General features: G+C 63.5%; 86 protein-coding genes, 1 tRNA gene and 9 pseudogenes (1 of these 96 cut by a window edge). 50 read left to right on the top strand and 46 right to left on the bottom strand.

The window, feature by feature from the left end; genetic code table 11:
- Nucleotides 1-216: 216 nt before the first annotated feature.
- Entirely contained in the window at nucleotides 217-1,200 is a 984-nt protein-coding gene (locus U5S82_13485; GenBank protein MDZ7752644.1) for an IS1595 family transposase, read from the top strand.
- A gap of 554 nt (nucleotides 1,201-1,754) precedes the next feature.
- Here the strand turns inward: U5S82_13485 and U5S82_13480 are convergent.
- The 3 genes and pseudogenes from U5S82_13480 to U5S82_13470 all read right to left on the bottom strand — a co-directional run bounded on the left by U5S82_13480 (nucleotide 1,755) and on the right by U5S82_13470 (nucleotide 4,182).
- A complete protein-coding gene (locus U5S82_13480) occupies nucleotides 1,755-1,907 on the bottom strand; it encodes a hypothetical protein (GenBank protein MDZ7752643.1) in 153 nt (50 codons plus the stop codon).
- A 130-nt stretch (nucleotides 1,908-2,037) separates the two neighbouring features.
- Nucleotides 2,038-3,436: pseudogene (locus U5S82_13475) on the bottom strand (transposase).
- A gap of 56 nt (nucleotides 3,437-3,492) precedes the next feature.
- A complete protein-coding gene (locus U5S82_13470) occupies nucleotides 3,493-4,182 on the bottom strand; it encodes a DNA methylase (GenBank protein ID MDZ7752642.1) in 690 nt (229 codons plus the stop codon).
- Between the two features lie 132 nt (nucleotides 4,183-4,314).
- Between U5S82_13470 and U5S82_13465 the strand changes: the two genes are divergently transcribed.
- The gene (locus tag U5S82_13465; protein ID MDZ7752641.1) at nucleotides 4,315-4,668 is read left to right on the top strand and encodes a hypothetical protein; all 354 of its coding nucleotides are present in this window, start codon (nucleotides 4,315-4,317) and stop codon (nucleotides 4,666-4,668) included.
- On the opposite strand, the gene U5S82_13460 is transcribed toward U5S82_13465, so the two are convergent.
- From U5S82_13460 to U5S82_13450, 3 genes are all read right to left on the bottom strand, one after another.
- Complete coding sequence (locus U5S82_13460) at nucleotides 4,619-5,440, bottom strand: hypothetical protein (GenBank protein ID MDZ7752640.1); 822 nt, start codon at nucleotides 5,438-5,440, stop codon at nucleotides 4,619-4,621. The two genes, U5S82_13465 and U5S82_13460, sit on opposite strands and share 50 nt — an antisense overlap.
- 343 nt (nucleotides 5,441-5,783) lie before the next feature.
- Nucleotides 5,784-5,975, bottom strand: a complete 192-nt coding sequence (locus U5S82_13455) for a hypothetical protein (protein ID MDZ7752639.1) — start codon at nucleotides 5,973-5,975, stop codon at nucleotides 5,784-5,786.
- Between the two features lie 52 nt (nucleotides 5,976-6,027).
- Complete coding sequence (locus U5S82_13450) at nucleotides 6,028-6,498, bottom strand: hypothetical protein (GenBank protein ID MDZ7752638.1); 471 nt, start codon at nucleotides 6,496-6,498, stop codon at nucleotides 6,028-6,030.
- A 260-nt stretch (nucleotides 6,499-6,758) separates the two neighbouring features.
- On the opposite strand from U5S82_13450, the pseudogene U5S82_13445 reads away from it, so the two are divergent.
- A pseudogene (locus tag U5S82_13445) lies at nucleotides 6,759-8,230 on the top strand (transposase).
- A gap of 982 nt (nucleotides 8,231-9,212) precedes the next feature.
- Here the strand turns inward: U5S82_13445 and U5S82_13440 are convergent.
- The 3 genes from U5S82_13440 to U5S82_13430 form a co-directional block, all read right to left on the bottom strand.
- The gene (locus tag U5S82_13440; GenBank protein MDZ7752637.1) at nucleotides 9,213-9,872 is read right to left on the bottom strand and encodes a transposase; all 660 of its coding nucleotides are present in this window, start codon (nucleotides 9,870-9,872) and stop codon (nucleotides 9,213-9,215) included.
- Nucleotides 9,873-9,948: 76 nt separating this feature from the next.
- Nucleotides 9,949-11,109, bottom strand: a complete 1,161-nt coding sequence (locus U5S82_13435) for an IS4 family transposase (protein ID MDZ7752636.1) — start codon at nucleotides 11,107-11,109, stop codon at nucleotides 9,949-9,951.
- Nucleotides 11,078-11,323 (bottom strand): hypothetical protein, encoded by a 246-nt coding sequence (locus U5S82_13430; protein ID MDZ7752635.1) that lies wholly within the window; start codon nucleotides 11,321-11,323, stop codon nucleotides 11,078-11,080. The genes U5S82_13435 and U5S82_13430 overlap by 32 nt, the downstream gene beginning before the upstream one ends.
- Nucleotides 11,324-12,307: 984 nt before the next feature.
- Between U5S82_13430 and U5S82_13425 the strand changes: the two genes are divergently transcribed.
- Nucleotides 12,308-13,477 carry a DUF3596 domain-containing protein gene (locus tag U5S82_13425; protein MDZ7752634.1) on the top strand — a complete coding sequence of 390 codons (1,170 nt, stop codon included), beginning with the start codon at nucleotides 12,308-12,310 and terminating at the stop codon, nucleotides 13,475-13,477.
- A gap of 9 nt (nucleotides 13,478-13,486) precedes the next feature.
- Here the strand turns inward: U5S82_13425 and U5S82_13420 are convergent, their stop codons facing one another.
- Entirely contained in the window at nucleotides 13,487-13,876 is a 390-nt protein-coding gene (locus tag U5S82_13420) for a hypothetical protein (GenBank protein MDZ7752633.1), read from the bottom strand.
- A 169-nt stretch (nucleotides 13,877-14,045) separates the two neighbouring features.
- On the opposite strand from U5S82_13420, the gene U5S82_13415 reads away from it, so the two are divergent.
- Nucleotides 14,046-14,360 (top strand): helix-turn-helix domain-containing protein, encoded by a 315-nt coding sequence (locus U5S82_13415; protein ID MDZ7752632.1) that lies wholly within the window; start codon nucleotides 14,046-14,048, stop codon nucleotides 14,358-14,360.
- A 128-nt stretch (nucleotides 14,361-14,488) separates the two neighbouring features.
- On the top strand, nucleotides 14,489-15,289 hold the full coding sequence (locus tag U5S82_13410; GenBank protein ID MDZ7752631.1) for an N-acyl homoserine lactonase family protein: 801 nt from the start codon (nucleotides 14,489-14,491) through the stop codon (nucleotides 15,287-15,289).
- Nucleotides 15,290-15,307: 18 nt separating this feature from the next.
- Here U5S82_13410 and U5S82_13405 read toward each other — a convergent pair whose 3' ends face one another.
- From U5S82_13405 to U5S82_13350, 12 genes are all read right to left on the bottom strand, one after another.
- Entirely contained in the window at nucleotides 15,308-16,177 is an 870-nt protein-coding gene (locus U5S82_13405) for a cupin domain-containing protein (GenBank protein ID MDZ7752630.1), read from the bottom strand.
- A 236-nt stretch (nucleotides 16,178-16,413) separates the two neighbouring features.
- A complete protein-coding gene (locus U5S82_13400; GenBank protein MDZ7752629.1) occupies nucleotides 16,414-16,599 on the bottom strand; it encodes a hypothetical protein in 186 nt (61 codons plus the stop codon).
- Complete coding sequence (locus U5S82_13395; protein MDZ7752628.1) at nucleotides 16,596-17,396, bottom strand: AAA family ATPase; 801 nt, start codon at nucleotides 17,394-17,396, stop codon at nucleotides 16,596-16,598. Before U5S82_13395 ends, U5S82_13400 begins: the two co-directional genes overlap by 4 nt.
- Nucleotides 17,396-18,742 carry a DDE-type integrase/transposase/recombinase gene (locus tag U5S82_13390; protein MDZ7752627.1) on the bottom strand — a complete coding sequence of 449 codons (1,347 nt, stop codon included), beginning with the start codon at nucleotides 18,740-18,742 and terminating at the stop codon, nucleotides 17,396-17,398. Before U5S82_13390 ends, U5S82_13395 begins: the two co-directional genes overlap by 1 nt.
- Before the next feature lie 15 nt (nucleotides 18,743-18,757).
- On the bottom strand, nucleotides 18,758-19,297 hold the full coding sequence (locus U5S82_13385) for a hypothetical protein (protein ID MDZ7752626.1): 540 nt from the start codon (nucleotides 19,295-19,297) through the stop codon (nucleotides 18,758-18,760).
- Nucleotides 19,298-19,653: 356 nt separating this feature from the next.
- Nucleotides 19,654-22,077 carry a tetratricopeptide repeat protein gene (locus U5S82_13380; GenBank protein ID MDZ7752625.1) on the bottom strand — a complete coding sequence of 808 codons (2,424 nt, stop codon included), beginning with the start codon at nucleotides 22,075-22,077 and terminating at the stop codon, nucleotides 19,654-19,656.
- A gap of 34 nt (nucleotides 22,078-22,111) precedes the next feature.
- A complete protein-coding gene (locus U5S82_13375; GenBank protein ID MDZ7752624.1) occupies nucleotides 22,112-23,308 on the bottom strand; it encodes an aminopeptidase in 1,197 nt (398 codons plus the stop codon).
- Nucleotides 23,305-36,183, bottom strand: coding sequence for an amino acid adenylation domain-containing protein (locus U5S82_13370; protein ID MDZ7752623.1), 12,879 nt, complete (start codon nucleotides 36,181-36,183; stop codon nucleotides 23,305-23,307). Before U5S82_13370 ends, U5S82_13375 begins: the two co-directional genes overlap by 4 nt.
- Entirely contained in the window at nucleotides 36,110-48,256 is a 12,147-nt protein-coding gene (locus tag U5S82_13365) for an amino acid adenylation domain-containing protein (GenBank protein ID MDZ7752622.1), read from the bottom strand. The genes U5S82_13370 and U5S82_13365 overlap by 74 nt, the downstream gene beginning before the upstream one ends.
- Before the next feature lie 11 nt (nucleotides 48,257-48,267).
- The gene (locus U5S82_13360; protein ID MDZ7752621.1) at nucleotides 48,268-49,047 is read right to left on the bottom strand and encodes an ATP-binding cassette domain-containing protein; all 780 of its coding nucleotides are present in this window, start codon (nucleotides 49,045-49,047) and stop codon (nucleotides 48,268-48,270) included.
- Nucleotides 49,044-51,035 carry a Fe(3+)-hydroxamate ABC transporter permease FhuB gene (gene fhuB, locus U5S82_13355; GenBank protein ID MDZ7752620.1) on the bottom strand — a complete coding sequence of 664 codons (1,992 nt, stop codon included), beginning with the start codon at nucleotides 51,033-51,035 and terminating at the stop codon, nucleotides 49,044-49,046. Before fhuB ends, U5S82_13360 begins: the two co-directional genes overlap by 4 nt.
- On the bottom strand, nucleotides 51,032-51,901 hold the full coding sequence (locus tag U5S82_13350) for an ABC transporter substrate-binding protein (protein MDZ7752619.1): 870 nt from the start codon (nucleotides 51,899-51,901) through the stop codon (nucleotides 51,032-51,034). The genes fhuB and U5S82_13350 overlap by 4 nt, the downstream gene beginning before the upstream one ends.
- Before the next feature lie 301 nt (nucleotides 51,902-52,202).
- Between U5S82_13350 and U5S82_13345 the strand changes: the two genes are divergently transcribed.
- Entirely contained in the window at nucleotides 52,203-52,691 is a 489-nt protein-coding gene (locus tag U5S82_13345; GenBank protein ID MDZ7752618.1) for a CmcJ/NvfI family oxidoreductase, read from the top strand.
- Nucleotides 52,669-52,917 (top strand): hypothetical protein, encoded by a 249-nt coding sequence (locus U5S82_13340; GenBank protein MDZ7752617.1) that lies wholly within the window; start codon nucleotides 52,669-52,671, stop codon nucleotides 52,915-52,917. The genes U5S82_13345 and U5S82_13340 overlap by 23 nt, the downstream gene beginning before the upstream one ends.
- Here the strand turns inward: U5S82_13340 and U5S82_13335 are convergent, their stop codons facing one another.
- Both U5S82_13335 and U5S82_13330 read right to left on the bottom strand, forming a co-directional pair.
- The gene (locus U5S82_13335) at nucleotides 52,918-54,141 is read right to left on the bottom strand and encodes a cytochrome P450 (GenBank protein MDZ7752616.1); all 1,224 of its coding nucleotides are present in this window, start codon (nucleotides 54,139-54,141) and stop codon (nucleotides 52,918-52,920) included.
- Complete coding sequence (locus U5S82_13330) at nucleotides 54,142-55,326, bottom strand: cytochrome P450 (GenBank protein MDZ7752615.1); 1,185 nt, start codon at nucleotides 55,324-55,326, stop codon at nucleotides 54,142-54,144. It lies immediately after the preceding gene.
- A gap of 76 nt (nucleotides 55,327-55,402) precedes the next feature.
- Here U5S82_13330 and U5S82_13325 point away from each other — a divergent pair, with 76 nt between their 5' ends.
- Nucleotides 55,403-56,617, top strand: coding sequence for an aromatic ring-hydroxylating dioxygenase subunit alpha (locus tag U5S82_13325; protein ID MDZ7752614.1), 1,215 nt, complete (start codon nucleotides 55,403-55,405; stop codon nucleotides 56,615-56,617).
- On the opposite strand, the gene U5S82_13320 is transcribed toward U5S82_13325, so the two are convergent.
- The 4 genes and pseudogenes from U5S82_13320 to U5S82_13305 form a co-directional block, all read right to left on the bottom strand.
- Nucleotides 56,614-56,847 carry an MbtH family protein gene (locus tag U5S82_13320; GenBank protein MDZ7752613.1) on the bottom strand — a complete coding sequence of 78 codons (234 nt, stop codon included), beginning with the start codon at nucleotides 56,845-56,847 and terminating at the stop codon, nucleotides 56,614-56,616. The two genes, U5S82_13325 and U5S82_13320, sit on opposite strands and share 4 nt — an antisense overlap.
- Nucleotides 56,848-56,902: 55 nt before the next feature.
- Nucleotides 56,903-57,028 (bottom strand): annotated as a pseudogene (locus U5S82_13315) (dihydroorotate dehydrogenase).
- A 350-nt stretch (nucleotides 57,029-57,378) separates the two neighbouring features.
- Entirely contained in the window at nucleotides 57,379-58,020 is a 642-nt protein-coding gene (locus U5S82_13310) for a 4'-phosphopantetheinyl transferase superfamily protein (protein ID MDZ7752612.1), read from the bottom strand.
- 204 nt (nucleotides 58,021-58,224) lie between these two features.
- Nucleotides 58,225-58,315, bottom strand: a tRNA-Ser gene (locus U5S82_13305).
- Nucleotides 58,316-58,638: 323 nt separating this feature from the next.
- Here U5S82_13305 and U5S82_13300 point away from each other — a divergent pair.
- The 3 genes from U5S82_13300 (at nucleotide 58,639) to U5S82_13290 (ending at nucleotide 61,032) form a co-directional block, all read left to right on the top strand.
- Nucleotides 58,639-58,932 carry an IS4 family transposase gene (locus U5S82_13300; protein ID MDZ7752611.1) on the top strand — a complete coding sequence of 98 codons (294 nt, stop codon included), beginning with the start codon at nucleotides 58,639-58,641 and terminating at the stop codon, nucleotides 58,930-58,932.
- Nucleotides 58,933-59,256: 324 nt separating this feature from the next.
- Complete coding sequence (locus tag U5S82_13295) at nucleotides 59,257-60,279, top strand: PEP-CTERM sorting domain-containing protein (protein ID MDZ7752610.1); 1,023 nt, start codon at nucleotides 59,257-59,259, stop codon at nucleotides 60,277-60,279.
- A 264-nt stretch (nucleotides 60,280-60,543) separates the two neighbouring features.
- A complete protein-coding gene (locus U5S82_13290; protein MDZ7752609.1) occupies nucleotides 60,544-61,032 on the top strand; it encodes an invasion associated locus B family protein in 489 nt (162 codons plus the stop codon).
- Between the two features lie 238 nt (nucleotides 61,033-61,270).
- Here the strand turns inward: U5S82_13290 and U5S82_13285 are convergent, their stop codons facing one another.
- From U5S82_13285 to U5S82_13275, 3 genes are all read right to left on the bottom strand, one after another.
- Nucleotides 61,271-61,696 (bottom strand): Fur family transcriptional regulator, encoded by a 426-nt coding sequence (locus U5S82_13285; protein ID MDZ7752608.1) that lies wholly within the window; start codon nucleotides 61,694-61,696, stop codon nucleotides 61,271-61,273.
- 142 nt (nucleotides 61,697-61,838) lie between these two features.
- Complete coding sequence (thiO, locus tag U5S82_13280) at nucleotides 61,839-62,954, bottom strand: glycine oxidase ThiO (GenBank protein MDZ7752607.1); 1,116 nt, start codon at nucleotides 62,952-62,954, stop codon at nucleotides 61,839-61,841.
- Between the two features lie 7 nt (nucleotides 62,955-62,961).
- Nucleotides 62,962-63,480, bottom strand: a complete 519-nt coding sequence (locus U5S82_13275) for a DUF4124 domain-containing protein (protein MDZ7752606.1) — start codon at nucleotides 63,478-63,480, stop codon at nucleotides 62,962-62,964.
- Between the two features lie 406 nt (nucleotides 63,481-63,886).
- Between U5S82_13275 and U5S82_13270 the strand changes: the two genes are divergently transcribed.
- From U5S82_13270 to U5S82_13235, 8 genes are all read left to right on the top strand, one after another.
- Entirely contained in the window at nucleotides 63,887-64,465 is a 579-nt protein-coding gene (locus tag U5S82_13270; GenBank protein MDZ7752605.1) for a GspH/FimT family pseudopilin, read from the top strand.
- Complete coding sequence (pilV, locus tag U5S82_13265) at nucleotides 64,462-65,022, top strand: type IV pilus modification protein PilV (GenBank protein MDZ7752604.1); 561 nt, start codon at nucleotides 64,462-64,464, stop codon at nucleotides 65,020-65,022. Before U5S82_13270 ends, pilV begins: the two co-directional genes overlap by 4 nt.
- Nucleotides 65,019-65,972: a PilW family protein gene (locus tag U5S82_13260; GenBank protein MDZ7752603.1), complete on the top strand. Its 954-nt coding sequence runs from the start codon at nucleotides 65,019-65,021 to the stop codon at nucleotides 65,970-65,972. The genes pilV and U5S82_13260 overlap by 4 nt, the downstream gene beginning before the upstream one ends.
- The gene (locus tag U5S82_13255) at nucleotides 65,969-66,550 is read left to right on the top strand and encodes a PilX N-terminal domain-containing pilus assembly protein (protein MDZ7752602.1); all 582 of its coding nucleotides are present in this window, start codon (nucleotides 65,969-65,971) and stop codon (nucleotides 66,548-66,550) included. The genes U5S82_13260 and U5S82_13255 overlap by 4 nt, the downstream gene beginning before the upstream one ends.
- A gap of 43 nt (nucleotides 66,551-66,593) precedes the next feature.
- Nucleotides 66,594-70,808 (top strand): PilC/PilY family type IV pilus protein, encoded by a 4,215-nt coding sequence (locus U5S82_13250; protein ID MDZ7752601.1) that lies wholly within the window; start codon nucleotides 66,594-66,596, stop codon nucleotides 70,806-70,808.
- An 84-nt stretch (nucleotides 70,809-70,892) separates the two neighbouring features.
- Nucleotides 70,893-71,279: a hypothetical protein gene (locus U5S82_13245; GenBank protein ID MDZ7752600.1), complete on the top strand. Its 387-nt coding sequence runs from the start codon at nucleotides 70,893-70,895 to the stop codon at nucleotides 71,277-71,279.
- Nucleotides 71,280-71,301: 22 nt separating this feature from the next.
- Nucleotides 71,302-71,766: a type IV pilin protein gene (locus U5S82_13240; protein MDZ7752599.1), complete on the top strand. Its 465-nt coding sequence runs from the start codon at nucleotides 71,302-71,304 to the stop codon at nucleotides 71,764-71,766.
- A 1,136-nt stretch (nucleotides 71,767-72,902) separates the two neighbouring features.
- Nucleotides 72,903-73,679 (top strand): PEP-CTERM sorting domain-containing protein, encoded by a 777-nt coding sequence (locus U5S82_13235; protein MDZ7752598.1) that lies wholly within the window; start codon nucleotides 72,903-72,905, stop codon nucleotides 73,677-73,679.
- Nucleotides 73,680-74,469: 790 nt separating this feature from the next.
- On the opposite strand, the gene U5S82_13230 is transcribed toward U5S82_13235, so the two are convergent.
- Entirely contained in the window at nucleotides 74,470-75,225 is a 756-nt protein-coding gene (locus tag U5S82_13230) for a serine protease (protein ID MDZ7752597.1), read from the bottom strand.
- A 31-nt stretch (nucleotides 75,226-75,256) separates the two neighbouring features.
- Nucleotides 75,257-76,384 (bottom strand): UDP-N-acetylglucosamine 2-epimerase (non-hydrolyzing), encoded by a 1,128-nt coding sequence (gene wecB / locus U5S82_13225; protein MDZ7752596.1) that lies wholly within the window; start codon nucleotides 76,382-76,384, stop codon nucleotides 75,257-75,259.
- Between the two features lie 471 nt (nucleotides 76,385-76,855).
- Here wecB and U5S82_13220 point away from each other — a divergent pair, with 471 nt between their 5' ends.
- From U5S82_13220 to U5S82_13160, 13 genes and pseudogenes are all read left to right on the top strand, one after another.
- A complete protein-coding gene (locus tag U5S82_13220; protein MDZ7752595.1) occupies nucleotides 76,856-77,008 on the top strand; it encodes a hypothetical protein in 153 nt (50 codons plus the stop codon).
- Nucleotides 77,001-77,738, top strand: coding sequence for a hypothetical protein (locus tag U5S82_13215; GenBank protein MDZ7752594.1), 738 nt, complete (start codon nucleotides 77,001-77,003; stop codon nucleotides 77,736-77,738). Before U5S82_13220 ends, U5S82_13215 begins: the two co-directional genes overlap by 8 nt.
- Nucleotides 77,739-77,779: 41 nt before the next feature.
- A complete protein-coding gene (locus U5S82_13210; protein MDZ7752593.1) occupies nucleotides 77,780-78,097 on the top strand; it encodes an HPr-rel-A system PqqD family peptide chaperone in 318 nt (105 codons plus the stop codon).
- Nucleotides 78,094-79,026, top strand: a complete 933-nt coding sequence (locus tag U5S82_13205) for an HprK-related kinase A (GenBank protein MDZ7752592.1) — start codon at nucleotides 78,094-78,096, stop codon at nucleotides 79,024-79,026. Before U5S82_13210 ends, U5S82_13205 begins: the two co-directional genes overlap by 4 nt.
- Nucleotides 79,019-80,110 carry a nucleotidyltransferase family protein gene (locus U5S82_13200; protein ID MDZ7752591.1) on the top strand — a complete coding sequence of 364 codons (1,092 nt, stop codon included), beginning with the start codon at nucleotides 79,019-79,021 and terminating at the stop codon, nucleotides 80,108-80,110. The genes U5S82_13205 and U5S82_13200 overlap by 8 nt, the downstream gene beginning before the upstream one ends.
- A gap of 463 nt (nucleotides 80,111-80,573) precedes the next feature.
- A complete protein-coding gene (locus U5S82_13195; GenBank protein ID MDZ7752590.1) occupies nucleotides 80,574-80,786 on the top strand; it encodes a hypothetical protein in 213 nt (70 codons plus the stop codon).
- Between the two features lie 99 nt (nucleotides 80,787-80,885).
- Nucleotides 80,886-82,727: an asparagine synthase C-terminal domain-containing protein gene (locus U5S82_13190; GenBank protein ID MDZ7752589.1), complete on the top strand. Its 1,842-nt coding sequence runs from the start codon at nucleotides 80,886-80,888 to the stop codon at nucleotides 82,725-82,727.
- Between the two features lie 468 nt (nucleotides 82,728-83,195).
- Complete coding sequence (locus U5S82_13185) at nucleotides 83,196-83,465, top strand: hypothetical protein (GenBank protein MDZ7752588.1); 270 nt, start codon at nucleotides 83,196-83,198, stop codon at nucleotides 83,463-83,465.
- Nucleotides 83,466-83,536: 71 nt separating this feature from the next.
- A pseudogene (locus tag U5S82_13180) lies at nucleotides 83,537-83,884 on the top strand (AMP-binding protein).
- Nucleotides 83,885-83,900: 16 nt separating this feature from the next.
- A complete protein-coding gene (locus U5S82_13175; GenBank protein ID MDZ7752587.1) occupies nucleotides 83,901-84,212 on the top strand; it encodes an asparagine synthase-related protein in 312 nt (103 codons plus the stop codon).
- A gap of 163 nt (nucleotides 84,213-84,375) precedes the next feature.
- The gene (locus U5S82_13170; protein MDZ7752586.1) at nucleotides 84,376-85,749 is read left to right on the top strand and encodes a VanZ family protein; all 1,374 of its coding nucleotides are present in this window, start codon (nucleotides 84,376-84,378) and stop codon (nucleotides 85,747-85,749) included.
- Nucleotides 85,746-86,702 carry a hypothetical protein gene (locus U5S82_13165; GenBank protein MDZ7752585.1) on the top strand — a complete coding sequence of 319 codons (957 nt, stop codon included), beginning with the start codon at nucleotides 85,746-85,748 and terminating at the stop codon, nucleotides 86,700-86,702. The genes U5S82_13170 and U5S82_13165 overlap by 4 nt, the downstream gene beginning before the upstream one ends.
- A 270-nt stretch (nucleotides 86,703-86,972) precedes the next feature.
- Nucleotides 86,973-88,172 carry an acyltransferase gene (locus tag U5S82_13160; protein MDZ7752584.1) on the top strand — a complete coding sequence of 400 codons (1,200 nt, stop codon included), beginning with the start codon at nucleotides 86,973-86,975 and terminating at the stop codon, nucleotides 88,170-88,172.
- Nucleotides 88,173-88,702: 530 nt separating this feature from the next.
- Here the strand turns inward: U5S82_13160 and U5S82_13155 are convergent.
- The 3 genes and pseudogenes from U5S82_13155 to U5S82_13145 all read right to left on the bottom strand — a co-directional run bounded on the left by U5S82_13155 (nucleotide 88,703) and on the right by U5S82_13145 (nucleotide 90,218).
- A complete protein-coding gene (locus tag U5S82_13155) occupies nucleotides 88,703-88,891 on the bottom strand; it encodes a hypothetical protein (GenBank protein ID MDZ7752583.1) in 189 nt (62 codons plus the stop codon).
- A gap of 1 nt (nucleotide 88,892) precedes the next feature.
- Entirely contained in the window at nucleotides 88,893-89,741 is an 849-nt protein-coding gene (locus U5S82_13150; protein MDZ7752582.1) for an ATP-binding protein, read from the bottom strand.
- 6 nt (nucleotides 89,742-89,747) lie between these two features.
- Nucleotides 89,748-90,218 (bottom strand): annotated as a pseudogene (locus U5S82_13145) (IS481 family transposase).
- A gap of 149 nt (nucleotides 90,219-90,367) precedes the next feature.
- Between U5S82_13145 and U5S82_13140 the strand changes: the two are divergent.
- Entirely contained in the window at nucleotides 90,368-90,823 is a 456-nt protein-coding gene (locus tag U5S82_13140; protein ID MDZ7752581.1) for a hypothetical protein, read from the top strand.
- Here the strand turns inward: U5S82_13140 and U5S82_13135 are convergent.
- On the bottom strand, nucleotides 90,775-92,322 hold the full coding sequence (locus U5S82_13135; GenBank protein MDZ7752580.1) for an ISKra4 family transposase: 1,548 nt from the start codon (nucleotides 92,320-92,322) through the stop codon (nucleotides 90,775-90,777). The genes U5S82_13140 and U5S82_13135 overlap by 49 nt on opposite strands.
- A gap of 385 nt (nucleotides 92,323-92,707) precedes the next feature.
- On the opposite strand from U5S82_13135, the gene U5S82_13130 reads away from it, so the two are divergent.
- Nucleotides 92,708-93,961: an ISL3 family transposase gene (locus U5S82_13130; protein MDZ7752579.1), complete on the top strand. Its 1,254-nt coding sequence runs from the start codon at nucleotides 92,708-92,710 to the stop codon at nucleotides 93,959-93,961.
- Nucleotides 93,962-94,028: 67 nt separating this feature from the next.
- Here U5S82_13130 and U5S82_13125 read toward each other — a convergent pair whose 3' ends face one another.
- The 5 genes from U5S82_13125 to U5S82_13105 all read right to left on the bottom strand — a co-directional run bounded on the left by U5S82_13125 (nucleotide 94,029) and on the right by U5S82_13105 (nucleotide 98,243).
- Nucleotides 94,029-94,790 carry a hypothetical protein gene (locus U5S82_13125; GenBank protein ID MDZ7752578.1) on the bottom strand — a complete coding sequence of 254 codons (762 nt, stop codon included), beginning with the start codon at nucleotides 94,788-94,790 and terminating at the stop codon, nucleotides 94,029-94,031.
- 15 nt (nucleotides 94,791-94,805) lie between these two features.
- Nucleotides 94,806-95,447 (bottom strand): SatD family protein, encoded by a 642-nt coding sequence (locus U5S82_13120; GenBank protein MDZ7752577.1) that lies wholly within the window; start codon nucleotides 95,445-95,447, stop codon nucleotides 94,806-94,808.
- A gap of 1,159 nt (nucleotides 95,448-96,606) precedes the next feature.
- Entirely contained in the window at nucleotides 96,607-97,020 is a 414-nt protein-coding gene (locus U5S82_13115; GenBank protein MDZ7752576.1) for a DUF86 domain-containing protein, read from the bottom strand.
- Nucleotides 97,007-97,438: a nucleotidyltransferase domain-containing protein gene (locus tag U5S82_13110; GenBank protein ID MDZ7752575.1), complete on the bottom strand. Its 432-nt coding sequence runs from the start codon at nucleotides 97,436-97,438 to the stop codon at nucleotides 97,007-97,009. Before U5S82_13110 ends, U5S82_13115 begins: the two co-directional genes overlap by 14 nt.
- Nucleotides 97,439-97,769: 331 nt before the next feature.
- A complete protein-coding gene (locus U5S82_13105; protein MDZ7752574.1) occupies nucleotides 97,770-98,243 on the bottom strand; it encodes a DUF1640 domain-containing protein in 474 nt (157 codons plus the stop codon).
- Between the two features lie 255 nt (nucleotides 98,244-98,498).
- On the opposite strand from U5S82_13105, the gene U5S82_13100 reads away from it, so the two are divergent.
- The 4 genes from U5S82_13100 to U5S82_13085 all read left to right on the top strand — a co-directional run bounded on the left by U5S82_13100 (nucleotide 98,499) and on the right by U5S82_13085 (nucleotide 101,503).
- Complete coding sequence (locus U5S82_13100) at nucleotides 98,499-98,918, top strand: nucleotidyltransferase substrate binding protein (GenBank protein ID MDZ7752573.1); 420 nt, start codon at nucleotides 98,499-98,501, stop codon at nucleotides 98,916-98,918.
- Nucleotides 98,878-99,249, top strand: coding sequence for a nucleotidyltransferase domain-containing protein (locus tag U5S82_13095; GenBank protein ID MDZ7752572.1), 372 nt, complete (start codon nucleotides 98,878-98,880; stop codon nucleotides 99,247-99,249). The genes U5S82_13100 and U5S82_13095 overlap by 41 nt, the downstream gene beginning before the upstream one ends.
- Nucleotides 99,250-99,697: 448 nt before the next feature.
- Nucleotides 99,698-99,877, top strand: a complete 180-nt coding sequence (locus U5S82_13090; GenBank protein ID MDZ7752571.1) for an addiction module protein — start codon at nucleotides 99,698-99,700, stop codon at nucleotides 99,875-99,877.
- Between the two features lie 1,380 nt (nucleotides 99,878-101,257).
- Nucleotides 101,258-101,503 (top strand): hypothetical protein, encoded by a 246-nt coding sequence (locus tag U5S82_13085; protein MDZ7752570.1) that lies wholly within the window; start codon nucleotides 101,258-101,260, stop codon nucleotides 101,501-101,503.
- Nucleotides 101,504-102,319: 816 nt separating this feature from the next.
- Here U5S82_13085 and U5S82_13080 read toward each other — a convergent pair.
- A pseudogene (locus U5S82_13080) lies at nucleotides 102,320-102,664 on the bottom strand (ISAzo13 family transposase).
- Nucleotides 102,665-103,433: 769 nt separating this feature from the next.
- Between U5S82_13080 and U5S82_13075 the strand changes: the two are divergent.
- From U5S82_13075 to U5S82_13065, 3 genes and pseudogenes are all read left to right on the top strand, one after another.
- Nucleotides 103,434-103,814 (top strand): annotated as a pseudogene (locus tag U5S82_13075) (IS21 family transposase).
- A gap of 143 nt (nucleotides 103,815-103,957) precedes the next feature.
- Nucleotides 103,958-105,193: a site-specific integrase gene (locus U5S82_13070; GenBank protein MDZ7752569.1), complete on the top strand. Its 1,236-nt coding sequence runs from the start codon at nucleotides 103,958-103,960 to the stop codon at nucleotides 105,191-105,193.
- On the top strand, nucleotides 105,190-106,008 hold the full coding sequence (locus tag U5S82_13065; GenBank protein MDZ7752568.1) for a tyrosine-type recombinase/integrase: 819 nt from the start codon (nucleotides 105,190-105,192) through the stop codon (nucleotides 106,006-106,008). Before U5S82_13070 ends, U5S82_13065 begins: the two co-directional genes overlap by 4 nt.
- On the opposite strand, the gene U5S82_13060 is transcribed toward U5S82_13065, so the two are convergent.
- The 3 genes from U5S82_13060 to U5S82_13050 are packed head-to-tail and all read right to left on the bottom strand — an operon-like array spanning nucleotide 106,009 to nucleotide 109,183.
- Entirely contained in the window at nucleotides 106,009-107,004 is a 996-nt protein-coding gene (locus U5S82_13060; GenBank protein MDZ7752567.1) for a site-specific integrase, read from the bottom strand.
- On the bottom strand, nucleotides 107,001-107,942 hold the full coding sequence (locus U5S82_13055) for a tyrosine-type recombinase/integrase (protein MDZ7752566.1): 942 nt from the start codon (nucleotides 107,940-107,942) through the stop codon (nucleotides 107,001-107,003). The genes U5S82_13060 and U5S82_13055 overlap by 4 nt, the downstream gene beginning before the upstream one ends.
- Nucleotides 107,939-109,183 (bottom strand): site-specific integrase, encoded by a 1,245-nt coding sequence (locus tag U5S82_13050; protein ID MDZ7752565.1) that lies wholly within the window; start codon nucleotides 109,181-109,183, stop codon nucleotides 107,939-107,941. Before U5S82_13050 ends, U5S82_13055 begins: the two co-directional genes overlap by 4 nt.
- Before the next feature lie 180 nt (nucleotides 109,184-109,363).
- Here U5S82_13050 and U5S82_13045 point away from each other — a divergent pair.
- From U5S82_13045 to U5S82_13010, 8 genes and pseudogenes are all read left to right on the top strand, one after another.
- Nucleotides 109,364-109,558: pseudogene (locus tag U5S82_13045) on the top strand (integrase).
- Entirely contained in the window at nucleotides 109,555-110,553 is a 999-nt protein-coding gene (locus tag U5S82_13040; protein MDZ7752564.1) for a site-specific integrase, read from the top strand. Before U5S82_13045 ends, U5S82_13040 begins: the two are co-directional and overlap by 4 nt.
- Before the next feature lie 114 nt (nucleotides 110,554-110,667).
- Nucleotides 110,668-111,807 (top strand): annotated as a pseudogene (locus tag U5S82_13035) (IS21 family transposase).
- The gene (gene istB, locus U5S82_13030; GenBank protein MDZ7752563.1) at nucleotides 111,804-112,577 is read left to right on the top strand and encodes an IS21-like element helper ATPase IstB; all 774 of its coding nucleotides are present in this window, start codon (nucleotides 111,804-111,806) and stop codon (nucleotides 112,575-112,577) included. The pseudogene U5S82_13035 and the gene istB overlap by 4 nt, the downstream one beginning before the upstream one ends.
- The gene (locus U5S82_13025) at nucleotides 112,574-112,750 is read left to right on the top strand and encodes a hypothetical protein (GenBank protein ID MDZ7752562.1); all 177 of its coding nucleotides are present in this window, start codon (nucleotides 112,574-112,576) and stop codon (nucleotides 112,748-112,750) included. The genes istB and U5S82_13025 overlap by 4 nt, the downstream gene beginning before the upstream one ends.
- 391 nt (nucleotides 112,751-113,141) lie before the next feature.
- Entirely contained in the window at nucleotides 113,142-113,651 is a 510-nt protein-coding gene (locus U5S82_13020; protein MDZ7752561.1) for a hypothetical protein, read from the top strand.
- Nucleotides 113,652-113,697: 46 nt separating this feature from the next.
- Complete coding sequence (locus tag U5S82_13015) at nucleotides 113,698-115,044, top strand: DDE-type integrase/transposase/recombinase (GenBank protein ID MDZ7752560.1); 1,347 nt, start codon at nucleotides 113,698-113,700, stop codon at nucleotides 115,042-115,044.
- Nucleotides 115,044-115,343: the start of an AAA family ATPase gene (locus U5S82_13010; GenBank protein ID MDZ7752559.1), read on the top strand. The gene runs 501 nt beyond the window's last position; only the first 300 of its 801 coding nucleotides appear in the window; the start codon lies at nucleotides 115,044-115,046; its stop codon lies off the right edge, out of view. The genes U5S82_13015 and U5S82_13010 overlap by 1 nt, the downstream gene beginning before the upstream one ends.

Below are 115,343 nucleotides of genomic sequence, written 5' to 3'. Positions count from 1 at the left end.
CAACTTGGCAGGTCTCCGGTCCGGCCGGAGGTCGAGGAGGCCATACGAGCCGCCAGGGCTGAGGGTAAGAGGATCCTGAAGATAGCCCCAGAACTGGACGTCGGTGTCAGCGTGATTCAGCAAGTGGTGGCGGAGTAGTCGCATGAGCGCTCTTCAGGTGATACTGTATATCCATATGGGGTATCCCTTTAGCTCCACAGATGGCAGAATTGGCTCATGGACGCGCCAAAGCTACCACCGATCGCGGGTACGGACTATCCAACAACCTGGGTTCAATTCCTTGACTGGTTCCATTCTGAGCAAGCTTGTCGCGATTACTTGGAAAAGCTGCGGTGGCCCGATGGCCTGATCTGCCCGAGGTGCGGCGCATCAAGCGAAGCCAAGCGAATCAGTCGTGGCAGAGTGATTTGTCCGGCATGCCGGCACCAGACCAGCGTAACGGCGGGCACTATTTTCGACAAGACACGCACTGAGCTTCGGGTCTGGTTCGCTGCTATTTGGTATATCACCAATCAGAAGCACGGCGTAAGCGCGTTGGGATTGCAGCGTGTGCTTGGGCTGGGGAGCTACGAAACAGCCTGGACGATGCTGCACAGACTGCGACGCGCCATGGTGCGCCCCGGCAGGGAATTGCTTGACGGAGAAGTGGAAGTCGATGAGACCTACCTTGCCCTGACCGACCGGAAAACGCCAGTTTCTGCGCTCGGCCGCAAGAGCCGCACCACAAAGGCACTTGTTGCCATCGCCGTCGAGATGCTTCAACCCAAAGGGTTCGGAAGAATTCGGATTCAGCAAATCGCGCAAGGCGACTACGAGCACCTGCTACTCTTTATCCAGGAGTCTGTTCGTTCGGGCGCGACCATTCACAGTGATGGATCTGCCGCCTATCGGAAACTGGACGATGCCGGATATAAACACCGCCGCACAGTCCATATAGGGTCCGAAACGGCCGCTCATGAATCGATGCCGGGCGTTCACCGGGTCGCCGCATTGCTGCAACGCTGGATGATGGGCACCCACCATGGAGCTGTCCAACCGAGCCAGCTGGACTACTATCTGGACGAATTCGTATTTCGATTCAATCGCCGAACTTCGCGATCTCGGGGGCTGCTCTTCTATCGCCTGCTCCAGCAGGCGGTGATTACGAAGCCGGTGCCCTACGGGAAAATCGTAGAAACGTCCCAGAAAGACGAGAATTGAATCCTGTGGAGCTAAAGGGATACCCGATATATCCATACAGCTACCAGTCACGACCATGCGGTATCGCGTCCAACCCCTTCGCTATCAAGGCCGCCGTCGCCGCTGGCGTGACGTGGCGAACGCCAAGCCTTTGGTGGGCGAACTCTTAACCCATGTCCAGTTATCCAAGGGCGGCATCCCCGTGAAAGTCGCCTTGCTGCAGGACCCTACCGCTCCGGCGGGTAATGCGTTGCTTCCCCCGCTCTACGAGCCCATCCTGGTACTTATCGGGCCTACTTCCCTGCGGCTACGGGGTATCGAACACGCAAACGGGAGCGCTGTCGTACAGGAGTGGTTCTGCGAGGAGATCTCACTATCCCCATCCCCGGAACCTTAGACCGCCTTCCCAGCTCGGCCCCCGAGCCTTCCCTTCATGGGAGATAGCAACCTATTTGGTTGCGCTTCTGGGAGAAGCGAGCACTGGCCCCCGCTACCGAAGGAGCGCCGAGGGAGCCGACCTTAGGTGCGGCTGAGGTGTCCCTCTGTCGCACGAGCGCATGTGATTGCTATGTGTTTCAGAGATATTCTTTCATACAGTCATTTATTAACTGACGCTCTTCAGCCGTTGGACTCATTGATAATGCCTTTTCAAAGATCTCCTTGCCCCACTGCTTATCATTTAGTTTATCAGGTTTCGCTACGTTACACGCAATATTCAAAAAATCCATGGCGGATTCTGCTTTCTCCAAAGCTGCATTGAATATAGTTATAGATCTCTCCCTGTCTAATCCTTCAAAGAAACACGCAATATCTAATAAGTAATTAGAGTCTTCTATTCTCGTGAGTCCCGACTTCTCGTCAGGACGCGAGTCGGAACATGCTGATTCTTTCAGTGTCCTGCCGTTCGGTGATGAATTTTGCCAGGGAATGGGTTTTGGCGGAACTCAAGAGAAATTCCGGCAGCGTGTTGCGTAGCGCATGAGTGACGACGAGTTCCGACGGGGGAATACCGGATCGGATCGTCCGCAGCCACGAGCCGAAGGATTTCCAGATGAGCTGCGGGAAAACCACCGACAGATACTGAAGCAAGCCTTGAGCGACGACGCCGGCCTGCATGAAGACGTGGTAGGCGTGGATCTTGCGTTTGACGTTCTCGCGATACCTGCGCGTTTCCCGGTGCAGGTATTGATTGCCCTTGCGGCGTTTGAGCGGCTTCATGTCCTGCATCCAGAAGTGATAGGCGAAGGTGCCGATCTGTCGGACGGCCTGCTTGAAGCTGTGCTCGATCTTGAAGCGCAGGCCGTAGAGGCGAATGATCTCGACGGCGTCCAGGGCGACGTCGGTGCACATCAGCAGGGAAGAGCCTCTGGTCGGGTGGATGACGGCGACGAAGCGCACGAGCTGTCCGGCGGGCCGCCAGAGCAGGTCTCGGACCTGGTACCGAATCGTGACGTTGTCCTCGCCGTAGACGGGGCTTGGCGCGGATTGGAAGTCGTTCGTGTCGTTCAGCAGTGACCTGAGCTTGAGCTTCTTCCCGTAGCGTCTCGGCCGGCCTCTTTTCCTCGGGCCGCGCTGGTGATAGGGGGTGTAAGCGACGGCATTGGATCGGACGCGGGTGACGAGATGGTTGCCCTCGGCGATGAGGCCGCGAACCATCTTGCCGGCGGCGTAGTAGGCATCGGCAACGTAGTAGAAGGGTTCCGTGATCGCCACGGTCTGAATCAGGGCGAGCATCTTGTCGAGCAGGGTGCGCCGGTCGCGATTGGAGAAGACGAGGCCCTCGTGGATGCGCACGGCGAGGGGGACAGCGAAGACGCTTTGGTCGGCCTCAACCAGCAGGCTCACCGCCTGAAGGGAGTGTCCCATGATGTATTCGGGCTTGGTGTTGGCGTCGGACTGCTGATGCAATAGCTTCACGGCGGGCATCTTCTTGCCGCGCTTGGGGACTTGATCCCGTCCCCGACCATGACGCGGCGGCCGTTGACGAGCAGCGGCGCGGGAAAGAGCCGCAGCACGGCCTGGGTCCACAGCGCCGCGAGCCGCTCGAGCTTGATGGCGCGGCTGTGGAACGAATCCAGCAGGTTGTCGTAGAAGCGGGGCTTGAGGGCGAGCGCCCGCACGAGGCTGGTCACGCCTAAAGATCGCCTCGCACGGTGAGACCGGCCACGGCGGTGGCGAACCACAGGAAGGTGCGCAGGCGCGAGAACGCCGGACGCAGCAGCCAGATTGCTTTCCACCAGGACTCCCATAGCGACATCGTCCACCTCCCATGAAGTGAATGAAACGGTGATTTGGCCCACCGCGCGGGGCCGGTTATGGAGAAGGCGTGCCGGGCTCGGGCTCCTGGACTTCCACGGCCATCACGGCCGAGAGCACCGCCAGGCGCTCGGCGGGCGGCATGGCCTCGTAGCGGCGGGCCCAGCTCACCGCCTTGCGCTTGATGCGTTGGCGGTCCGTGAAGTTCTTGCCCGCATAGCGCGCCCAGTGCAGGCGCTCGACGCTGAAGTTGAACCACAGCTTCTCGGTGACGACGCCCGCCTGGTTCATCACCTGAAGCTCGAGGCTGCGCCACCCGGCCAGCCGCTCGTCGTAGAGCGCCGAGGGGTAGCCGGAGAGGATCACGTGACAGGGCAGGCACTTGAGCAGCTCGAGCAACGCCACGTGGTCGTGCTCTTCGTAGTCGAAACGGTATCGGCGCTCGCCGCGGCGGGTCGGCTGCAGATAGGGCGGGTCGCAGTAGATGAGCTCTCGCCCCCGATACGCATACTCGGCCAGGAATCGGTGCGCGCAACCATGCACCAGCTCGACCGGATAGGGGCATTCGAACTTCGCGAGTGCTCGCCGATTGCGGTCGATGCCGATGTTGACGAGCGCCGGCGGCTTGCGTTGCATGATCGCCCCGCCGCCGAGGTGGCTCTCGATGTAGGTGTCGTGGGGCGGCATCAGGGCGATGATCGCCTGGCACAAACCCGACGTCGCCTTCGATCCGAAGTAGCTGCCCATCGCTGCCGATCCGTGTCCGTGACGACCAGCAGACTAGCTTCATTCAGCTAGGGTGTCAAACGACATCGATGACTCGGCGGCAGCGCCTTGCGTACCTGATGATCGAACGTCCGCCAGTGTTATGCTATCGACATGAGTGAGAAGCATCCCTTCGCCGGCGGGCTACTCGACTACATGGGCTCGTCCCAGGGCCAACGCTCCATCGAAGTTTCAGACGCTCTCTGGGCGCTCATGGACGACGTGCAGCTCGATCCCGGACGACGCGAGATCATCTGGCCCGAGGCCCAACGCCTCAGCTTCGATCAGTCCATCGAATGCATACAGAAGGCGTATCCGGACTTCCCTCGTGAGCGTATTACGAGCTTCCTGATCTCCTGGCTCGAGCACTACGCCCCGGAAGATTACTCCCGGGAACAACTAGACGAACTCGATGCGCTCACCGAAGACTGGCTCGACGAGCTCGAGGGTCAGTACGGGGAGCAATAACCGCCGAGAACTCGGGACTCTTGAGTTCTATTGGCCTGAGGCTATTAATGCATAGTTCTATAGCCCAGCTCTTATCATTTAATATTTCTTCATTTGCAATTATTTTTGCAGTATCAAAATAATCCGGCCAAGACATTTGGCTCTCAAATTCCACAACCTTCTCAAACCATTTACGCCCCTCGCTTTTGTTGTTCAGTTTCGGCGTATGCGCCAAACAAAATGCGATCTCTAAATAGTCATTCCAATACGTAATATTTTTAGCTGCTTCTTCGATTAGTCTTGACGCCCATTCTTTGTCTCCCAATATCGAATTGTCCGCAATATATTGTGCTATGTGAATAATGTCACCATTTTCTAAGTTTTTGCTAAGGAGCATTTCAAATAATCCTCTTGCCCATTGCTTATCGTTTAGGCCGTCTGGATCAGTAATATCGCAGGCGATATCACGGTAAATATCAATGTCACTAGAATCTTCGTCTGCCTTATCTAAAGCTTCTTTAAAAAGCACTCTCCCCCAATGTTTATCATCCAATAATTCTTTGGCTGATACATTATAGGCCAACATTTCAAAATCCGAGACACATTTTGCCTTCTCGTAAGCTTTTCCGAAAACGATCTTAGCCCATTCTTTGTCGTTGATACTATCTTGATGTGACAAAACGCACGCAATCTCGATATAATCTTTGCAATCTCCTGCTTTATTTAACGCGTCTTGAACCAATTCCTTCTTGCCTTGATTATCTAAAGATTTTTCATTTTTCTTTATATGCACACATATTTCTCTTGCATCTAATGCTTAATGCTTCTGAATTAAGCATTGATTTTCCCTTTTTGTTGCACATAACAGTCTGAATAACTAAAAAGTGTCCGTGTTAAAACACGGAATATTTCCTCGCGATCCCAAAAATACGGTGCGGTGCTCGGGGGCACGCGAGGTACGGGAAGGCTGTCCATAGCATTCACCGTCATTGACGGGCCTTCGACAGATTTCTAGTCACTGCCTCCCGTGTGGCAATGTCGTTTAGCCCTAATTGCGAAATTGGTCCAGGTTTCGCCTGGAGAAGAAGCGAACACATTTAGTAATGCAGTTTCTAGGAACTCTTTCCCGGGGCGAATCACCTCTCCAACTGGTTCCATCTGTGCTGGCATGTTGCCGGGTCAGTCAGCCTATCTGTCATCCAATGTGAGAAAAGGAATACCTTCTCAGCAAGACCTTTGCGCCACTCCTCAACCTTGCTGGAGTCGGAAGTGAATCCAATGTGCTCGACCTCAACCTCAACATCACCCTCGTTGACGGTCCACTTCACTACCCACCCACATTCTCTAGGAGGTTAGACTTCTCGTTACCTTCCGACATTGCTATGCCCTCACCTTGCTTACAAACCTGATCGGCTCTGATGAAAAGAAGTCCATGAACAATCTTCTCTCTACAACCTTTTCAAGATGGTGTGAGACTGTGGGTTCCTCCATTTCCTCACTGTTGTAGCCCATTCGATCAAACACGATCATCTGAACGAGGAAGCATCCGTCAGCTACCTCAGTGGTATCCGATGTAGCATTGACCTCATCGTTCGTGATCGACACAAGGATGACATGCTCCCCGTATCCGTTGTCGCCCTCTGATGAGTTGTAATCTACCTGCTCGACGTTGAGCTTTAGTGCCTCGCCGTCAGCGTTTTGAATCTCGTAGGTTGTTTGAAAGTATCCGTGGTCCTCTTCACTCCAAGCGAACCACAGAAGTTTAATTGCTTCGAAGAAAGCGTCGTCGAAGAGGTCGCCCACTAGGTCCGCTCCCTGAATGTCCAGTTCCTTTGCAATGCTTCCTGACATCACACAGCCTCCTACTGTAAGTAGAACCCACTTCGTGGGTTCGGCTTCACCCGTCCATTAACGCTATCGTCTGGTTGGAGGGAGACTTTAGAGACAGGGAGTAGAATCCTACTATGCGTTGTGTGCAGGTCCTTACTTAGAATTCAGAAAATAAGCAAGAAGTCCTTCTTAACTTATTGATAAATAGCATAGAAATACTTCAGGATGAAATATAAAGGCTATTACAAGACCCTCGGCGTGGACCGCTGTGCCTCTACGGAGAATACTACCCGACGTTCATCGCTCATTTGGCGGAGCAGGGCCGGCCGCTGCCGTGCAGAGGGAGTTCGAGGACTATCTCAAATGCAGCCGTCTCGAGCACGGCTTCCTGCGGGTGCACTGCGAGTCCTGCCACGCCGAGCGCCTGGTTGCCTTCAGTTGCAAACGAAGTGGCTTTTGCCCCAGTTGCGGGGCGCGGCGCATGGCCGAAAGCGCGGCGCTGTTGGTCGACGAGGTGCTGTCCGAGCAGCCCATTCGCCAGTGGGTGCTGAGTTTCCCGATTCTATTGCGCTTTCTGTTCGCCAGCTGGCCCGAGATCATGGGGCGTGTGCTGGGCATCGTCTACCGCTGTATTGCCACGCATCTGATCAAGCAGGCGGAGTTCTGCCGTACGACGGCGCAGACCGGTGCGGTTACGCTGATTCAGCGCTTCAGCAGTGCGCTCACAAAATCACTTGGAACGATTTTGAACAGCCGAAGGCGGCCCCGGAGGGGGGTGAAGGGCAGGATCCCCGGAATCACCTCAACATCCACTTTCATATGCTGTTTCTCGATGGGGTGTACGTCGATGGCCCCGAGAGCAGCGCTCGGTTTCGCTGGGTCAAGGCGCCGACCAGTGCCGAACTCACGCAACTGACGCACACCATCGCGCACCGTGTGGGCCGCTTTCTGGAACGGCAAGGCCTATTGGAACGAGACGCCGAGAATAGTTACCTCGCCGAGGATGCCATGGATGAGGGGCCGATGGCTCAGCTCCTGGGGTGCTCGATCACCTACCGCATCGCACAGTCGGTCCTCGACAGAGCCGCAAGGTATTCACGCTGCAGACGCTGCCGGCCTGTGATCCACAGGATCCGTTCGGTGATGCTGTCGGCAAGGTCGCCGGTTTCAGCCTGCATGCTGGTGTAGCGGCGCGGGCAGATGAACGTACGAATCTCGAACGGCTGTGTCGCTACGTCAGTCGCCCGGCGGTGTCTGAGAAGCGCCTGTCGCTGACGCCCAATGGCAACATCCGTTACCAGCTCAAGACACCGTACCGGGACGGCACCACGTATGTGATCTTTGAGCCGCTGGATTCCATTGCCCGGCTGGCGGCGCTGGTGCCCCGGCCCAGAGTCAACCTAACCCGGTTCCATGGGGTGTTTACTCCCAACAGCAAGCACCGGGCGTTAGTGACGCCGGCAAAGCGGGGCAAGGGCAACCCAGCCAAGACGACGGATGAAACGCCAACACCCGTCGAACGCCGTGCGTCGATGACGTGGGCACAGCGGCTCAAGCGTGTATTCAATATCGACATTGTGAGACATGCAGCGACTGCGGCGGGGCCGTCAGAGTCATCGCCTGCATCGAGGATTCGGCGGTGATCAAGCAGATCCTCGATCACCTGAAGCACAAAGCCGAAACCCGCGAGTCCAGGGCGTTACCCGAAAGTCGGGCGCCGCCGGCTGGCCTGCAGAAGGGCCTGTTCAACTGACGATCCCGAAAAAACACACGGTTCAACTCAAGATGCTGGCTTATGCAGGTGGCAGGATTTCGCCTTGCCGGGTAGCGGGAATGGAACTGGCTGTGGAGAGAAGAGGGCGAGTTTTGGTTGATAGTAGTGCAATGCAGGCCAAATATCAGGGATATTGAATGGGTGTCAGGTGGGTCATTAGCAGTCCCACTACTGGTGGACTTAGGTGAAAAGGGCGTTTATTTTTCCTAGACTTCGTTCTCCGCGTGTTTCCTTGACTGCGCGGACATTAAATGCTGTAGAGGATGGTTAGGTCAACCTTTCCGACGGTTGAAATTGTAGAACCAATCTCCGTTTATTATCATTATTGGCACCATTATTAATATGAATAGTGCAAACGGAAATAGCAAGATCATCGCCAACACGTAGTCGCCGTAGTATATTGCTCCCGCAGCGTATATGAGCAAGGAGCCTATAATGGCAAAAGCAAGTACGCCTTTGACAAAACCAATGATGTCGCTAATGCTGTTCAATGTGCTCTCCTATAAGAATGTCAGTAGTTCATCAACGGGGGATGACTTATGTTTCCAGTTCTCGAAATCCCATTGAGTTAGACTATCCGCACATACGACGATATGCTGCGAAAGTTAACACGAAACGTTACATTTGAGCATGGTCAGGGGTCCCTCCTGAGGAGGGATTTTAGCCCAGGACGGCCGGAGGGTCAGGTTTCGGAAATAGAAGAAGCGAGCGCATCTGGGAACCCTGCTCCTTCAGCATTTCATAAACTGCTGAATTGTTTCTTTTCTGGCCAAGCAAAACCCCACGGTGCAGGTAACGCGCTCGGTGACGCGGCTACTGTACCTGTATGAGCGACTGCCGCCCGTTCAGCTTTCAAGTCCGTTTGCATTACGCATTACGGTGACAGTGCATTTATTTGGCATTACGGTGGGCATTACGGTGACAGTGCATTTATTTCCGCTACCCATCACCGCCGCCTCGCCTATCGCGGCTTCGGCCCCCGCTTGCCGGGCTTCAGCGTTCGCCCGACCTGCTCCTCGACCCGCCTCAGAAAGGCATCGTTTCCAATGGGGCGGCCGATGGTTTCCGACCGGCGCAGGGCGTCGAACCGGGCGTCTTCTCCGCCGGCAGCGATGATCTGCTTCGCGGCCACCAGGTACGGCGTCAGCGCCTCGACGTCCGTCACGCCATCCCCCTTACCGGGACGAAGGTAGGCGTGGATGGATGACCAGGGCCAGTCCTGCACTTTTTCCACCAGCCGTGCCCGCAGGGGGTTCAGCACCACATAGGCCATGGCCGCGACCAGATGTCCCTCGTCCATCGCCACACACCCGAACCGGCCCTGCCAGAAATGACCAGTGCGCCGTTCGCGGGCATGAACATGCCCGGCATACACCCGGTGAACCCGCGACAGCACTGCCCGCAGCCCGTCCTTGTCCGACGGCGTCAGGATCAGATGAACGTGGTTCGGCATCAGGCACCATCCCCAAATACCGACCCCGTGTTGTCGGCCATGATCGGCCAGAAGGTCCCGATAGAGGTGATAGTCCGCGTCCTCAAAAAACGTCCGCGCCCGCCCGTTGCCGCGCTGGGTCACGTGATTCGGAACATGCGAAAGAACGACGCGGGCGAGGCGAGCCATGGAACGAAGCTAACCGGAGGCGGCGAGGGAGCCAATTAAATGTACTGTCACCCTTAGGCATCCCCTCATTTTTAACTCAAATAATACCGAAGGCATCGCGGAACACGCGTTGCTCGTGGAGGAGTTCGGTGAACTTCTCGAATAACGGGCGCAATCGCTCCTCAGGCCAATTCGGAATATGTTCGTAGAGCATCAGTCCCTGGCGAAACAGCGAGTGGGTACGCCGCTTAACGGTATTTGCCTTCAGCCAGCGATCGTAGCCCAACGCCTCTCCCGCGGCACCGAGCAGCGACAGCAAGGCGATGGCCAGTGCACTGATCAGCAACAACCGGTCGCGGCGCTCCGGGCGACCGATCCGCAGCGAGGACATCCCCATGCCGAAGCGCAGATCCTTGATGTCGCGGAAGCTCGTCTCAATCCCCCAGCGCTTGGCGTAGTAACCGATGAGCGTCTTCGCCTTCGCCTCGCGGTCACTGGCAGCCAGGCACCACGGCTCCTTCATGTCCTTGGCCTGCACACACACGACCGTGGCCACGGGCAGGGCTTGGGAGTCGGTCAGCGTCGCATCGCGCAACGTGCGCGCCCGGCCATGGGTACCCACCCACTTCGCTGCCTTGCGCCGCTCGCCCTTGGCGTTGGTGATGTAATACTGGCTGCGCAACCGCACCACATAGCCGAAACCCAACTCCTCGCTCAGCAGCTTCAACAGCTTGCAGTCCGCAAAGCCCCGATCGGCCACGATCGTCACCGCCACCCCCGCCGGCAGCACCTCATAGAGCCGACACAGCAACGCATCCTCGTAATCCGTCTGCCGGCCCTTGAGGGTGGCAGCCTCCACCGTCTGCCACAGCAACGGTGTGGCACGACCATGACGGGTCAGCATCGACAGCACCAGCGTCTCGTGCCCGTCATTGGCAAAGCTCGTCCAGTCCAGCGCCACCACCACCTTGGTACGTGCGCCGATAACATAGGGCACCCAGCACGCAAAGAACCTAGCGAGTTTGATGCCGCGGTTGCTCAGCAGCCGGTCCACCTGCTTCACACCATGCTTGCTCAGCGTCCCCTGGGCATGCGCCAAACCCTGACCGATGGCATGCACTGCCAGCGAAGCGCTGGTCAGCACCCCCCAGGCCGCGTTCGCCAGCGACAACACGCGCTTGGCGTGCAAGTCGCCGTCGAAAAGCGTATCAATGAACTCGATGATGTCATCCTGCCGAAGCGCCTGTGCTGCTTTCATCGCCGGTCCTCATGGTGATTGTGAGGACTCCAAGAATGATCTTCAGATCAACAAGTTGCAAGTCATTGTTGAGATTAAAAATGAGGGGATCCCTGAGACTGTCACCGTAATTCTGCAGCGGTAAGGTGGCGCGGTGTTTCTGATTGACCCAGGCGACACCGGCCGCCACGAGTTGGCCGTTATTCCATTCGTCGCCAGTGTGAAATTGCGCCACGGTCCACGGTGGTGGTCGCACACAGGGAACGACCGAAGGCGAGCCGGGGCAGCAGCTGGGTGGCATCGCGACCGTATGCCTGGTCGCGTTCCGAGGTGTCGATGTCGGCGAGCCGAACCTTTACCGACCGCGCTTGGGGGCTCTCTGCCAGCTGCGGGGTATCACCATCCACCCCGGACCACTTGGCCACGGATGTCGCACTGCGGGGCAGAATGGGCCCGCAAGGCAAGGGCCCCAAGAACAAGAGTAATTGCGATGCGGAGGGTGGGCATGGCCGGTGCCTCCTTGCTCGTGACCCGAATGTGGGTCCTTCCTGTCGGACTATTGCCGGAGCGTTAGTAGATAATCCGGTAGATTATTCTTGATAGTGATATAAGGTTATTCTTGCAACTTATTGATTTTTTTGGTGGGCCGTGAAGGATTCGAACCTTCGACCTACTGATTAAGAGTCTCCATACCTGAGCGTCCTTTCGACGCTCCTGGCCGGTGGATCGACTGGATTCAAGGCCAATAGCTGGCTCTCCTTGGCCCGCTATCCAGAATTTTTCCCGACCCTGGATTAGATAGCATGAGTACGGTCAGCGTAGGCACTAAGCAGTCTACCTTCCGACCTACGCCAACTTCCTTGACTTTACTCTCGGAACCGCTGCCTTGCTGCAATACCTTTTAGAAATCAGATGATTAATGAATCCACCTCAAGCCTACCGTGATCGATTCAACCTTAGCACCAAGCAGTTTCCACGAAGCAAGCGCCGTCCACCACAACCCCCGTGGAGTCATACTTGTACCATCGGTCCCGACTTTTCCATCGCTGGTGTAACCGGTGGCCGTGAACTGGGTTACAATTCGTAAATTCTCAGAGGAGACGGGGTACTCTGAGAATGCCATTCGCACCAAACTCAGGGACGGCGTATGGCTGGAGGGCCAGGTTTGGAGCAAAGCCCCGGACGGCAGAATTCTGATTAGCGTGGATGGATATCACCATTGGGTAGAAAGCCTCGCACGGGTGTCAGGGCAGTCAGCGCCTCGTCCATCGAGATCTCCTTCACCTATCAGGGAAAGCGTTGCCGCGAGAAGATCAAGCTCAAGCCCACCCCCGCTAACCTGAAGCGGGCCGAGCGCCATCGCGCTGCCATTCTAGACGCGATCGAAAAAAGCACCTTCGACTACGCGACCACCTTCCCGGAATCAAAGAGCGCACCGCTCTTCAGCGACCAGCCGGGCGCGACGATTGCCGTCGAGCGTTTCCTTTCCGATTGGTGGCGCGGTGAGGAAAAGGACTTGAAGGCCTCTACCCGCACCGTCGACAAGCGAATCGTCTTCAACCAGATCATCCCCGAGTTCGGTCAGCTCGCGCTCACGGATCTGAAGTGGCACATGATCCGCGACTGGGCCAAGTCCCAAGGCTGGAGCGGAAAGACCCAGAACAACAAGCTCAGCGTCCTGCGGCGGGCTCTCAACGAGGCTGTGGAACAAGAGCTCATCCACAATCACCCGATGGCGAACAAGGTCATTCGCCGCCGCAAGTCGCGGAGCGAATCGGTAGCCAGCACTAAGTCCAAGATCGACCCGTTCAGCCACGAGGAGCGTACTGCGCTGATCGGGGCCGCCAGGGGACAGCTCCAGAACCTGGTCCAGTTCGGGTTCTGGACGGGGCTACGGCTCTCCGAGCTGTTCGCCCTCAAGTGGGGCAATGTTGACTGGATTAACGATCGAATCTACGTCGAAGGCGCACTCACTCAGGACGCGGAGGAAATCGAGGACACGAAGACGGAAGCTGGCGAGCGCACGGTCAACCTCCTGCCACCGGCTCTTGCCGCCCTGAAGGCCCAGAAGGAACATACGTTTCTGAAGGGCGCTGAAGTTTTCCAGAATCCTCATACGCGAGAACGGTGGACAGGCGACCAGGCGCTTCGCACTCGGCAATGGAATACGCTTTGCCGGCGGGCTGGCGTCCGTTACCGGCCTCCCGGCCAGATGCGTCACACGTTTGCCTCGATGTCGTTGATGGCGGGCGAGTCGCCGCAGTGGGTCGCGGCGCAGATGGGGCACAGGGACTGGACTTTTACGGCGCGAGTTTACTATCGGTGGATCCCGAATGATGCTGGCGATGCTGGCAAAAAGGTGCTGAATAAATGGGCAACCAACGACTGAAGTCGAATGTCATAATATCCGTAGGCATGCGCACTTAAAGACGGCAGACGGGTCATCAAGACGACCGCGCATCGCCAGTACATCAATGCCTTGGCGAGTAGCAGGCGGTGTGCGCTCTTCCCAATCTTCGCAGCGATTTGTCGGCGCAATCACCTCGCAGTCGTCGCCTCGCAAACACAGATCGCGCTGAAGAGAGAAACCCAAGTAAGACGCCTCGTAACACAGATTCAGTTCAATGCCGCCAAAGTAGTCGCTGACCTTCTCGAGCTGACTCAGCAGCCCTTTCAGCGTTGCACGAGACTGAAACCGAAGTGCCTCACCCGTGCACTGATTCAGCGCGCAACCGTGGTAGCGCACATCATCGCCATCGATTCCGACGTCAATTGCATTCAGTCTCATAGACGCCCCCTTGTTTTCATCTATCGATCAACCACTTGAGACATCCATCATCGATGATAACCCTCGGCCCAAGAGGGGGCTCTATACCTTACTATCCGCCGACACGCTGACCGTGTTAGCCTGACTCGGCAGCGTGCGCTAGCTCATCAACGCGACGCGACGCCTGACCGTGACGACACTGGGCAACGTCATCGTGGTGGCCGATATTCCTCCCGAACTAGGCGGCGTCGGCAACTTTCGCGAAGCGCCGGACTGGACTCGCGTGCTGGCCAACTCTGCAGACCGTCAGCTGACGGCCGGCAAGACGCCGCTACTAGCGTCGGCGCTGCCCGAGTTCGAGAAGGCGCTGATCCGGATTGCGATGCGCCGCACCAAGGGGCATCGCCAGGAAGCGGCGAAGCTGCTCGGCTGGGACCGCATCACGCTGACTCGAAAGATGAAGGCGCTGCATCTCGACGGTGCGTCGGAGCCGCCCGGCGCCTGACAGCTCGCTCGGCCCGATCGATACCGTCGTCGGGCCGGCGCGCACTGTCGCCGGCGTCCGCTTTGCTTGAACCCTGTGTCGCAGACAGCGACAATTCGGCAAAGGAAAGGGTAGTGCAGGGGAGAACAATGCAACAACAAACGCTGACCGATTCGCTCAGGCTCTATGTACTAGAGTGCGGCAAGATCACCGATGTCACGTCCGAGGAGTTCGGTTTCGAGGGCGGCTCGCTGTCGTCCGAGATGTTCAGCGCCTGTTACCTCGTCGTGCATCCGAAGGGTACGTTGCTGTGGGAAACGGGTGAGATCCCCGATAACGCGCTGAACGCGGACGGTACACCGACGACCGACAGGGCGTTCACGGTCACGAAGCCGTTGCTGCCACAGCTCGATGCGCTGGGATACACCCCGGATACGATCACGTATCTCGCGATGTCGCACTACCACAACGATCACGTCGCCAACGCCAATGCTTTAAGCGGTTGCCACTGGCTCGTGCAACGGGCCGAGCGTGAGGCGATGTTCGCCGACGAGCCCGATACCGAGCGCAACGGCCCGATACTGCCGGCGCGCCAGTTCTTCTGTGATCTCGAGCAGAGCGAGACGACCGTCATCGAGAATCGCGACCACGACGTCTTCGGCGACGGCCGCGTCGTGCTCAAATTCACGCCCGGACACACGCCCGGCCACCAGTCGCTGTTCCTGCGCCTCGACGAGACCGGCCCCGTCATCCTGACCGGCGACCTGTATCACTACACAGAGGAACTCGAACGAGATGCGGCGTTCGTCAACCACGCGAGCAACGAGATCGCGACGACGAGCCGTCGGGCACTCGAAGCGACCGCCAAAGCGGAAGGTGCGGCGCTCTGGATTCAGCACGACGTGGCGTTCGCGAACAACCTCAGGCGCGCACCCGACTACTACGCCTAGGTCCGGCAAACCGTCCCGCTAGGACGGTCTGCTCAGGCCTGACCGAACGTCGGCGATAGCTTCAGCCAGCCAACCTCCCACGTCGTCTTCGCGGTCCGCCTCCATAGTGGCCAGAATCGGCGTAAGGTCGACCTCGTCGAGGGCCGCGACGAGTCGCGAACGGATCTCCTCGGCCGTCGGCGCATCGGGTCCCGTCGCGGCTACGCGTTTGCGCAACGCGACGTCGGCGTCGGCCGCTTGCGCGAGCGCGCGTGTCAGCAGGTCGTACAGCGTCGCGGGAGCGAGGCTGATCGTCAGATGCATCGACTCGCGCTCAGTACAGGCCGCCGAATGCATCGCGCCGCGCGGCAGGTAGAGCACGTCTCCGGGCGTGAGTTCGAACGCCGTGAAGTCGTCCGTCGGCGTGTAGCGCTCGGGGTCCCAGTCCGTGGACGGCAGCGGCAACTCGATCCGATTCGTGTAGTCCGGGAAGATCGTCCAGCGCTTTGCGCCCGACAACTGCACGACGAAGACGTCGGTGATGTCGAAGTGCGGCGGAAAGCCGTCGCTACGCGGCGGCGTCAGGTAGATATTCGCCTGTGTGGCCCCGACGAAAACGCGTTTGACGGCCGCGATCAGGTCGCTCAAGTGCCGGTCGTAGTGGTCGGCATCGCGCAACCGAACGGTCTGGCCTTCCCGGAAACAGCACGTCGCGACGTCGAGCGCCGAATGTCCCGACTTCTTCTGCATGTCTGTGAGGCGCTTGAGGTGGCCGTCTGCATAGATGTCGACGCTCGGGAGCGCCGCATTGTCCGAGAGCACACGCTCGAGGCGTGCTACGTCGAACCACGCGTCGGTCTGCTCGGCGTCGAACGCTGCGTCGAACTTGCACCAGGACCGTTCCCGCACTTCGGCATTGAACCGCGCAATACCGAACTCGCCGGTCAGTGCGGCCGCGAGGTGGTGTTGTATCTCAAATTATTCCACCAGTAATTTCCCGGTTTATTCCGAGCGAGTAGGCTGCAGTTTTCTCGGTTTGAGCGCTCCGGTGGAAGAGCGCGGGCAGGATAGGATGAGAAGAAGCTGGAGGTCTGGCGAGATGGGCGCCGCTTGTGGCGGCGGTTGCGGTTGGGAAAGACTGGGATTCAGTCCCAGAGGTCGGGCTGTCTGGGATTGGTGTTCTGGTAGTAGCGCGTGATCTCGGCGAAGTAGCGGTTTTCGAGGGTCTGGGCGATGGCGTAGAGGAGGTCAACCATCTGAGCGGCGGCCTCGTCGGAGAGGTGGTCGGGCAGGGTCTGATCGTCGTCGTTCATGGTGGTGTGGTGTCTCACGGTTGCAGCTCGTCGAGCGCTGTCTGGAGGTGGGTCTCGGTGACGTGGTGTTGGTTGTCCAGCGCGGCGGCAGTGAGGGCGTAGTGGGCGATGCGGTTGACCTTGCGCGGAAGCCCGCGCGAGGCCTGGAACAGGGCCTCGGTTGCGGGTGGGGTGAAGATGGGGGCCTCGGCGCCGGCGAGGCGCAGGCGGTGAATGAGATAGTCATCGAGTTCGTCGCGCGAGAGGCCGGGGAGGTGGTGGCGCACCACCAGTCGCTGGCTCAACGACTCGTGCACGGCCATGGCGAGGCGTCGGCGCAGCTCGGTGAGCCCGACCAGCAGCAGGCACAGGCGGTTGTCGGCATCCATGGCGTAGCTGGTCAAGAGGCGCAGATCCTCGAGCACGTCATTGCGTAGGTGCTGCGCCTCGTCGACGATCAACACGGGCAGCTGCTTGGCCTCCTGCACCAGGCGGGTGATCTCGACGCGGATGGCGCGGTAGGCGGTAGCGCGGGACCGCTCCGTGGGCAGGCCGAGTTCCCAGGCGATGGACTTGTACATATCGAGCACGTTGCCGGTGGACAGGGAGACGTAATAGACGCGGTACAGGCCGGGATGGAGTCCGGCGGTGACGTGCCGGCAGACGGTGGTTTTGCCGGAGCCGACCTCGCCGGTCAGCAGGCCGATGCCGCGCAGATCGATGAGGTGCGTGAGCCGGGCCTCGGCCTCGCGGCGGGCGGTGGAGGCATAGAGTTCATCGGCCTCGAGGGTATTCTCGAAGGGGAAGCGAGTGAACGCGAAGTGGCGCAGATACATTAGTCGTTCTCCTCATTGTGCGGGTTGTCGAAGGCCCCGAGGGTGAGACGCGACGGGGGCGGTTCGGAGGCTGGGGTATCGGTGTCGAGGCGCCAGGAGGGCCGGTCGCGGCGCACGGTGGTGTTGGCATAGGCATCGAGCGGCGTGGCCTGTCCTGCCGGCTGGCCTTTATGGACCACGGTCAGGGGCCGGGTGGGCGGCACGGCGGGGTCGTACTGTAAGGTCACGGTCTCGCCGACGAGCACGGCGTCGACCTCATAGACGTGGCCGTTCAGGCTCACGGTGCGGTCGTTCATGACCCGGCGCTTGGTCTCGCAGAGGAACAGCGCATCGAGGCCGGGATCGGGGAAGCGGATCTGATCGCCGACCAGGGCCCACTGTTCGAGGGGCGTTTTGCCGTCGAGGCCGCGGTGCGGGGTGTGGTGATACTCGCCCTCGATGAAGGCCCACAGGCGTCGGTTGAGGGCCTCGAGGCTCACCGTATCCTCAGCGGTGAGCTGGGTGAGCAGCTGTGCTCGGACGGTGCGGAACCAGCGTTCGATTTTGCCCTTCCCCTGAGGTTGATGGGGTCGGGCGTGGATCAGCGCCGTGCCGAGCCTGGCGCAGACGAGGGCGAGTTGGCGGGAGCGGTAGTTGGCGCCGTTGTCGACGTAAAGGCGCTGGGGGATCCCGCGGCGGATGAGAGCCTGCTTGAACACCGGCAGGAAGGCGCCGGTGTTTTCGGCGAAGGCGAAGGCCGCATAGGGGATGACGCGGGTGGCGTCATCGATGAAGGCGATGAGATAGGTCTTTCTGCGCCGGCCCCGCCCATCAGCGGCGGTGATGCCATGCATCACATCGCTCATCCACAGCTCGTCGGCGTACTGGAAGGCGAAGCGCCGCCGATCGGTGCCGATGGGTGCATCGGTCTTCTTGACCATGAGCCCTTCGCGGGTGAACAGACGGTGCACGGTGGAGGCGGGCAACGGCTGCTCGGCCGGGACCAGGCCCTGCTCGCGTGCGTGTTTGATCACTGCGCGCACTGACAGCTTCGGATGCCCCTCTTTGATGGCGCACAGCGCTTCGGCCACGGAGTCGGGCAGTCGCCGGGGCTGCCCCCGATCGGCCCGTGGCTTGGGCAACAGCGCGTCGAAGCCGCCGCGCCGATAGTGCTTGAGCCAGTCGCGGATCGTCTCGGCGGCCACGCGGGAGCGACGGCTGCCGGGGATCACATAGTCCTTGTCTGCCTTGGCGCGCAGCCGCTCGGTGATGCCGGCACTGCCCGGGGGCCAGTGTACGAGGTCGGCGATCAGGCCGTAGCGGAACAGGGCCACCGCCTGGCGGTGGTCATCATCAGGATCAGTCATCGGATCTTCTCTCGGTTATGAGCCCTTGGGCCCGGGAGAGGAGACGTTACGGCGGAGAACGCGGCGGATCAGGCCCAGGGGTTGTTGGGTGGCCAAATTGGGATCACCGTGGGCGGTTGCCCGGGGACAAAACCCCACCGGCGTCGGCAGTTGAGGCAGCTGCCGGGCCGCCGAAGCACGCAGCGCCATCAGCACGGTCTCATGGCCGAGATGGCCACGAAGGTGAGTGACGGTCGCGAGGCAGCCGGCCAGTTGGTCAGGCAGAAGAGCGATGACGATGAGCAAGAAACGGTGCACCAAGACAATGCGCCGGCGTATCCAGCGCAGCGCCCCCGGCAGCTCGATATCCAGGCGCAAGGTGCTTGCCGCCGCTTCCATGCTCGGCGCCTGCTCGGCGACGGCCACCACGTGTTCCAGCTCGTTGAGCGTACCGGGCAGCCGTGCCGCCAGATGGTCCGGCAACAGACTGAAGGTGGTGTGACTCTCAGGGCAGTACCAGCGGGCGATTCGTGTCCCCGCCGGCGTCTTGCGCTCGTAGGTGCCGTGGCGGGCCAACGAGCAACCACCACGAGGATGGTTTGGGCAGCGAGAGAGACTTGCCTCCCGCCAGGCTTGGCGGTTAACGTAATCCTCGCTGGTGTGCCCCGTTTGGAATCGAAGCTGCACCGGCCACGGCCCGGCGGCTGTCACCGCGCGGGCCTTTTCCTTTCTTCTCACTTATCGGTAAGTAGAGATTACCGGCTCTGCCCCGATCAGCGAAAGCCTCAACATCCACCGGCGACACCCCTGCCCGACGACTTCCCGGAATACTCTCTCTGACCAGAGGCTTCACCAGCGGGACAAACCGAGAAGATCCGACTGGTATCCAACGCTTTAATCTGCGAAACAACAGGTGGTCTGAACGGGTCATGTCACGCCGCCGCATTGAGGTCCGCGCGCGCCTCGCGCGTCCACTCGTGCTGGCTACCCATCGTAGCCTCAAGGGTAGAAACCGCTCGCTCGATCTGCGCGCGGGCGGCGTCGAGACGGGAACGATCGCGTAACCAGAACCTTGCCTGTCGATGGCGCGCGTGCGCCGTGTTCGCGTGTTCATCGCCCGCGTGCGCTTCGAGCGCAGCGACGGCCTGGTCGAACGATGCGGCCGCGCCGGACTCATTACCCGTTGCCGCCCGACACTCTGCGATCTCGAGCAGCACGATGCCGACGCCGTCGTCGGGCGTACCATCGCCGGAGAGGATCGCACGTGCCTGGGCAAATTCGGCCAGCGCATCCTCATTACGACCGTAGGTGCGATGTGCCTGGCCGAGCTGGGTCAAGAACATCGCGTAGGGCGCGCCACCGTCGCCGTGCAGCGCGGCGTTACGTCGCTTCGCGTCGTCGTAGAGGCGTTTCGCGGCCGTCGCATCGCCGGCTGCATCGCGCAGCAGACCAAGGCTGAACTCTACGTCGACGCGGCGTTGCTCGAAGCCTTGCGGCACGGCGTCGTACGTCCCGAGCGCCCGCCGATAGCACGTTTCCGAGCGGGAATCGTCGGGATCGAGCTGTCGGTAGACGTCGCCGAGTGCATGCACGATCGTTGCGCGTTCGAGTGCCTGTTCCGGCGACGGGTCACTGACGATTGACTCGTGCGCCTCGAGTGCGTTTTCATACAGCGCCGCCGCGTCCTCGAAGCAGCCCGCCATCTGCAGCACGTGTGCCTGGTGATGACCGAGCCAGAGCCGGTCCTCGTCGCTGTAGATGTCCCGACCGGCCGAGGCGGCGATCTCGAACACCTGCAGCAACGCGCGCCAACGGTCGCCGTCGCCGAACAGCTGTGTCTGGCCTTTTCTGTCGTGGTCGAGCAACCAGGTCGGGAAATACGCGGGCTCGGACCTGGCGAGATGGCGAGCGGCCGCGACGAACGCGCGGTCGTCCGCACTGCCGAGCTGCCGAGCGATGCCGTGGCGCCCTGCCTGTTGCCGGTAGTAATCGAACAGGAAGCGGTGTACGCGAGAATACAGCATATTGCTGCGCTCGCACTCACGGAGCTGCAGCTCGTCACGGATCGTCGGGTGCATCGTATAGAAGCCACTCGACCTGAACATGAAGCTCTGCCCGGTCAGCTGCGCCCAGTCGGCGTTGCTGACGTGCCCCGGAAACTGGTGGACGAGACCGAAATACAGCGATTCGTCGATCGCATCGGGATAGGACGCGATGCGCAGATTGCTGCGCTCGCTGTCCGAAAGGTGATCGATGAACTGGTCGACGAGCTCCATCGGAGTGCGGCCAAAGTCCTCGACCGCGGGCGCCCGCCCGTCTGCAACGAGATCGTGGTACAGCCGTGCGGCGAGCGCCAGATGCAGCGGCACGCCGTGCGCACCGTCGACGATGCGCGTGCAGATTGCATCGTCGGTCAGGCCCTTGTATTCGAGGTAACGGCGGGCGTCTTCCGGGTGCAATCCGTAAGTGGGTTTTTGAATCAGCGTCGTCGGCTTGAAGAACGAGTCGTCCTTGCACCAGTCGAGCTTGTTGCGGCCAAAGATCAGGATCAACGCGCCCGGTGACGCCTTGATTAGCGATCGGAGCCAGCGATCGGTCTGCGTAACGACGGCCCCGCCGCTCGCGCCGAGCGCCTGATAGTGATCGAACGCAATCGCAACACGCGACACGTCATCGCGTTGCATAGAACGCCGTAGGTCGGAGCCGAAATACTCGGGCAGTCGCTGCACGAGGCGTTCGGGCGACGGCGTTGCAACAATTTCGTTGGCCTTTTGCTTGATCTCGTTGCTGAGCCATCGATTGCGCATAAGCGGCGTCAGCATTTTGCGGCCGTAATTGAAGAGGAACCCAGCGCCCGGTACGTCACCGGCGACGTACTCGACAAGTTCGAGGATGATGCTCGTCCCGCCGTGTTCGTCGAGCGCGTCGTATGCCTCGTGCAGATCGCGCCCCGGGTGTTGGAGTTCATACAAGCGCACGAACGCCGTATCGAACGTCTCGAACGAAATGCCCTGGCCCTTGAGATCCGAGCGCAGCTTCAGCAACGCGCCGACCGGGTCGCGGTACTCGGGGCCGTTGAAGTCGACGATGCCGACCGCCGGATCGCGGCCGTTCTCTTTGCCACGGGTCTTGATACGGTGAAAAAACTCCCAGAGGATCTCGGACTTGCCCTGGCCAGCGACGCCCCACAAGACGAGGACGCGGTACGCATCGGCCACGTTGCCGTCGGTAGTCTGTGGTTTATCGAATTGCTCTTCACAGAACGCAAGGTATGTCTTGCGATCGGTGAAGTCCTTGTTCTGTGCCGGCTGCGGCCGGGTTCGCGGCGCCATCAGATCCTGAAATGTCTGCTTCATCGGGTCCCCCCCTCTACGTGCACCATTCTCGCATTCACACCATGAATGTGCCGTTTCTCATCAACGGCACAGTCTCACCCCGGGCAGAGCAGCCGTCCACGTCCACGGCGCCGAGGAACGCATCGATGCCGATCGCGCTCCGGCCGACGTCGTCACCGACGGTAGCGGGCATGACGGCCACGTCAGGCCAACCGAAGCGAACGTGACAGCCCGACGTGCGGTCGACGGTCGGGTTGTGAAACTCGGCCGCGTAGCGCGTCGCCGGCGTGCCGTCCGGTGCTAGCCCGACGGCAACAATCCGTCCCGCGCCCCTATCTACACTGAGCACACCCTCGAGTGCCGCCCGACCCGATGCGGCCGTCATCGAGACGATGTCGCCGCCGCGGAATTCGAGCGCCGCGCCTGCGATGACGTCGCCCGCGACAGAGATCGGTTGCGCCAAGGCGAGCCGGCCACGCGCGCTGCGACAATCGACGGCGACGCGCACGTCTTCGGCAATCAGGCTCGGCGCGTAGCGGATGCCGTTGTGTGCCACGTCGGTGGCGCCGACCCACCGATGGCCGGCGGCGAGATTGACGGTCAGGTCGGTCTCATCGCCGTAGAGTCTGAGCGACCGCAAATCGCGCATTTGCAGCGCCGTGGCCCGCATGTCGAGTTCGGCCAGGTGCTGTCCGAGCCGACCTGCCGCATCCGGCCCGTCAGCATAGGCGGCGGCGCGCAAGGCATCGCTCAGCGTGGTAACCGCAGCCTCCACGGAGTTCCCGGTGAACACGCGCCGCGCCCAGCTCTCGGTCGCGAAAAGCAGCGTGCTGGCATTGACGAGCCGGCGTTCGAGCACGCGGGTCTCCGCGCGCGACGCGACCTCGAGTGCCTTGTGACCCTGCAGGGCCCGGGTCAAAGGCACATCGTCGACGAGATCGGGTAGCGGTCCGAGCACATCGAGCCGCGCTGTGCCCTGTTCGTGAGCCGTGGCCACGGCCGCCGGCAGCCATTCGGGCGCCTCGCCGAGTACCTGCTCGTCGGCCAGCAGCAGTCTTGCCCGCAAGGCCCGCGGATCTTCGAACAAACACGTAACGGGACCGGCCCCAAGCCGATAGGCAGCGCTCGTCAACTCGAGTACCAGATCGCTCGCGGCCAGTGGCGCACGGATCACGAGCGCCTGCCCGCGCTGCAGGTTGACGCCGAGACGTATCGCGAGGCCCGCGAGACGCGGCGTGTCGTTGGCGCTCATTTCTGCTCCGGCGGTAGCAACAGGCGTCGCAGCGCGTCCGCCATCTGCGCGACGGCGCGCGGTGTCAGCATATGATGATGCTCGGCGTCGACCATGTAGGCGTGAATCGCACCTCGCAGCCACGGGCGCCACAGCTCGGGCGATGCGCGGCTGCGGTCGAGACCGGCCGTCACGCGCGTGGCCGTGAACAAGTTGATGTCGCCTTCGAAGACATCGAATGATGCGGTCGCCGCTAGTCGCGTATTGTTGGCCATGATGGCAGCCAGCGCCTCGAGTCTGTCGACATCGAAGTAGCCGAGCACGCTCGACTGCGCCCGGGCGAGTTGTCGCATCTGAACGGCGTCGAGGGTCGGTTGCGCCGCCGGGACGTCGATGCCTGCCGAGAGCGCGATCTCACGCCAGCTCGCCTCGATGCTACCGGCCGAGCTACGATCCTGGGCCGAGAGCGATTGTGGCGGATACGCATCGACGAGGATCAAGCGCTCGATGGCTTCGCCCTCGGCCTGCAGTCGCGTCGCCAACCGGTGGGTGACGATGCCACCGAACGACCAGCCCAGCAGCCGGTACGGGCCATACGGCTGCACACGGCGAATCTGCTCGAGTGCGGCGCCAACGACGTCGTCGAGGCTTGTACACAGTGGATCACCGCCGAAACCTCGTGCCTGCACGGCGTACAGCGACTGGCCGGGCGGCAGGCTCGGGAGCAGGTTCGCGTACGCCCAACACAGACCGCTGCCCGGATGCAGACAGATGAGCGGCTGCCCGGACCCGGTGTCGCGCAGCGTCAGCAGTGCGTCGAATGCCGTACGGCCGTCGGTGGAGAGGCCGATGTGCCGCGCGAGGTCGGCGACGACCGGGTGCTCGAATATCGTCTGTATCGGCAGCTCACGGTCGAGGTGCTCCCCGACACGCTGGGCGAGACAGGCGGCCGTCAGTGAATGTCCGCCTAGATCGAAGAAGTTGTCGTCGACACCGACGCTGCCCAGGTCGAGTACGTCGGCGATAAGTTCGCACAGCAGACCGGCCTCGGGCGTTGCGGGCGCCGCATCGCCGGCGCGCGGTCGCGATGCGTCGGCGGCCGGCAGTGCGCGGCGGTCGAGTTTGCCCGTCGCCGTCAGCGGCAATTGCTCGAGGGGCACGAACACGCCAGGCAGCATGTAGTCGGGCAGCCTGTCGGCGAGCGCCGCTCGCAACGCGGCCGCATCGACCTCGGCGCCCGCCGCAGCGACGACGTAGGCGACCAGCCGTTTGTCGCCGCCATCGGTCGCCTGCGCGACGACGGCCCCGTCGTGCACGCCCGCGCAGTCGCGCAGTGCGGCAGTGACCTCGCCGGGCTCGATGCGGTAGCCGCGGATCTTGACCTGGTCGTCGGCGCGGCCGTGAAACACGAGGCCGCCATCGTCCCGCCAAGCGGCAAGGTCGCCGGTGCGATATAGGCGCCCGCCATGTCGATACGGGTTGGCGACAAAGCGGTCTGCGGTCAAACCTGCGCGTCGCCAGTAGCCGCGAGCGAGGCCGTATCCGCCCAGGTAGAGTTCACCGGTCACCCCGATGTCGCAGGGTCTGAGCGCGACGTCGAGGACATACGCTTGCGTGCTCGTCAATGGCGGGCCTATCGGCGCCTCGTCGCCCCGCTGGAGCGGGTCCTGCATCGTTGCAAAGATCGTCGCCTCGGTCGGCCCGTAGACATGGGCGATGCGCACGTCATTCGGCTGCCGCGCCTGCCAGTCGAACACGCGCCCGGTATCCATCGGCTCACCACCGATGACGAGCGCACGCAAGGGCATCGCCGTATCATGAGCCGCATCGACGTCGGCCAGCCGATGGAACGGCGCGGGCGTCTGGCTCAGCACGGTAACGCCTTCGGCAACCAGCAGTTCGCGCAGCGACTCGGCCGATCGCGCGACGTTGCGCGGCACGACGACGAGCCTGCCGCCGTGCAGCAGCGCGCCCCAGATCTCCCAGACGGAGAAGTCGAAGGCGAACGAATGAAACCCCGACCAGACGTCGTGCGCCGAGAAGTCGAATGACGGTCTCGCACGATCGAAGAGCCGCATGACGTTGGCATGGGTCGTGACGACACCTTTGGGTACGCCCGTGCTTCCTGACGTGTAAATGACATAGGCCGGGTGGTCGGGGTGCAACGGCCGCGTTCTGTGCCGATCGCCGGGCGCAGTCGTGACTGCCTGCGCCAGCGCATCCCGGCACGCGGGTTCGTCGAGCACGAGCACTGATTGGGCGTCAGTCACCGTTCGTGCGAGATCGGCTGTCGTCACCATCATCGCGGGCTGCGTGTCCTCGAGCATGAACTCGCGCCGCGCCGCCGGCAGCTCGGGCGCGATCGGCAGATACGCCGCGCCGCTTTTTAGCACGGCGAGTATGGCCACGAGCCGGTCGAGCGAACGCTCGAGCAGCAGAGCAACGACCTGCTCCGGGCCGATGCCGTACCCGATCAGGCGCCACGCGAGTCGGTTGGCCTGCGCGTCGAGTTCTGCAAACGTCAGACTCGTGTCGCCCGAGGTCACGGCAATCCGGTCGGGTGTGCGCGCGGCCTGTTCCTCGAAGCGATCGACGAGTGTCGTCGCCGGCGTGGGCGTATCGGTGGCGTTGAACTCGAGCACGAGTCGACGCCGCTCCTCGACGGCCAGGCCATCGATCGTGTACACGGGCTGATCCGGGTCGGCAACGATCTGTGTCAGCAGGCGCGTAAGTTGCGCGCCGAGTCGCTCGACAGTGGCCGCATCAAAGCACCCCGCGTCGTACAGCAGTCTGAGCGTCATGGCGCGCCCCGGAATCACGGCGAGGCTCAACGGATAGTGGTTGGCGCTGTGGCTCCTGAGCAGCCTGAGACGCAGTGTGTCGTCGACGGCTTTCCGGTGCGTCGCCGGGAAGTTCTCGAACGTGAACAGCGTGTCGAAGAGCACCGGCATGCGTGCCAGGCGGTGGATCTCCGCGAGTGGCAGATGCTGGTGCTCGAGCATATCGGCCTGAGTGGCCTGCAGGTCGCGCAGTAACCCGGCGATGGGCTGGTGCCCGGCCGTGCGCAACCTGAGCGGCGTCGTCGTGATCAGCAACCCGACGATGCCCTCGATGCCGGCGACGGGCACGTGCCGTCCCGATGCGACGTTGCCGAAACAGACGTCGGTTCGATTCGTGCGCCGGGCAATTAGGACGCCCCACGCCACCTGCAGCATCGTCGCGACCGTGACGCCCACTTGCCGGGCGACGGACTCGACGCGCGCGACGAACTCGCGATCGACCGCCACGTCGTACTGTGCTGGGGCGTGGGTCGTCGGGGCCTTCAGAGCCTTCGGGGCGACCAGCGTCGGCGATTCGAATCCCGACAGGTACGAACACCAGGCGTCGGCGGCAGGCTGCTTCGGCTGTGTCGCCAGCCAGTCCAGGTAGTCGCCCAATGATGCGCGCGCATCGGTAACTTCGTCTTCTGCGTACAGATCGGCCAGGTCCCGTTCCAGCAGTTGCCCGGACCAGCCGTCTGTGATCGCATGATGCAGCGTCAGCAGCAGACGATGTCGGGTCTCACCCAGACGAATCAGCGTTGCACGGAGGAGCGGCGGCCGGTCGAGGTCGAATCGTTGGAAACGGTCGCGCGCTTCGATGGCAGCGGCCTGTTCGATGCGCAGATCGTCGGGCAGCGATGCAAGGTCATGGTCCTGCCAGGGGAGTTCAACACGTCGAGTCACGACCTGCACCCAACCGCCGTTACTGTCTTCCGCAAAGCCTGCGCGCAATGCGGCATGCCGGGTCAGCAGGCGCTCGAACGCGCTCTGAAGCCGCTGCCGATCGAGCGGTCCCGGGACCTCGTAGACCGACTGCACAACATAGGGATCGTCGCCGGCCTCGGATCGCTCGGCATGGAACTTGAGGCCCGCCTGCAGGGGGGTCAACGGCCAGATGTGCTCGATGTCGGCGTAGCGCGTCGCGATCGCGGCGCGAGCGGCATCGTCAGCGGCGGAGAGAGGCTCGCGACGGGCTTTTGCAGGGCGCTCTGCGCAGCGCGCGAGCGCAGTCAGCTGCATGGCGAACTCATCTGCAAAGATGCGCGCCGCATCGTCATCGACGAGACGCGCAGCGAAACGCACGTTCAGATCCATGGTCGGGCCGTGCGCGGTGTCACGCGTCACCGCATTGATTGCCATCGCATGCGTCAGCGGCGTGGACGGATCTTCCACGCCCGCGAGCGTTGCAGACTCCGCCGTCGGCTGCCAGTCCGCATCGCCGACCGCGACGCGACCCAGGTAGTTGACTAAGATCTCTCCCGCCGGCGCCTTTCCGAGGTGGCGGGCACTGTCTTCGTCGAGATAGCGCAACACGCCGTAGCCGATACCCCGATCCGGCACCGCGGCCAGCTGGTCGCGAATCCGTTTCAGCACGACCGCCGGATCGTGGGCGTCTGTCGGACTCTGGTCGCCCGGGTCGAGTCGAACGGGAAACAACGACGTAAACCATCCGACCGTGCGCGACACGTCGAGCGATGGAGCGTCCGATACCTCGCGTCCATGCCCTTCAAGATCGACGCGCAACGCAGTGGACGACCGGTCCGGGAAACGAACGGCGATAGCGCGCGCCAGTGCGGTCAGCAGGATGTCGTTGATGCCGCAGTCGAACACGGCAGGCACCCGCGTCAACAGCGCGGCGGTCGTCCACGTCGGCAGCGAACTGTGTATCCATCGCGCACTGCCGGCCGTATCGAGCGCCGGATCGAGCGCTGCGCTGAGCAGCGGCTCGACGGGCGCACACATATCGAGCCAGAGCGGCAATTCGCGGCGTCGTTCGTGGGCAGTAGCCGCGAGCGCCTGTGCCCAAGTCGCGAACGGCGTCGTCCGCGGCGGCAGCGCGATGGCGGCACCGGCGATCCGCGCCCCGCAGGCAGACGCGAGGTCTTCGAGCAGCACCCGCCACGAGACGCCGTCGACGGCGATATGGTGGGCAACGAGCAGCAGCCGCGCCTTTTGTTCGGGCCCGGCATCGGCGATGGCGGCCGCGAGCACGGGACCGTTGCGCGGATCGAGCGCCAGCGCGGCATCTCGGCGCGCACGCTCGAGTTGGTGGTTGCGCTGCCGGCGCGACAGGCCGGCGGTCGTCAACGTCTCGACGGGAATCGGCACACTATCACCCGACGTGTCGAACGTCAGGGTTCGATCGTCGGCGATGCGTACCCGTAGCATCTCATGGTGCTCGACGAGTGCAGTCAGTGCTTGACTCAGCACGGATCGTGAGATACCGGTCGGCACGCGGATGACCACCGACTGGCTGAACGAATTAGCCGGAAGCAGCTGGGCGAACAACCAGCGCATGATGGGCGTGGTCGGGCACGTGTGCGGCGCAATGCCGACCGCGGCCTGCCGTTTGGCGGCCGTATCACCTCTGACCCTGACGGCAAGCTCGCCGATGACCGGATGCTCGAACACGACGCGCGGCGTCAGCTCGATGCCGTGGGCACGCGCACGTGTGACGAGTTGTATCGAGCTGATGCTGTCGCCACCGAGGTGGAAGAAGTTGTCACCTGGCGCGACCGCTTCGAGCCCGAGCAGGTCGGCGACGATGTCACAGAGCGTGGCCTCGGTCGTCTCGCGGGGCGCGGCAACAGGCGTCCGACGGGCGCGCCCTCGCGGCAACGCATGCCGGTCGAGTTTGCCGCTCGGCAGCGTCGGCAGCTGTTCGACGACCACGATCTCCGCCGGCACGAGCGCAGCCGGCAGTGCCGTTGAAAGGTCCGCATGCAGGCGCGGGCCGAGTTCGTCCGCAAGCGCGGCAAAGATCGGCGCGTTCGCGAGCGCCTGATCCGGCGCGACGGCGAACGGCGTCCAGTCGAGCCGTGGCAGCGGCTGCTCGGCCGCGCGTCGAAAGACGACGTCGAACGCACCGTCGGCGAGTGCTGCGGCGAGACTCAGGTCGACGACGAAGCCTGCGGCATGGCCCGCTCGTTCGAGGTCGGCCGGGTCGAGGCCGTGCGGGCCTCGGTCGATATCGATATCGGCAACGGTGCCCGACCGGCGTCGCAGCGCCGCGGCCGCGGTGGCCGCCTGCGATGTACGGCGGTTCGGTACGTTGCGGATCGCCAGGGTCTGCGCGCTGCCCAATCGATCGACGATGTCGTCGAGGTCGAGTGACTCAACGCGCCCGTCCAGCCAAGTGAGCGCGTCGACGGGCATGGTCTCTGCCGCGGTACGCAGTACGACGTCGTAGCGGAAGCGGGTAAGCTCGTTGACGGCGCTGCCGGTCTTCGGCAACACGTCGACCTGGCAGATCTGCGGCAGGCGTTGCTTGAGGCGGGTAAAAAAGCGTGGGTCGAGCGCGAGCTCGCGCTCGGCGTTGCGGCGTTGCCGAATGCGTTCGTTCAACTGGGCAGCGGACGCATCGGCGGCGGCGTCGTGCAATTCGAGCGCGGCGTAGAACGCATCGAGCAGCGCGAGGTTGCGTATGTCGCCCAGGAACAGGCTTCCGCCGGGGGCCAGGCAGCGCCCGACCAGCTGCTCGAGGACCGCGACCAGGTAGTCTGCGTCCGGGAAGTACTGAACGACCGACGACAGCACGATCGTGTCGAAGTCCGTGCCCAGCCCTACGACCTCGTCGGCACGGCGCACCTCGAAACGCGCATCGGCAAGGCCCACAACACGCGCGCACAAGGCGGGATCGGCCTTGAGCGCACGCAGCCGATCGATACGCTCAACGGCGAGATCGGTGCCAACATAGCCGTCGCAGTCGGCGAGCAGCGGGAACAGGATCAGCCCGGCGCCGCAGCCGATTTCGAGGATACGGCCCGGACCGAGCGCGCGGATGCGCGCCGTGGTGCCATCGACGTAGTCGGTCATGTCGCCGGCCGCCAGCGGTTCGCCCGTATACGCACTGTTCCAGCCCGAGGTATCGAACAAAGGATCACGATCATCGCTAATGAGCTCGCGCTCGACGTCTTGCCACAGCGCGAGCTGACGCTCGCGCAGGCGTCGCACGAGGTCCGTGACAGACGGAGACCGGCGCTCGGGCGTTACGCAGGCCAAGAGGCGCGTCGTGCCATCGGATGCGTCGGCGACGACGGCCGCCGAGTTGACGTCGGCGTGCGCCGTCAGCCAGGTCTCGACTTCGAGCGGCTCGACGCGCACACCGCGGATCTTGACCTGGTCGTCGGCACGGCCTGTGAAGTCGAGGTTGCCGTCCGCACGCCAGGTTGCGAGATCGCCCGTACGGTACAAACGATCGCCGGGTTGAAAAGGATTCGCGATGAAGCGCGTTGCGGTCAGGCCCGGCCGCGCGCGGTAACCGCGTGCGAGACCGACGCCGCCGACATACAGCTCGCCCGTCACGCCGATCGGGCACGGCTTGAGGCCCGCGTCCAGCACATAGCAGCGCACGTTCGCGATGGGCGCGCCGATCGGCATCTCGCCGTCCTCGATGCGCGCGCTCATCGTCGCGCAGACCGTTGTCTCGGTCGGGCCGTAAGCGTTAAACAGGCGCGTGCGCTCGGACCAACGCGCGGCGAGCGCGGGCGGACAGGCTTCACCTGCGACGATCAGCGTGGGGGCCGGATCGAACACAGTGGGCACAAGTGTCGCGAGCACGGTCGGCGTCACGGTGGCGTGAGTGATGTTCGCCGTCGACATCATGTCGGTCAGGGCGTCCCCGGCACGCGCGTCGCCGGGCGCAATGACCAACTCAGCGCCACGGCACAGTGCCATGATGAGCTCGGACACGGCCGCGTCGAACGCCATCGACGCGAGCTGCAGGACCCGCGATGCCGACGACACGCCGACGTGTTCACTCTGTGCCGCCGCCAGGTTCGGCAGTCCTCGATGCGTGACGACCACGCCTTTGGGCCGGCCGATGCTGCCGGAAGTGTAAATGACGTAAGCCGCATGCTCCGGTCGCAGCGGCAGGTGTCTGTCGCCGTCGCCCGGTGCGTGCCTTGGGCGCCTGCGCAATTCGGACCGCATGGCGGGATCGTCGAGCAGCAGGCAGTCGATGCGCTTGACACTCAGCCTCGTTACGAGTTCGCGCGTGGAAATGATCAATTCCGGCGCTGCGTCTTCGATCATGAGCGTAAGACGCGGGCCCGGATAGGCCGGATCAAGCGGCAGGAACGCCGCGCCCGACTTCAAGGTTGCGAGCACGGCGACGACGAGGTCGATCGAGCGATCGAGCAGGATCGCGACCGTGCGCTCGGGGCCTGCGCCCGCCGCGATCAGCTGCCATGCGAGTTCGTTCGCGCGCGCGTGAAATTGCGCGTAATTGAGCGTCGTTGCGCCGAACCGCAGCGCAATGTTGTGCGGCATCGACTCGACCGTCGCTTCGAGCAACTCGACGAGCGTCGTGGCCGTAAGCGGCGCGTCGGTCGCGTTGTAGCCGTCGACGACCCGACGTCGTTCGTCCTCGTCGAGCATATCGAGCGCCTGAACGGGCATCGACGGTGTCGCAGCGATCTGTCGCAGCAGGCGCTCGAGCCGGGCGCGCATCGCCTCGATGTCGGCGCGGCGAAAGACGTCGGCGTTGTAATGCAGCCGGAGCGTCAGGCCGTCCTCCGGAAGCGCCGAGAGACTCAGTGGATAGTGGTTCGAGTTGTGTCCGCTGACGCTCGCGAGCGGCAGGTCGTCATCGGACTCGGGCACGGGCAGCGCCTCGACTGGGTAGTTCTCGAACGTGAACAGCGTGTCGAAAACGGCGGGCTTGTCGAGGAGCCGGTGAATCTCGGTCAGCGGCAGATGCTGGTGTTCGAGCAGCGCGGCCTGCTCGCGCTGCAGGCGTTTGAGCAGAGCCTCGACCGACTCGTGTCGGTCCAGCCGGACCCTGAGGGGCGTCGTCGTGATGATCAGGCCGAGCATGTCCTCAATGCCATCAACGGGCGCATGCCGGCCCGAGGCGACGTTGCCGAAACACAGGTCGACCGAGTTCGTCAGCCGCGCGAGCAGCATGGCCCAGGCGAGCTGCAGAACGTTGGCGAATGTGACACCGAGCTGCCGGGCCTGGGCCTGCAGCGCCTCAGTCAGTGCGGTGTCGACGACGGACTCGAGCTGCGCCGGATTGGGCGCGGTGCCGGCGGCCGCGGGCGCAATCAGCGCGGCGGCGTCGAAACCGTCGAAATAGGCGCGCCAGGCTTGTTCGGCAGCCGCTACGTCCTGGCGCGCGAGCCACACGAGGTAGTTCCGGAATGCGGCGGGCGCGACCGTGGGCATCGCTTCCGTGCGATACGCCTCGAGCAGATCGCGCAGCATGATCGTCGTCGACCAGCCGTCGCCGAGCAGGTGGTGCTGCGACAGCAACAGACGATGATGCGTGTCCGACAGCCGCAGCAGTGTCGCGCGCAGCAGCGGCGCCTCGTCGAGTAGAAAACGACGGCCTCGGTCGAGCGCGGCAATGTCGGCAGCCTCTGCCTCGCGGCCGTCGGCATCGAGGTCGCGCAGGTCGTGGTTGATCCATGGAACGACGGGTGCGCGGCGGACGATCTGCAGCGGGCGTCCGCTACGATCCTTGACGAAGGCGATGCGAAGCGAGGCATGGCGCTCGAGCAGTCGTTCGAACGCGCGGCGCAAACGACGCGTGTCGAGTTCGCCGGCGAATTCTAGGACGAGTTGTACGTGATAGGGGTCGGCCGTGTCGGACTCGAACTCGGCATGGAACCAGAGACCCTGTTGCAGCGGCGTCAGCGGCCAGACGTCCTCGATCTCGCCATGGTCCGAGGCCAGTGCCTCGCGCTCGGCGTCGCTCACGAACGCATGTGCCGCTCGCTCCGCGGCGTCTTCGTTGACGGGACGGGCCGCCGTCGCACTGCCGCTGCGTAACAGGTCGCCGATCTGCGGATGGAAGAATACGTCGCGTGCCTCAATCCTCAGACCGCGCTCGCGGGCGCGATTGACGAGGCGTACTGCATCAATACTGTCGCCGCCAAGATGGAAGAAGTTGTCGCCCAAGCCTACGTGCGGAACCTCGAGCAAGTCGGCGAGGAGCTCGCAAAGCACCCGCTCGTCGTCGGTCGTGGGCGCGACGTGCGGCGCGGTCATGTCATCGTGCGGCCTCGGCAACGCGCCGCGGTCGACTTTGCCGTTCGAAGTGAGCGACAGCTCGTCAATCGTCAGATAGTTCGACGGCACCATGTAATCCGGCAGCAGGTCCTCGAGGTACCTGCGCAGCCGCATCGAGAGCGCGTGCTGTGCGTGCTCGTCGGCGGGCGTCGGCGTTGCTGGCACCACACAGGCGACGACGCGCTGCGTCTGCACCGAGCGGTGAAGATAGGCCGCGGCAGCGTCGACGTCGGGGTGTTCGTTAAGTGCGTTTTCGATTTCGCCGAGTTCGATGCGGAAGCCGCGCAGTTTGACCTGCTGGTCCTCGCGGCCCAGGAACTCGATCGAGGCGTCGGGCCGGTAACGGCCGAGGTCCCCCGTGTCGTAGAGGCGCTCGCCCGTGTCGGGGTGGATGATGAAGCGCTCCGCGGTCTGGCCCGGGTCGTTCCAGTAACTGTGGGCGAGGCCCTGGCCGCCGATGAACAGCCGCCCTGTCGTGCGTATCGGGCATGGCAGCAGGTGCTCATCAAAGACATGGAACGACTGGTTGGCGAGCGGCGTGCCGTAAGGGATCGAGGTCCAGTCGGGCTCGACCTGGTCGATCGGATAGTAGATCGACCAGATCGAGGCCTCGGTGGCACCCCCCAGGCTGATGACGCGGCCGTCGGGGACGGCTGCGTTGATGCGTCCGGGCAGGCTCACGGGAATCCAGTCACCCGAGAGCATGACGAGGCGCAGCGAGGCGAGCTGTTCCCCGGCCTGCTCGCCGATCGCCGTGAGCATGAGATCGGCGATCGCGGGCACCGAGTTCCAGATCGTGACCCGGTGTCGTTCGACGGCCCGGGCCCAGGCTCGAGGGTTCTGATGGCCGTCGAGCGGTGGTACGACGACGGCGCCGCCGGCGCCGAGGACGCCGAACAGGTCGAAGATCGACAGGTCGAATTCGAGTGACGACACCCACAGCACGCGATCGTTGCGCTGGATGTCGAAGCGGCGCTCTAGATCGTCGAGGGTGTTGCGCGCAGCGCAATGCTGGATGGCAACGCCCTTGGGCTGGCCCGTGCTGCCCGACGTGTAGATGACGTAGGCGATGTCGTCGGGGGTGTGCCGCGGCGCGAGTCTCGAAGGCGCTACGACCGGGACGCTATCCGGCACCTCGACGATCGTTACGCGTTGCTGCCAGTCGCGATCACGCTGCAGGCGCGCCTGGATGACGGCGACGCGTGCGCCCGACTGCGCCAGAATGGTCTGGATGCGGGCATCGGGCTGGCCGGCGCTGATCGGCAGGAACGCCCTGCCCGTCTCGAGCACGGCGAGGCTGGCGATGATCTGCTCTACGCCCTTCTCCATCACAATGGCAACGAGGACATCTTCATTGGAGAGTACACGTCCGAGCGCCTGCGCGAGGGCAAGGCTCCGTGCCTCGAGCTCGCGATAGGTCAATGCCTGCTCGTCGCCGATGACGGCGATCGCGTCGGGGTATACGCGCATGGCGGCGAACACGGGGTCGTGCAGCAACGTGCGTGCATGCTCGAGGTCGGTGGTCGTGTCGTTGACGGCGGCGATCAGGCGCTGCTCGCTCGCGGGCACGAGCGAGCGCCGCGCGTCGGTCCAGGCGGCATCGTCTGTGGCGAGCGCCCGCAACAACCCAACATATGCCTCGAACATTGCATCGAGCAGGCCGGGCGGGAACAGCGCCTCGGGTGCATCCCAGTCAATCGTCAGTATGCCGCCTTGCTCGTAGACTTTGTTGTCGAGCCAGGTCTGCGGCGTCTCGGTGATGCTGTAGACGAGCTCGGCATCGTCAGAGAGGTCTGCGACCCGCTCCCCAAGCAGACTCGTGAACACGACCGGCAGCAGCCCGGCGTGCGGGTCGCCCGCGCGCTGCGCGATCAGGCGCTGCACGTCGACGCCCGTGAAGTCGCGGTGGTCGAGATCGCAGGCGAGCTGCTGCTGCAACGCAGTCGCGCGATCGACGAACGCACCGACCCTCGAGCGGTGCACGGCCAGCGGGGTCAGGTTCGTAAACACGCCGAGCATCGTCGCGATGTCGCCGTGCAGCAGACGCCGATCGCCGACGGTGAGGTTGAGCGTGAAGTCGTCGTGGCGTGCCCAGGTGCCGATGATCTCGGCATAAGCAGTCAACAACACGGTTGAGGGCGTCAGGCCGTTGTATCGAGCGCGTTGGGTCAGCCGCCGCCAAGTGTCGATATCGAGCAGCGCCTGGCGGCGGCTGAAGTGTGGGTCCTCGAGTCGGGTCGGGTCGACGGCCAACGGCAGCACGGGCGCCGGCGGCAGGTCGTCGAGGCGCGACGCCCAGTACTCGCGGGCAGCGTCCCGCGCGGCGGCCTGGGCATCGCCGTGCACGTGCAGCACGTAGTCGCGGAACGTGTGCAACGCGCGAGCCGTTTCCTCGTAGCGGCAATGAAGGCGGTCGAAGACCTCGGCCAACAACAGGCTCGTGCTCTCGCCGTCGAGGATCATCGCGTCGATGCGCAGGTGCAGTCGCCAGTCGTCGTCGGCTACGCGCGTGACGCGCACGTCGAACAACGGCCAGCGGTGCGCCGCCTGGCAGGTACGCGCCATAGTCTGGCGTATCGCCTCGACGCGGGCTTCGGGATCGTCGTCACCGCGTACGTCGACGACCGCGATCGTGAATTCAGCCGGTTGGTCGAGGACCCGCTGCGTCGCGTCGTCGTCGATGATCGTGCGGAGCATCGGGTGGTGGTCGATCGTCGCCTGCCAGGCGCGGGGCATCGCTTCGGCGTCGAGCGCCCGCAGTCGATACTCACTGTAGGCATGGCAGGCGACCCGACCCAACGCGACGAGGTCCTGGCGGCCGAGCCAGTAGGCCGATTGCACGGGCGTCAGCGGAAACGGCACGTGTGCCTGGTCCGCATCCGCTCCGAGCGCCGTCGCCTGGCGCCGGCATGCCGAGCATCGCAAGTCGTGCGGCGAGGTCGCCGAGTCGAGGTGTCTCGAAAACCGCGCGCAGCGGCAGCGTCTTGCCAGTCTGCTCCTGGATGCGTGCAACGAACCGCGTCGCGAGTAGCGAGTGGCCGCCCAGGTGAAAGAAATGGTCATCGACGCCGACGCGATCGACGCCCAGGAGTTCAGCGACGAGTTCACACAGCAGCTGTTCGTCCTCGCTGGTCGGCGCCCCATGGTTGCTGCTCATGCCGGCGTCGGCGGCAACCGGCAAGGCGGCGCGATCAAGTTTGCCGTTCGGTGTCAGCGGTAACGCATCCACGGCGACAAACACAGCGGGAATGAACACGTCCGGAAGCCGCATGGCAAGGTGTGCGCGCAGTGTTTCGGTGTCGAACTCTGCACGCGATACGACATACGCAACCAGGCGGGTCTCGCCGTTCGATGCCTTGTCTGCTATGACCACCGCATTGACGACATCGGGATGGCGCGCCAGCGTGGACTCGATTTCCGCGGGCTCGATGCGATGGCCGCGCAGCTTGATCTGCTCGTCGTTGCGCCCGTAGCAGCGCAGCTCGCCATCGGAGCGCCAGGCCGCGAGGTCGCCCGTGCGATACAGTCGCTCGCCGGGTCGATACGGACTGGCGATGAAGTGCACGGCGGTCAGCCCGGGTCGGTTGAGGTAGCCGCGCGCGAGGCTCGGCCCAGCGAGATAGAGCTCACCCGCGACATTAACGGGGCACGGACGCAGCCGCTCGTCGAGCACGTATGCATGCACGCCCGGATACGGCCGGCCGATCGTGATGTCGGCGGGTTCGTCGACGACGGCTGCTGTGACGCCGACCGTGGCCTCGGTCGGCCCATACTCATTGAAGATGCGGACTCCGGGGCAACGCTGCCGCAGGGTCTCGACATGGGCAGCTGTCAGCGCCTCGCCGCCGAGGATCGCCGTCTCGAGTCGACCGGTTTCGAACGGCAGCTCGGCCAGCAGGGCAACGTGCGACGGCGTGAGTTTGACGGCCGTTCCCTGCAATGCAGAAGCCAGCGCCGCAGCCGTGTCGTCTTCGGGCATGAGCCTGAGTGTCCCGCCGGTGACGAGCGGAGCAAAGATCGTCGTCAGGCTCAGGTCAAATACAACCGGCGTCAGCAACGCCATGTCGGCGCTGTCCTCGCCAAGCACACCGATGACCTGGCCGACATAGCGTGCCAGGCTGCCACGGCTGATCATCACACCTTTCGGCATGCCCGTGCTGCCAGAAGTGTACAACACGTACGCCGCGTGCTGCGGGTGCAACGGCATAGCACGTTCGCTGTCGTCGATCGGATTCGGCGGTGGTCCGTCATCGTTGATCAGCGCGTGCGCATCGAGCACCGATGCGGACGTATTGCCTCCGTCGTCCGACGTGCCAAGCACGAGGACGGGACCAGCATCGTCGAGCAGCTGTCGACGGCGAGCGGGCGGCGTCTCGGGAAGCAATGGCAGCCAAGTGGCACCGGCCTTGAGCACGGCCAGCAGCGACACGATCAGATCCACCGACCGCGGCAGTTCCGTGGCCACGATCCGCTCGGGACCGATGCCCTTCTCGATCAGCTGTCGCGCGAGCCGGTTGCTGCGCGCATCGAGTTCGGCATACGTCATGCGCGTGTCGGTGCTCGTGACGGCGACGACCCCAGGTGCGGCGTGCACCCGCCCCTCGAACAACGTGATGACGTCGGCGACGTCGGCCACGGCCTCATCCCCGCGGCCGAATACCTGCAACAACCGGTCGCATTCGTCGGCCGCCACCAGCGGCAGATCGTCGAGCCGGCAGTCCGGTCGGTCTGCGACATGGGTCAGCAGACGCACGTAGCGCGCAACGAGTGCCTCGACCGTCACCGCGTCGAACAAGGCCGCGTTGTACTCGAGCTCGGCGTCGATGCCCACGGCCCGACCGTCATCGGAGTTGCGCTCGATCAGACTAAAAGACAGATCGAACTTCGCGGCCACCGGCGCGACTTCGAGCGCATCGATCGCCACGCCATCAAACTCGACCGCGATCGGCGGCGTGTTGTGCAGCACGAGCATCGTCTGGAACAACGGTTGCCGCCCGCGTCTGCGCGCCGGTTCGAGTTGTTCGACCAGGTGCTCGAAGGGCAGATCCTGGTGTGCGAACGCCGCGAGGCAGATGCTGCGCGCACGACCGATCAGATCGATGAACGGCGGGTTGCCGCGCAGGTCGTTGCGTAGCACGAGCGTGTTGACGAAGAAGCCGACGAGCGGCTCGAGCACGGCGTCCGTGCGGCCGGCGATTGCCGTGCCGAGCGGAATGTCGTTGCCGGCGCCGAGGCGCGACAGCAACGCGGCCAGCCCGGCCTGCAGGGTCATGAACAGCGTCGCGTCCGAGTCTCGGCTGAGTGTCGCGAGCGCTTCGTGCAGTTGCGCCGGCAGCGTGAACGTCACGTGACCAGCCGGCGCGTCGAGTCTGCGCGAGCCGTCGTACGGTAGAGCAAGCTCGTCGGGCAGCCCGTCTAGTTGCGTACACCAGTAGCGGGCCGTATGCCCGAGAGCATCATCTGGTTGCCGTTTCTCGTCGAATCGCGCGCGCGACCACAGTGCGTAGTCGGCGTACTGCACGGGCAGCGGGTCGAATGCGGGTACCGCACCCCGCCGCCTGGCCGCATACGCCCGCGACAGGTCGGCCAGCAACGGCCGGATCGACCAGCCGTCGGCGGCCGTGTGATGCACGACGATGACGAGCACATGGACGGCGGCGTCGTGGCGCAGCAGAACCGCGCGGATCGGCAGCTCCCGGTCGAGTGCGAACGGCAGCCGGGTCATCGCCGCGACATCCGCCTCCAGCTGATTAGAGTCGCGACGCTCTAGCGCGATGCCCGCTTCGGCGACCGCCACGATCTGTTGCCTCGGCTCGCCGCCGTTATCAACGAGCAGCGTGCGCAGGCTCTCGTGGCGGGCGACGACATCACGGAGTGCTTGGTCGAGTGCCTCGTCATCGAGCGGCCCCGACAGTTGGAGCGCGATCGGAATGTTGTAGCCCGGGCTGCCACCCTCGAGCCGGTCGAGGAACCACAGCCGCGCCTGCGGGAACGACAACGGCAGGCGTTCGGGTCGCGGACCCGCAACCAATGCAGATCCCGACGCGGGCAGCCGCTCGAGTGCCGCCGCGAGGTCGGCGAGACCCGGCGTCTCGAACACCGCACGGATCGGCAGCTCGCGATCGAGTTCGGTGCGGATGCGCGCGCAAAGCTGTGTCGCCGACAGCGAATGGCCGCCGAGATGAAAGAAGTGATCGTCTAGACCGACGCGCTCAACGCCGAGAAGTTCGGCAACGATCGCGCACAGCAGCACGGCTTCGGGCGTCTCGGGCGCGACGTAGCGTGTCTCACGGCCGGCCGCGTCGGGTGCTGGCAATGCCGCCCGATCTACCTTGCCGTTCGCCGTCACCGGAAGCGCGTCGAGTGCCACGTAGGACGTCGGCACCATGTAATCCGGCAGGCGTTCGAGCAGCCACGCCCGCAGCGTGTCACTCAGCGGCTCTCGGCCGTGCGCCTCGAGCGCAGGTCGGAACGGCTGCCAGGTCTGCGTCTGCCCAGCCTCGATGGCCCCGGCTACGATCACGTGTAGCGACTCGTCGTCGTCCTCAAGGCCGAGGGCGTCTCTGACGATGCGATCGCCGTAGCCGCCGACCGGGCAGCCGCCGATCTCGAGTGCCACGCCTGCATCCAGCAAGGCCTGCGACGCGTAGCCAGCCTCGATAAGGCAGGCGTCGCGTGCCCAGTCACCGTAGAGCGGCCGGATCGCCGGCATGTGGGCAACGAGTACGACCGCCAGACCGGCGGCCGATGCGAGTTTCGCGTTCTGCGCGTCGAAGCCGAGCGCGAGGCCGTCGGCACCGCGCCCGGCGTGCCCGAGCTGGTGGGTCTGCGGATCGTAGCGGTAGGCACCGCCGGCGAGGCCCTCAATGGCACCGTCTTTGACGAGAAGATACGCCCGCACCGCGTAGAGGCCGCCGGCCGACGGGTAGCGCCGCTTGGGCAGCGGTGTGTCGTCGAGTCGCATGGCCTGCAACACGCCGAGCCAACGGCCGAGCGCGTCGAGTGACAGCGGTCTTGACGAGAAATGTCGGTAGCTCTGACGGGCCACGAACGTGGCGCGCCGGTCGCCTTCGAATGCCGCTCCGGGCAGCGCGACGGCCCAAGCATCGTCGTCGATGAGCGACTGCGTCGATGCCTGCAGCGTGAAGGCCGCGCGCTCGGACGGCGCCAGCGTCGCATCATCCTCGCCCGTTCGCCCGCGCACGACGTACGCGACGAGTCGAGGTTCGGGAGTCTGGTGCAGCACGGCCACGGCACTATGCACGTCGGGGTGTTCGTTAAGTGCGTTTTCGATTTCGCCGAGTTCGATGCGGAAGCCGCGCAGTTTGACCTGCTGGTCCTCGCGGCCCAGGAACTCGATCGAGGCGTCGGGCCGGTAACGGCCGAGGTCCCCCGTGTCGTAGAGGCGCTCGCCCGTGTCGGGGTGGATGATGAAGCGCTCCGCGGTCTGGCCCGGGTCGTTCCAGTAACTGTGGGCGAGGCCCTGGCCGCCGATGAACAGCCGCCCTGTCGTGCGTATCGGGCATGGCAGCAGGTGCTCATCAAAGACATGGAACGACTGGTTGGCGAGCGGCGTGCCGTAAGGGATCGAGGTCCAGTCGGGCTCGACCTGGTCGATCGGATAGTAGATCGACCAGATCGAGGCCTCGGTGGCACCCCCCAGGCTGATGACGCGGCCGTCGGGGACGGCTGCGTTGATGCGTCCGGGCAGGCTCACGGGAATCCAGTCACCCGAGAGCATGACGAGGCGCAGCGAGGCGAGCTGTTCCCCGGCCTGCTCGCCGATCGCCGTGAGCATGAGATCGGCGATCGCGGGCACCGAGTTCCAGATCGTGACCCGGTGTCGTTCGACGGCCCGGGCCCAGGCTCGAGGGTTCTGATGGCCGTCGAGCGGTGGTACGACGACGGCGCCGCCGGCGCCGAGGACGCCGAACAGGTCGAAGATCGACAGGTCGAATTCGAGTGACGACACCCACAGCACGCGATCGTTGCGCTGGATGTCGAAGCGGCGCTCTAGATCGTCGAGGGTGTTGCGCGCAGCGCAATGCTGGATGGCAACGCCCTTGGGCTGGCCCGTGCTGCCCGACGTGTAGATGACGTAGGCGATGTCGTCGGGGGTGTGCCGCGGCGCGAGTCTCGAAGGCGCTACGACCGGGACGCTATCCGGCACCTCGACGATCGTTACGCGTTGCTGCCAGTCGCGATCACGCTGCAGGCGCGCCTGGATGACGGCGACGCGTGCGCCCGACTGCGCCAGAATGGTCTGGATGCGGGCATCGGGCTGGCCGGCGCTGATCGGCAGGAACGCCCTGCCCGTCTCGAGCACGGCGAGGCTGGCGATGATCTGCTCTACGCCCTTCTCCATCACAATGGCAACGAGGACATCTTCATTGGAGAGTACACGTCCGAGCGCCTGCGCGAGGGCAAGGCTCCGTGCCTCGAGCTCGCGATAGGTCAATGCCTGCTCGTCGCCGATGACGGCGATCGCGTCGGGGTATACGCGCATGGCGGCGAACACGGGGTCGTGCAGCAACGTGCGTGCATGCTCGAGGTCGGTGGTCGTGTCGTTGACGGCGGCGATCAGGCGCTGCTCGCTCGCGGGCACGAGCGAGCGCCGCGCGTCGGTCCAGGCGGCATCGTCTGTGGCGAGCGCCCGCAACAACCCAACATATGCCTCGAACATTGCATCGAGCAGGCCGGGCGGGAACAGCGCCTCGGGTGCATCCCAGTCAATCGTCAGTATGCCGCCTTGCTCGTAGACTTTGTTGTCGAGCCAGGTCTGCGGCGTCTCGGTGATGCTGTAGACGAGCTCGGCATCGTCAGAGAGGTCTGCGACCCGCTCCCCAAGCAGACTCGTGAACACGACCGGCAGCAGCCCGGCGTGCGGGTCGCCCGCGCGCTGCGCGATCAGGCGCTGCACGTCGACGCCCGTGAAGTCGCGGTGGTCGAGATCGCAGGCGAGCTGCTGCTGCAACGCAGTCGCGCGATCGACGAACGCACCGACCCTCGAGCGGTGCACGGCCAGCGGGGTCAGGTTCGTAAACACGCCGAGCATCGTCGCGATGTCGCCGTGCAGCAGACGCCGATCGCCGACGGTGAGGTTGAGCGTGAAGTCGTCGTGGCGTGCCCAGGTGCCGATGATCTCGGCATAAGCAGTCAACAACACGGTTGAGGGCGTCAGGCCGTTGTATCGAGCGCGTTGGGTCAGCCGCCGCCAAGTGTCGATATCGAGCAGCGCCTGGCGGCGGCTGAAGTGTGGGTCCTCGAGTCGGGTCGGGTCGACGGCCAACGGCAGCACGGGCGCCGGCGGCAGGTCGTCGAGGCGCGACGCCCAGTACTCGCGGGCAGCGTCCCGCGCGGCGGCCTGGGCATCGCCGTGCACGTGCAGCACGTAGTCGCGGAACGTGTGCAACGCGCGAGCCGTTTCCTCGTAGCGGCAATGAAGGCGGTCGAAGACCTCGGCCAACAACAGGCTCGTGCTCTCGCCGTCGAGGATCATCGCGTCGATGCGCAGGTGCAGTCGCCAGTCGTCGTCGGCTACGCGCGTGACGCGCACGTCGAACAACGGCCAGCGGTGCGCCGCCTGGCAGGTACGCGCCATAGTCTGGCGTATCGCCTCGACGCGGGCTTCGGGATCGTCGTCACCGCGTACGTCGACGACCGCGATCGTGAATTCAGCCGGTTGGTCGAGGACCCGCTGCGTCGCGTCGTCGTCGATGATCGTGCGGAGCATCGGGTGGTGGTCGATCGTCGCCTGCCAGGCGCGGGGCATCGCTTCGGCGTCGAGCGCCCGCAGTCGATACTCACTGTAGGCATGGCAGGCGACCCGACCCAACGCGACGAGGTCCTGGCGGCCGAGCCAGTAGGCCGATTGCACGGGCGTCAGCGGAAACGGCACGTGTGCCTGGTCCGCATCCGCTCCGAGCGCCGTCGCCGGCGCCGGCATGCCGAGCATCGCAAGTCGTGCGGCGAGGTCGCCGAGTCGAGGTGTCTCGAAAACCGCGCGCAGCGGCAGCGTCTTGCCAGTCTGCTCCTGGATGCGTGCAACGAACCGCGTCGCGAGTAGCGAGTGGCCGCCCAGGTGAAAGAAATGGTCATCGACGCCGACGCGATCGACGCCCAGGAGTTCAGCGACGAGTTCACACAGCAGCTGTTCGTCCTCGCTGGTCGGCGCCCCATGGTTGCTGCTCATGCCGGCGTCGGCGGCAACCGGCAAGGCGGCGCGATCAAGTTTGCCGTTCGGTGTCAGCGGTAACGCATCCACGGCGACAAACACAGCGGGAATGAACACGTCCGGAAGCCGCATGGCAAGGTGTGCGCGCAGTGTTTCGGTGTCGAACTCTGCACGCGATACGACATACGCAACCAGGCGGGTCTCGCCGTTCGATGCCTTGTCTGCTATGACCACCGCATTGACGACATCGGGATGGCGCGCCAGCGTGGACTCGATTTCCGCGGGCTCGATGCGATGGCCGCGCAGCTTGATCTGCTCGTCGTTGCGCCCGTAGCAGCGCAGCTCGCCATCGGAGCGCCAGGCCGCGAGGTCGCCCGTGCGATACAGTCGCTCGCCGGGTCGATACGGACTGGCGATGAAGTGCACGGCGGTCAGCCCGGGTCGGTTGAGGTAGCCGCGCGCGAGGCTCGGCCCAGCGAGATAGAGCTCACCCGCGACATTAACGGGGCACGGACGCAGCCGCTCGTCGAGCACGTATGCATGCACGCCCGGATACGGCCGGCCGATCGTGATGTCGGCGGGTTCGTCGACGACGGCTGCTGTGACGCCGACCGTGGCCTCGGTCGGCCCATACTCATTGAAGATGCGGACTCCGGGGCAACGCTGCCGCAGGGTCTCGACATGGGCAGCTGTCAGCGCCTCGCCGCCGAGGATCGCCGTCTCGAGTCGACCGGTTTCGAACGGCAGCTCGGCCAGCAGGGCAACGTGCGACGGTGTGAGTTTGACGGCCGTTCCCTGCAATGCAGAAGCCAGCGCCGCAGCCGTGTCGTCTTCGGGCATGAGCCTGAGTGTCCCGCCGGTGACGAGCGGAGCAAAGATCGTCGTCAGGCTCAGGTCAAATACAACCGGCGTCAGCAACGCCATGTCGGCGCTGTCCTCGCCAAGCACACCGATGACCTGGCCGACATAGCGTGCCAGGCTGCCACGGCTAATCATCACACCTTTCGGCATGCCCGTGCTGCCCGACGTATACAACACGTACGCCGCGTGCTGTGGCCACATCGGCGCCGTGCGCTCTTCGTAGGCGATCGGCCCCAGAGACCGCGTGTCGTCGTCGATTAGCGCGCGAACGTCGAGCGCGGGAATGTGGAGCGCTGGGCCATGGCCGTCGAGCGCAACGCCGTCGCCCGTGCCCAGCACCGCGACGGGTTGCGCGTCCTCAAGCACGTGTCGACGGCGGGCAGGCGGCATTCCGGGGGCCAGCGGAAGCCAGACGGCACCGGCCTTCAGGATCCCGAGTATTGCCACGACCAGCTCGACCGATCGCGGCAGCTCGGTGGCTACGATCCGCTCGGCGCCGACGCCAGCGCCCAGGAGCTGGCGTGCAAGCCGGTTGCTGACCGCATCGAGTTCCTGGTAGCACACGGCTCTGCCATCGAACTTGAGCGCCGCGGTATCGGGCGCCGCCTGCGCCTGCGCCTCAAACCGCGCAATGACGTCGACGGCGTTCGACCCTGACTCACCCTGACTGAACCCTTCAACTAACCGGCGGCGCTCGGCGTCGTCGAGCAGCGGCAGCGTTGCCAACCGGCACTCAGGATGGTCGACGATGTGTTCCAGCAGACGACGGTAGCGGGCCACGAGTGCCTCGGTCGTCGCCGCCTCGAACAGGCTAGCGTTATACTCGAGTTCCGCTTCGAGGCCAGCGGCACACCCGTCCGTATCGCGGCGCTCGACGAAGCTCCACGACAGGTCGAACTTCGCAGTCGTCGACGGTACCGAGATCGCCGTTGCTTCCACGCCGTCCAGTTCAAGCGCAAACGGCGGCGTATTGTGCAGCACGAGCATCGTCTGGAACAACGGTTGCCGCCCGCGTCTGCGCGCCGGTTCGAGTTGTTCGACTAGGCGTTCGAAGGGCAGGTCCTGGTGCGCATACGCGGCGAGACAGGTGCTGCGCGCGCGCTCGATAAGCTCGAGGAACGTCGGGTCGCCAGTCGTGTCGTTGCGCAGCACGAGCGTGTTGACGAAGAAGCCGACAAGCGGCTCGAGCACGGCTTCCGCCCGACCAGCGATCGCCGTGCCAAGCGGAATGTCGTTGCCGGCGCCGAGGCGCGACAGCAACGCAGCCAGTGCGGTCTGCAAGGTCATGAACAGCGTTGTATCGGCGTCGAGGCTAAGCGCAATCAACTGCCGGTGCAGCTCGGCCGGCAGAGTGAACGCGATGCGACCCGCCGGGGCGTCGGGCGTGCGCGGCCGGTCATAGGGCAGAGCGAGTTCCTCCGGCAGGCCCTCGAGCTGCCCCTGCCAGTAGACGGCGTGGCGCGCGAGCGTGCCGCGTGCCGCGTATTCACGCGTCCACAGCACGTAGTCGGCGTACTGCACGGGCAGCGGGTCGAATGCGGGTACCGCACCCCGCCGCCTGGCCGCATACGCCCGCGACAGGTCGGCCAGCAACGGCCGGATCGACCAGCCGTCGGCGGCCGTGTGATGGACGACGATGACGAGCACATGGACGGCGACGTCGTGGCGCAGCAGAACCGCGCGTATCGGCAGGTCGCGATCGAGCACGAACGCGTTCCAGACAAACCCGGCAATCGATGCCTCGAGATCGGTCGAAGACACGCGGCGGCGTTCGAGCGCAAAGTGCGCATCGGCGGCGTCCACGATCTGTTGCCACGGCTCGCCCCCGTCCTCGACGAGCAACGTGCGCAAGCTCTCGTGGCGTCCGATGACATCCGAGAACGCCTGCTCGAGCACGCGCGCATCCAGTGGTCCCGAAAGCCGCAACACGATCGGGATGCTGTAGCCTGGACTCCCGCCCTCGAGCTGATCGAGGAACCACAGCCGCGCCTGCGGGAACGACAACGGCAGCCGCTCCGGCCGTGGGCCTGCTGCCAGCGCAAGACCGGATGCCGGCGTCAGCCGCTCGAGGGCTGCCGCAAGCTCGCGCATTACCGGCGTCTCGAACACCGCCTGTATAGGCAGATCGAGGCGGAGGTCCGCGCGAAGGCGTGCACAGAGCTGTGTTGCCGACAGCGAGTGACCGCCCAGGTGAAAGAAGTGGTCGCCGAGGCCGACTCGCTCGACGTCGAGTAGCTCGGCGACGAGCGCACACAGCTGCACCGCAGCACGCGTCTCCGGCGCGATATAGCGCGCGTGCATGCCGGCATCCTGCGGCACCGGCAATGAGTCGCGGTCGAGCTTGCCGTTGGCCGTCAGTGGCAGCGCGTCGAGCGCCACGTACGACGTCGGCAGCATGTAGTCGGGCAGCCGCTCCGAAAGCCAGGCGCGGAAGGCCTGCTGTGAATGCCGGACGTTCGCGACGACGTAGGCGACGAGTATCGTCTCGCCCAGGTGGTTCTCGCGCGCGACGACCGCGACGCGGGACACGTCAGGGTGCGCGATCAATGCCGATTCGATCTCTGCTGGCTCGATGCGGTAGCCTCGAATCTTGATCTGCTCGTCGACCCGGCCCCGATAGACGAGGCTGCCGTCGGCGCGCCGTGCGGCAAGGTCGCCGCTCCGGTACATTCGCTCGCCGGGCCGATGCGGGTCCGCGACGAACCGCTCGGCCGTCATTGCACCGCGACGCCAGTATCCGCGCGCGAGCCCCGGGCCCGCGACGTACAGCTCACCCGTGTTGCCTACGGCCGCGGGTTCGAGTCGCTCGTCGAGTACATAGACGTCGAGGTCGTCCAGCGGCGTACCGATGAGGCCGGCGTTGCCCGGTGCAGCATGGCAGTTGCGCAGCGGCGCACAGGTCGCGTGTACGGTCGTCTCCGTGATGCCGTACATGTTGATCAGTTCCGGCTCAACATCACCATATTGCTCGAACCACGGCGCTAGGCCGGGCAGATCGAGGGCCTCGCCGCCAAAGATGATCTTGCGCAGTGCCCCGGGTCGCTCGAGCAGGGAGAAGAACGCCGACGGCGTCTGATTGAGGATCGTGACGCCGTGCTCGACAAGGAAACCGGACAGATCCCGAGCCGAGCGCGCGATCTCGCGGGGCACGATGGCGACCGAGCCGCCATGCAGCAGCGCACCCCAGAGTTCCCACACCGAGAAGTCGAACGCCAGCGAGTGAAACAACGCCCAGATGCTGTCTTCGTCGAAGTCGACATGTCGTCGCGTGGCATCGAAAAGCCGGACGACGTTCCTGTGGGTGTTCGTGACGCCTTTGGGTCGGCCCGTGCTGCCCGACGTGTAAATGATGTAGGCCGGGTGGTCGGGAAGGAGCGTCCCGTTGCGCTCCGGGTTGCCTGGTGCGTGCGACGGCAGCTGCGTGAACTCGGCACGCCTCTCGAGTTGGTCGATCCTGATGACGCGGACACGCGAGTCCGCTAGTCGTCCGGCCAGCGCCGCGGTCGTCAGCACGATGTCGGGGGTGGCGTCGCCGAGCACGTAGCGCAGGCGCTCGGCCGGGTGCTCGGGGTCGAGTGGCAGGTAGGCGGCGCCGCTCTTCAACACGCCGAGTATCGCCGTCACGCTGTCGACCGAGTGGTCGAGCAGCAGGCCGACGACGCTTTCAGGCTTGGCGTCGGCCCCGATCAACTGCCACGCCAGCCGGCTGGCCGCGCGGTCGAGTTCGGCATAGCGCAGCCGGGCGTCGCCGGCGACTACTGCGTTCTTGTGTGGCGTGCGTGCGGCCTGCGCCTCGAACAGCGAGACCAGCGTCGCACCGCTCGCAGAGGCACTGAGAGTGTCGCGGTAGGCGTTGTCGTCTCGCTGTCGGCGCGCCATATTCTCAAGTGCTAGGTACGCACGTAGGCGATGACGCCGTCGGTGTCGGGGTTCGGAAACACGCCCATATCGACGTCGTAGACGGCGCTGAGTTGCTCGGACGACATGATGTCAGCGGGTGCGCCGGCGGCGATCAGGCGACCCTGCTTGAGTGCGATCAGATAGTCGCAGTAGCGCGCCGCCAGGTTGACATCGTGCAGCACGACCAGCACCGCGACCGCTTTGTCACGACTGATACGGCCGATCAAAGACAGCACGGACGTCTGATGTGCCGGGTCGAGCGCTGATATCGGTTCATCGAGCAGCAGTAGATCCGCATTCTGTGCGAGCAGCATCGCGAGCCATACGCGCTGCCGCTCGCCGCCCGACAGCGAGTCGACGAAGCGGTCGGCAAGGCCGACGGTCTCGGTCGCGACCAGCGCCTCGTCGACGCGCGCCGCATCCTGTGCCTGGAAGCGTCCGAGTGCGCCATGCCAGGGATAGCGACCGAGTGCGACGAGTTCGCGCGCGGTCAGACCGGCCGCGAGCGGCGTCTGTTGCGGCAGGTAGGCAACGCGACGCGCGAATTCGCGCTCGCCCCAGTCCGAGAGGCGCCGCCCATCGTAGCGCACATCGCCCTGGCTCGGCGACTGCTGCCGCGCCAGTATTCTGAGCAGCGTGGATTTGCCCGAGCCGTTCTGCCCGACGAGCCCCGTCACGCCCGTGGCCGGTAGATCGAGTGCGGGAAGCTCGAGCAGCGTACTACCGGCGATGTCGACGCGCAAATTCGTCACCTGCATCACGGCGGTCATGACGTCACCGACTGTCTGCGGCCGAGCAGCAGCAACAGGAACGGCGCACCGACGATCGCCGCAGTCAGGCCGGTCGGCAGCTGCAGCGGAAACGCGACCGTTCGTGCGAGCGTATCGGCCAGCGCCATGATGCTCGCGCCACAGATGGCGGCACCGACGAGCAGCGGTAGCGACTGTCTGATTCCCATCATCATAGCCACATGGGGTGCCATCAGGCCCACGAAAGTCAACGGTCCAATGATAAATGTCGCAACGGCCGTCAGAACGGCCGCGAGTGTGAGCAACGCCAGGCGCGCGTTGACGACGGGAACGCCGAGCGCCGAGGCCTGCGGTCCGCCGAGCGGCAGCAGGTTGAGCCAGCGCGCCATCAGCGCTGCCAGCGGCACGAGCAAAGTCACGGCGGCACCTGCCTGCAGCGCTTCGGCGCCGGTCGTGCCGCCGGTGGAACCGCTCATCCAGCCGAGCAACACCATCGCCTGCGGGTTGCCGCCCGCCGTCATCACGCCGACGACCGCATCGATCAACGCATTCAACGCAATACCCGCGATCAGCACTTTCTCGGGCGCGAAACCGGCTCGCCGGCCGATCAGGAGGATGATGCCGAGGACCGTCAGGCTGCCTGCGACCGCCGCGACGTTCATGCCGATGCGACCCAACTCGCCGAACACGAACAGGCCGCAGGCTACCGCCAGGATCGCTCCGGCGCTAACACCGAGCACCTCGGGGCTGGCCATTTCGTTGTTGGTCACGCGTTGCAGTATCACGCCGGCAACACCGAGCAAGGCCCCGGCCAGCGCCGCGGCCGCGAAGCGAGGGACGCGCCAGGCCCAAATCTCGGCCCATTCGGCGGCGGATGCGAGCTGCCAGGTGCCGTCGATCCCGCGGCCCAGCGCGAGAGCCAAGCCCGCCACGACGGCTGCCGCGATCAGGCCGGCCACGATCGTGTAGCCGCCGGCCCGCCCACCCGCTCTCGGCGGCACGAAGACCGGCGGCGGCCGCAGCTGGGTCTTGAGCTTCGGCAGCAGCAGCAACAGCAATGGTGACGCGAGCACCGCCGTAATCGCCCCCGTTGGTACGAACAGCGCCGATGATCCCGCCACGTTTTGCACGAGCGTGTCCGTCAGGAGCAGGATCGACGCCCCGGTGGTCGCCGAAAACAGCAAACGCTCGCCGAAGCGCCGGGCGCCCGACAGTCGCGCGATGATCGGCGCGACGAGCCCGACGAAGCCGATCACGCCGACGCTGCTGGTCACGACCGCCGCCATCGCGGCCGCGATCGCAACAGCCGCGACGCGCAGTTTCGCCACCGGGACACCGAGCGTCGCCGCGCTGCGTTCATCGGCGTCGAGCAAACTGAGCGGCCGCAGCAGCACGATGATCGGCAGGCTCAGCACAGCGAGGCGCAGCATCAGGTCGAGGCTCGGCTCCCAGCTCTGCTGGTTGAGCGAACCGGAGCCCCAGATGTGAAGGCTCTGCACGTAACGGTCGCCGATCAGCACGAGGATCGACGACAGCGCACCGCAATACAGGCTGACGACCAGGCCGGTCAGCACGATCGACAACGCCGTATAACCGCGCTGCCTGACAACGGCGAAGACGATCAGCGTTGTCACGGCGCTGCCGACGAGCGCGACGACGTCACGTCCCCAACCGACAAGCTGCGGCATGGACACGGCCGCGATGGCGAGCGCGAGTCGCGCACCGGCATCGATGCCCAGCGTCGTCGGCGAGGCGATCGGGTTTCTGAGCACCTGCTGCAGGATGGCGCCCGAAGCGCCGAGGCCGGCACCGCACAGGAGCGCCATGACGAGCCGGGGCAGCGTCGAGTGCAGCAGCACGAGGCGCTCGGCGTCGTAGCCGTCCACTGGTGCGGAGCGCTGCAGCAGCTCCGTGAGCGGGCCAGCCAGCAACAGGGTGGCTGACGCGGTTCCGAGTATTCCCAGGGCGAGCGTGAGCAGGAGCGGCCCATTGACTCGGCTCGTGGTCACGCGTAGCGAACCTCGAGTTCCGCGGTTAGCAGTTCGGCGAACCGCAGTGCGGCCGGCATCGCGCCAAACATGAACACGGGCGGCAGGGTCGTCGTGCGGCCGGCCACGACGAACGGGAGTCGACGCCACAGCGGGCTCTTCGACAGCGCGTTGTCGATGTCGGGCGGGACGGGGCCGATCGCCACGAGGTGCAGACGACGATCGATCGCGAGTCGCTCGATGCCCGTCGTCGTGAAGCCCCAGTAGCCCGTCTCGCCCGGCCAGGCATTGGCAAGGCCCAGCCGGTCGAGCACGTTCTGGAAGATGCCGGCGCCGCCATACACGCGCGCGTGCCGCGGGTCGATGAACGTCACGATCAGGAGCGGCGGCAGCGACAGCCGGTCAAGCCTCGCGCGACACGCGTCGAACGTGCGTTCGGCGTCCGCGAGCAGGTGCTCTGCGCGGGCTTCGAGGCCGAGTAACGCGGCGATCGAACGCATCAGTGTGCGTGGATGTTCGAGCGGCACCGGGCCCGGTTCGAAAATCGACAGGCTATGGGTTTCGGCAATGCGCGGCAGGACGTCGTCGAGGCTTTGCACGAACGGCGACGTCAGTATCAGATCGGGTCGCAGGCGTGCGAGCAGCTCCAGGTTAATCTCCTGCTGCAGGCCCAGGTCTGTGACGGCGGCGGGGAGCGCCGGTTCGATGACGAAGCGCCGCCAGTCGCTGGCCGCAATGATGGCGACCGGCGCATGACCGAGTGCGAGCAGGGTCTCTGCGAGGGCCCAGTCCAGGCTCGCGACGCGTGGGTGCGCCGCGATCGCGGGAATCCAGCCCAGGAAAACTAGCGGCAGTCCGGCAAGGAAGTTTCGTCGCGTCGTGTGCATGGCGTCGTGTGCATGGCGTCCGTACCGCCGGCGCTTCGTTGTGGTTAGGCCACTGACGAGAATTAGCTTGTCACTCTTATACCCGCATCGAGCTTATCCGTAGTGGTCGCCAGATCGAAAGATGGCAAGTTAATTTCGATCAGACTCCTTGGTTAGTATAAGTCGCACCTTGAGTTTAAGAAACACCTGCAGAAGGTCACTCTGGGCGCCCGTGATGGACATCGATACAACGGTGCGTTTCCTCGGACCGCCGTGTGACGGCCGTCCGCGCTTCCACAAACGGCAACTCTAGCACGACAACCTGCCGCTTATCGGGCACCGCGCGCGGGTTCTCGATCGACATGCGTCGACAGGCCGACCGACTCTCGCGATCGAGGATTTCGAGCTCCTCAGCTGGCCGACCCGGGTGACCGACGTCGTCACGCCGGCTGGCCGACGCGCTCATGCGCGTGAGACCGAAGCCTTGATCATCAAGCACACCGCGGCCCTCGTCGCCCGGACGCTCGGCAGGGGCGTCGTTCGCCGCAGCGAGCACGCACCGAGGCATCTTCTGGACGGAACGACCGTACCCGCTCGGTTCGTGCACTGCGACTTCGCGGCCGGCATGGATCCTGACTGGGTGCGGCAGCAGTTGCCGCCGGATCAGGCGCCGTCGTACCCGACCGAGCGCATTGCGATCTTCAACGTCTGGCGCAGCCTGCCGCCGCCGCCGCAGGACACACTGCTCGCACTCTGCGACAGTCGCTCGCTCGATGCGAGCGGACCTCGTGGTCACCGATCAGGTCATTGACCGGCGAGATGCGCCAGAACAGTGCACAGAGATCGAGCTGGAGCGGTTTGCCGAGTCGCAGGCGTGGTCCTACTACTCAAATATGACGCCCGACGAGGTCATCGTGTTCGCGGGCTTCGACACGGCGGCGCCCGGCGGCGTACAGCACGCGGCGTTCGATGATCCGTCGGTCGATGGCCGGCCGCGAGAGAGCATCGACGAGCGCGTGCTCGCGGTGTTCGGCTGATCAGTCGAACACGCGCACGCGAACCTCGCGATAGTTCGACGAGAAGTTCGAGGCCAGGGGTTCGGCCCGGTCCACGACTTCGATGCGGTCGAAACGCACGAGCATCGCTTCGAGCAACAGGCCGAGCTCGAATCGGGCGACGTGGTGACCTAAGCAGCGATGGATGCCCGAGCCATAACCCAGGTGGCGGCGCGCGTTCGGCCGATCGACCCGGAGTTGGTCGCCGTCATCGAAGACCGTCTCGTCGCGGTTCGCCGAGCAATACCAGAGCACGACCTTGTCGCCCGCGCGTATCGTCTGGTCGCGGAGTTCCGTGTCTTCAGTCGCCGTCCGGCGCATGTGCGTAATCGGTGACTGCCAGCGCACAATCTCCTCGACGGCGTTGTCTATCAGCCCGGGCGCCTGCTTGAGACTGGCCCATTGCTCGGGATAGCGATCGAACGCGACGACGCACCCGGACAACGCCGCCTGTGCCGCCTCGTTCGCGCCCGCGATCAAGGAGACCGTGCCAACGAGGCGCATCGGGTCGGCGCCCATGCTGGCCGTGCCGGGGTCGTTCGCCAGTGCCGAGAGGATGTCTGGGCCGCCCTGGCCGACACGCGCCCGCCAGAGACTGAGTAGGCGTTCGCGATAGGCGGCGAGCGCCTCGTCACGCTCGACCCAGCTGGTGACGAGGCCGTCTGGTGTCGGCGTCGTCACGAGCACTTTATACAATCGGTCGAGTTGCTCGCGCTCGTGTTGCGGAAAGTCGAACAGCCGCGCCGCCATGCGCGTCGTCAACTCGCGCGCGACCCGGCACCCCCAGTCGAACGTCTCGGCTCGCGGCAGACCGTCGAGTATCGTCGCGATCCACGCCCGCGTCTCGGCCTCGAGCGCCTTGAGTCTCGGCGGTGATACACACGGGACGACGGGTCTGCGCTCACGGGCGTGCACGGGTGGGTCGGCCGTGGCGAAGGCCTGCGTGCAGTCGAACTCGGGCGGTACGTCACCGATGATGATGTTGCCCTGCGACGAATAAATCGCGGGGTCTTTCTCGACCCGAACGATGTCGTCGTGACGCATCACCGACCAGTAGGGACCGTATGCGCTGTTGGCGCAATAGTGCACGGGCGCCTCGCGGCGCAAGCGTGCAAACACCGACCAGTGACCGCCGCAACGGAAGCGCTCGGGATCGCTGACGTCCAGTGTGGCCAGCGGCTCCGCGTCGTCGGCGATCGATGGCATCTACCAGCGCAACCCGAGTTCGAGCATGGCGCCCAGGATGCCGCTTTGCATGCGCGGCGGTCTGGCCGGGTCGACCTCAAACTGCGGTATGGCGGCGAGCCAGGCATCGATGATCGCCCGGAGTTCCGCCGTAGCGAGCAGGTGACCGGGGCAGTGATGAACGCCGTTGCCGAACACACTGCTCGGTTTGGGATCGCGATCGAAGTCGACGTCGAGCGGCTGCGCGAACTCGCGGTCGTCGAGTCCGTGCAGCGGCGGCAGTACGATCATGTCGCCGGCCTGGATCACGACGCCATGCAGGTACTGCTCGCATTTCGCGAGCCGTGCCTTGGTCATGAGCGGGAAGCGCCTGAGCATCTCGCCGACGGCCCGTTCGATCGCGCCGGGATCGGCGACGAGTCGGGCACGGTGTTCGGGGTTCCGGGCCAGGAACGCCATCATCAGGCCAGCGGCGGACACGACCGTGTCGAAGCCACCGGTCAGTACCGCCGTCGCGATGTCGACCGCTTCGTCCTCGGACAGTGCGCGGCCCTCGACCTCGCCGACCGACAGTCGACTCAGTAAGTCATCACCTGGACTCAGGCGGCGATCGACGATGTACGGTCGTAAGAAGTCAGCGTAGCGCTGCATCAGCGGTACGTCGGTTGCATCGGGGGCTTCGCCATAGCGCGGCAGATCGGCGGCCGAGGACGCGGGCACACCGGCCAGGGCGAGGAACAACCGGACCGGGATCGACTCCGCAACGTCGATGACGAACTCGCACCGGCCTACGTCACGCACGCGAGCGACTGCCTCTCGCGCCAGCGTCTCGAGGATGGGCGCCGCTTCCCTGACGCGCGCAGGCGTCAAAGCGGCCGCGATCACTTTGCGATACGGACGATGCGCCGGCGGGTCGAGCGTCGTCGGCCTGAGCGGAAATCGCTCGCCGAACTCGCGCGGCACGATCGTGATGTTCGACGAGAAGTGCTCGTGGTCGGCGTAGACGTGGGCGATGTCGCGACCCCGCGTCGCGATCCAGTGGCCGCCGTTCTGCGTGGTCCACAACAGGTCGAACGCGTGCTCGTCCTGCAAGCGCTTCCACGCCTTATACAGATCGCACTCGGCCTCCGGCATGCGATAGATGTCGATGTCGACGACGCGGTCCGGCGGCACGTGCGGCGGTATGTGCTCGTCTCGCCCGGTCATCCGCCGTTAGTCATTCTTGATAATCCGATGTCTTGCTGTGACTATTGCAGTGCTTACACGGTACGTCAACAGGACTATGGACGACGGCAACCCTACGGCGCGACGCCGGCAGACCGCGGCTGGCATGCGGCGACGACTGCTGGCACACCTCGCCGCGGGCGGTACGACCGACTGTGCGGCGGCGGCGATGACGAACGATCGCAACGTGTACATCGATCCTGCCCGGGCCGAGCGGGAAAAAGACAGACTGTTTCGCGCGTTGCCGCTCGTCGCCGGACTCTCGTGCGACGTGGCCGAGCCGGGTGACTGTCTGTTGTTCGAGGCCGTCGGTGCATCAGCCGCAATCGTTCGCGGCGACGACGGCGAGCTGCGCGGGTTCCTCAACATGTGCGTGCATCGTGGCGCGAGGCTCCTCGGCCCCAACGAAACGGGGCGGTGTTCGCGACACCGTCAGCTGGTCTGCCCGTTTCATGGCTGGGCCTACGATCTCCACGGGCGGCTCGTAGGCGTGCCGGGCCGCGCTGGCTTCGACGACGCGGTGCTGGCTGGGCGACGGCTCGTGTCTGTTGCCGTGGCAGAGCGGCACGGACTCGTCTTCGTGCAATTGCGCGGCGCAACGATCGATGTCGATCGGCACCTAGGCGACCTCGCGGCACAACTCGTTGACATCGAGTTCGAGGACTTGGCGCCGATCCGTCACAGCCGTCTGCAGGCAGCGACCGACTGGAAGCTCGCTATGGACACGTACTGCGAGGGGTATCATTTCGGTGTACTGCATCGCGACTCGATTGGCGATGCCTATCACAGCAACGTCGCCATCTTCGATGCTTACGGCCCACACTGGCGCCTGGGTTTTGCCGAACGCACACTCGATCCGCTCCTCGATCGGCCCGAAGGCGCGTGGCCAGTGCCTGCGTTCAACGCCGTGTACTGCCTGTTTCCGAATGTCGTCGTCGTCGCCGGCGAACTTGAAGGTGGAAACGCCTGCTTGCGTATGTTCCGGCTGTTTCCGGGCGCGCGACCCGGCACGATGTCCTGCCACATCGCGGCGTATGCGACGCGTTCAGTCGCGGACGACAACACGCTGGTCGAGCGCTACTTCGCGCAGGACGATGCAGAGAGTCCGATCACGCACGAGGACTATGCGATGGCCGAGGCGGCTTACGCAAATGCCCTGGCAGCGCCGGACGGATTTCGATTCGTGTACGGACAGAACGAGCCGGCGCTGCAATGGTTCCATCGCGCTGTGGCCGAACGGATGGGCGAGACGCCGCCGGGTCAGTCGTCCTAACGGCTGGCGCGGTCTTTCGCGTCCTGCTCCATCTGACGAACAAGGCTTAGCGGCCGCATGTCGGTCCAGTGCTCGTCGACCCAGGCCAGACACTCACTGCGGCTGCCCGTCGGTCCCGTTGCGCGCCAGCCGGCCGGGATCTCGAGGAACTCTGGCCAGAGCGAATACTGGCCCTCGTCGTTGACGAGCACGAGGAACGTGCCGTCCTCATTGTCGAACGGATTGGTCATGGCGGTGCCTCCTTTGTCGTTGTTGACCTGCCATCAGTCGGCCTCGAGGCCAGAACTTCACGTTCAACGCGATGTCGGTCTGGTTCGGGGACAGCTTCGTGATGATCGGTTTGGTTATCAGCGCCCGGCAGGCGGCGACGACGCGCGCCGACATGTCGGGGTCGTTGCCGAAATGGACGCCCGTTCTGGCTACTTCCTGCATCCGCCGCGGTGTCACGAGGGCATAGTTCCTGCGGATAAGCGTCGGCTTCGTCCAGCACGACGGCCTGCGCGAACGAGAGCGGCGACCGCCCGTCCAGCGGATCCCTTAGGAATGCGTCGAGGTCGCGCACCAAATCGCCGTGTTCAGGATTGAAGCCTGGCATCTTACTGTCACGCCAAAAGAAAGATAAGCAGACCCTGAGATCTGGGCAGTATCGTAAGCGGAATCTTCATTCGTGATCACTCCGGCACCTAGTCAGCGGCTGCTTAAACGCGTTGACGGCGGCGTTTCCTTATTTACTCTCAATCTCATCCGTACCACGCGAGCGCTCACACCACGATCGCCGTGCCTACTAGTTGGTCGGTTTGAACATAGCGCCCGGTGACGATGCGTAAGCTACTATCGATTGAATCCAGATCTGGAACAAGCAGGGTTGCCGTGAATGATTGGGATCTTGCGAGGAAGCTGACACGGGCCTGCTCGAAGCCCAACCACTGTCCGGTGAGTGGAAACCACATCTTAAAGACGCTCTCCTTCGCGCTGAACAGCAGCCGATCCCAGGGGTAATCCGGATGCGACTCGATCCAGGTCTTTTCCTCTTCGTGATGCGCGATGAGGCCGAGTACACCCGGAGGCAACGGTCTCGCCGGCTCGGCGTCAATTCCGATGGACTTGACATCTTGCTTGGATGCGACCGCGGCCGCGCAATATCCAGTGCAGTGAGTAATGCTTCCGACGAAACCCTGCGGCCACCTGGGCGCGCGGCTAGGGTCGTTGAGTAAGGGTCCACACGATGCGCCGAGAGCTGCCAGAGCGCGATGCGCGCAATGACGCCCCAGAGCGAAGTCACGACGTCGCTTTGTCGATGCGGCACGGACAGCGGCCTCTTCCTCCGGAAACAGCCGTACCTCAACCTCCGAGTCAGTAATATCGGCGACCGCTACGAAAGGCGGAAGAATCTCCTTGAGCACATCTACTTCCTCACGCGTTCACTCGTTCCTTCGGCAGTCGCTGATCGCGGACAGGCAATACGGAAGCAAGCACCTCTCGACGGGATCTGCTCCACCCTCAGAGCTGCGCATAGAACATGTCCGAAATCGTGTCTAACTGGAGCCCAAACCACCCTAAAACACCCCTAAAATTAGACACGATTGGCATCTAAGTTATTGATTTATTGGCGGAGAGGGAGGGATTCGAACCCTCGGTACGCTATTAACGTACACACACTTTCCAGGCGTGCTCCTTCAACCACTCGGACACCTCTCCAGGTCTTTGCTTCGTCTCTTATCCCCTCGCGGGAAATCATCCCTGACGGCGCACCCAGCTCGGCTGTCATGCCGCGCGTTGGTCGCTTTGCCTCCCGGTGCCGGCGCGCCAAGTGTTCCCGGCGCGGCGCCGGGTCCGGCTTGCTTGGCGCCCCGAGGGCGGCATGCGACGGCATGCAGGGCCGGCCGAAGGGCGCGCAGGGTATAACAGAACGGGGCGGATGGCAATTGACGGCAGCTTCCAACGACACACGAGTCTTAAGCGATCTGGCGTCTGAGGCCATAGGGGGATGATCGTGACACTCAAGACCCCAGAGGCTCCGGATGGTGATTGCCTGGCGGATCATGCTGATGACGCTGCTGGGACGGGAATCGCCCGAACTGCCGCCGGAGTTGCTATTCACGGACGTCGAGCTGAAAGTCCTGCGCCGCTACGCGATGAAGCGCAAGGGTAAGGAGATCCACACCCTGCGTGATGCGGTGACGTGGACGGCCATCCTTGGCGGGTATCAGAACCGCAAGCACGCCCCCCCACCGGGTGCCGACCTGACGTGGTACGGCCGCATGAAACTGGCGGCGATGTGCGAGGTGGTGGAACTGTACGATTTGGAAGACTGACCCGATGCACCGAACCAACGACGTAAATGTGGCGGGGTATTTGTGGGTATAAGGGGGAGGGCTTGCCACCGATTCAAAGGACTGCGGTAAGACTGAGAGTGTCGGCGCCTGGAGGTGTCGGAAAACTTTACACGCCGGCCTCGATGAGTTGAGAACAGATTCTATAAACGCATGATAACTCTTTGATTAAAAAATGTTTCTCAAACTCTGGCAAGAATCCTGCAAGAAACTTGTGCGATGGAGGCTCTTGGCCAGCGAGTAGCCCTGTCGGACCTTTGCAATCAGCGGATATTCAGAAAACGGACGATACCTGGAGACATACTAATGAACATCATGAATTCACCTATGAAATTCGGCGGGGCGGCGGCCCTCACCCTGGCGATGGGGGCAGCCCATGGTGCCGCCATCATCGACAACGGCACCATCCAGCTGGGCGTGGACGACTTGGGCCAGCTCAACCCCCTGTCGCCCCTGGGCGTCGCCTCGCCCGTGACGGGCACCACTGTCGTCGGGCTGCGCTACCTGCCCACCGGCAACGAGTCCACCTCCCACGGCTGCCTGTGTGAGGGCTGGGGCGTCGGCATCGCCGACGGTGGGGGCACCGAGATCGCCAGCGGCAGCGCGAACAATGCCAGCGGCACCGGCGGACTGACCCTGGTCGCGTTCGCCTCCGACGCCAGCAGCGCCACTTCGGTGGTGACCCTCGACGGCACCGACCTGGAGATAACCCACGCCTTCGCCCCGGCGGCGGAGACCGATAACCTGTATCGGGTGACGGTCTCTATCGAGAACCAGGGAGCCACCGACGTGGCGGACCTGCGCTACACCCGCACCTTCGACTGGGACATCGAGCCGGACACGTTCAGTGAGTTCGTCACCCACGACGGTGTGGCCGAGGCGACGGCCGTGCTGGCGGCGGTCGACGACGGCTTCGTCGACTCGAATCCCTTCGCCGCTCGATTCGGTCCCATTGTGGCAGGGGGCGTCGGCGACTTCGAAGACCTCGGGCCCGCAGACCACGGCAGCAACTTCGACTTCGGCTTCGGCGAGTTGCTGGCCGGCGAGACCTTCACCTTCGACATCTTCTACGGCGGCGCGGCCACCGAGGTCGATGCCCTTGCCAGTCTGGGCGAGGTCGGTGCCGAAGTGTTCTCGCTGGGTCAGCCGGAGCGTGACCCTGGCGGCCAGGGCATCGACGGCAGCAACACGTTCATCTTCGGCTTCTCCGGAGTAGGCGGCGTGGCGGTTCCCGACCCGACCCCAACCGTCCCCGAGCCGGCAACCCTGTTCCTGCTGGGCAGCGGGTTGCTGGGCCTGGGTGCCGTGCGGCGCCGGCGCGGCCGTTAAGCACCCCCGGTTGGCACGGGTGGCGGGCTCCCGTCACCCCGCCGGCTCGGCTTTTACGGGGCGGCCCACAGGCCGCCCCTTTTCGTTGCCGGGCGCGGGTCGCCAGTGGACTTTCCGGCGGCCCGGGGGCTAGACTTGGCGGCATTTCGGGCGCCTTGGCCAGGGCGCAGTTCATGCGACCCGGGCTAGCGAGTTCCGCGGCCGCCTATGGCCTTGGCCCACTGGCGGGGCACCAAGCCACGTTGCACTAGGAGATGCACTATCATGAACTCTGCTTTGCCTCGCCTCGCAGGTACCCTCGTGGCAACCCTGCTGGCCGTCGCCATGGCCCACGCCCAGGAGCGAAACTACGGCGACTGGCGCTATGACTGCCCCCAGGGTCAGAATTGCCGCATCTACCAGTCCCTCGCCGAGCGGGGGGCCGAGCGGGCCTTTGTCACCATGGAGGTGGTGCGCCGCAACCAGGGCGGGGCCTATGCGTCCATCACTCTGCCGCTGGGCATCTATCTGCCGACGGGGATAGCAGTGCGGGTAGACCAAGGTCTGACCAGGGAACTACCGGTGACCGTCTGCCTGCCCGGTGGCTGCAAGGTGCTGCTGCCCCTGGACGACGAACTGCTGGACGCCATGGAGCGCGGTGAGCGCCTGCGACTGCGCTTCTATCAGGCCTCGGATGACCCGTTGGAAGTGACTCTGTCCCTGCGCGGTTTCACCGCTGGCCACGCGGCCCTGGGGCCGGAGCCCAGAGGCTGAGTAGCGTGGGTCGACCCCCTCGGCGATTCATCCTCGACCATCGCACCATCATTTAGCCCCATGGAGCGGAGTTAAAACGGCGAAAAGCGTAACCGTTTGTTTGCAGGCGCTTATTTGGTGCTGGTGAGACGAATCGAACGCCCGGCCTACGGATTACGAATCAGGTTGCTCTACCGGCTGGGCTACACAGGCGGTGTGGGGCGGATTATAGCGGCTCGAGAGGGGTTCGGAAAAACCCTCAGTCGCGGCCCGGCGGGGGGCTGGGGCGCAGGCGGACGATGATGTCCACGCCCTCCACTTCCCGGCCCTCGGGGACGTCGGGCAGCTGGTGCAGATGGACGTCGTCCATTTCGATATCCGTGAGCCGGCCGGTGTCGGTGTCATAAAAATGATGATGGGGCCGGGTGTTGGAATCGTAGAACACGCGGGTGGAATCGGCGATGACGGTGCGGATGAGCCCCTTGTCGGCGAACAGGCCCAGGGTGTTGTAGACGGTGGCCTTGGAAACGTTACCGCCGGAGGCGTTGATGCGGCCGAGGACCTGATCCGCGGACAGGTGCTGGCGGCGCGAGAACAACAGTTCCGCGATCTCCAGGCGCTGCTGAGTGGGGGTGATGCCCCGCTCCCGCAGCAGCTTTATCAAAGTGTCTCGCTTGGATTCCATGGCTCGGGTTCTCGTTCGATCTCCCGGCATCGCCCGCAACGGCCCGCCGGTTTTGCCCCGGAGTGTAGCCCGCGATGGGCCCGCAAGCCAAGCAAAAGACCATTGAAAACAAAGGTTTTATGAAATCAAAACCCCGACTGCCTCACAAACCGAAGGCGCCCCGGCGGGGGCGGTCCACGGCATAGGGTGCGGGGTCGACTATGGGGGCGTGTCCCAGCACCAGGTCCGCCAACAGGCGCGCCGCGGCGGGGCCGAGGACGATGCCGTTGCGGTAGTGGCCGGCGTTGACGTAGAGCCCCTCCGTGCCGGGTACAGGCCCGATGTAGGGCACGCCGTCGGGGCTGCCGGGGCGCAGTCCCGCCCAGTGGTGCTCCACCGGATGGTCGCCGAGGGCGGGCACGATGGCCCGCGCGGCGGCCTCGAGATCGGCGCGGGCGGCGGCGGTGGTGCGTTTGTCGAAGCCGGCATCCTCCAGGGTACTGCCCACCAGCACGCGGCCATCGCGACGGGGTATGACATAGCGACCGCCGGCCAGCACCATGGGACCCACGGTATCCGAGGCGGCGCGGTAGAGCAGCATCTGGCCCCGTACCGGCTTGATAGCCACGGTGAGGAAGGGTTCCAGGAGTCGGGAGGCCCAGGCGCCCGTGGTGACCACCACGGCACCGGCCCGGATACGGCCCGCGGCGGTGACCACGCCATCCACCCGGCCCCGGGATCCCAGCAGCCCCTCCACCGCCTCGCCGGTGCGCACGACCACCCCCATCGCCTCCACTGCCCCCTCGAGCGCCCGCACCAGGCGGGGGTTACGCACCTGCCCCACCGCCGGCATCCAGGCGGCGCTGCGTCCCGGGGGTTGCACTTCGGGGGCGAGGGCCGCCAGTTCCGGCCGGTCGAGGCCGTCCACCTCGGCCCCCGCCGCCGGGGCCCATACCAGGGCGGGGGTCACCTCGTCCTCGTCCAGCATCAGCAGGCCACTGGCCTGGTACTCGGGATCGACGCCGGATTGCTCCTGCCACTCCCTGCACAGGGCCGCATAGCGGGCCTGCCCCCAGCGGGCCAGGGCCGTGACGGCCGCGTCATAGCGCCAGGGATAGAGGGGCGAAAGGATGCCGCCGCCGGCCCACGAGGCCTCCGCGCCCACCTCGCCGCGCTCGACGATGCACACGGCGAGACCGGCGGCGCGCAATTCACGGGCCACCAGCAGCCCGCTGATGCCGCCGCCGGCAACGACGATATCGAAGGCCACAGATGACACTAGAGACTCACTCGCAGAAACGACTCACCGCGGCCCGGGCGGCGTCCAGGCGCGTCTCGCGCTCCTCGCCCTGGATCCAGGTCACCTCGCCATCGGCGCCCCGGGCGCGCAGCCGGGGGGAGTTGGACAGGGACTCCAGCTCCTTGCGGGCGGCCTGACAGTTCTGCTGGCGGGCCGCGGCCACGGCCTCGGGGTCGGGCGGCACGGGCACCGTCTTCGTCTCTCCCTCGACATCCTCCCCCGTGCCATCCCCCTCTCCAGCCGCCGGCGCGGACTCGTCCGGCGATCCCTCGGCCTTCGGCGTCGCCGGGGCCTGGGTGCGCACGGTTATCACCTCGCTGTCGACGCCGGCCGGCGGCTGCCCGGAGAACTGGGGCACGCCCGCCTCGTCCGTCCACTTGTAGAAGGTGACGCCCCCGGCTTGAGCCGCGGACATGGCCCCGGCGAGGGCCCAAACCGCCAGCCCCCCCCACCAGATCGAACGGCCTGGCCGCAAGGACGACGATGGATGATGAATGGTCTTCATGGCTTCCTGGCTCAGGCTCTCATTGTTGGATTATTCGGCATTTTAAGGCTCATCATCCAACGGACTGAAGGCAGGAGTTCAAATACTTTATAGCTCATCAGCAGAATTCATGCGTGTAGATGAGAAGAGTTCCTCTCGCCAAGCCGTCAAGAGCGCCAAGTCCCATAATCTCAGTGCCTCCGTGAGAGATAACGCTTTTTTTGGCCAGCAGCGAACAGGCCACGAATACACATGAAAACAATGAGCTAAAGCGTTCTTGGCGAGAGCCCCTCGTTCGTTGTGGTGAAACTCTATCACGGCTTCTCGTCGCCTCACTACGCGCGCCCCGCCACCACTCGTCCGGCGGTTCATGCCGTCCGCTCCATCCAGGCTGGAACCGCCGGCCCGCGGATGCTAAACAACACTCATGGACACCTATCGCGGCTTCACCATTATCGAACTGATGATCACGATACTCATCGTGTCCATCCTGCTCGCCATCGGTGTACCGAGTATGCAGACCCTGATCATGAACAACCGCCTCACCTCTTCGGCCAACAACTTCCTGACGGAACTCAACCTGGCGCGCAGCGAGGCCATCAAGAGGGGAGTGCAGGTGGTGGTGTGCCGCACCAACGCCCCCAACGCCGACCCGCCGGTGTGTGGCGCCGGCACCGCCAACACCTGGACGGATGGCTGGATTACCTTCGTCAATGATAATGATGTGCTGGCCGCGGCCTATGATGACGGCAGCGAGACGCTTCTACGCGTCTCTTCGGGGCTGGAGGGTGGTTTAACCCTGATGGCCGACGACAACGCCGAAGAGAACCTGATATTCAACGCTGACGCTTCCCTGGGTAACGGTGCGGCAGCGACCCTGGCCCTGTGCGACGATCGCGGCGGAGAGTTCGGCCGCTATATCCGTATCAGCCCGACGGGGCGCCCGAACATAGTCCGAATCGCAGATGTAGAAGACCCTCCAACCGACGGGCACTGCACCCCATGATCATCCCTGCCCCCAGGACCATGACACGCCACCGCAGTGTTCGGGGTTTCACCCTGCTCGAGGTGCTCATCGCCATGGTGGTACTGGCGGTCGGCCTGCTGGGGCTGGCGGCACTGCAGACCCAGGCCCTGCGCTTCAACAACTCCGCCTACGTCCGCTCCCAGGCGGTGCAGTTGTCTTATGACATGGCGGACCGCATGCGGGCAAATTTGCCGGCGATCGAGGCTGGCGATTACAACACCTTCGCAGATTACAACTGCACCGCAGCCGACCTGCCGGCAGATCCCGGCTGTATTCAAACTGCTACCGGCTGTGCTGAGGCCGAGGATGTGGCTGAGACCGATTTCTTCATATGGAACCAGACCATCCGCGCCACCTTGCCCGCCGGCTGCGGCGTGGTGTCCCAGCCCACTGCCGAATTGGTCGAGATCACGGTATCGTGGACCGAGCAGGTGGATCTAGTGGGTCCGGACGACGATGGGGATTGCGTCCCGGACAGTCCGGATCCCGATGGCCAGCCTGATCAATACTGTTTCGTAATGCGGTTCGAACCATGAAGAGCGCCAAGACACAATCCGGCGTATCCCTCGTCGAGGTCCTGGTGGCCGTCGCCATCAGCGGCATCCTGCTGGCGGGCGTGGTCCAGATCTTCCTCAGCACCCGCCAGGCCTATACCACCATGGATGCCGCCTCACGGCTCCAAGAGGACGGCCGCTTCGCTATCAACTTCCTCGCCGATGAGTTGAGAAGAGCCGGGTACTACGGCTGCAACAGCCGCCAGTTGGGCGATGAAGCACCCGACTTGGAAGCCTTCGATACGGCCACGAGTACTGGCGACACCCTCGCGCTGCGCGTCCCCCTCACCGAGTCCTTCACCCTGACGGCAGATGCGGATACCACACCTTTCACCGTCAATGTCGATCGCTGCGCGGGCGAACCCTCTGATGACATCCAAACAGGCATGGATGTCGTACTGGCCGACTGTCGGGGCGCCATGATCCTTCAGGACGTCGACGTCGAATGCCCGACGGCCGAGGAGGCTCTCATTACCCCCACCGCCACATTGGGGCGCACCTTCGGCGCCAATCTCACCGAGGTATACCGCATAGCCACCCGGGTCTACTACGTAGACCTCAACGGCGATGGCGTTCCGGCGCTGTTCCGGCGCACCGACACCGAGGCCCCGATGGAGCTGGTGAGCGGCGTGGAAACCATGGCGATTCGTTATGGTGTTGATGAGAACGGCAATGGATTCGCCAACCGCTATACGAATGCGCCGACAGAGTGGGAGAATGTGGTCTCCGTCCAGATCGCGCTGTTAATCAGAAGTATTGAACCGGTCAAGACTTCTCCCGAAGAGCCCCCACGGCCGCATTGTCTGTTGGGAGACCCCATGGATGATGATTGCGACGGCGGCACGGCCATAAATCCTAATGATCGATACATGCGGCATGTCTACACCACCACCATCGCACTGCGTAACCGCATTCCCGTAGGCTCACCATGAATCCCTCTCCCCAGAGACATCATCGTCCCGCGCCTCCTCCCGCGATTCGCCAGCGCCAGGGCGGCGCCGCCCTGGTGGTGAGCCTGCTGCTGCTGGTCACCCTCACCCTCATCGGCCTGGCGGGCATGCGGGGCACCACCATGGAGGAGAAGATGGCGGGCAACATGCGGGACCGCAACGTAGCCTTCCAGGCCTCCGAGGGTGCGGTGCGCGCGGGGGAGAAATGGATAGCCCAGCAGACCGATCCACCGCCCACCGATCTCGCGGGCCCGCCCGGGGCCAACGTCTACTCCGAAGACGCCGATCTCTCAGACCTGAACCGCGAGGACCAGGCCTGGTGGGGCACCGACGAAAACACCCTGCCGGCAGAACCCCTTGAGGACGCCGACGGCAACGACATGGTGGCCGAACAGCCGCGCTATGTCATGCAGTACCTGGACTTCCGCCCCGACTCCTTCGACGTAGGGCTCGAAGAACCCACGGGAAAGCACTTCTACCGAGTCACCGGCCACGGCACGGGGATCTCGCCCACGGCCAGGGCCGTGGTGCAGACGACCTTCGTCAAACGCTTCAACTAGACACGGCCCCACCCCATAGTGGGTGCCTGCAAGAGGTAGGGACATGAAACACCAGACGCTACGGCAACGGACCCTCAACCTGGTGGCCGCCATGGGCTTAGGCGCCCTGTGCGCCATGGCCCCGCCGACCCACGCGGCGCAGCTCACCCTAGCCGACACCCCGCTGTTCCTCGGCGGCATGGAACCCAACGTGTTCTTCATGATCGACGATTCGGGCTCCATGGACTGGGAGGTCACAACCTCCCGTTACTCGGCTTTCTTCAGTTACTGGGACGAAGCGGCCGGTCCGATATGGGTGGACAACGGGCTCTGGCTCTCGTGGACACCTGTGACCCCGTGTTCCGGGTGGCGCAATCTCGCTTACCTTTTTCGCAATACCGACAATGCCTACAGTACCTGTACTTTCTTTGAACTGGACCGTAATGCGGGTTATTACGATCAAGACTGGCGCGGCCTGGCCCCCCAATTCAACGTAATGTATTACGACCCAACGAGTGAGTATAGGCCCTGGGTGGGCATGCCAGATGCAAGCTTCTCGGCCGTTCGTAGCGATCCCAAGGACGGTACCGATGGCTATGACATCACTCGCGACCTGGGCAATGCCACGCTCATCAGTGACGGCGCGGGCTTCGTCCACGAGTACGCCATTGACGACATGGGTTTCAGCGGCACCCATCCCGCCGGGCCGGCGAGCGCAACGGCAACGCCCGATGGCAATGGCCTCATAGATGTGTGGGATTCGCACGTCCAGTTTCGTTTCACCGGGGGCGCGGTGAATGTAGAAACCTACACATACGATCCCACAGATCCGAGCAATCCAGATGACGCATGCGGTATCGATGATGCCGTGGATTCTCCCCGCTTCAAGGACTGCCTCGGCACGACGCGCACCACGGAAACCCTGACCGACGGAGCCGCCTGCTACGATATCCTCGGCAACAACCCGGATACGGTGATTCCCGCAGTAGTCGCGGGCACCGCCACCATCGATGCCACCGGCGGCGCCGGCTGTCGCACCATCGCCGAGGCGGAACAAAACGTCGCCAACTGGTACCAGTATTCGCGCAAGCGCTCCTACGTGGCCAAGGGCGCCATCGCCGCGTTGCTGGATGCCATCCCGGGCTATCGCTACGGCCTCTCGGTCATCAACCAAGACGATGATCTTGAAGACGATGATCTTTTCGTGGAGATGCCGGAGGCCGGCAGCGACTACGTGACCCATAACAACGGTCTTCTCAATCAGTTCTTCGACTTCGACTGGCCCGCGGCGGGCACGCCGTTGCGCAATGGTCTCAGGCGGGCCGGCGAATACTACAAGGGCAGTCTCGACAGCAAGCCCAGCCCCATCGTGGAATCCTGCCAGAAGAACTTCACCCTGTTGTTCACCGACGGCTTCTGGAACGGCGACGACCCAGAAGGCATCGCCGACGAGGATGGCGATGATATCGCCGATACCCTGGCCGACGTGGCCCACAAATACTATGTCGACGACCTCGCCCCCACCTTGGACAATGACGTCCCGGGTGACAGCTTCGACCCCGCCGACTGGCAGCACATGGTAACCATGTCCGTGGCCTTCGGTGTCGCAGGCATACTGCGGGACGAGTTCAAGAACGACACCGTCGTGGCCGGGGGAGACATCGCCAGTGCCACCGGCAGCGGCCCGCCGGACGGCCTGCCGGACACGCAACGGGACGGCAGCCTGTGGGACGGGGACGGCGCGAACAACCAGCCGCTGTTCGATGCCCCTCAGGAGAACCAGGGCTGGTACGACGCCGATGTGCTGAACGTGGAAGACGGCCGGAAGATCGACGACATGTGGCACGCCGCCTTCAACAGCAAGGGTGTCTACATCAACGCCCAGACCCCGGACGAGCTGGTGGCGGCCATGCAGGGTGCCCTGTCCAACATCGCCGAGCGCATCAGTTCGGCCTCCTCGGTGGCCCTGAACTCCGGGTCGCTGAACGAGAATACCCGTACCTACCAGGCCCGCTTCGACAGCGAGCTGTGGAGCGGCGAGCTGCTGTCCATCCCCATATCCAACGGTTCCGCCAGCAGCACCTGCACCACCGAACCCGTGGGGGCGCTGTGCCCCGCCGAGTGGCGGGCCGCCACCAAGCTGAGCGGCCAAGACTGGGACAACGGCCGGGAGATCCTCACGCTGTTCCCCGGGGAGGGCGACACCGACCCGGGGGGTGTGGCCTTCCGCTGGGAGAATCTCAGTTCCGCCCAGCAGCAGAGCCTCAATACCGACCCGGACTCGGGCGTGGTGCAGGACGACGACACGGGCGAGGCGCGCCTCAAGTTCCTGCGCGGTGATTTCAGCAACGAGGAAACTGGCCTGGGCTTCCGCCAACGGGCGGTCATCGTGGAGGACACCGACGGCAATCTGGTGGAGCGAACCGACGTCACGGTGCTCGGGGACATCATCCAGTCCTCGCCGGTGTTCGTGGGGGCCCCCAGCTTCGGTTTCCCCAATTCTCTCAAGGGCGGCACCCGCACCAGCCCCGGAACCACCTATGCCGAGACCTACGCCGAGTTCATCGAGCGCATGGCGGCCCTCAATAGCGGCGCGGGGCGCACCCCCACCATCTACGTGGGCGCCAACGACGGCATGATGCACGCCATCAACGCCTTCTTTGATGCCGACAACAACCCCACCGAGGACTCGGGCACGGAGATATTCGCCTACGTACCCAACGTGCTCTTCGACCGGCTGCCCGAACTCACGTCACCGAACTACGAGCACAAGTACTTCGTCAACGGCAACATCACTCGCATGGACGCCTTCTTCGACGGCGACAACGAGTGGCACACCGTGGTGGTGGGCAGTCTGCGGGCGGGGGGCCAGGGGATCTACGCCCTGGACGTCACCGACCCCGACGCCGTAAGCGAGGCCAGCGCGGGGAATGCCGTGCTGTGGGAGTTCACGGACCTGGACAACCCCAGCACCGACGACGGCGGCGCCCCCCTGGTGGACGGCGACCCCGACCTCGGCTACACCTTCAGCCAACCGGCAGTGGGGCGCATGGCCAACGGCCAGTGGGTAGCCATGTTCGGCAACGGCCACAACAACACGGAAAGCGACGGCAGTGCCAGCACCACGGGCAACGCCGTGCTCTACATCGTCGACCTGCAGACCGGCGAGCTGGTGCGCAAGCTCGATACCGGCAAGGGCTCCGCCGATGATCCCACGGAAAACGACCGCCCCAACGCCCTGGCCACCGTCACCCCCATCGACCAGAACGGCGATCTCTTCATCGAGGCCATCTACGGCGGCGACCTGTTCGGCAACGTGTGGAAATTCGATGTCTCGTCCACCAACCCCAACGAATGGCAGATCGCCAATCGTGATGGCAGCGACAACCCGGTACCCTTGTTCGTGACCGAGGACCCGGACATCGTGATTGCGGATACCGGGGCCCCCCAGCCCATCACCACCCGTATCGTCACCGGCCCCCATCCCACCAGCCCCGTGGGGGTGATGATCTACTTCGGTACCGGCAAGTACGTGGAGACCACTGATAACTCCTCCAGCAACAACCAGACCCAGACCTTCTACGGCATCTGGGACGACGGCAGCACCTCGCCCTCCATCGACCGCGACGACCTGCTGGTGCAGGACATCATCCACGAACAAGAGCACGAGTTTTGTGCCGTTGCAGAGGGTGGCGCAGATGTCTGCCCCGACGGCATCGGCGAAGAGGATGACACCTGCACCTGTGTCACGGAGACCATCCGGGTCACCTCCGACCCTGAGGACTCCGACCCTGAGGACGATACCGCTTACCAGATCGACTGGGGCACCCACAAGGGCTGGCTCATGGATCTGATCCTCGACGACAGCGACGACAACCGCGGCGAACTGGTGGATGCGGACCCCATCCTGCGCAACGGCCGCATCATCTTCATCACCACCCTGCCCAACGAGTCCCCCTGCGCCTTCGGCGGTGACAGCTTCATCATGGAACTCGATGCCAACGACGGATCGCGGCTCGCCTTCACGCCCTTCGATTTAAACAACGACGGCGAGTTCGACGAAGGCGATTACGTCACCATTTTCATCAACGATGTGGAAGTCAGGGTGCCCACGAGCGGACGCAAGTCCAAACAGGGCATCATCCAGAAGCCCGGCGTCCTCGTGTCCGGACTGAAGGAGTTCAAGTATGCCAGCGGCTCGGCCGGCGGCATCGATGTCACGGTGGAGAATCCCGGCCCCCTCACCATGGGCCGCCAGTCCTGGCGCCAGTTGCGTTAGGCCCCTATTTGCCCAGCGAGACGACTCGGAGGCGCAACCTCAATGACATCAGGAATACTGAAAATGAACCCAAGATCCTTTTGGATGAGCCTCTTCGGTGCCGTAATGGCCCTCGGTCTCCTCACCCTCGGGCCCGTAGTCGCCCACGGACAGGGCGCCACTCCCAATGCCTCCTCTTCGCCGGACGCCCCTGGGAACCGGCGCGGTTTGAACGAGGTGGGCGTGCCCCCCGGGACGCTTACCCGTGTGGACAAGACTGCAGGCATCGCCGTTATCAGCGGTGAGGTTTACCACCTGCCCGCCGGCCTGCGCGTGCTGGATCGCAACGGCGCAATTCGCAGCCGGGATTATCTCAAGCCTGGCATGAGCCTGCGTTACCAGTCCGAAACGCCCCCGCTCGGATCCACCCACCGGCCAACGCTCACCGAGATACATGTCCTGTCCCACGACCCGGATGCCGTGGTCCACTAATACCGTGCTAAAGGACGCGCCCATGTCTCCATACATCAATGACGCCAAGCAGCATGGCATCACCCTCATCGAATTGATGATCGTGGTGGCCATCATCGGCATCCTCGCCGCCATCGCCTACCCCAGCTACCAGGAATACATCATCCGCGCCAATCGCGCCGACGCCCAGGGCGCCCTGACGGGCCTCGGCGCGGCCATGGAGCGCCACTATACCCAGAACGGTTCCTACACCGCCGCCGCCGCCGGGGGCGCCGACACCGGCGCCCCGGCCATCTACGCCACCCAATCCCCGGTGGATGGCGGCAACGCCGTCTATAATTTAGAGATTGCCGCCGCCAACGCCACCAGCCACATCATCAGGGCCGTTCCGGTGGCGGGTAGTATAAATGCGGGTGAACCCATTCTCGGGTTAACGTCGCTCGGCCAGCAGTTCCGTGATCTGAATGACAACGACGCATTGGACGCCGGAGAGGAAGGCTGGGACTAAGTTGAATGTCGGGATGAATCCCGACCTACATCCGTGCCGACGGAACAGGCGGTATCTTGTCTTCGTCGGGCTGTAGGTCGGACTTCAGTCCGACAGCCCACGGTGGATTCCGACCCGGCCCGAGGAGTGCGCGGCGAGGTTGAATGTCGGGATGAATCCCGACCTACATCCGTGCCGACGGAACAGGCGGTGGTTGTGTGGCTGTAGGTCGGACTTCAGTCCGACAGCCCGCGGTAGATTCCGACCCGGCCCGAGGTGTGCGCGGCGAGGTTGAATGTCGGGATGAATCCCGACCTACATCCGTGCCGACGGAACAGGCGGTGGTTGTGTGGCTGTAGGTCGGACTTCAGTCCGACAGCCCGCGGTAGATTCCGGCCCGGCCCGAGGTGTGCGCGGCGAGGTTGAATGTCGGGATAAATCCCGACCTACATCCGTGCCGATGGAACAGGCGGTATCTTGTCTTCGTAGGTCGGGCTGTAGGTCGGGCTGTAGGTCGGACTTCAGTCCGACAGCCCACGGTGGATTCCGACCCGGCCCGAGGAGTGCGCGGCGAGGTTGAATGTCGGGATGAATCCCGACCTATATCCGTGCCGATGGAACAGGCGGTATCTTGTCTTCGTAGGTCGGTTGCTCTCCGGAACCGACATCCCGCCCCGCAAACCACCGGGGTTCCGTCGGCTGCCAGGAGCAGCCGACCTACGCAACCACACGAGCATGGGCGGGCGCCGGAAACAGGCGTAGGGTGGAACAAGCGCAGCGGTTCCACCAGTCCGGCCTTGGGGAATTACCCCATCCCAGGGCGGCCAAGTCTGCCAGGCTTGACCTGCCCTAAAGCTGTCGGAAAAATTTACAAGATGACCAGTCGAGATCCACGACGGATCTAGAACGCACATAAAAAACAACCAGTTAGAGTCATGGCACGGCTTGTGCTTACTTTATAAAGCAAGATTGAAAACCTAACATCGAGTGCGATCGGGCCATCTTTCGAACGCGGGAATGAAACCAGCCGGCACATGGGTTGAACAACGCGGTTGGCCCATGACCCGGAAAATCGGCGCCATCGCCAATGCAGAGCATTAACGGGAGTCAATGATATGAGTAGACACATCAAACCCATCGCCCTGGTTCTAGCGGCTGTGGCCACCCTGGGTAGTGGGATGCCGGCGGTAGCGGCCCCCATCGTGCCCACATTCGATGAGTTCGACGAGCTAAGCGAGGCCGATTTTGGGGGCACGGGGATCCCCAACGACCCCGTGGCCATCTCCCGGTTCAGTCGGGATAACGGATCTGACTTGTTTGGCAATCCGCTCGCGCCAACTGACATCACCCTGGGGCTCGCCGCCCACGGTCGCTTCAGTAACACCCTGAACGGTAACGATGGCGCGGGAACATACTTCGCCAAGGCGGGTTCCAATACCCCTGCCGGCACCTCCTTCGAGGGTGCGACATGGAATTTCGACTTCTTCATGGATATAGACAACAGTTCACTGGGTGAATTCGTGCTGGAACTCTTCTACGACTTTAACCCCACATCTGGCACGGATGAGTCCAGCCACGGGGTTTGGAACTTCAACGACGCCATCTCGGTCGGGGGCGGCGATCCGTTTGACGTAAAGACAGTTCAAAGTTCACAGAATCTCATGTTCGGGTTTCTTGCCGATGGTGCCGTCCCCGGGATAACGCCTCCCCCGGGCAGCTTCGACCCGGATGCCCTAGGGGAATACAGTTTCGCCTTGGTCTTGAGCCAGCAAGACGCCAGTGATCGGACTGTGTTGAACGAACTCGTACGCTCGGCGATTCACGTGGAGGTTCAAGCCGCGCAGACGGTTCCGGTGCCCGAACCCGCCAGCCTCGCCCTGCTGGGCCTGGGACTGGCCGGCATCGGCTTCAGCCGGCGCAAGGCCAGGGGCTGATCCCGACCGCCAGCGTCCCGCCCCCCACAGAGGCCGGAGCGCCAGGGCCGATGCCCCGGCCTCCGGCCTTTTTTCGTCTTACCCGGCGGTTCGTCCCAGGGCGCCCACGCCACGGCCTGTACGCGTCCAAGGCCGCTCCACAGGGGGATCCCCGGCCACCGGAGCGGGCTTGCCCGCGAACGCCGAGGCCAGGGCGTAGGTTGGGGTGAGGAACGAACCCCAACATGACCATGGGTTTGACGAATACCCGTGGGGGTTCGCAAGCTCACCCTTACCTACATCTGGCTGTCGGACTGAAGTCCGACCTACAGCCGACCTGCAGCTACACCAACACCGTCTGTTCCCGGGGCACGGATGTAGGTCGGGATTCATCCCGACATCCCGGCCCCGACGCCCACACCCCGCGCCGGGTTGGAATCCCCGCCGGCGGGCTGTCGGGCTGAAGCCCGACCTACAGTCCGACCTACTGCCGAGAGCAGCCGACCTACAGGCCCTTTAATCGTTTAAGAGAAAATACAACTACGAAATACGCGAAAGGCGCGAAAAGGGAACGGTGCGTGGGTTCTCCCGGCGTACCTTTAAATCCTTCGCGTCTTTCGCGTCTTTCGAAGTTAACTGTTTTTGCCCCGTTTTTAGAGCGTACAAGGTTGGGGTTTGCAAGCCCCTCCCAACCTCCAGTCCTTTCCAAAATTTCGTTTTATTTCGTGTGGTTCGTGGTTACCCGCTTTACTTTTCGCGTCTTTCGCGGTTACGCTTTTTGTAGGTCGGGATTCATCCCGACATCCGGCGCCTAATCCCCCACCCCGGCCTTTTTCATCAACGCGACGCCCCAGCGGATGGGGATGGCGTAGGTGATGCCGCTCGGCTTCTCCAGCACGTTCTCCTTGGTCTCTTTCACGAACACCTTGTTGATGACTGCCACCACGGCGCCGGTCTCGGGATCGTAGAGGGGGCTGCCGCTGTTGCCGGGGTAGGCGGTGGCATCCAGTTGGTAGACGTCATAGGGGGCGCTCAGGCGCCGCACCATCTTGGAGTTCAGGCTGCGGCCGGAGAGTTGGGGGATGGCCACGGGGGTGACGGCGGCGATGATGCCGCGATGGGTCACCGGGTAGAGCCCCAGCACCATGCCGATGGGAAAACCCGAAAAGGCGTAGAGTTCGCCCTCGCGAATGGTGCGCCCTGCGTCCAACCGCAGGTGCGGCAGGGCGGAACCCTGGAAGCGCAGCAGGGCAATATCGTGGTCCATGTCCTTCGCCACCACCTCGGCCTTCAACACCTTGCTGCCGATGGTGATCACCGCCAGGTGCTCGCGACGCGAATCGTTGATGTCCTCGGGCAGGGCGTGGGCGTTGGTCAACACATGGCGGCCATCCCCCACCACGAAGCCGGTGGCCACGAAGTTCCCCGGCGGGCGCCGGGTGGGCAGCACCGTGCCGATCCCGACGATACTGGGCTTCACGCGTTCGATGGTGTCCGGCAAATCGGACCAGGCCGGGGGCCCCCAGGCAAACAGAGCGAGCGCCGCCCCTACCAGGACGACTTTCACGTTAAGTTGGTGCCTGCCCATTGCCCGGGGCTCAGGCCGCGCCGGCATCGGCCGACCCGCCTTCCAGTTCCCAGAGTTTACCCACGATGCGTTCGGCGGCGTGGCCGTCCCAAAGTTCGGGGGTCTCGCCCTGCTTGCCCCTGCCATCGAGGATCCTCACCACCTCTTCCCGGATCCGCGCCGTATCCCGGCCCACCACCACGTTGGTGCCCACCGTGGCGGTGATCGGGCGCTCGGTGTTCTCCCGGGTGGTGATGCAGGGCACGCCGAGCACCGTGGTCTCCTCCTGCACGCCCCCGGAATCCGTGAGGACGAACAGGGCGTTGTCGGTGCACTTCATGAAATCGAGATAGCCCAGGGGCTCCATCAGTCGCAGATCTGCGGCGGCCTCCACCTTGCCCTGGAGCCCGAACTCCTCGATCTTGTTGCGGGTGCGGGGGTGCATGGGGAAGAGCAGGGGCAGGCGCGCCGACAGCTCACCCAGCACATCCAGCAGGCGCCCCAGAACCTCCGGATCATCGACGTTGGAGGGCCGATGCAGGGTAATCAGGCCGTAGCCCCGGGGCTCGAGCCCGAGGTCCGCGAGGACGGTGCTGGAGGCGGCCTTCTCGCGATGATGAAGCAGGGAATCGATCATCACGTTGCCCGCGAAGATGACATGGTCCCCGGTGATGCCTTCCTTCGCCAGGTTGTCGGCCGCCGCGCGCTCGGTGGTGAATAGATAATCGGAGATCTGATCCGTCAGCACCCGGTTCACCTCCTCCGGCATGTCGCGGTCATAGGAGCGCAGCCCGGCCTCCACGTGGACCACCTTGATGCCGAGCTTCACCGCCACCAGGCTGCAGGCGATGGTGGAGTTCACGTCCCCCACCACCAGCACGATGTCAGGACGCTCCGCCAGCACCACCTTCTCGAACTCGATCATCACCCGCCCGGTCTGCTCGCCGTGGCCACCGGAGCCCACCCCCAGGTAAAAGTGAGGCTTGGGCAGGCCGAGGTTGTCGAAGAAGAGTTCCGACATCTGCTTGTCGTAATGCTGCCCGGTGTGGACGATCTTGGCGTCGATGCCAGGATAGCGCAGCATCTCCTCGTAGAGAGGGGCAATCTTCATGAAATTGGGGCGGGCGCCCACGACGTTGAGGATTTTTAGTTTGTTCATGACTGCTCGCGAAGAATTTGATTTGGGCGGATTCTAACGCATAGGCGCCGTCATCCACCCGGTCAGTCGGCGCTGCACTACCCGCGGGCCGGGCCCTGCACCCGCCAGTGCCGCGTATTTGAGGGCCATTGTCGGATTTCTTTACACCGGCTGACCCCGCCCCGGAACATTCAACTGCTTGTTTTTACGGGGAAACGCCCGGATTGCGGTGCCATACTGTGATGTCATTCAAGACTTTTCAGAAAAATCCTGTTGGAAAAGTTAACGACCGACGGAACACGAACCTGAATCCGGTTCGTGCCATAGCCTCTATGGCCTTTGGATTCAATCATTTAACAAGGGCTCTCGCAAACGGGCCTGGAATTTGCATTATCCTTCACAAATCCTGCTATTCCAGTTTCCCGGGATTCTTCCGCTGTAGTAGTCTCCGGGGACGTTGGGCAGAACACCCGATAAAGAGCTCAGGCAACCATGGCAAAGAAAAGCGATTTCGACCCCTTCGGGGGCAAGACCTTCCTGGAGACCGTCTACGGCTCCGAGGCCAATGCCCGCAAGCTGCCGGACGCCGGAAACGTCGTAAGGATTTCAGACCGAACAAGCATTCAGGTAGGACACTATGGCTGACAAACACGAGGAACTGCCCAAGGGCGGAAAGTTGCGAAACCTTCCGGAGGGGACTCACCACAACGATGGTGACGCCCCCGAGGCCTCCCGCAGACGCTTCACCAAGGCGGGCCTTGCGACTCCGGTGATCATGTCCTTGGCGAGCCAGCCCGTGTGGGGTGCCGGCAGGCTGTGCACGGCCTCGGCGTTTGCCTCCGCCAACCCGTCGCGCCCCGTGGATATGACCACCTGCCGGGGCTGCAGCCCGGGTTATTGGCATCAGGGCGTTTGCTGGCCGAGCGAATTGGACACCCTCAAGACCACCCAACTCCACTCGGCGTTCGGTTATGACCGTGATGCCTACGACGATTTCGTCTACCCGAACGATAGCGGTTATCCTTCCAAGAGCGAAATACTCGCCACCCTTGACACAGCCCTCATCGATTTCTTTCCCAACACTGGCTTGGGCAACAACGTCATCGCCAAGTTCGTCCGGGCCGCCATCGCGGGCATGCTGAACGGCTATCATGCCGGCGTCCCTTTCTGGAGCGATGCCGATGCCGCTGTCGTGAAATCACGGCTGCTCGAACTGTTTCCCCTGAGCCCTGGCTTCGACGTTAGCGGGCATGCGACGGCAAACGAGGCAACCATGCGCGACGATGTTGAAATCTTGGCGACTTGGTGGGATGAAGGCGAAGAAGGGTGTGTCCTGCCGGGGTGGGGAAGCAACAAACCCTGCCCGCTCGACTGACAGAGGCCCCCCATCCCACCCGGGTAACGGGAAACGCCACTATGGCTACCGATGAGGATAGCGTTCCTGCAATCGAGCGGGAAGTCTGGCGCATCACCGACTTTGATATCCTGTGGCGTCACTGGGGTGACGAGCACGTAATATACAGCGCGGGGTCTGGCGATACCCTGCTGTTGAACGAGGTGGGCGCCCGCCTGCTGCGCCTTTTGCTTGACGGTCCGGTCGACGTCGCGACGCTGATTCATCGCGTTGCCCCCACCGGAGACGAGGGTGACTCAGAGGATATGGAGCTTCGCTTCGCCGTCAAGCGAACCCTGAGTCTTTTCCTCAACTACGGCCTCATTACCCGCGTTCAGTGATCCTTTCGTCGCTGTCAAAGAAGGAGTTCGCGGGGCACCTGAGGAATGAAGGACTGCCTCTGCGCACCGGGCCCTTCGTGACGTGCATCCGCTCTCCCATCCGAAGCGTGGCAGACGGGATTGGCCGTTTCTACGCGGATTACGAGGTGGAGGCCCCCAGTGGCTTCTCCGACTTCCATGTCAGGGTCGCCCCGCCCCGCGGCCTGCGCCGCTGGGTTCGTCCACAGGTCCGCTTCGCCTTCGACGGCCGCCATCCGTTCACGCCGCTACCCCTCGCCCACGCCTATGCCATCCTCGAGTGGGGCATGAACTGGTGTGTCTCCGCCCATTCCAACCGCTATCTGATTATCCATGCGGCGGCTGTGGCGAAAGACGAACGGGCATTCATCCTGCCGGCACCACCCGGCTCGGGAAAGAGCACCCTCTGTGCGGGGCTGGTGAGCCGCGGCTGGCGGCTGCTGTCGGACGAGATGGCGCTGGTGGCCACTGATTCCGGCGCCCTCGTACCCATCCCCCGCCCCATCAGCCTGAAGAACGAGTCCATCGACGTCATGAAGCGCTTCGCCCCTGGCGCCGACATCGGCCACCTTGCCCATGACACCATCAAGGGCACCGTGGGACATATGAAAGCACCACTCGACAGCGTGCGCCGCAGCAACGAAAAGGCCACCCCCCTGTTCGTGATATTTCCGAAATTCGAACGCGACGCCCCTGCGACCCTCTCGCCTCACTCCAAGGGCCGGGCGTTCATGGAACTCGCGAAGAATGCCTTCAACTACAGCATCCTCGGCAAGCTCGGCTTTAACCTGCTCGGCGACGTCATCGATCAATGTGGCTGTTATGATTTCCGCTACGGAAATCTGGAAGAAGCGATAACCATCTTCAATGAACTCGCCCGCGACGCCACTGACAGCCGCGACATTGCCTGAGGCCATCCCGCTGAACCGGGATCTGTGCACCACGGTATTTCGGGATCCCCGGCTCGTAAACAGCCTTGGCCTCGGGAAATGGGACCTGCTGGCCCCCCAGGCCCGCCAGTCCAACCTGCTGGCCCGCCTGGCGGTGGTCCTGGAAGAGAACGGGCTGCTGTCCAGTGTACCCCCCGAGGTACTCGACCACCTGGAATCGGCGCGCCGCCTGTCGGAACGCCACGTCGAGACGGTCCACTGGGAAGTGAACCGTATCCAGGAAGCCTTGGAGCCCACCGGTGTGCCCGTGATTCTTCTGAAGGGCGCCGCCTACGTGCTCGCCGGGCTGCCCCCCGCAGCCGGACGGATCTTCAGCGACGTGGACATCATGGTACCCAAGGCGGCGATTCCTACAGTGGAGAAGGCACTCCGACGCCGGGGGTGGCAGAGCATGCACCAGGACTCCTACGACCAGCAGTACTACCGGGAGTGGATGCACGAGATCCCCCCCCTGCAGCACGGTTTCCGGCAGACGGTGCTGGATGTACACCACACCATCCTGCCGCCCACCGCCCGCCTGAAGCCCGACCCGGCAGCGCTACTCGCCGCGGCCCAGCCTGTAAAAGGCAAGGAAGAACTCTATGTGCTGGCCCCCACTGACATGGTCCTCCACAGCGCCACCCACCTGTTCCATGACGGCGACCTGGAGAACGGTTTGCGCGACCTGGTTGACCTGGACGCCCTGCTACGCCACTTCGGTGCCGACGACGGCTTCTGGGATGCCCTCGTGGACCGTGCCCATGAGCAGGACCTCGCGCGCCCGCTTTACTATGCCCTGACGCAGGCGCCACGATATCTGGGCACCCCGATTCCGGACGCGACGCTGCGGCGCATCCAGGAGGGACGGGCTCGCCCCCCCGTCGCTTGGCTGATGGACGAGTTGCTACGCCGCGGCCTCGCTCCCAACCATCCAAGCTGCGACGATGCACTGACAGGCGTGGCCCGCTGGGCCCTATACGTACGCTCCCACTGGCTGCGCATGCCCCTGCACCTGCTCATCCCCCACCTGGTGCGCAAGGCCGGCAGAAGGACCCAAAAGGCGTAGAATGTCAGCGAAACATGGGCGGAAAGGTCCCTTCTCCCCCGGGGAGAAGGACAGGATGAGGGGATACGGCGCAGGAGCGGAGCTGCCGGCCAGGCTTCGCATCCCCTCACCCCGGCCCTCTCCCAGAGGGAGAGGGAGAGTAACTGGATGGCTCCTCTCCCCGGGGAGAGGGAGAGTAACCTGGACACGGCGTCACCAATGGCACGACCTCGACGACTCCTCCACCGCCTCCAGCAAGGTCCCTTCTCCCCCGGGGAGAAGGACAGGATGAGGGGATACGGCGCAGGGGCGGAGCCGCCGGCCGGGCTTTTAATCCCCTCACCCCGGCCCTGTACTCCGGGCATCCTGCCCTTCGCCCTGCGGGCCGCGCCAGGGCGCGTTCAAATCCGTTCCCGACGGATTTGTCCCGGAGGGAGAGGGAGCGTTCGTACTTCGCGACTTTTACGTTAAGGAGATTCAAACCATGCGAGAACTCAGCAACACCCTCGGCAATATCGCCGCCATCCTCGGCATACTCATCTGCCTCGTCTCCGGTGGCGCCCGGGTGGCGGGCTTTTACTACATCTTCAACTATGAGGCGCTAACCCTGTTCATCGGCGGCACCGGCCTGATGGTCTTTGCCTGCCTGGCGAAGGTGGAGGCCCTGCTGGTGCTCAGGACCGAAGACCGCTTCTGAAGCCGTGCCCGGGTTCTGAGGGGGCACCGCCGGCACAAGTCTCCGGGATTCCTGCCGACACAGGGATCCGTCCCTGACCGCGCCTGAAGGAAGATCCCCATGACGATGCTGCTGGGCTATCTGGCTCCCCCTGACGGCGCCCCCACGCGCGCCACCGCCCAGGCGATGGCGGAACGGGCGGGGTTGCCGGAAAACGCCGTCCAGATGGCCGAAAATGGGGCCGCGGAGCGGCCCGCGGCGGCCATGGCCGGCGCCACCGTCCACCGCCAGGACGGCCTGCTCGCCGCGGTGGCCGGTCGCCCCCTGTGGCGGGACGGTCGACTCGCCGCGCTGGCGTCCGATATCTCCCCCGCCGCCGCCCTGGCGGCGGCCTATGGCGACGACCCGGAACGCTGGGTCCACCACGTGGGTGGACACTTCGCCGTGGCGGTCATCGACCCCGGGCGCGGCGAGGCCCAACTCGCGGTGGACCGGCTCGGGGTACAGGCCCTGTATTACGGCGTCACGAACGCCGGGGCCCTGGTCTTTGGCACCGGCGCGGCACCGCTGCTGGGCTTCCCCGGCATCGACGGGCGGCTGTCCCCCCAGGGGATCTATCACTACGCCTATTTCCACATGGTCCCGGGGCCGGGCACCATCTACCGCGGCCTGCAGAAACTCCCCCCGGCGGCGCGGCTGCACTTCGGCTCGGGGGCCCCGCGCCTCGACACCTATTGGTGTCCCACCTTCGCCGAGGACGGGGCGGCCGACATCGCGGAACTCAGCCGCGAACTCCACGACACCCTGTTCCGCTCCGTCGCCGCCGACGCCGCCGGCGGCAGGCCGGTGGGCGCCTACCTCAGCGGCGGGCTCGACAGTTCCACCGTCACCGGCAAGCTGGCCGAGACTCAGCCGGGCGCCGACACCTTCTCCATCGGTTTCGACGCCGAAGGCTACGACGAGACCCCCTACGCCCGCGCCACCGCCAGCCACTTCGGCGCCCGCCCCCACGAATACTACGTCACCCCCGAGGACGTGGTGGCCGGAGTACAGCGCATCGCCGGGGCCTACGACGAGCCCTTCGGCAACTCCTCCGCCCTGCCCGCCTATTACTGCGCCCGCATGGCCCGGGACCACGGCATCGACGTCCTGCTGGCGGGGGACGGCGGCGACGAGATCTTCGCCGGCAACGAGCGCTACGTGACCCAGGAAGTGTTCGAGCGCTACGGTCGCGCCCCTGCCCCCCTGCGCGGCCTCATGGACCTCCCCTTCGCCGCCCTGCCGTTCCTCAAGACCCTGCCGCTCTTGCGCAAGGCCCACAGCTACATCACCCAGGCCAAAGTACCCCTACCGGATCGACTCCAGCGCTATAACTTCCTGCACCGCATGGCCACCGCCGAGATGTTCAGCGCCGACTTCCTTGCCGGCGTGGACCAGGAGCTGCCCCTGGAGCTGCAACGCAACCGCTACCGGGAACCGGCCGAGGCCTCCCGCGTCAACCGCATGCTCTACTTCGACTGGAAGTTCACCCTGGCCGACAACGACCTGCGCAAGGTCAACCGTACCGCCGAGCTGGCCGGCGTCGAAGTCCGCTACCCCATGATTTCCGACGGCATGGTGGAACTGTCCTGCCGCATCCCCACCCGCCTCAAGCTCAAGGACAACCGGCTACGGTGGTTTTACCGCCAGGCCATGGAGGGCTACCTGCCGGATCAGGTGTTGCGCAAGTCCAAGCACGGTTTCGGCCTGCCCTTCGGGGTATGGATGGCCGACTACGCCCCCCTGCGGGACCTCGCCACCCACTCCCTGGAGCGCCAGAAGGGCGCGGGGATCTTCCGCCCGGAATTCCTCGACCGCCTGCTCGAAATGCACCGCACCGGCCACGCCGCCTACTACGGCGAACTGGTGTGGGTGATCATGATGCTGGACCTGTGGCTGGAGACCCACGACGGACACCCCTGAGCCCGGCCCGGCCGGGCTCCGCATCCCCTCACCCCGGCCCTCTCCCCGGGGGAGAGGGGCGTAACCAGAACGGCGTCACCAATGGCACGGCCTGGACGCCCCCTCCACCGCCTCCAGCAAGGTCCCTTCTCCCTCGGGGAGAAGGACAGGATGAGGGGGTACGGCCCAGGGGCGGAGTTGCCGGCCGGGCTCCTTTTCCCCTCACCCCGGCCCTCTCCCCGGGGGAGAGGGAGAGTAACCTGGTCGGCCCGCTCCCCAAGGGAGAGGGAGGGTAACTTGATGGATCCTCTGCCCGAGGAAGAGGGGACCTGCTATCTTGTGGTGTCAGGGGACCGCATGCCGGGTCCGTGCGTATGCGCTGCCCAAAAAGGTCTCTCTGGGAGAGAGCCGGGGTGAGCAGAGCATAGCCCGGACGCCCACCAGAATCTGCGGTTCGTCACCGACCCGCCCACGGAGAACCTGGAGCCCATGAGCGAAGAAACTGAAGACAGGCAGACTGGCAACCGGGCCGCCACCCGGCGACATTGGCCAGTCAAGCGCACGACCCTTGAAGACCAGGATACCACCGCCGATCTCCGAGACCTCGCGCCGGAGGAGCGGGTGGGCATGATGTGGCGCTTGGCGCTGGACGCGTGGCTGCTCTCAGGCCGGGCCATACCGCAATACAGGCGGGCGGATGCGCCGGGCCGGGTGCTCCGGTTGAACACGAGCGACGGGCCGGCAAGCGACCTTGATTGAAGGCCTGAAACTCCGCCCCCGGCTGCGATACCCTCAGGTCGGCGCGGCGCGCAACTCCATTCGAGTATTCCATGGCCGACCTCCTCCACGAACTGCTCTTCGATGGCGCCCAGCGACAGGGCGACGTGTCGTGTCTCGGTTGGCAGGGCGGTAGCCGGGACTACGCCGCCGTTGCCGCCGAGGTAGAGGCCTTCGCCGCCGGACTCGTCGCGCTGGACCTCGGCCCCGCCGAGCGGGTGGCGGTCTACCTGCCCAAGCGCTTCGAGACTGTAACCGCCCTCTTCGGTGCGGCGGCGGCCGGCGGGATCCTCGTGCCGGTGAACCCGCTCCTCAAGCCCCACCAAGTGGCCCACATCCTCAGGGACTCCGGCGCCCGCGTTCTGGTCACCACGGCCCACCCGGTACAGCTGCTGGCCGAAGTGCTGCCCGCCTGTCATGATCTCCGACGGGATGGTGGAACTGTCCTGTCGCATCCCCACCCGCCTCAAGCTCAAGGACAACCGGCTGCGGTGGTTCTACCGCCATGCCATGGAGGGCTACCTGCCGGAGCAGGTGTTGCGCAAGTCCAAGCACGGTTTTGGCCTGCCCTTCGGGGTATGGATGGCCGACTACACCCCCCTGCGAGACCTCGCCACCCATTCCCTGGAGCGCCAGAAGGGCGCAGGCATCTTCCGCCCCGAGTTCCTGGACCGGGCCCTGGAACAACACCGCACCCGCCACGCCGCCTACTACGGCGAGCTGATGTGAGTGATCATGATGCTCGACCTGTAGCTGGAGGCCCATGGCCAGGCTGGCATCGCGGGCATCCCGGCCACTCCCCGTGCCGCCACGGGCTGACGGCCGCCGTCGCCCCCGGAGCAGGCGCGGGAGCCTTAGAGCCGGGCATCCGGCGTTGCCAAAGTACTCTGAAATGAAACCACCAGAACCGGCAGACCGCCCCCGGACCGGCCGGAGCCTCTTCCTCATCGCCGCCCTCGGCTACCTGGTGTTCGTGATCTACGGCAGCCTGGTGCCCCTCGAATACCGGCCCGTGTCGTGGGAGGAGGCCGTCGAGCGCTTCCGCCATATCCCCTTCCTCAACCTCGGCATCGGCTCCCGGGCCGACTGGGTGGCGAACCTGCTGCTGTTCATCCCCCTGGCTTACCTGGCGCTGGCCGCCCTATGGCCTCGCCAGAGCACGGCCGCGCGGATCATCATCTCGGCCCTGTTGTGGCCGGTGCTGGTGGGCTTGGCCTTCGCCATCGAGTTCACCCAGATATTCTTTCCCCAGCGCACCGTGTCCCAGAACGACATCCTGGCCGAGAGCCTGGGCGGTCTGGTGGGCATCGGCCTGTGGTGGTGGAACGGTGCCGCGGTGTCGCGCTGGCTGGCGGCCTGGCGTACCGCCCGGGGCCCTGCCAGTGTAGCCGAGCGCCTGCTGGTGGCCTATCTCGTCGTGCTGTTCGGCTACAGCCTGCTGCCGCTGGATCTCACCATCAGCCCCGTCGAGGTGTATCACAAGTGGCAGGAGGGCAAGGTAGTCCTCGTGCCCTTCTCCGGATACCCCGGGGGCACGGCGGAATGGTTGTACGAAGTGGCCACCGATATTGCCCTGTGGATCCCGGTGTCGTTGCTGTGGGCGGTCTCAGGGCGCCGCAGCCGCCTTGGCGCCTGGCGCTGGGCGGTGCTGGCCGCCTTGATCCTGGAAGGCCTGCAGCTGCTGGTCTATAGCCGGGTGACAGACATCAGCGACATCCTTACCGCCATGGTGGGGGCAGGCATCGGCGTATGGTTGGTGCCGGCCAAGGGACGTCCGCAGACACGGGCACGGAACCACGAGGGGCGCGGGGGCCTGGTGTGGCTGGGCATGGCGGTGTTCTCCCTGGGCACCCTGGTTATGCTGGCGGTGTTCTGGTACCCCTACGACTTCGTCCTCGAACGCAGTTTCCTGCGCGAACGCATCCAGCTGCTCTACCAGGTGCCCTTCCGGGCCTACTACTATGGAACGGAGTTCCGTGCCGTGACCTCCCTCATCCAGCGCCTCGCCTTCTTCGCGCCCCTGGGGGCCGGGCTGGCTCTGATGGTCACACCCCTGCGTGACCGCGCCCTCCGGTGGACCTTCCATCTGGTGGCCGTCGCCGTCCTGGCGGGTGTGGCCATGGTGGCCGAACTGGGACAGGTAGCTCTGCCCGGCAAGAACGCGGATTCCACCGACTGGGCCCTGGAGTTGATCGGCGGAATGGCGGGCTATGCTGTGACCCTGTGGGCCGTGGCACGGTCGCGCGGCGGGGCGCGAGGCTCATGAGCCAGCGACAACTGCTCTGGCTGGTGGCTGGGGCCTGCGGCGCCTTCCTGGTGCTGCGGTTCGCTGCGGTCCATGAAGGCGTGCCCTACAACGTGCGCGAGCTCTTTGCCTTGGGCCCGACCCTCTCGAGCCTGCTCCTGGTGGCCGGCCTATATCTGCTGTTCTCACCCCTGGCGTTGGTTACCCCATGGATCGGAAGCGGTGGTGCGGGCCGCGGCGCCGCATTGGTCGGGCTCGTCATTGGTCACGCCGCATTGGCCTACGCCCTCCTCCGCATGGTGGTCCCCCTCGAGGCCATCCACGACGTGGTGGGATACCCCGTATGGGGTCAAGTGCCGGAAGTGGAGCGCCTGATCCGGTTCATCGCACTCTTTTCCTCGATCTTCCTGCTGCTGCTTCTGGGAACACTGCTCGCTGCTGGACTTGCACAGAGGGCCGAAACCGTCGCCAGCGCCTTGCGGCGCTGGGCGGGCGGGCCGCTCGTTTACCTGGTGCTGGCCTATCTGCTGGTTGTTCCCTATGCAGCCACGGTCAACCTGGTCGAGCTCATCGAGCAATCGAACCGGGCCCTGGGGGCGTTCTTCATTGCGTCGTCCATCGTCATGGCGGGGCTCGCCGCGGGCCTGCTGGCCGCGCTCCTGTCCGGTGCCAACCGCCGGCCATGGTTCATCCTGCCCATCATCCTCGCCACCGCTCCTCTTGCCTACGGTGGCCTGTGGCTCGGCACCGAAAACGACATTATCAAGTACGGCCAGCGATTTAGCGCTCTGCAGTTTCTCCTGAGCGCGAATCGGGACGCCCTCGTCCACGGAATGGACCTGTGGTTGCGATATGGAATCGCCTATTTAACCGCCATCGGTCTGCTGTCAATCATCCTCAGTCCGTTTTGGCCTGCGGGCCCCACCACCCTCTCGGATAAGGTCCCTTCTCTTCCAAAGAGAAGGACAGGATGAGGGGATACCGGGCCGGGACAGAGCTTCCAGCCTGGCTTCGCATCCCTCACCCCGGCCCTGTACTCCGAGCATCCTGCCCTTCGCCCTGCGCGCCGCGCCACTTCCCTGGGCGGCCCAGGCCACCCAGAACACATCGACAACCACCTTCGCCAGATAGAGCACGGTGGCCAGCCGCGCCAACGCCGATGAGTACGCCACGGCGCCATCGCGATTGCCTGGCAGTTGTTCCCCTCTCATACTTACAGTCTGTCGCTCCGGTGAACCCTGCTCGTGTCGTCGCCCCGATTATACGCCCCCACCCATACGCCTGACGCCCGGCCCCAGGGCTATATCCCGGGTCTCGATGGCCTGCGTGCCCTGGCGTGCCTCGCCGTCTTCGCGGAGCACTTCCAGCAGAAGACGGGGCTCGGCGGCACCCTCGGGCCCTTCGATGTGGAACGGTGGTTGCTAAGTGGTTGGGGCGTCGCTCTACTGTTTTCCTTGAGTGGATTTCTGCTCAGCCTTCCTCTGTGGCGCAATCTTCACACCGGCAGCCCGCCGCCTCGGCTTGCCGGTTTCTGGGCCCGCCGACTCGTACGCCTGGCACCCGCCTATTTCGTCTGTCTGACGATTCTAATCGTCCACAACAGCCATTGGGACGAACCACGCGGCGTGGCGGATACGGTGTTGCACTTCCTCTTCCTGTTCAATTTCGCCGAGTTCTCCTTCTACTCCATAAACCCACCCTTTTGGGCCTTGGGCATCATCTTCCAGTTCTACATTCTCTTTCCACTGCTGTTCGCCGTCGCACGCCTGGGCGGTAGGCGGGGTGCCCCCTGGATAGTGGGCGCGCTGGCCATAGGTGGCTACCTCCTTCACCTGGCCCTGATGGCGACGATAGTGCCCGCGCTCCAGCCCTGGCCGTTCCCGGAGCACATCCTGCGCCCGGAAGGCTACGTACTCAGCCGCTCACTGCTCGCCCATCTGCCCCACTTCCTGTTAGGGGCATTGGCCGGCCATTATTGGATAACATCGCACTCGCCGACGGCCGATACGACATCGCCCCATGGCCGACGGTTCGATATCTCCTTTTTGGTGATGGCCGGACTGGTAACCGTGATGCTTGGCACCGCCGCAGGCGACCTGGCGTCCCTGCCCCACGGCCGCTATGCACTGCCGCTGGTCCCCATCGGACTCGCGTTACTGGTGCTGTGGACGCCACGTGCCCCTATGGCGCGCCTGATCCTGGAAAGCCTGCCTATCCGCACCCTGGGGCTGATCTCCTATGGCATTTATATTTATCATTATCCGGCCCTCAATCTGACCGGCAGGGTGATGGAGCGCTACGGCGTTCCGCCAGCTGAAAACATGGCGCTCTACGCCGCCATCGCCTTGGGGCTGACCATCGTGGTCTCCGCCGGCTCATACCTACTGGTGGAAAAACCGATTCTCAAGGCCACCAGACGCCTGTCGGCAAGCCAAGGCCCTTAACGCCAGCAGGCCTTATCGGCGGCGTCCTCCCGCGGTACGGCCTGAACAGCCCCTCCGCCGCATCAAAAATGGTGCTTTCCCCAGGGGGATGACAGCCGCGGACGAAGGATCAAGCGCACTGGCGGGCGGGTCAAGCGCCGCGGACGCCTGCGGACGGGTCCCGGAGGGGCAGGGAGAGTAATAGAAGGAGGCCTCCGATAGCACGCCGGGACTCCCTTTTCATCGCCTCCAGCAAGGTCCCTTCTCCCCCGGGAGAAGGACAGGATGAGGGGTTATGGCCCAGGCACGGAGCTACCGGCCGGGCTTCGCATCCCCTCACCCCGGCCCTCTCCCCGGGGGAGAGGGAGAGTAAAATGGTCAGCCCTCGGCCACAGGGAGAGGGAGAGTAAGCTGATCGGCCCTCTCCCAGCAGGAGAGGAGAGTAACTTGATGAGAGCGGTCACCCGATTTGATGGACTGATTTTCACGATTGGTGATGGTTCTATCGACAGCGGTGACAGTGGCGTTGCCACCGCGGTCAGGTGCATAGATCAGAACGAGGGGTCGAGAGGCAAGGTCAGTTGATTGTCGTGGGAGCGCTGGTCGTGGTACCAGCGGTGTATTTGTGGGAAGTAGTGGTTTTGGAAGGCGGTATAGAAGTCTTCGAGGAACTCATTGAGTGCAACGACGGCTGCGTCGGGCAGTTCGGGGAAGGCGAAGCGATCGGCATCGTCGTGCATGTCAGCGGGCTCCAGCGGCGGTGCGTCGAGGCGGTTGCGTTGCGGGCGCAGCGAAGACCTGCAGATAGAGTTTTTCGTCGAGCACGGTGATGTCGCGCTGCGCGGCGGCCATGAGAAGTTCGGCGGCCATACTGATGAAGATGCGGTAGTTGCCGGCGGCGTGATCGGCGAGCGTGTGGCGCAGTTCCTGGGTCATGAGGCCGGCGTTGCCGGCGGCGGCGAGCAGGTGTTCGAGGCAGGCGAGGAGTTCTTCACGGGTTGCGACGCCGGTGGCGAGGCGTGTGCGAATGCCCGAGCCCAAGGGGATGAGTTCCTCGCGGCGGAGGTTGTCGAGCAGGCGAGCATCGCCTGAGAGCACCACGCACAGGAGCGATTGTGAATCGAAGCGTGCGCTGGCCAGCAGGCGCAGCTCACTCAAGACCATGGGGGTCATTTCCTGGGCTTCGTCGATGAGGATGACGGGGCGTCGATTGGCGGAGCCGAGATGGTCGAGCCAGCGGGCGCGCAGCGCCTTGAAGCCGCCCCAGCGATTGCTCATGCGCATGGCGATCCCGAAGATGTCCCCGAGTTCGCGGTAGAAGTCGCTCAAGTTGCTTTGCGGATGGTGGATGACGCCGACCGACAAGTCCGCCAGGCGTGAGAGGCGCTCGGCAAGCAGTCGCATGACGACGCTTTTGCCGGAGCCGGGATCACCATGGACAAGCGCGAAGCCGCCCTCGCGCAGGTGCGCCTGCTCGATACGCCAGCAGAAGTTCTCGATCTGGGGCGGCACATAGAGCGCTTCGGTCGGCACGTCGGGGGTAAAGGGGTTCCATTTGAGGCCATAGAGCGCCAGGAGTTTCTGGTTCATGCGGGGTCAATCCTTCTCGTTGGTGGGTAAATAGGCCGGCGGCAGGCCGGTGGCGGCGTAGTCGGCGATCATTTTTTTCATCAGCGGTGCGATGCCGGTGTTGGTCGCGGCGCTCGGCGCTGGGTGGGTCGGCTCGATGCGCCGGCGCAGGGCGTCGGCGTTGGCCGCTTTATCGAGCGGGCGCACCGGGCAGAGGATGGTGCCCGTGCGCGCATCGACCAGGTCGACGCGGCTCAAGTCCCAGCGGGCATAGCGCAGATGCACCTCGCTCAGATGACGATAGCGCGACGGCAGCTCGAAGCGCTGGCCGTCGAGACTGACGGTGCCGTCAGAGCGGCGTTGCTTGCGCTTGACCTCGAGGCGGAAGGCGGCGCGCAAGTCGTCGCTGCCGGGGCACTCGCGCGCGACGTTGGGGCCGGCGAGTAAGCGATCGAGCGGTGTCTCGCCGAGCTCGCTGTGCACGGTGCAATGATATTCGGCTCTTCAGGAAAATTTGTGGGTAAAAACGTAGATAACTAGCACTCCAGGGATGCAAATTTAGATTTTATTAGGGGAAGCGCATCCTGCTCCCTAACTCTGAGATGATGGAAGTACGACCAACCGTCAATCAGAAAAAAGGAGCGAGGATGCAAGTCAAGACTATCCTTAATCGAGTCCAGAAATTCAAATCTTTTGTGTACGGCGCCATCCGCTGGGTAGATGGCACGGAGGTGCCGACAATCGAGGCCGAACTCCACCCTCGCGGTAATGGGCGGCCGGAGTGCTCGAGGTGCGGCCGGCGCAGGCCGGGTTACGACACACTGCCGGTTCGAAGATTTGAGTTTATTCCGGTGTGGGGTATCAAGGTGTTTTTTCTCTATGCGCCACGCCGCGTCGACTGTCCAAGCTGTGGCATCGTGGTGGAGCGGATGCCTTGGGCCGAAGGCAAACATCGCCTGACCGAGGCCTATGCCTGGTTTCTGGCGAGCTGGGCCAAGCGCCTGAGCTGGAAGGAAGTTGCTGAAGCCTTTGGGTGCGGCTCTTTTAGAACGACTCATTCCGCCCAAACCATGGCTTGTGTTTCCGGCCCGTGGAAGCGCTGAAGGTGGTTTCTTTTCCACTCCTGCTTCTTGTGGAATGCCTGATACCTATCCCAGTCGCCACTGGCGCGGATCGCACGAAGCCGAAGGATGCCCTCCGCGGTTTTTAGCGACCAACGCGCCCCCGTTATTTCGAACCGATCAGCAATCAGATGGCGGCACGCGCCTTCGATCACGCCGGTTGCTATCGGGTAACCCTGTTGCATGAACTGGTCGTAACGCAACATCGCAGTATGGTTGGTCAAGTAATTCGCCACTGTCGCGATGACCTCTTGCTTCTTCGCTGACAGCGCGCAGCGCTTGGCCTTGATCCTTATCCCGGCCGCCACTGGGCCGGAACGTCCTTCAAGGATGGCTTGCGCCTTCTCCAACACCCAGTGCTCGGCCGCCTGCGCCTGCTCCTTATCTTTGCTGTCAAAGAAGCACCAGGTCGCGCGCCACAGGTATTCCAGGACATGGATGAAGTCCAGGATCAGCGGGACCTTAATGGCGTGTCGCTTGAACACCCGCTTGATTACCTTGATTTGGTCCTTGTGCCCGTCAACCAGCATCACCCAAGGCCGCTCGCGTTTCGGATCCCGGCGCAGGGATTCCTCCACAATTTGCTCCGTGACCCGCTCCATGTCTGCTTCGATCGAGGCCCATACTCGCTTGTTCTGCGCCTTCGGCGCGTCCTTGCGTGAAGGCTTACCGTCCTCCCCCTGTCTCCCTATCACGTCCACCGCTGAGCGAACGTGGGGCGCCACATCATAGACCGTGGCTACCGTCGCCATGCGCTTGCGGTTGCGTTTCTCCCCCGTGCTCAGACGCGTACACAGCGTATGGTGCTCCTGCTGTGCCGCTTTGCGTGTGGCCTCGCGCAGATCCTCATGACGTAGCGCGATCCCCTTGCCATCCTGGCTCATCACCAGCACGGTGCCCGGCAACTGTACCGGCGTGATGGCGCGCTGGGCGTAGAATGCCTCGAAATCCGTGCTCACCTCCGACACCAGCTCTTGTGCCTGACGCTTCGGTATCTTGCCCTCTATCAAAGTGGACAGTCCTTCAAGCGAGGCATCGAATGCGTTCTGACACACGGCCAGACTGATACATGCCCTCAGACCGTAGGTGTACTTCCTCTTCGGCATATTGAGGGCTTCATCCAGCGGAAAAAGACACTCACCCTGGGGGTGGCTGTAACCCTTTCTGCGATAGATGACTTCGCCAAACATACTCTCTATCTGGCGCTCGCAGCCTTCCCGGTAATAGGTGCGCACGACGTTGTCATGGCCCGTCACGGCTTCCCGCTTCACCTCTTCATTCGAGCGCACATCAAGCCCCGCCTGATACAGCAGCCGGCACAGCTCCTGCCCTTCCTGGTGGATCATGCTTTCCAGTTCGTCATGGCGCTGATTGGACGCTTCAGGCGACCGCAAACGGCTGATCACTCGCTCTAGCTGATCCCTCGTTGCGGTGAATTCATCGAATGTGGTCGGCTCGACTTTCGTATATGCTTTTTGCACAGGGTGTCTCCAATGGGGGGGGAGTTGGCCTCAAACTGCTTGTCTCCCCGTTGGTTACACCCTGTATTTTCTCCATGAAATATGCAACTACTTGTTTCTATTGGCCGATCAACTCGTTCTATAAGATCTGCACCCGAAGCCTTTCGCACCAGTTGGGACCATGTGTTCTGCTCGGTCGAGATGGCTATCACCTGGGGCCGGGAACATAGAGACCTGTCGGGCATTGAAGCTATTGGGGCTCTTCAGGAAAATTTGTGGGTAAAAACGTAGATAACTAGCACTCCAGGGATGCAAATTTAGATTTTATTAGGGGAAGCGCATCCTGCTCCCTAACTCTGAGATGATGGAAGTACGACCAACCGTCAATCAGAAAAAAGGAGCGAGGATGCAAGTCAAGACTATCCTTAATCGCGTCCAGAAATTCAAATCTTTTGTGTACGGCGCCATCCGTTGGGTAGATGGCACGGAGGTGCCGACAATCGAGGCCGAACTCCACCCTCGCGGTAATGGGCGGCCGGAGTGCTCGAAGTGCGGCCGGCGAAGGCCGGGTTACGACACACTGCCGGTTCGAAGATTTGAGTTTATTCCGGTGTGGGGTATTAAGGTGTTTTTTCTCTATGCACCACGCCGCGTCGACTGTCCTAGCTGTGGCATCGTGGTGGAGCGGATGCCTTGGGCCGAAGGCAAACATCGCCTGACCGAGGCCTATGCCTGGTTTCTGGCGAGCTGGGCCAAACGCCTGAGCTGGAAGGAAGTTGCTGAAGCCTTTCGCACCAGTTGGGACCATGTGTTCTGCTCGGTCGAGATGGCTGTCACCTGGGGCCGGGAACATAGAGACCTGTCGGGCATTGAAGCTATTGGTATCGATGAGATCCAATGGCAGAGGGGCCACAAGTACCTGACGCTGGTTTACCAGATCGACGTGGGCTGTAAACGGTTGCTGTGGATCGGCAAGAAACGGAAGGTCAAAACTTTGCTGGGATTCTTCCGGTGGCTTGGCAAGGAACGAACCGCTGAATTGCGCTATATCTGCAGCGATATGTGGAAGCCCTACCTGAGGGTGATCGCCAAGAAGGCGGGAGGTGCACTCCACATCCTGGACCGGTTCCACATCATGGCGCACTTGAGTAAAGCGATCGACGAGGTGCGGGCCGGGGAGGCGAAGGAGCTGAAGAAAAGGGGCTACGATCCGGTACTGACGAAGACCCGCTGGCTGCTGCTCAAGCGTCCGGAGAATCTGACGGAGAAACAGGAGACCAAACTGGCGGATCTGCTGCAGTACAATTTGAAGTCGGTCAGAAGCTATCTGCTCAAAGAAGAGTTTCAGCTCTTCTGGTCGTATCAGTCGCCCTATTGGGCCGGTGAGTTCCTGGATAAGTGGTGTACGAAAACGATGCGTTCCAAGATTGAGCCGATGAAGAAGGTGGCCCGCATGCTGAGAAACCATCGGCCCCTGCTGCTGAACTGGTTCCGGGCAAAAAAGCAGTTTTCGAGCGGCATTGTCGAAGGTTTCAATAACAAAGCGAAACTGACCACCAGAAAAGCATATGGCTTCAGGACTTATCATGCGGCAGAAATCGCTTTATATCATGCGCTTGGAGCATTACCTGTCCCGGAAACGGCCCACGAATTTTTCTGACGAGGCTTACTTTGTTCTGCAAGGGATGCTGAAAGGGTTGTTACGGAGTTACTGAGTGCACGTCGTGTCAGGTGAACCAGCTGCCACTCAATCCACCTATGATTTGGGCAACCAGTACAGTCAGGAGCATTGAAGAGAGGGTTCCGATCAGGACGTACTCGGCAAAGGTGCGCTCTTCCATCTGACGAAATCTTGCGAACGCTTTAGCCGCTATAATTAAGCCAATTACGTTGAAGTTCTGGCTGACCAACAAAACGCTGTACATTAACCAACGCTCGAGGATACCGATGACTCGCCCGGCGTTGTATTCCTGTTCGTCGAGTTGATCAGGTGATTTAGTCCCATCATTATCAGCGTGAAGACGTGGCTCCAAGTTAAAGCGGTGAAACAGGCTGCGGATCAGTAAATTGGCCTCGTTTGCCACCAGCAGAAAACCCAGGAGAAACCAAAGTGCCGGACTAAGGAAGCCATCGATGTTGGCACCAGCGCTTCCAAAGAAACTCACCAGTTCGGCGAGGACCGCGTTTAACCAGGTTGCCAGGGTGAGCTGCTCTCTGAGGAGCGTTGTTGCGACCAGAATGATCACAACACTCAATATGCGGCTTTCATTCAGCCAGCTTTCTTTTGGCCAGTACTCCGTTGCCAGGTGAACAAGCAAGACCACAACCGCTAATAGCATCGCCGGCCAGCCTACCGTAAAGAGCAGGAGGCAGAGCACTACCTGAACTGAAACCAAAAGCGTGATTGCCCTTCCGGGCAGGTGACTGTCGTTAAATATGAAGACCAGTCGGCTGAACAACAGGCCGTTCAGAAACAGCAATTCTTCCATGCGTTCGTTCCCTGTTTATTCAATTGGCCCGTCCTCCGCCAAGCAGTTGTTAAGAATCCCGGTCAAGGCGGATAGTACTTGCTTCACAGCCTCCAGTCCGCCGCTATGGATGTTCTTGTAGACGGCCTGCTCTGATATCTCAAGTCTGGCGGCTATGGTTTTCACTGGTTCACCAACCAGTATTCCATGCAGGATAGCAAAGCGGTTGGCTTCCCATCTTTGGAACCGTTGGCTAAGCAGGCGCAAAGACCCCTCAGCCAGCAAGGCCCAATTGTCAGGCAGGCCACCCAGGTATAGCAGGTCACCGCTATCCTTCAGCCGGTCGATGCCCTCGCGAGACCGATAAAAGGCCGGGCCGTCCATGCCCAGGGATTGTTCGGGATTCAGGTCGGTGGTGATATTGCCAAGGCCTAAGGAAAAGCGCACCTGATCAGGATGCAGTGCCGCCATGATTTGTACCATATCGTCGAAAACATGGTCTGCCGCATTGAACACAGCCTGGAATTCATCGCCCAGGGTCAGAGTGTAAGGTGAGACCGGTTTTGGTACCCGACTATTCAGGTTCTTCAGTATCGCTCTGAGTCGATTCTGGAGATCTCTACGGTTTTGCGAGTGCCGCGAAGCAATCAGATCACCAATGAGAACCAGGTACGGCATGGCTCAACCTTTTTGGTTGTTTAGGCGCATATTAAATAATAATGGTTTAAAATGTCAAAAATAAACCCGATTGGTTGTTCTCCAGACCTTTGTTTGACTCTCATGGCGATACGCGCCGCCCCAGATGATGAAAGAGGAGCGCGTATCGCCACGGTCCTTCCCTCACCCCAACCCTCTCCCCGGGGGAGAGGGGGAGTAACCTGATCGGCCCGCTCCCCAAGGGAGAGGGCCGTAACCTGAACGGCGTCACCAATCGTACGGCCGGGACGCCCCCTCCGCCGTCGCCGATAAGGTCCCTTCTCCCCCGGGGAAAAGGACAGGATGAGGGGATACGGCGCAGGAATGGAACCGCCGGCCAAGCTCCCATCCCCTCACCCCGGCCCTCTCCCCGGGGGAGAGGGAGAGTAACTTGATGGATGTTCTGCCCGGGGGAAAGGGGCGTAACCTGAACGGCGTCACCAATGGCACGGCCTGGGTGCCCCCTCCACCGTCGCAGATAAGGTCCCTTCTCCCCCGGGGAGAAGGACAGGATGAGGGGATACGGCGCAGGAATGGAACCGCCGGCCAAGCTCCCATCCCCTCACCCCGGCCCTCTCCCCTGGGGAGAGGGAGAGTAACTTGATGGATCTTCTGCCCGGGGGAGAGGGGCGTAACCTGAACGGCGTCACCAATGGCACGGCCCGGATGCCCCCTCCACCGTCGCAGATAAGGTCCCTTCTCCCCCGGGAGAAGGACAGGATGAGGGGCTACGGCGCAGGAATGGAACCGCCGGCCAAGCTCCCATCCCCTCACCCCGGCCCTCTCCCCGGGGAGAGGGAGAGTAATTGAAAAGGTCAAGAAACGACCCCTTTGCTCCCAGGCACGGAGCCGCCGGCCGGGCTCCGCATCTCCTCACCCCGGCCCTCTCCCCCGGGGAGAGGGAGAGTAACTTGAAACGGCGTCACCAATGGCACGGCCTCGATGACTCCTCCACCGCTTCCGGCAAGGTCCCTTCTCCCCGGGGGAGAAGGACAGGATGAGGGGATACGGCCCGAGTTCGGAGCCGCCGGCCGGGCTCCCATCCCCTCATCCCGGCCCTCTCCCAGAGGGAGAGGGAGAGTAATTTAAAGGTCAAGAAACGACCCCTTTATCCTCGTATCCTCGGGTCCTTTGTCCTGTTTCAGGGCTCTATTTTCAGACCGACAGCAGCGCACAGGGCGACGAAATCCCGCCAGCCTTCCTGGACGATCCAATGGATGACCTGCGGCTCGATATCCTGATATTGATGGATGGCGATATTGCGGAAACCGGTCATGCCGGAAAGGCGTGATGCCAGGGAATGGTTTATTTTCCCCGCGTGCTGAAGCAGGCCGAAGGCTTCGGCACTGCTTTGCGGCATGCCGAGATGCTCTTTCGAGACGATGTGCATGGCCAGGTCGATGGCCGCTTGGCAGGCCCGCTCGATATTGAGAACCAGCGCATCCAAATGAGTGGGGTTCGTCAGGCTCCGGTCGGCATCATACTCTTCCCGCATGCGGCGAATGCAGCGCTCGATGATCGCCGCCTTGTTCAGGCTGACGTCATCCAGGGGCACGGTAGCTCTCCTCGACCACCTGGCGATCCTGGCGGAAGGTCAAGTAGCAGCCCAACAACCGTGTTTCTGTCGCTTCGGCATAATCTTCCTCCAGAGTGATAATGCGCCGGCCATTGAGTATCGCTTCCCGGGCATAGACGAGGTTGCGCGCCGTGATCACGCCCACATCCACCGTCCTCTTCAATCTGGCTTCAAGCCGGCCGGCGATAGCGAGGCGGGCCTGCATCGATATGCCGTTCTCGTCCATGGGAAGCAGGGCAATATCGATGTCGCTGTCGGGGCGCAGATGGCCGGTCACGGCAGACCCCAGGACATAGACGGCGGCAATGACGGTTGTTCCCTGGAAGACATGTTTCAACTCTTCTGCCAGAGTCGACATATCCAGCCCATTTGGTTGCTCATACTCGGAATGGCTCATCACCCTTATCCCCCCTGATGGCACAGACTTTAACGTGAAAGTCGCGAAGCACGCCCCCCCTCTCCCCATCGGGGGGGACAAATCCGCCGGGCGCGGATTTGAACGCACGAAGTGCGGCCCCGCAGGGGCGAAGGGCAGGATGCCCGGAGTAAAGGGTTGGGGTGAGGGCGACAGCAACCGAGGCTAACCCCATTGCGCCTCCCAGCTGCGCTACGGCTGTGGATTGAAGCGGAGCCCAGGACTTAAAGGTCAAGAAACGACCCCTGTGTTCTTTCGTGGTGCGAGGAACGGGGCCAAGAAAGAACACAATGGAGAGCGGCGACCCCGTCCGTCAGGGAAGAAGCAACTTCAGCAACGCACCGAACAGACCGAGCTGGACCACCAGCATCCCCGCCGTCCACTTGATCGTGTCCACCTTCGTCTGGGCAATCTCCTTCGCGAGCCGCCCGCCCATCTCGTGCATGTCCGCCCGGACCTGCGCGATCTCCTTCGTGAGCCGACCATCCATCTCGTGCATGTCCGCCCGGACCTGCGCTATCTCCTTCGTGAGCCGGCCGTCCATCTCGTGCATCTCCGCCCGGATCTGCGCGATCTCCTTCGTGAGCCGCCCATCCATCTCGCGCATCTCCGCCCGGACCTGCGCGATCTCCTTCTGCAAGCGAAGCTCCGTATCGCGCAGACCGGATTGCGTCGCCAGCTCCTTGACCTCCGGGTAGCGCTCCTCCACGCGCTCGAACGCCTCGGCAATCAGCCGCGCCCGGGTCTTATCATCCGGCGCAGAGGCCAGTTGTTCGTAGAATTCCACGACTGAAGTCATAGGCTTACGCTAACAGCTTCCCTTGGGACCGGCAATATGCCCACCGCGCCCACACCTCGCTGCGGGGAGCGGGGTCGGGGGGAGGGGTCGGGTTGCCGCCCCCGACCGGGCCGCATACCATGGAGCGGCGCAGCCGAAGTCCCGGCGGCGGGTTCCGGCTGGCCAGCGCGCGGGGTCGCCATGGCGAACCATCGCAACGGACCGACCCCACCCATCGAGGCCCAGCCCCGACCGAGTTTCCCCATGTCCGAGACACCCCGCTGGGCCCAACGCTACACCAGCTACAGCCGGGCGCTGACACGCCTGAACGAAGCAGTCGCCCTGATGGCGGAGCGTCCCCTGACGGACCTGGAGAAACAAGGGACCATCCAGTCCTTCGAGTTCACCTACGAACTCGCCTGGAAATTACTCAAGGACTACCTGGAATGGCAGGGCACGACCGGGCTGGCGGGCCCCCGGGATACCCTGCGCGAGGCCTTCAAGGTGGGCCTGGTGAGCGACGGTCACCCCTGGATGGCCATGCTCCAGGACCGCAAACGCTCCGCCCACACCTATAATGAGGACACCGCCAACGCCATCGTCAGCGCCATCCGCGACCGCTACGCCCGTCATCTCGATGAGCTTGCCAGCACCTTCGCGCACCGCCAAAGCGCCAGCGACTGACCCGCGGCCCTTCGGCATCCCGGAGGCGGACTACCGCCGCGCCCGGGAGGTCCTCGCCCGCCACCCCTGCGTCACGGCGGCCATGGTCTACGGCTCCCGGGCCACCGGCCGGCACCGCCCCGGGTCGGACATCGACCTCGCCCTGGTGGGCGCCATCTCTCGGGAGGAACTCCTCGCCATCGCGGCGGAACTGGACGACCTGCTGCTCCCCTACACCTTCGACCTGTCCCTTCTGGACCACATCCGCGACCCGCGACTACGGGCCCACATCGAGACGGACGGGCGTGTGTTCTACCCCGGCGCCGCGCCCCCGGGTGGCGCCGCCGACTGAACCGCCGGGTCAGGGGGCGGCGTGGCAACATTGATGGACCTGACCCCGGAACCCGGTTGACCCTCCATCGTCTCCAGTAAGGTCCCTTCTCCCCGGGGGAGAAGGACAGGATGAGGGGATATGGCCCAGGCTCGGAGCCGCCGGCCGGGCTCCGCATCCCCTCACCCCGGCCCTCTCCCCGGAGGAGAGGGAGAGTAACTTGAAACGGCGTCACCAACGGCACGACCTCAATGACTCCTCCACCGCTTCCGGCAAGGTCCCTTCTCCCCCGGGGAGAAGGACAGGATGAGGGGATATGGCGCAGGCATGGAGCTACCTTCCGAGTCAACAAACGACCCCTTTGCTCCTTCCATAGCATGCCCCGGCGGTAGTACATTGCCAGAGCTAACCTGCATTCCTACGCGAGTAGAGAGGTAATCTCGAGATGATCGTAGCGGACATTCGAAAGATGAGCATTCCAGAGCGACTTCGGACGATGGAGGCGATATGGGACTCGCTCCTACACGAGGACGCGGAGATTGCATCTCCGGACTGGCATGGAGATGTCCTCACAGAAAGGAAGAAGAAGATTGAGGAAGGAACCGCGACGTTTCTTTCCATCAGGGAGTTCAAGTCGCGCGGAGACTAGGCGATGGCACCAACGGAGGTTCTCCTCCTCGGGGAGGCCGCCGCCGATATCGAGAACGGCGAGCGGTTCTACGAACGCCGGCAACGTGGCTTGGGCGAGTACTTCCGGGATAGTCTGCTATCCGACCTGGAGTTGTTAACGGCTGAGCAAAACCGCTCATTATGTCACGCAATACATAATGCGCGGGTTTTTACAGCCATCTACAGAAGTCGCTGGTCGTCTATGGCGGTGTGCACCAGAAGGAGTTTGGCCTTTATCGAATGCTCTCGAAACGCTTTCCATATGCGGTCTACTACGAACTGAATGCCCACACAGCATACGTCATCGCCGTTCTGCCGATGCGTCGTGCGCCCGAGTGGATCAAGAGTTCACTCGAGGGAAGAAGTTGACCCGGTGAATCCAGGAAGACCGGTCAGTGAGACTGCTGACCCGATTGCCGCGTTCCTACGACCCGAACGCAAGGCGGCAACCGCTGCTAGCACATTGCTAGACTTCGCCGCTGATCGGCGGAGGCACGAAGCGCCAGACCCACCGGCCGCATCCAGCACCAAGGCCTGCCGATGCAACATTGATGGACCGGACCCCGTGACCCGTTGATGACCCCGGGACCCGGTTGACCCTCCACCGTCTCCAGCAAGGTCCCTTCTCCCCCGGGGAGAAGGACAGGATGAGGGGATACGGCGCAGGGGCGGAGCCACCAGCACGTAGCCCGATACTGCGATCCCGATCTGGCTCTTGATAGCGTTCTCGGTGTTCTAGGCTCCCCTGACAAGTCAGCCACTCAATTGTCGATCAAGCGGTTCGGTCCTGGCGCTGGAGCAAGCCGCGCCCGACGATCTGGCTAATTGATAATACGATTGACGAATAGCCATTGAGTTTTGATATCGAACTGACTTTAACAAGTCAACGTAAGTTATCGAATTATTTCGAGTTGTATTCGGGGTCGGGATTTGCCAAGTCGGCATCGGTGACAGTTTGTCGTTGTGAAAGGGGCGCCGCAGGAATGGGGAAGGGGCAGTGGACCTCTGGAAGAATGTTCGGTGAGAAAGCGAAACCACTCCGGAGGGCTGCCCCAATACCAGTATTTCACGCCGAGACCACCCACGCCACTACGTATCCCATCACCCGGAGCCTGGAGCGCCTGAGGACGATGCTATGGGCGCTGTCCGAACGCGCCGTGGCGTAAGCTGTAAGGCCCTGTACTCCGGGCAGCCTGTCCCGCACCCGACGGGATGCACTGAATTGTTCAGCGCGTCCCTTTGTGCGAGAGACCGACTGCCGCTGAAAGTTTAAACTGCCTTTACATGACAAGGGACAAAACGCTGTTCCATGTCTTCCTGACCCGGTGCGCGGCAACCCCCCGCGCGTTGAGGACAAGCTATGACGACGCTGACCATTGATTTGCCAGACGAGCTAGCCAAGGCAGCTCAGGACGCCGGACTGCTCGACCGCGATTCCATCGCGGCCATGCTGCGCGAAAACCTGCGCCGGCAGGGCGTCGATGAATTGTTCCAGGCAATGGACCGTATGGGGACCGTGGACACGCCTCCGGTCATGTCGCCGGAGGAGATTACCGAGGAGCTCCGCAGAATGCGCGCCGAGAGCCGCTCACAGAATGCGCGTTGATGCGCCTGGTGCTCGACACCAACGTCGTTGCCTCGGCACTGCTGTGGGGCGGCGTACCAGGTGAACTCTTGCACGCCGCCCGGGAGCGGTGAATCGAACTCTACACCAGCACCCCGCTGCTGGTTGAACTCGCCGACATTCTCAGTCGGCGCAAGTTTGCTGCGAAGATCGCCGCCTCCGGCTTCACCGTCGAAGAGCTGGCCGAGCGCTACACCCTACTCGCAGCACCGGTCGGTCCCGCACAGATCCCTCGCACCGCGCGCGATCCGGACGATGACGCCGTCCTCGCCACGGCCCTGGCGGCCCACGCCGACCTGATCGTAACCGGTGACCAGGATTTGCTGACACTGCATTCCTGGCGAGGGATCCAGATCCTCAATGCCACAGATGCGGCGCCATACGTGACCGCGGCGTAATGCGCGCTGGGCACCGCCATGTGTGCAGCAAAGCGTTGCACCCGACGCATGAATTGCGCGGGTGAGAGCTGCCGTTCGGTAACGAAAATAGCGTCCTTCTTGGTTGTGTAAGCGTCTATTCATCTCGCCCTACGGGCCGCGCCAGGGGGCGTAACCTGAAACGGCGTCCCCCATGGCACGGCCTCGACGCCCCCTCCACCGCCACCGGCAAGGTCCCTTCTCCCCCGGGGAGAAGGACAGGATGAGGGGATATGGCGCAAGGGCGGAGCCACCGGCCGGGCTGCGCACCCCCTCACCCCGGCCCTCTCCCCGGGGGAGAGGGAGAGTAACCTGATCGGCCCTCTCCCCAAGGGAGAGGGAGAGTAAGGAGAGTGATCGATATTAACTTGCCAAGTTGGCATTACTCGGTACGCGGATGGATCTCATAGTTCCAGTCACCTTGGAAGTCGTTGCGCGTGAGCGCAATGGCCTTCATCTGAGCATCGGTGATTTTCGCACCGGTGGGGTATTTGCGCTCGTCCAGCTTCGCCTTGACGCGAAGCCCCTTGGCAGTACGCGTATGGCCGATGAGGTCGACGATGGTCTCGAAGGTACGCAAAGGCTTGCCTCGCCAGTTCTGCGTGATGTGACAGAACAGGCGGTGCTCTATCTTGTTCCACTTGCTCGTGCCCGGAGGAAAGTGGCTCACGCGGATACGCAGGCCCGTCTCGTCGGCGAATCCTTGCAATTCATGTTTCCATACCCTCGTGTAGATGGCTGTAAAAACCCGCGCATATCTGGCGAAGGATTGATTGCCAGGCCAACCAGTCGCTGAGCCGTCTGGCGGGCGGCCGCGAGCAACCGGTGACAGGAGTGCCGGAATCGGGTAGATGAAGAGGGGCCGTTGAGACAGGTGCGATACCGGGTCTAATTGACTTGGCCGTCGATCCCGGTATCGCACCCCGGGCCGTGCAGAGCACGAGCCCGCACACTATTTCTCGTTTTCCCCTGACAATCAAGTCCTCATCGGCCTGGATCGCCGATGGAGAACTCTGCACGCCTGTACAACTGCGCCCGTTGTCACCGTCAAGTGATGATCTGCAGCGGCTGTGACCGCGGCAACATCTATTGCCCTGAGGGGTGTGCGCAGGTGGCACGAAGCGCGTCTCTGCGGGCCGCCGGCTGGCGCTACCAGCAGAGCCGCCAGGGCCGGCACAAGCATGCCGAGCGGCAACGCCGCTACCGGGCGAGAAGGCAGAAAGTGACGCATCAGGGTTCCCCGGCCCCGCCCCCTCATGATCCACTACCCCCCGTTCCGGCGAGGCCGGCTGGCCGCCGCGGTGCGGATGGCGCGCCGATGATGGCGCCCATTCGCTGCCACTTCTGCGGCCGTGAGTGCGGACCTTTCCTGCGTACCGGCCCGCTTCATCGCGCCACCGCCGCTGCTGCGCTTGGAACAGTCACCCGACAGGGGCCACCAGGCGCCCGGGCTCAGCCCCCTTGAGCCGGCCGGCCACGAGATGAGGAGAAACGCATTGGCCATCAGCAAAGAACAAGAGGCGCAGATCCTGCGCTATCACTACGTCGAGAAGTGGCGGGTGGGCACCATTGCCAGCCAGTTGGGCGTACACCACAACGTCGTCAATCGGGTGCTCTCCCAGGCCGGCATGCCGAAGGTCGAGCGGGCTGCGCAGCCGTCGATGATCGATCCTTATCTGCCGTTCATCACCGACACCCTGGCCCAGTTCCCCACGCTCACCGCCAGCCGCCTCTACGGCATGGTGCGTGAACGGGGCTACCCCGGCGGCCCCGACCACTTCCGCCATCAGCTCGCCTGTTACCGGCCACGCCCCCAGCCCGAGGCCTTTCTGCGCCTGAAGACCCTGCCCGGCGAACAGAGCCAAGTCGACTGGGGCCTATGCCGAACTCGGCATAGGCCCCACTATGCCGAGTTTCAGACTATGCCGAGTAAAGCGGCAAATCCATGGTAGAGGTTGATTCTGAGCCCATCGGTGCTCGGCATAGGCTATCTCCTCCCTGATCAGAGAGGAGAGTCAAAATGCAACCAATTGTCGAAAGATTGTGGACGTTGCGGCATGAGCCGGTGGGTCCGTTAACGCCCTTTCTAGATGCCTTCGCCAGTCACTTGGACGCTCAAGGTTTTAAACGCCATCTACTCGGTCGGCAGATCCGGGTGGTCGCGTATTTCAGCTGCTGGCTTGAGGCTAAGCAGATCCCCGCCAGGTCGATCACCGATGAGCAGGTCGGGCGTTTCTTCGGTTCGATGGTAGGACGACCCGTGGTTCAGGCGGGTGAGCGGGCGGCTCTGGGCCGCTTTGTGGATTTCTTGCGCCAGCGCGACATCATTGGCCCGCTGCCCGTGCCCACGCAGGCTACGCCGGTCCAACAAACCGTCCGCGCCTTCGCCGAGTACCTGCAGCAGGAGCGGGCGCTGTCGGATCGCACGCTGATCAAATACTGCCCGTTTGTCGAGCAATTCCTGTCCGAGTGTTTCGGCCAAGGCCAGGTAAAATTCCAGACCTTACGGGCGGCGGACGTCATCAGATTCGTCCGGCAACAAGCCGCTCATCTGAGCCCGTCTGTAGCCAAGTCAGCAACGACGGCGCTTCGGGCGTTCTTTCGCTACCTGCACCATAGCGGTCTGCTGTCATGCGACCTGGTCGCGGCGGTGCCGACCGTACCCAACTGGTCGATGACCGGGATCCCTCGCGCCATCGCCGCGGAGCATGTGCGCGCCGTTCTCGCCCACTGTCCGCGCAACACGCCAGTCGGACGCCGTGATTACGCCATCCTCCTGCTACTGGCGCGCCTGGGTCTGCGGGCGGGCGAAATCGTCTCGCTGTCCCTGGAGAGCATCGATTGGGAAGCGGGCGTGATCAGCATCTGTGGAAAAGGCGCACAGCCCGCCAGTCTGCCCTTGCCGACGGATGTAGGCGAAGCGATTGCCGATTACCTGCGTCACGGACGCCCCCGCAGTGACAGTCGCCGCCTGTTTTTGCGCGCCGTGGCGCCGTTGCGTGGGCTGGGAGCAGCGCAGACTGTTACTACTCTCGTGGGGGCTGCCCTTCGGCGCGCTGGTGTGGACGCCCCGCACCACGGAGCCCACCAGTTCCGCCATGCCCTGGCTATCGACATGTTGCGTCACGGCGCCGCGCTGACCGAGATCGCCAGCGTCTTGCGACACCGTCATATAAAGACCACCAGTATTTACGCGAAAGTCGATTTTGCGGCGCTGCGACCGTTGAGCGCGCCGTGGCCGGGGGGTGCGATATGAGCACGTTGCGGGATTTACTGGACGATTACCTGACGATGCGCCGCGCCCTCGGATTCAAATTACACAGCGACGGAACAGGGCTGTCGACTTTTGTCGGTTTCATGGAACAGCAACAGGCCGATACCATCCGCACAGATCTCGCGCTCGCCTGGGCGAAACAACCCACAGCGGTCCGGCCGGAGCAATGGGCGAGGCGCTTGGGCTTCGTGCGCGGCTTCGCCCGGTACTGCCGGGCCTTCGATGAGCGTACAGAGATCCCACCCTCACAGTTGCTGCCATTTCCCCGCCGCTCGCCAAGACCCTACTTCTTTACCAACGGGGACATCGAAACCTTGCTGCTGGGCGCGTCGCGGCTGCCAGCCCAGGATGAACTGGCCAATCACACCTACCATTGTCTATTTGGCCTACTCAGCGTCGCGGGTCTGCGCATCGGCGAAGCCCTGGCGTTGACAATCGATGACGTCGATCTCGATGAGGGGGTCTTGACGTTGCGCTCCACCAAGTTTGGCAAGTCCCGGCTGGTGCCACTCCACGCTACGAGTGTGGCGGTATTGGCCGATTATCGGCGCCGACGCGACCACTTTTTGGCCGGCCGTGCGGCTTGCCACTGGTTCGTCAACACTCAAGGCAACCCGCTGGGTTACGACAACGTCAGGGCCGTTTTCCGTCGCCTGACCGCCACTCTGCCCGACCAAAACGGACGGCGGCGACCCCGGCTACACGACTTGCGTCATCATGCCGACAACCGGATTATGCCGAATCGCGCTGCTGGAAAGCGGCTGGCGGCGCTCGGGCGGTGCCTCGAGTCGGCATAATCACAGGCTCTCGAGGAATGCCAGCAGCTGGTCGTCGGGGCGGTAGCGAGCCGGTTCGATCCCTCGGGGCGTGGTGCGAGACAGCGCCTGCTCCTTCAGGCGGAGGTCTGCATGGAGATACATCTGTGTCGTTTCCACGGACTCATGTCCCAGCCAGAGGGCAATCACCGATCGATCGATACCGTGCTGCAAAAGGTCCATCGCGGCGCTGTGCCTCAGGACATGGGCGGTCACTTTTTTGCGGCGCAGGGAGGGACAGCTTTGCTCGGCTATCTTGGCATGTTTTGCGACCAGGCGTTCGATCGCATCCCGGCTGAGTGGCCCGCCGCGGCTGCTGGGAAAGACTGGCTCTTGAGGCAAGCCGTTACGCTCTTGCAGCCAACTGCCCAACATGGCCGCAACTTCCTCACTCAGTGGTGTTGCGCGTTGTTTTCTGCCTTTTCCTAGGCATGTCACATGGGCCCCGGTTTCCAGAACGACGTCCTGACAGCGAAGTCCGATCAGTTCAGAAACCCGCAGTCCTGTCTGAACGGCCACGGTCAGGAAGGTTCGATCCCGGCGGCCGATCCACGTGGAGGGGTCTGGAGCGGCGATCAATGCATCGATCTCATCGCGGTGGAGAAACTCGATCAGCCGGCGCTCATGGCGTTTGTTCGGCATGGCCAGGACGCGCTGGCAAAGCAGCGCATGGGCGGGCTCCTCCAAAGCGACATATTGAAAGAACGAATGGATTGCAGCCAGGCGGGCGTTGCGGGTGCGCGCGCTGTTTCCCCGCTCCTGTTCGAGATGATCGAGGAACTGCCCGATGAAGGACGCATCGAGATCCTCGAGCCGCAGTTTCGAGGGCGCTGTGCCGAGGCGTTCTGCTGCGTAACGCAGAAGAAGACGGAAGGCATCACGGTATCCAGCGATGGTGTGTCCGCTGGCGCAGCGTTGCCGAAATAGGCGCTCCGTGAAAAAGGATTGAAGCATGGCGGGAAAGCTGTTGGCGATCATGAGCGGACCTCCTCGGCCTTCTCCATCAGGCGCTTGGTGGCCAACTGGAGGAGTTCCGGGACGGCCTCGAGATACCAGTAGGTCTCATTCACGTGAACGTGGCCAAGATAGGTGGCAAGCTTGGGTAACTCGTGCTCGACATCGACCCCCGCGCGGTACCATTGCAGTAACGTGCGGGCCGCAAATCGGTGGCGCATGTCATGAATCCGCGGTCCGCGCCCGTGACCCTTCGCGGCGCCGCGCAGGCCGATCCGTTGGGAGAGTTTCGCGAAGGTGTAACGCGCGCTCCACTCCGTGATGCGTCGACCACGCTCGGAGAGAAAGAATGCCGGTGTTTCCGGGCGGGGAAACACACGCGTTCTTTGCGTGTCGTAGCTTTCCAGCGCATCGCGGGTTGAGCGATGGACTGGCACCAACCGTGACTTGCCGAACTTCGTGCGTCGTATGGTAAGGATTCCTTGCTCCAAATCGACATCCACACGATCGAGCATGAGTGCTTCGCTTACGCGCATGCCCGTGACGGAAAGCAGGCCGAACAGCGTCAAGTAGCTGCGGGCTTTCAGGCCATTGGCGGAAGGCAGCCCTGCGGCGGCGCCAAGGAGCCGCTCGATCTCCTCATCGGTGTAAATGTAAGGAGGGTTACGGTGGTAGCGGTAAGGCAAGAGGCCATCCGGTGGGATCTCGGTGCGCGGATCGGTCACGCTGCGCCAGCGGGCGAAGCGACGCACCACTCCCAGGCGCCCCGCCCATGTGGCTAGCTGCGCGTCGCGGGGTTGTTCGGCCCAGCGAATCGCCAACGCTCGGGTAATATAGGTCGCCTCGTTGGCTTCCAGAAAGGAGACAAAGTTATGTAGCAAGCTCGCCGGTATCCGCAGGCCAAATCCCAGGCTCCGGCGCACGGCAAGATACTCCTCCAAAGCGTCACGTAGCTGGTTCATTGCCCACCCCCTATGTCCGGCCACGGTGGGGCAAGGGAGCGGAGACCGGAGAGGTCGACTTTGGCGTAAATCTCCGTGGTGTTCGGGGAGCGATGTCGGAGCACTTGGCCGATCTCGCTCATGGATGCACCCCCTCGGAGCATCTCCGTCGCCAGGGTGTGGCGGAGTAGGTGGGCGCCCTTGGCAGGCGGTTGGAGACTGGCGCGTTCCAGAGCGCGCCGAACAATGGTCGAGACGGTTGATGGCCCGGCGAAGCCCGAATGGGGTGCCTTCATGCGAACGAAGACCCGGCGCGAGCGGGTCTCGGGACGATCCCGACGCAAGTAGGCAGCCATCGCCTCTCCCGGTTCGGTGAGCAACGGTAAGCGCTCATGCACGAAGCCTTTCCCGCGAATCATCACTTCGCCGGCTCGCCAATTGATGTCATCGATTTCGAGGGCGACGACCTCGCCGGCACGTAGTCCAAGGCGGGCGAGGAGGACCAGGACCGCATAGTCGCGTCTCCCTGTCGCTGTCGTGCGATCGCAGCCATCCAACAGGCGTTGGATCTCCTCCGCGGTCAGGAATTTGGGAACGGACGACAAGCGCCAATCCGCGACGGCCGGCACACAAGCGGCCAGATCGATCTGGGTCTTCGCCTCGCGCAACAAGAATCGAAAGAACGAGCGCAGTGCCGTGACTAGAAGCTGCGCTCTTTTTGCGCCTTGGCAGCGAGCGTGGGTAAGGACGTAGGTGGAGATGTCCGATCCCGTCAGCTCCTCGATACGCAAGGGGCCGTCGCCGAAATGATGGACCAGAAAACCATGGGCAGCGGGCCGGTAGTTCAACACCGTCGCCGTGGTCAGGCCGCGTTCGGTTCGCAGATAGCGCTCGTACCGGCGCTCGAGCTCGGCCAGCGGCGAGGTGTCACAAACCGGCTCAGGAAACGGAATGACCCCCTGACTCTGCAGATACGCAACAAACCTTAGGGTGGTCGGCCTTTGACCTCGCTGCAGCTGTCCCAGGCGCTGCAACTCCTTCAGGAACCGATCGACAATGTGCTCGCTGAGCTGCTCAGCTGTGAGCTGCTCCTCTTGCAGCCACCAACCAAATTCGACGACCCAGAGAAGCTTCAATCGGACTGTCGACGAAGCGTAGGCTTCCTCGACCAGTGAGGTCGAGAACGAATCGAGGTGTTCCCGCAGCGGGTTACTGTGTAAGCGCTCGAGGAAATCGCCCTGTTTTAAGAACTCTTTGAGCATGTCTCTTCTCCTTCCTGACCCTATTGTCAGTCCGGAGAGATGACCGGATTATGCCGCGTCTGAAAACCGTGCTATGGCCGTAACTAGGCAAAACTAGGAGAGAAAAAAGCAAAGGATTGCCGATCACTCGGCATAATCCGGTTGTCGGCATGATGACGCTTATGCCGCGCGCGGCATAAGCGTCATCATTTTGCCATCTCGACGGTGGTGCGATGGTATCGGGAAAAGCAAGACGTGGAGCGGCGGCTACCCGTACTGTCGGCCTTCCTTGGTCATGTCGAAGTCCGGGATACCTATTGGTATCTGTCAGCTTGTCCCGAGCTAATGGAGGCGGCCAAGGACCGGCTGGAAAATCGCTGGGAGGACGTATCGTGAAGCCGCAAACATCTTTCGCCAGCATGTTGACCCGCTTTTTCACCCAACGGCTGATGCAACAACGACAAGTCAGTCCCCACACCATCCACTCTTACCGCGATACCTTTCGCTTGCTGCTGCGGTTCGCCAAGACGCGTCTTGGCAAAGAGCCGTCCCAACTGGCCTGGGAGGAGATCGACGCGCCGCTTGTTGGCATTTTTCTCGACGATCTTCAGGCGCAGCGTGGGATTGGGGCGCGCACCCGCAATTTGCGCCTGACAGCTATCCGTTCTCTGTTCGGTTACGCTGCCTTCGAACTGCCGGAGCATGCCGAGCAGATCCAGCGGGTCTTGGCGATTCCGGCCCAACGCTGTACGCACGAGCAGGTCCATTACCTGCCCCGGCCGGAAATCGACGCTCTACTCGCCGCCCCGGACCCATCCACCTGGTCTGGCCGGCGTGATCACGCTTGGATCTTGCTGGCGGTACAAACCGGGTTGCGGTTGTCCGAACTGACCGCACTGGCGCGCGAGGATACCCACCTCGGCAGCGGTGCCTATGTGCATGTGCTGGGCAAGGGCCGAAAGGAACGCGCCGTTCCACTCGCCCGTCAGACGGTGGCGGTACTCCAGGCCTGGTTGGCAGAACCGGCAGTGGGCGAAGGGCGGATCCTCTTTCCCAACCGCCGCGGTACTCGCCTGAGTAACGACGGACTCCAGTATCTGCTGGCCAAGCATGTTGCAACCGCCCGTAAAACCTGTCCGTCACTTCGTGGCAAACGAGTGTCTCCACACCTTCTGCGACATACCGCCGCCATGGAACTGTTGCAGGCGGGCGTCGACACAACCGTGATCGCCCTGTGGCTGGGCCATGAGTCGGTGCAGACCACGCACATTTATCTGGAGGCCGACTTGGCGATGAAGGAAAGAGTCCTTGCCAAGACCACACCGCACGAGGGCTCCCACGGGATCTACAAACCCGATGATGCCTTGGTCGCCTTCCTCAAGGCGCTTTGACGCAATAGCGACTATGCCGAGTTATCGACTCGCATGGCTTACCCGAGACCTTAAGTTGAGGGTCACCACGAGGGACAAGAGGAAAAACTCGGCATAGTCTGAAACTCGGCATAGTGGGGCCATTTCGGCAAGCTCACCATCGGCCGCGCAACCCATGCCCTGATGGCCTTTGTCATGGTGCTCAGCTACTCCCGGCGGATCTTTGTACGCTTCTTCCTCGGTGCCAAGATGGCCAACTTCCTGCGGGGCCACGAGGCGGCCTTCACTGCCTCGAACGGCCTGCCCAGGGTCCTGCTCTACGACAACCTGAAAAGCGCCGTGCTGGAGCGCCAGGGTGAGGCCATCCGCTTCCATCCCACCTTGCTCGAGTTCGCCGCCCACTACCGCTTTGAGCCCCGTCCGGTGGCGGTGGCCCGGGGCAACGAGAAGGGGCGGGTGGAGCGCGCCATCCGCACGATACGCGATAATTTCTGGCCGGCCCGCCAATGGACCGACATCGATGATCTCAACGCCCAGGCCGAGGCCTGGTGCAACGGCTGGGCCATGGACCGGCCCTGCCCGGAGGACCGTGCCCTCTCGGTGCGCCAGGCCTTCGAGCAGGAGCCCCTGCTGGCGCTGCCCGATAACCCCTATCCCACCGACGAGCGGGTCGAGGTCCACATCGGCAAGACCCCTTACGCGCGCTTCGAGGGCAACGACTACAGCGTGCCCCACACCCATGTGCGCCGCACCCTCACCGTCTCGGCCTCACCCACCGAGGTGCGGATCCTCGACGGCGGAGACGTCATCGCCCGCCACCCGCGCAGCTACGACAAGGGCCGGCAGATCGAACAGCCGGAACACATCGAGGCACTGGTCCAGATCAAACGCCAGGCCCGGCATCATCGCGGCCAGGACCACCTGGCCCAGGCCGCACCGGCCAGCCGGCAGTTACTCATACAGGCCGCTGAGCGTGGCGACAACCTCGGCGCCATCACCGCCGCCCTGCTGCGCCTCCTCGATGCCTACGGCGCCCCCGAGCTGGAAGCGGCCATCCAGGAGAGCCTGGCCCACGGGGTCGCTCACCCCAACGGCGTGCGCATCGCCCTGCAGCGGAGGCGCGAGGCGAGAAACCAGCCGCCCCGGGTGGGAGTGCGCATCGACCACGCGCGCGCCAGGGGGCTGGTGGTACGCACCCATGATCTGGGCGGCTACGACGCCTTGCAGTCCACCCCGCCCGAAGCCGAAGACGACGCCCAGGAGGAGCCCCAATGATCCCTAACCCATCCCTGAAAGAACGGGCCACGGCCCTCAAGCTCCATGGCCTGCTGAGCCATTGGGAGGAGCACGCCGACGCTGGCTGGGTCGAGTCCCTGATCCAGTGGGAAGAGGAAGAACGTGCCGACCGCAGCCTCGAGCGGCGCATGAAAGGGGCGCGGCTGGGCCGCTTCAAACCCCTGGCCGACTTCGACTGGGGCTGGCCCAGCCGTTGCGACCGGGAACTGGTCAGTGAGCTGATGCGCCTCGACTTCCTTACCGAGGCGGTCAATATCATCCTGGTGGGACCCAACGGGGTCGGCAAATCCACCCTGGCCCGCAACATCGCCCATCAAGCGGTGCTGGCCGGCCACAGCGTCCTCTTTACCAGCGCCGGCCAGATGCTCAATGACTTGGCCGCCCAGGATGGCGACAGCGCCCTCAAGCGGCGCCTCGCCCGCTACGCCCGCCCTCAACTGCTAGCGGTCGACGAGGTGGGGTATCTCGCCTACTCCAATCGCCATGCCGATCTGCTGTTCGAGATCGTCTCCCGCCGCTACGAGGAGAAATCCACCCTGGTCACCACCAACCGACCCTTCGCCGAATGGGGTGAAGTCTTTCCCAACGCCTCCTGCGTGGTCTCCCTCGTGGACCGGCTGGTACACCGCTCCGAGATCCTCACTATCGAAGGTGAATCCTACCGGCTCAAGGAGGCCAAGGAGCGACAGCAGCAACAGGCGCAGCGGCGCCAATCCGCAGCCAAATCCAACAAAGGAGCCCAACCATGACCCATCCCCCGATACCGGACGACTGGACACCAGAGCAGGCATTGGCGATCTATGACTTTATCGACGAACTCCGCGATGCCATCTGGAGCCGATACGATCGGCAGCTGGTCGAACTCATGCAACAAGACCGCATAACGACCTTTGAAGTCGACGACGATGACTTGATCTTCTGAGCCGACTCTTAAGCCCACCCCGGCGGCGTGACCTGGCTTGAGTCGAGGCGACCTATTGTTGTTTCGCAGATTAAAGCGTTGGATACCAGTCGGATCTTCTCGGTTTGTCCCGCTGGTGAAGCCTCTGGTCAGAGAGAGTATTCCGGGAAGTCGTCGGGCAGGGGTGTCGCCGGTGGATGTTGAGGCTTTCGCTGATCGGGGCAGAGCCGGTAATCTCTACTTACCGATAAGTGAGAAGAAAGGAAAAGGCCCGCGCGGTGACAGCCGCCGGGCCGTGGCCGGTGCAGCTTCGATTCCAAACGGGGCACACCAGCGAGGATTACGTTAACCGCCAAGCCTGGCGGGAGGCAAGTCCTCTCGCTGCCCAAACCATCCTCGTGGTGGTTGCTCGTTGGCCCGCCACGGCACCTACGAGCGCAAGACGCCGGCGGGGACACGAATCGCCCGCTGGTACTGCCCTGAGAGTCACACCACCTTCAGTCTGTTGCCGGACCATCTGGCGGCACGGCTGCCCGGTACGCTCAACGAGCTGGAACACGTGGTGGCCGTCGCCGAGCAGGCGCCGAGCATGGAAGCGGCGGCAAGCACCTTGCGCCTGGATATCGAGCTGCCGGGGGCGCTGCGCTGGATACGCCGGCGCATTGTCTTGGTGCACCGTTTCTTGCTCATCGTCATCGCTCTTCTGCCTGACCAACTGGCCGGCTGCCTCGCGACCGTCACTCACCTTCGTGGCCATCTCGGCCATGAGACCGTGCTGATGGCGCTGCGTGCTTCGGCGGCCCGGCAGCTGCCTCAACTGCCGACGCCGGTGGGGTTTTGTCCCCGGGCAACCGCCCACGGTGATCCCAATTTGGCCACCCAACAACCCCTGGGGCCTGATCCGCCGCGTTCTCCGCCGTAACGTCTCCTCTCCCGGGCCCAAGGGCTCATAACCGAGAGAAGATCCGATGACTGATCCTGATGATGACCACCGCCAGGCGGTGGCCCTGTTCCGCTACGGCCTGATCGCCGACCTCGTACACTGGCCCCCGGGCAGTGCCGGCATCACCGAGCGGCTGCGCGCCAAGGCAGACAAGGACTATGTGATCCCCGGCAGCCGTCGCTCCCGCGTGGCCGCCGAGACGATCCGCGACTGGCTCAAGCACTATCGGCGCGGCGGCTTCGACGCGCTGTTGCCCAAGCCACGGGCCGATCGGGGGCAGCCCCGGCGACTGCCCGACTCCGTGGCCGAAGCGCTGTGCGCCATCAAAGAGGGGCATCCGAAGCTGTCAGTGCGCGCAGTGATCAAACACGCACGCGAGCAGGGCCTGGTCCCGGCCGAGCAGCCGTTGCCCGCCTCCACCGTGCACCGTCTGTTCACCCGCGAAGGGCTCATGGTCAAGAAGACCGATGCACCCATCGGCACCGATCGGCGGCGCTTCGCCTTCCAGTACGCCGACGAGCTGTGGATGAGCGATGTGATGCATGGCATCACCGCCGCTGATGGGCGGGGCCGGCGCAGAAAGACCTATCTCATCGCCTTCATCGATGACGCCACCCGCGTCATCCCCTATGCGGCCTTCGCCTTCGCCGAAAACACCGGCGCCTTCCTGCCGGTGTTCAAGCAGGCTCTCATCCGCCGCGGGATCCCCCAGCGCCTTTACGTCGACAACGGCGCCAACTACCGCTCCCGCCAACTCGCCCTCGTCTGCGCCAGGCTCGGCACGGCGCTGATCCACGCCCGACCCCATCAACCTCAGGGGAAGGGCAAAATCGAACGCTGGTTCCGCACCGTCCGAGCACAGCTGCTCACCCAGCTCACCGCTGAGGATACGGTGAGCCTCGAGGCCCTCAACCGACGCCTGTGGGCCTTCATCGAGGGCGAGTATCACCACACCCCGCACCGCGGCCTCGACGGCAAAACGCCCCTCGAACAGTGGGCCCTGGTCGGCGATCAGATCCGCTTCCCCGATCCCGGCCTCGATGCGCTGTTCCTCTGCGAGACCAAGCGCCGGGTCATGAACGACCGCACCGTGAGCCTGAACGGCCACGTCTATGAGGTCGACGCCGTGCTCGTCGGCGAGACCGTGACCTTACAGTACGACCCCGCCGTGCCGCCCACCCGGCCCCTGACCGTGGTCCATAAAGGCCAGCCGGCAGGACAGGCCACGCCGCTCGATGCCTATGCCAACACCACCGTGCGCCGCGACCGGCCCTCCTGGCGCCTCGACACCGATACCCCAGCCTCCGAACCGCCCCCGTCGCGTCTCACCCTCGGGGCCTTCGACAACCCGCACAATGAGGAGAACGACTAATGTATCTGCGCCACTTCGCGTTCACTCGCTTCCCCTTCGAGAATACCCTCGAGGCCGATGAACTCTATGCCTCCACCGCCCGCCGCGAGGCCGAGGCCCGGCTCACGCACCTCATCGATCTGCGCGGCATCGGCCTGCTGACCGGCGAGGTCGGCTCCGGCAAAACCACCGTCTGCCGGCACGTCACCGCCGGACTCCATCCCGGCCTGTACCGCGTCTATTACGTCTCCCTGTCCACCGGCAACGTGCTCGATATGTACAAGTCCATCGCCTGGGAACTCGGCCTGCCCACGGAGCGG

The sequence above is a fragment of the Gammaproteobacteria bacterium genome (genome assembly GCA_034522055.1).
Classification (GTDB): Bacteria; Pseudomonadota; Gammaproteobacteria; order JAABTG01; family JAABTG01; genus JAABTG01.
The sequence above is the reverse complement of the archived record's forward strand: the minus strand, read 5'-3'. Positions and strand labels throughout refer to the sequence as shown.

What these genes read in the sequence shown, in the direction of transcription:
- U5S82_13485 (MDZ7752644.1), top strand. Translation starts at nt 217, where the DNA reads ATGGACGCGCCAAAGCTACCACCGATCGCGGGTACGGACTATCCAACA.
- U5S82_13480 (MDZ7752643.1), bottom strand. Translation starts at nt 1,907, where the DNA reads ATGGATTTTTTGAATATTGCGTGTAACGTAGCGAAACCTGATAAACTA.
- U5S82_13470 (MDZ7752642.1), bottom strand. Translation starts at nt 4,182, where the DNA reads ATGGGCAGCTACTTCGGATCGAAGGCGACGTCGGGTTTGTGCCAGGCG.
- U5S82_13465 (MDZ7752641.1), top strand. Translation starts at nt 4,315, where the DNA reads ATGAGTGAGAAGCATCCCTTCGCCGGCGGGCTACTCGACTACATGGGC.
- U5S82_13450 (MDZ7752638.1), bottom strand. Translation starts at nt 6,498, where the DNA reads ATGTCAGGAAGCATTGCAAAGGAACTGGACATTCAGGGAGCGGACCTA.
- U5S82_13440 (MDZ7752637.1), bottom strand. Translation starts at nt 9,872, where the DNA reads ATGGCTCGCCTCGCCCGCGTCGTTCTTTCGCATGTTCCGAATCACGTG.
- U5S82_13435 (MDZ7752636.1), bottom strand. Translation starts at nt 11,109, where the DNA reads ATGAAAGCAGCACAGGCGCTTCGGCAGGATGACATCATCGAGTTCATT.
- U5S82_13420 (MDZ7752633.1), bottom strand. Translation starts at nt 13,876, where the DNA reads ATGAGACTGAATGCAATTGACGTCGGAATCGATGGCGATGATGTGCGC.
- U5S82_13410 (MDZ7752631.1), top strand. Translation starts at nt 14,489, where the DNA reads ATGCAACAACAAACGCTGACCGATTCGCTCAGGCTCTATGTACTAGAG.
- U5S82_13395 (MDZ7752628.1), bottom strand. Translation starts at nt 17,396, where the DNA reads ATGTATCTGCGCCACTTCGCGTTCACTCGCTTCCCCTTCGAGAATACC.
- U5S82_13390 (MDZ7752627.1), bottom strand. Translation starts at nt 18,742, where the DNA reads ATGACTGATCCTGATGATGACCACCGCCAGGCGGTGGCCCTGTTCCGC.
- U5S82_13380 (MDZ7752625.1), bottom strand. Translation starts at nt 22,077, where the DNA reads ATGAAGCAGACATTTCAGGATCTGATGGCGCCGCGAACCCGGCCGCAG.
- U5S82_13375 (MDZ7752624.1), bottom strand. Translation starts at nt 23,308, where the DNA reads ATGAGCGCCAACGACACGCCGCGTCTCGCGGGCCTCGCGATACGTCTC.
- U5S82_13365 (MDZ7752622.1), bottom strand. Translation starts at nt 48,256, where the DNA reads ATGGCGCGCCGACAGCGAGACGACAACGCCTACCGCGACACTCTCAGT.
- U5S82_13360 (MDZ7752621.1), bottom strand. Translation starts at nt 49,047, where the DNA reads ATGACCGCCGTGATGCAGGTGACGAATTTGCGCGTCGACATCGCCGGT.
- U5S82_13350 (MDZ7752619.1), bottom strand. Translation starts at nt 51,901, where the DNA reads ATGCACACGACGCGACGAAACTTCCTTGCCGGACTGCCGCTAGTTTTC.
- U5S82_13335 (MDZ7752616.1), bottom strand. Translation starts at nt 54,141, where the DNA reads ATGCCATCGATCGCCGACGACGCGGAGCCGCTGGCCACACTGGACGTC.
- U5S82_13330 (MDZ7752615.1), bottom strand. Translation starts at nt 55,326, where the DNA reads ATGACCGGGCGAGACGAGCACATACCGCCGCACGTGCCGCCGGACCGC.
- U5S82_13325 (MDZ7752614.1), top strand. Translation starts at nt 55,403, where the DNA reads ATGGACGACGGCAACCCTACGGCGCGACGCCGGCAGACCGCGGCTGGC.
- U5S82_13320 (MDZ7752613.1), bottom strand. Translation starts at nt 56,847, where the DNA reads ATGACCAATCCGTTCGACAATGAGGACGGCACGTTCCTCGTGCTCGTC.
- U5S82_13300 (MDZ7752611.1), top strand. Translation starts at nt 58,639, where the DNA reads ATGGTGATTGCCTGGCGGATCATGCTGATGACGCTGCTGGGACGGGAA.
- U5S82_13295 (MDZ7752610.1), top strand. Translation starts at nt 59,257, where the DNA reads ATGAACATCATGAATTCACCTATGAAATTCGGCGGGGCGGCGGCCCTC.
- U5S82_13290 (MDZ7752609.1), top strand. Translation starts at nt 60,544, where the DNA reads ATGAACTCTGCTTTGCCTCGCCTCGCAGGTACCCTCGTGGCAACCCTG.
- U5S82_13285 (MDZ7752608.1), bottom strand. Translation starts at nt 61,696, where the DNA reads ATGGAATCCAAGCGAGACACTTTGATAAAGCTGCTGCGGGAGCGGGGC.
- U5S82_13275 (MDZ7752606.1), bottom strand. Translation starts at nt 63,480, where the DNA reads ATGAAGACCATTCATCATCCATCGTCGTCCTTGCGGCCAGGCCGTTCG.
- U5S82_13270 (MDZ7752605.1), top strand. Translation starts at nt 63,887, where the DNA reads ATGGACACCTATCGCGGCTTCACCATTATCGAACTGATGATCACGATA.
- pilV (MDZ7752604.1), top strand. Translation starts at nt 64,462, where the DNA reads ATGATCATCCCTGCCCCCAGGACCATGACACGCCACCGCAGTGTTCGG.
- U5S82_13260 (MDZ7752603.1), top strand. Translation starts at nt 65,019, where the DNA reads ATGAAGAGCGCCAAGACACAATCCGGCGTATCCCTCGTCGAGGTCCTG.
- U5S82_13255 (MDZ7752602.1), top strand. Translation starts at nt 65,969, where the DNA reads ATGAATCCCTCTCCCCAGAGACATCATCGTCCCGCGCCTCCTCCCGCG.
- U5S82_13250 (MDZ7752601.1), top strand. Translation starts at nt 66,594, where the DNA reads ATGAAACACCAGACGCTACGGCAACGGACCCTCAACCTGGTGGCCGCC.
- U5S82_13245 (MDZ7752600.1), top strand. Translation starts at nt 70,893, where the DNA reads ATGAGCCTCTTCGGTGCCGTAATGGCCCTCGGTCTCCTCACCCTCGGG.
- U5S82_13240 (MDZ7752599.1), top strand. Translation starts at nt 71,302, where the DNA reads ATGTCTCCATACATCAATGACGCCAAGCAGCATGGCATCACCCTCATC.
- wecB (MDZ7752596.1), bottom strand. Translation starts at nt 76,384, where the DNA reads ATGAACAAACTAAAAATCCTCAACGTCGTGGGCGCCCGCCCCAATTTC.
- U5S82_13220 (MDZ7752595.1), top strand. Translation starts at nt 76,856, where the DNA reads ATGGCAAAGAAAAGCGATTTCGACCCCTTCGGGGGCAAGACCTTCCTG.
- U5S82_13215 (MDZ7752594.1), top strand. Translation starts at nt 77,001, where the DNA reads ATGGCTGACAAACACGAGGAACTGCCCAAGGGCGGAAAGTTGCGAAAC.
- U5S82_13210 (MDZ7752593.1), top strand. Translation starts at nt 77,780, where the DNA reads ATGGCTACCGATGAGGATAGCGTTCCTGCAATCGAGCGGGAAGTCTGG.
- U5S82_13195 (MDZ7752590.1), top strand. Translation starts at nt 80,574, where the DNA reads ATGCGAGAACTCAGCAACACCCTCGGCAATATCGCCGCCATCCTCGGC.
- U5S82_13190 (MDZ7752589.1), top strand. Translation starts at nt 80,886, where the DNA reads ATGACGATGCTGCTGGGCTATCTGGCTCCCCCTGACGGCGCCCCCACG.
- U5S82_13185 (MDZ7752588.1), top strand. Translation starts at nt 83,196, where the DNA reads ATGAGCGAAGAAACTGAAGACAGGCAGACTGGCAACCGGGCCGCCACC.
- U5S82_13175 (MDZ7752587.1), top strand. Translation starts at nt 83,901, where the DNA reads ATGATCTCCGACGGGATGGTGGAACTGTCCTGTCGCATCCCCACCCGC.
- U5S82_13170 (MDZ7752586.1), top strand. Translation starts at nt 84,376, where the DNA reads ATGAAACCACCAGAACCGGCAGACCGCCCCCGGACCGGCCGGAGCCTC.
- U5S82_13165 (MDZ7752585.1), top strand. Translation starts at nt 85,746, where the DNA reads ATGAGCCAGCGACAACTGCTCTGGCTGGTGGCTGGGGCCTGCGGCGCC.
- U5S82_13155 (MDZ7752583.1), bottom strand. Translation starts at nt 88,891, where the DNA reads ATGCACGACGATGCCGATCGCTTCGCCTTCCCCGAACTGCCCGACGCA.
- U5S82_13150 (MDZ7752582.1), bottom strand. Translation starts at nt 89,741, where the DNA reads ATGAACCAGAAACTCCTGGCGCTCTATGGCCTCAAATGGAACCCCTTT.
- U5S82_13140 (MDZ7752581.1), top strand. Translation starts at nt 90,368, where the DNA reads ATGCAAGTCAAGACTATCCTTAATCGAGTCCAGAAATTCAAATCTTTT.
- U5S82_13130 (MDZ7752579.1), top strand. Translation starts at nt 92,708, where the DNA reads ATGCAAGTCAAGACTATCCTTAATCGCGTCCAGAAATTCAAATCTTTT.
- U5S82_13125 (MDZ7752578.1), bottom strand. Translation starts at nt 94,790, where the DNA reads ATGGAAGAATTGCTGTTTCTGAACGGCCTGTTGTTCAGCCGACTGGTC.
- U5S82_13120 (MDZ7752577.1), bottom strand. Translation starts at nt 95,447, where the DNA reads ATGCCGTACCTGGTTCTCATTGGTGATCTGATTGCTTCGCGGCACTCG.
- U5S82_13110 (MDZ7752575.1), bottom strand. Translation starts at nt 97,438, where the DNA reads ATGAGCCATTCCGAGTATGAGCAACCAAATGGGCTGGATATGTCGACT.
- U5S82_13100 (MDZ7752573.1), top strand. Translation starts at nt 98,499, where the DNA reads ATGTCCGAGACACCCCGCTGGGCCCAACGCTACACCAGCTACAGCCGG.
- U5S82_13090 (MDZ7752571.1), top strand. Translation starts at nt 99,698, where the DNA reads ATGAGCATTCCAGAGCGACTTCGGACGATGGAGGCGATATGGGACTCG.
- U5S82_13085 (MDZ7752570.1), top strand. Translation starts at nt 101,258, where the DNA reads ATGACGACGCTGACCATTGATTTGCCAGACGAGCTAGCCAAGGCAGCT.
- U5S82_13070 (MDZ7752569.1), top strand. Translation starts at nt 103,958, where the DNA reads ATGCAACCAATTGTCGAAAGATTGTGGACGTTGCGGCATGAGCCGGTG.
- U5S82_13065 (MDZ7752568.1), top strand. Translation starts at nt 105,190, where the DNA reads ATGAGCACGTTGCGGGATTTACTGGACGATTACCTGACGATGCGCCGC.
- U5S82_13060 (MDZ7752567.1), bottom strand. Translation starts at nt 107,004, where the DNA reads ATGATCGCCAACAGCTTTCCCGCCATGCTTCAATCCTTTTTCACGGAG.
- U5S82_13055 (MDZ7752566.1), bottom strand. Translation starts at nt 107,942, where the DNA reads ATGAACCAGCTACGTGACGCTTTGGAGGAGTATCTTGCCGTGCGCCGG.
- U5S82_13050 (MDZ7752565.1), bottom strand. Translation starts at nt 109,183, where the DNA reads ATGCTCAAAGAGTTCTTAAAACAGGGCGATTTCCTCGAGCGCTTACAC.
- istB (MDZ7752563.1), top strand. Translation starts at nt 111,804, where the DNA reads ATGATCCCTAACCCATCCCTGAAAGAACGGGCCACGGCCCTCAAGCTC.
- U5S82_13025 (MDZ7752562.1), top strand. Translation starts at nt 112,574, where the DNA reads ATGACCCATCCCCCGATACCGGACGACTGGACACCAGAGCAGGCATTG.
- U5S82_13015 (MDZ7752560.1), top strand. Translation starts at nt 113,698, where the DNA reads ATGACTGATCCTGATGATGACCACCGCCAGGCGGTGGCCCTGTTCCGC.